At 74.2% G+C, this 90,546-nt stretch carries 84 protein-coding genes and 1 pseudogene (1 of these 85 only partly in view); 39 read left to right on the top strand and 46 right to left on the bottom strand.

Annotation, left to right across the window (positions count from 1 at the left end; genetic code table 11):
* Positions 1 to 404: 404 nt before the first annotated feature.
* On the top strand, positions 405 to 626 hold the full coding sequence (locus tag ACZ6AQ_RS08810) for a hypothetical protein (protein WP_468758545.1): 222 nt from the start codon (positions 405 to 407) through the stop codon (positions 624 to 626).
* 29 nt (positions 627 to 655) lie between these two features.
* Here the strand turns inward: ACZ6AQ_RS08810 and xdhC are convergent, their stop codons facing one another.
* From xdhC to ACZ6AQ_RS08780, 6 genes are all read right to left on the bottom strand, one after another.
* On the bottom strand, positions 656 to 1,474 hold the full coding sequence (xdhC, locus tag ACZ6AQ_RS08805) for a xanthine dehydrogenase accessory protein XdhC (protein WP_468758543.1): 819 nt from the start codon (positions 1,472 to 1,474) through the stop codon (positions 656 to 658).
* On the bottom strand, positions 1,467 to 3,884 hold the full coding sequence (gene xdhB, locus ACZ6AQ_RS08800) for a xanthine dehydrogenase molybdopterin binding subunit (protein ID WP_468758542.1): 2,418 nt from the start codon (positions 3,882 to 3,884) through the stop codon (positions 1,467 to 1,469). Before xdhB ends, xdhC begins: the two co-directional genes overlap by 8 nt.
* On the bottom strand, positions 3,881 to 5,350 hold the full coding sequence (locus ACZ6AQ_RS08795; protein WP_468758540.1) for a xanthine dehydrogenase small subunit: 1,470 nt from the start codon (positions 5,348 to 5,350) through the stop codon (positions 3,881 to 3,883). Before ACZ6AQ_RS08795 ends, xdhB begins: the two co-directional genes overlap by 4 nt.
* A gap of 474 nt (positions 5,351 to 5,824) precedes the next feature.
* Positions 5,825 to 6,322 carry a nucleoside deaminase gene (locus tag ACZ6AQ_RS08790; RefSeq protein ID WP_468758538.1) on the bottom strand — a complete coding sequence of 166 codons (498 nt, stop codon included), beginning with the start codon at positions 6,320 to 6,322 and terminating at the stop codon, positions 5,825 to 5,827.
* Positions 6,323 to 6,874: 552 nt separating this feature from the next.
* Positions 6,875 to 7,939 (bottom strand): adenylate/guanylate cyclase domain-containing protein, encoded by a 1,065-nt coding sequence (locus tag ACZ6AQ_RS08785; RefSeq protein ID WP_468758582.1) that lies wholly within the window; start codon positions 7,937 to 7,939, stop codon positions 6,875 to 6,877.
* Positions 7,940 to 7,965: 26 nt separating this feature from the next.
* On the bottom strand, positions 7,966 to 8,415 hold the full coding sequence (locus ACZ6AQ_RS08780) for a universal stress protein (protein ID WP_388696043.1): 450 nt from the start codon (positions 8,413 to 8,415) through the stop codon (positions 7,966 to 7,968).
* 213 nt (positions 8,416 to 8,628) lie between these two features.
* On the opposite strand from ACZ6AQ_RS08780, the gene ACZ6AQ_RS08775 reads away from it, so the two are divergent.
* From ACZ6AQ_RS08775 to ACZ6AQ_RS08765, 3 genes are all read left to right on the top strand, one after another.
* The gene (locus ACZ6AQ_RS08775; RefSeq protein ID WP_468758536.1) at positions 8,629 to 8,970 is read left to right on the top strand and encodes a hypothetical protein; all 342 of its coding nucleotides are present in this window, start codon (positions 8,629 to 8,631) and stop codon (positions 8,968 to 8,970) included.
* A 1,154-nt stretch (positions 8,971 to 10,124) separates the two neighbouring features.
* Positions 10,125 to 10,565: a hypothetical protein gene (locus ACZ6AQ_RS08770; protein ID WP_468758534.1), complete on the top strand. Its 441-nt coding sequence runs from the start codon at positions 10,125 to 10,127 to the stop codon at positions 10,563 to 10,565.
* Between the two features lie 209 nt (positions 10,566 to 10,774).
* Positions 10,775 to 11,605 carry an SAM-dependent methyltransferase gene (locus tag ACZ6AQ_RS08765; protein ID WP_468758533.1) on the top strand — a complete coding sequence of 277 codons (831 nt, stop codon included), beginning with the start codon at positions 10,775 to 10,777 and terminating at the stop codon, positions 11,603 to 11,605.
* Positions 11,606 to 11,641: 36 nt separating this feature from the next.
* On the opposite strand, the gene ACZ6AQ_RS08760 is transcribed toward ACZ6AQ_RS08765, so the two are convergent.
* Both ACZ6AQ_RS08760 and ACZ6AQ_RS08755 read right to left on the bottom strand, forming a co-directional pair.
* Positions 11,642 to 12,565, bottom strand: a complete 924-nt coding sequence (locus ACZ6AQ_RS08760; protein WP_468758531.1) for a helix-turn-helix domain-containing protein — start codon at positions 12,563 to 12,565, stop codon at positions 11,642 to 11,644.
* 276 nt (positions 12,566 to 12,841) lie between these two features.
* The gene (locus ACZ6AQ_RS08755; protein ID WP_468758530.1) at positions 12,842 to 13,078 is read right to left on the bottom strand and encodes a DUF397 domain-containing protein; all 237 of its coding nucleotides are present in this window, start codon (positions 13,076 to 13,078) and stop codon (positions 12,842 to 12,844) included.
* 313 nt (positions 13,079 to 13,391) lie between these two features.
* Between ACZ6AQ_RS08755 and ACZ6AQ_RS08750 the strand changes: the two genes are divergently transcribed.
* Positions 13,392 to 13,811 carry a YciI family protein gene (locus ACZ6AQ_RS08750; RefSeq protein ID WP_468758528.1) on the top strand — a complete coding sequence of 140 codons (420 nt, stop codon included), beginning with the start codon at positions 13,392 to 13,394 and terminating at the stop codon, positions 13,809 to 13,811.
* Positions 13,808 to 14,953, top strand: a complete 1,146-nt coding sequence (locus ACZ6AQ_RS08745) for an RNA polymerase sigma factor (RefSeq protein WP_468758581.1) — start codon at positions 13,808 to 13,810, stop codon at positions 14,951 to 14,953. Before ACZ6AQ_RS08750 ends, ACZ6AQ_RS08745 begins: the two co-directional genes overlap by 4 nt.
* 13 nt (positions 14,954 to 14,966) lie before the next feature.
* Here ACZ6AQ_RS08745 and ACZ6AQ_RS08740 read toward each other — a convergent pair whose 3' ends face one another.
* The 7 genes from ACZ6AQ_RS08740 to ACZ6AQ_RS08710 form a co-directional block, all read right to left on the bottom strand.
* Entirely contained in the window at positions 14,967 to 15,545 is a 579-nt protein-coding gene (locus ACZ6AQ_RS08740) for a hypothetical protein (protein ID WP_468758527.1), read from the bottom strand.
* Positions 15,542 to 16,717, bottom strand: coding sequence for an ROK family glucokinase (locus ACZ6AQ_RS08735; RefSeq protein WP_388696062.1), 1,176 nt, complete (start codon positions 16,715 to 16,717; stop codon positions 15,542 to 15,544). The genes ACZ6AQ_RS08740 and ACZ6AQ_RS08735 overlap by 4 nt, the downstream gene beginning before the upstream one ends.
* Positions 16,718 to 16,753: 36 nt before the next feature.
* Positions 16,754 to 17,548: an ATP-binding cassette domain-containing protein gene (locus ACZ6AQ_RS08730; protein ID WP_388696065.1), complete on the bottom strand. Its 795-nt coding sequence runs from the start codon at positions 17,546 to 17,548 to the stop codon at positions 16,754 to 16,756.
* Positions 17,545 to 18,594: an ABC transporter permease gene (locus tag ACZ6AQ_RS08725; RefSeq protein WP_468758525.1), complete on the bottom strand. Its 1,050-nt coding sequence runs from the start codon at positions 18,592 to 18,594 to the stop codon at positions 17,545 to 17,547. Before ACZ6AQ_RS08725 ends, ACZ6AQ_RS08730 begins: the two co-directional genes overlap by 4 nt.
* The gene (locus ACZ6AQ_RS08720) at positions 18,591 to 19,610 is read right to left on the bottom strand and encodes a sugar ABC transporter substrate-binding protein (RefSeq protein WP_468758523.1); all 1,020 of its coding nucleotides are present in this window, start codon (positions 19,608 to 19,610) and stop codon (positions 18,591 to 18,593) included. Before ACZ6AQ_RS08720 ends, ACZ6AQ_RS08725 begins: the two co-directional genes overlap by 4 nt.
* Positions 19,611 to 19,921: 311 nt before the next feature.
* Positions 19,922 to 20,593, bottom strand: a complete 672-nt coding sequence (locus tag ACZ6AQ_RS08715; protein ID WP_388696071.1) for a response regulator — start codon at positions 20,591 to 20,593, stop codon at positions 19,922 to 19,924.
* Positions 20,590 to 21,801 (bottom strand): sensor histidine kinase, encoded by a 1,212-nt coding sequence (locus tag ACZ6AQ_RS08710; protein WP_468758522.1) that lies wholly within the window; start codon positions 21,799 to 21,801, stop codon positions 20,590 to 20,592. The genes ACZ6AQ_RS08715 and ACZ6AQ_RS08710 overlap by 4 nt, the downstream gene beginning before the upstream one ends.
* Positions 21,802 to 21,946: 145 nt before the next feature.
* Here ACZ6AQ_RS08710 and ACZ6AQ_RS08705 point away from each other — a divergent pair, with 145 nt between their 5' ends.
* Positions 21,947 to 22,168 (top strand): hypothetical protein, encoded by a 222-nt coding sequence (locus ACZ6AQ_RS08705; protein ID WP_468758520.1) that lies wholly within the window; start codon positions 21,947 to 21,949, stop codon positions 22,166 to 22,168.
* A gap of 138 nt (positions 22,169 to 22,306) precedes the next feature.
* On the opposite strand, the gene ACZ6AQ_RS08700 is transcribed toward ACZ6AQ_RS08705, so the two are convergent.
* Complete coding sequence (locus tag ACZ6AQ_RS08700; protein ID WP_468758519.1) at positions 22,307 to 22,915, bottom strand: dihydrofolate reductase family protein; 609 nt, start codon at positions 22,913 to 22,915, stop codon at positions 22,307 to 22,309.
* A gap of 221 nt (positions 22,916 to 23,136) precedes the next feature.
* Between ACZ6AQ_RS08700 and ACZ6AQ_RS08695 the strand changes: the two genes are divergently transcribed.
* Complete coding sequence (locus ACZ6AQ_RS08695; RefSeq protein WP_468758517.1) at positions 23,137 to 23,877, top strand: SDR family NAD(P)-dependent oxidoreductase; 741 nt, start codon at positions 23,137 to 23,139, stop codon at positions 23,875 to 23,877.
* Positions 23,878 to 24,084: 207 nt separating this feature from the next.
* Here ACZ6AQ_RS08695 and alc read toward each other — a convergent pair whose 3' ends face one another.
* Positions 24,085 to 25,200: an allantoicase gene (gene alc, locus ACZ6AQ_RS08690; protein ID WP_468758515.1), complete on the bottom strand. Its 1,116-nt coding sequence runs from the start codon at positions 25,198 to 25,200 to the stop codon at positions 24,085 to 24,087.
* 1 nt (position 25,201) lies between these two features.
* Positions 25,202 to 26,536 (bottom strand): allantoinase AllB, encoded by a 1,335-nt coding sequence (gene allB, locus ACZ6AQ_RS08685; RefSeq protein ID WP_468758513.1) that lies wholly within the window; start codon positions 26,534 to 26,536, stop codon positions 25,202 to 25,204.
* Between the two features lie 383 nt (positions 26,537 to 26,919).
* Here allB and ACZ6AQ_RS08680 point away from each other — a divergent pair, with 383 nt between their 5' ends.
* Positions 26,920 to 27,726 carry an IclR family transcriptional regulator gene (locus ACZ6AQ_RS08680; RefSeq protein WP_388696089.1) on the top strand — a complete coding sequence of 269 codons (807 nt, stop codon included), beginning with the start codon at positions 26,920 to 26,922 and terminating at the stop codon, positions 27,724 to 27,726.
* A 50-nt stretch (positions 27,727 to 27,776) separates the two neighbouring features.
* Here the strand turns inward: ACZ6AQ_RS08680 and ACZ6AQ_RS08675 are convergent, their stop codons facing one another.
* Positions 27,777 to 28,460, bottom strand: a complete 684-nt coding sequence (locus ACZ6AQ_RS08675) for an ABC transporter ATP-binding protein (protein WP_468758512.1) — start codon at positions 28,458 to 28,460, stop codon at positions 27,777 to 27,779.
* A 70-nt stretch (positions 28,461 to 28,530) separates the two neighbouring features.
* Complete coding sequence (locus ACZ6AQ_RS08670) at positions 28,531 to 29,610, bottom strand: ABC transporter permease (RefSeq protein WP_468758510.1); 1,080 nt, start codon at positions 29,608 to 29,610, stop codon at positions 28,531 to 28,533.
* A 112-nt stretch (positions 29,611 to 29,722) separates the two neighbouring features.
* Between ACZ6AQ_RS08670 and ACZ6AQ_RS08665 the strand changes: the two genes are divergently transcribed.
* Together ACZ6AQ_RS08665 and ACZ6AQ_RS08660 are read left to right on the top strand one after the other, a co-directional pair.
* A complete protein-coding gene (locus tag ACZ6AQ_RS08665) occupies positions 29,723 to 30,955 on the top strand; it encodes a sensor histidine kinase (protein WP_468758508.1) in 1,233 nt (410 codons plus the stop codon).
* Complete coding sequence (locus ACZ6AQ_RS08660) at positions 30,952 to 31,578, top strand: response regulator (RefSeq protein WP_468758506.1); 627 nt, start codon at positions 30,952 to 30,954, stop codon at positions 31,576 to 31,578. The genes ACZ6AQ_RS08665 and ACZ6AQ_RS08660 overlap by 4 nt, the downstream gene beginning before the upstream one ends.
* A 149-nt stretch (positions 31,579 to 31,727) precedes the next feature.
* Here the strand turns inward: ACZ6AQ_RS08660 and ACZ6AQ_RS08655 are convergent, their stop codons facing one another.
* A complete protein-coding gene (locus ACZ6AQ_RS08655) occupies positions 31,728 to 32,054 on the bottom strand; it encodes a DUF5955 family protein (protein WP_468758504.1) in 327 nt (108 codons plus the stop codon).
* 194 nt (positions 32,055 to 32,248) lie between these two features.
* Here ACZ6AQ_RS08655 and ACZ6AQ_RS08650 point away from each other — a divergent pair, with 194 nt between their 5' ends.
* The gene (locus ACZ6AQ_RS08650; RefSeq protein ID WP_468758503.1) at positions 32,249 to 32,887 is read left to right on the top strand and encodes a nucleotidyltransferase family protein; all 639 of its coding nucleotides are present in this window, start codon (positions 32,249 to 32,251) and stop codon (positions 32,885 to 32,887) included.
* Positions 32,888 to 33,127: 240 nt separating this feature from the next.
* Positions 33,128 to 34,759 carry a malate synthase A gene (aceB, locus tag ACZ6AQ_RS08645; RefSeq protein ID WP_468758501.1) on the top strand — a complete coding sequence of 544 codons (1,632 nt, stop codon included), beginning with the start codon at positions 33,128 to 33,130 and terminating at the stop codon, positions 34,757 to 34,759.
* An 84-nt stretch (positions 34,760 to 34,843) separates the two neighbouring features.
* Here the strand turns inward: aceB and ACZ6AQ_RS08640 are convergent, their stop codons facing one another.
* Both ACZ6AQ_RS08640 and ACZ6AQ_RS08635 read right to left on the bottom strand, forming a co-directional pair.
* Positions 34,844 to 36,640: a hypothetical protein gene (locus ACZ6AQ_RS08640; RefSeq protein ID WP_468758499.1), complete on the bottom strand. Its 1,797-nt coding sequence runs from the start codon at positions 36,638 to 36,640 to the stop codon at positions 34,844 to 34,846.
* A 175-nt stretch (positions 36,641 to 36,815) separates the two neighbouring features.
* A complete protein-coding gene (locus ACZ6AQ_RS08635) occupies positions 36,816 to 37,787 on the bottom strand; it encodes a fibronectin type III domain-containing protein (RefSeq protein WP_468758497.1) in 972 nt (323 codons plus the stop codon).
* A gap of 202 nt (positions 37,788 to 37,989) precedes the next feature.
* Between ACZ6AQ_RS08635 and ACZ6AQ_RS08630 the strand changes: the two genes are divergently transcribed.
* Positions 37,990 to 38,610, top strand: coding sequence for a hypothetical protein (locus tag ACZ6AQ_RS08630; RefSeq protein WP_468758496.1), 621 nt, complete (start codon positions 37,990 to 37,992; stop codon positions 38,608 to 38,610).
* Positions 38,611 to 38,802: 192 nt separating this feature from the next.
* On the opposite strand, the gene ACZ6AQ_RS08625 is transcribed toward ACZ6AQ_RS08630, so the two are convergent.
* From ACZ6AQ_RS08625 to ACZ6AQ_RS08590, 8 genes are all read right to left on the bottom strand, one after another.
* A complete protein-coding gene (locus ACZ6AQ_RS08625) occupies positions 38,803 to 40,152 on the bottom strand; it encodes a nucleobase:cation symporter-2 family protein (protein ID WP_468758580.1) in 1,350 nt (449 codons plus the stop codon).
* Positions 40,153 to 40,577: 425 nt separating this feature from the next.
* Positions 40,578 to 41,969 (bottom strand): 8-oxoguanine deaminase, encoded by a 1,392-nt coding sequence (locus ACZ6AQ_RS08620; RefSeq protein WP_468758494.1) that lies wholly within the window; start codon positions 41,967 to 41,969, stop codon positions 40,578 to 40,580.
* Between the two features lie 108 nt (positions 41,970 to 42,077).
* A complete protein-coding gene (locus ACZ6AQ_RS08615) occupies positions 42,078 to 43,481 on the bottom strand; it encodes a nucleobase:cation symporter-2 family protein (RefSeq protein ID WP_468758492.1) in 1,404 nt (467 codons plus the stop codon).
* Positions 43,482 to 43,552: 71 nt separating this feature from the next.
* Positions 43,553 to 44,500, bottom strand: coding sequence for a factor-independent urate hydroxylase (pucL, locus tag ACZ6AQ_RS08610; RefSeq protein ID WP_468758490.1), 948 nt, complete (start codon positions 44,498 to 44,500; stop codon positions 43,553 to 43,555).
* Between the two features lie 5 nt (positions 44,501 to 44,505).
* Positions 44,506 to 44,913 (bottom strand): hydroxyisourate hydrolase, encoded by a 408-nt coding sequence (gene uraH / locus ACZ6AQ_RS08605; protein WP_468758488.1) that lies wholly within the window; start codon positions 44,911 to 44,913, stop codon positions 44,506 to 44,508.
* On the bottom strand, positions 44,910 to 45,425 hold the full coding sequence (uraD, locus tag ACZ6AQ_RS08600; RefSeq protein WP_468758486.1) for a 2-oxo-4-hydroxy-4-carboxy-5-ureidoimidazoline decarboxylase: 516 nt from the start codon (positions 45,423 to 45,425) through the stop codon (positions 44,910 to 44,912). Before uraD ends, uraH begins: the two co-directional genes overlap by 4 nt.
* 155 nt (positions 45,426 to 45,580) lie before the next feature.
* The gene (locus tag ACZ6AQ_RS08595; RefSeq protein ID WP_388696254.1) at positions 45,581 to 45,919 is read right to left on the bottom strand and encodes a helix-turn-helix domain-containing protein; all 339 of its coding nucleotides are present in this window, start codon (positions 45,917 to 45,919) and stop codon (positions 45,581 to 45,583) included.
* 44 nt (positions 45,920 to 45,963) lie between these two features.
* On the bottom strand, positions 45,964 to 46,278 hold the full coding sequence (locus ACZ6AQ_RS08590) for a YkoF family thiamine-binding protein (protein WP_468758579.1): 315 nt from the start codon (positions 46,276 to 46,278) through the stop codon (positions 45,964 to 45,966).
* A gap of 142 nt (positions 46,279 to 46,420) precedes the next feature.
* Between ACZ6AQ_RS08590 and ACZ6AQ_RS08585 the strand changes: the two genes are divergently transcribed.
* The 3 genes from ACZ6AQ_RS08585 to ACZ6AQ_RS08575 all read left to right on the top strand — a co-directional run bounded on the left by ACZ6AQ_RS08585 (position 46,421) and on the right by ACZ6AQ_RS08575 (position 49,861).
* A complete protein-coding gene (locus tag ACZ6AQ_RS08585) occupies positions 46,421 to 47,272 on the top strand; it encodes a TIM barrel protein (protein WP_388696133.1) in 852 nt (283 codons plus the stop codon).
* Between the two features lie 46 nt (positions 47,273 to 47,318).
* Positions 47,319 to 48,209, top strand: coding sequence for a 2-hydroxy-3-oxopropionate reductase (locus ACZ6AQ_RS08580; protein WP_468758484.1), 891 nt, complete (start codon positions 47,319 to 47,321; stop codon positions 48,207 to 48,209).
* Between the two features lie 194 nt (positions 48,210 to 48,403).
* Entirely contained in the window at positions 48,404 to 49,861 is a 1,458-nt protein-coding gene (locus tag ACZ6AQ_RS08575; protein ID WP_468758483.1) for a catalase, read from the top strand.
* A gap of 300 nt (positions 49,862 to 50,161) precedes the next feature.
* On the opposite strand, the gene ACZ6AQ_RS08570 is transcribed toward ACZ6AQ_RS08575, so the two are convergent.
* On the bottom strand, positions 50,162 to 51,382 hold the full coding sequence (locus tag ACZ6AQ_RS08570) for an MFS transporter (protein WP_468758481.1): 1,221 nt from the start codon (positions 51,380 to 51,382) through the stop codon (positions 50,162 to 50,164).
* A gap of 82 nt (positions 51,383 to 51,464) precedes the next feature.
* Between ACZ6AQ_RS08570 and ACZ6AQ_RS08565 the strand changes: the two genes are divergently transcribed.
* Positions 51,465 to 52,451, top strand: coding sequence for an ArsR/SmtB family transcription factor (locus ACZ6AQ_RS08565; protein WP_468758479.1), 987 nt, complete (start codon positions 51,465 to 51,467; stop codon positions 52,449 to 52,451).
* Positions 52,452 to 52,558: 107 nt separating this feature from the next.
* Here ACZ6AQ_RS08565 and gcl read toward each other — a convergent pair whose 3' ends face one another.
* On the bottom strand, positions 52,559 to 54,346 hold the full coding sequence (gene gcl, locus ACZ6AQ_RS08560; protein WP_468758477.1) for a glyoxylate carboligase: 1,788 nt from the start codon (positions 54,344 to 54,346) through the stop codon (positions 52,559 to 52,561).
* 979 nt (positions 54,347 to 55,325) lie between these two features.
* Here gcl and ACZ6AQ_RS08555 point away from each other — a divergent pair.
* The 3 genes and pseudogenes from ACZ6AQ_RS08555 to ACZ6AQ_RS08545 all read left to right on the top strand — a co-directional run.
* Positions 55,326 to 55,805 (top strand): annotated as a pseudogene (locus ACZ6AQ_RS08555) (hypothetical protein); the annotation flags it as partial.
* Between the two features lie 253 nt (positions 55,806 to 56,058).
* Positions 56,059 to 56,841: a TIGR04222 domain-containing membrane protein gene (locus ACZ6AQ_RS08550; protein WP_468758476.1), complete on the top strand. Its 783-nt coding sequence runs from the start codon at positions 56,059 to 56,061 to the stop codon at positions 56,839 to 56,841.
* A 49-nt stretch (positions 56,842 to 56,890) separates the two neighbouring features.
* Complete coding sequence (locus ACZ6AQ_RS08545; RefSeq protein ID WP_468758474.1) at positions 56,891 to 57,415, top strand: GNAT family N-acetyltransferase; 525 nt, start codon at positions 56,891 to 56,893, stop codon at positions 57,413 to 57,415.
* 57 nt (positions 57,416 to 57,472) lie between these two features.
* Here ACZ6AQ_RS08545 and ACZ6AQ_RS08540 read toward each other — a convergent pair whose 3' ends face one another.
* From ACZ6AQ_RS08540 to ACZ6AQ_RS08530, 3 genes are all read right to left on the bottom strand, one after another.
* On the bottom strand, positions 57,473 to 59,077 hold the full coding sequence (locus ACZ6AQ_RS08540; RefSeq protein ID WP_468758473.1) for an AMP-binding protein: 1,605 nt from the start codon (positions 59,075 to 59,077) through the stop codon (positions 57,473 to 57,475).
* On the bottom strand, positions 59,074 to 60,753 hold the full coding sequence (locus ACZ6AQ_RS08535; protein ID WP_468758471.1) for an AMP-binding protein: 1,680 nt from the start codon (positions 60,751 to 60,753) through the stop codon (positions 59,074 to 59,076). The genes ACZ6AQ_RS08540 and ACZ6AQ_RS08535 overlap by 4 nt, the downstream gene beginning before the upstream one ends.
* Before the next feature lie 124 nt (positions 60,754 to 60,877).
* Entirely contained in the window at positions 60,878 to 62,017 is a 1,140-nt protein-coding gene (locus ACZ6AQ_RS08530) for a winged helix DNA-binding domain-containing protein (RefSeq protein WP_468758470.1), read from the bottom strand.
* A 266-nt stretch (positions 62,018 to 62,283) separates the two neighbouring features.
* On the opposite strand from ACZ6AQ_RS08530, the gene ACZ6AQ_RS08525 reads away from it, so the two are divergent.
* Positions 62,284 to 63,570, top strand: coding sequence for a radical SAM protein (locus tag ACZ6AQ_RS08525; RefSeq protein ID WP_468758578.1), 1,287 nt, complete (start codon positions 62,284 to 62,286; stop codon positions 63,568 to 63,570).
* Positions 63,571 to 63,663: 93 nt separating this feature from the next.
* Here the strand turns inward: ACZ6AQ_RS08525 and ACZ6AQ_RS08520 are convergent, their stop codons facing one another.
* From ACZ6AQ_RS08520 to ACZ6AQ_RS08500, 5 genes are all read right to left on the bottom strand, one after another.
* Positions 63,664 to 63,870 (bottom strand): cold-shock protein, encoded by a 207-nt coding sequence (locus tag ACZ6AQ_RS08520; protein WP_388696162.1) that lies wholly within the window; start codon positions 63,868 to 63,870, stop codon positions 63,664 to 63,666.
* Between the two features lie 155 nt (positions 63,871 to 64,025).
* Positions 64,026 to 64,676 carry a TetR/AcrR family transcriptional regulator gene (locus ACZ6AQ_RS08515; RefSeq protein WP_468758468.1) on the bottom strand — a complete coding sequence of 217 codons (651 nt, stop codon included), beginning with the start codon at positions 64,674 to 64,676 and terminating at the stop codon, positions 64,026 to 64,028.
* Positions 64,677 to 64,764: 88 nt separating this feature from the next.
* Positions 64,765 to 65,529 carry an SDR family oxidoreductase gene (locus ACZ6AQ_RS08510; RefSeq protein WP_468758466.1) on the bottom strand — a complete coding sequence of 255 codons (765 nt, stop codon included), beginning with the start codon at positions 65,527 to 65,529 and terminating at the stop codon, positions 64,765 to 64,767.
* Positions 65,530 to 65,571: 42 nt separating this feature from the next.
* A complete protein-coding gene (locus ACZ6AQ_RS08505; protein WP_468758464.1) occupies positions 65,572 to 66,528 on the bottom strand; it encodes an NAD-dependent epimerase/dehydratase family protein in 957 nt (318 codons plus the stop codon).
* A gap of 14 nt (positions 66,529 to 66,542) precedes the next feature.
* A complete protein-coding gene (locus ACZ6AQ_RS08500; protein ID WP_468758462.1) occupies positions 66,543 to 67,496 on the bottom strand; it encodes a ScbA/BarX family gamma-butyrolactone biosynthesis protein in 954 nt (317 codons plus the stop codon).
* Positions 67,497 to 67,625: 129 nt separating this feature from the next.
* Here ACZ6AQ_RS08500 and ACZ6AQ_RS08495 point away from each other — a divergent pair, with 129 nt between their 5' ends.
* From ACZ6AQ_RS08495 to ACZ6AQ_RS08480, 4 genes are all read left to right on the top strand, one after another.
* A complete protein-coding gene (locus ACZ6AQ_RS08495) occupies positions 67,626 to 68,309 on the top strand; it encodes a ScbR family autoregulator-binding transcription factor (protein ID WP_468758460.1) in 684 nt (227 codons plus the stop codon).
* Positions 68,310 to 68,432: 123 nt separating this feature from the next.
* Positions 68,433 to 69,584, top strand: coding sequence for an acyl-CoA dehydrogenase family protein (locus tag ACZ6AQ_RS08490; protein WP_468758458.1), 1,152 nt, complete (start codon positions 68,433 to 68,435; stop codon positions 69,582 to 69,584).
* Between the two features lie 28 nt (positions 69,585 to 69,612).
* A complete protein-coding gene (locus tag ACZ6AQ_RS08485; protein ID WP_468758457.1) occupies positions 69,613 to 70,398 on the top strand; it encodes an electron transfer flavoprotein subunit beta/FixA family protein in 786 nt (261 codons plus the stop codon).
* Between the two features lie 40 nt (positions 70,399 to 70,438).
* The gene (locus ACZ6AQ_RS08480) at positions 70,439 to 71,395 is read left to right on the top strand and encodes an electron transfer flavoprotein subunit alpha/FixB family protein (RefSeq protein ID WP_388696184.1); all 957 of its coding nucleotides are present in this window, start codon (positions 70,439 to 70,441) and stop codon (positions 71,393 to 71,395) included.
* An 85-nt stretch (positions 71,396 to 71,480) separates the two neighbouring features.
* Here the strand turns inward: ACZ6AQ_RS08480 and ACZ6AQ_RS08475 are convergent, their stop codons facing one another.
* The 3 genes from ACZ6AQ_RS08475 to ACZ6AQ_RS08465 all read right to left on the bottom strand — a co-directional run bounded on the left by ACZ6AQ_RS08475 (position 71,481) and on the right by ACZ6AQ_RS08465 (position 73,615).
* A complete protein-coding gene (locus tag ACZ6AQ_RS08475; RefSeq protein ID WP_388696186.1) occupies positions 71,481 to 71,867 on the bottom strand; it encodes a zinc ribbon domain-containing protein in 387 nt (128 codons plus the stop codon).
* Positions 71,868 to 72,063: 196 nt separating this feature from the next.
* Positions 72,064 to 72,765, bottom strand: coding sequence for a TetR/AcrR family transcriptional regulator (locus tag ACZ6AQ_RS08470; RefSeq protein WP_388696189.1), 702 nt, complete (start codon positions 72,763 to 72,765; stop codon positions 72,064 to 72,066).
* A gap of 88 nt (positions 72,766 to 72,853) precedes the next feature.
* Positions 72,854 to 73,615 carry an SDR family NAD(P)-dependent oxidoreductase gene (locus tag ACZ6AQ_RS08465; RefSeq protein ID WP_468758455.1) on the bottom strand — a complete coding sequence of 254 codons (762 nt, stop codon included), beginning with the start codon at positions 73,613 to 73,615 and terminating at the stop codon, positions 72,854 to 72,856.
* A 538-nt stretch (positions 73,616 to 74,153) separates the two neighbouring features.
* On the opposite strand from ACZ6AQ_RS08465, the gene ACZ6AQ_RS08460 reads away from it, so the two are divergent.
* The 3 genes from ACZ6AQ_RS08460 to ACZ6AQ_RS08450 are packed head-to-tail and all read left to right on the top strand — an operon-like array spanning position 74,154 to position 77,522.
* Positions 74,154 to 74,840 (top strand): helix-turn-helix transcriptional regulator, encoded by a 687-nt coding sequence (locus tag ACZ6AQ_RS08460; RefSeq protein ID WP_468758453.1) that lies wholly within the window; start codon positions 74,154 to 74,156, stop codon positions 74,838 to 74,840.
* The gene (locus ACZ6AQ_RS08455) at positions 74,840 to 75,508 is read left to right on the top strand and encodes a Pvc16 family protein (RefSeq protein ID WP_468758452.1); all 669 of its coding nucleotides are present in this window, start codon (positions 74,840 to 74,842) and stop codon (positions 75,506 to 75,508) included. Before ACZ6AQ_RS08460 ends, ACZ6AQ_RS08455 begins: the two co-directional genes overlap by 1 nt.
* A complete protein-coding gene (locus tag ACZ6AQ_RS08450) occupies positions 75,492 to 77,522 on the top strand; it encodes an ATP-binding protein (protein ID WP_468758450.1) in 2,031 nt (676 codons plus the stop codon). The genes ACZ6AQ_RS08455 and ACZ6AQ_RS08450 overlap by 17 nt, the downstream gene beginning before the upstream one ends.
* Before the next feature lie 88 nt (positions 77,523 to 77,610).
* Here ACZ6AQ_RS08450 and ACZ6AQ_RS08445 read toward each other — a convergent pair whose 3' ends face one another.
* Entirely contained in the window at positions 77,611 to 79,269 is a 1,659-nt protein-coding gene (locus ACZ6AQ_RS08445; RefSeq protein ID WP_468758449.1) for a COG1470 family protein, read from the bottom strand.
* Positions 79,270 to 80,143: 874 nt separating this feature from the next.
* On the opposite strand from ACZ6AQ_RS08445, the gene ACZ6AQ_RS08440 reads away from it, so the two are divergent.
* The 4 genes from ACZ6AQ_RS08440 to ACZ6AQ_RS08425 all read left to right on the top strand — a co-directional run bounded on the left by ACZ6AQ_RS08440 (position 80,144) and on the right by ACZ6AQ_RS08425 (position 82,844).
* Positions 80,144 to 81,718: a phage tail sheath family protein gene (locus ACZ6AQ_RS08440; protein ID WP_468758448.1), complete on the top strand. Its 1,575-nt coding sequence runs from the start codon at positions 80,144 to 80,146 to the stop codon at positions 81,716 to 81,718.
* Positions 81,719 to 81,832: 114 nt separating this feature from the next.
* A complete protein-coding gene (locus ACZ6AQ_RS08435; RefSeq protein WP_388696204.1) occupies positions 81,833 to 82,276 on the top strand; it encodes a phage tail protein in 444 nt (147 codons plus the stop codon).
* A complete protein-coding gene (locus ACZ6AQ_RS08430; RefSeq protein ID WP_388696207.1) occupies positions 82,276 to 82,695 on the top strand; it encodes a hypothetical protein in 420 nt (139 codons plus the stop codon). Before ACZ6AQ_RS08435 ends, ACZ6AQ_RS08430 begins: the two co-directional genes overlap by 1 nt.
* Positions 82,692 to 82,844 carry a DUF6760 family protein gene (locus ACZ6AQ_RS08425; protein ID WP_382505224.1) on the top strand — a complete coding sequence of 51 codons (153 nt, stop codon included), beginning with the start codon at positions 82,692 to 82,694 and terminating at the stop codon, positions 82,842 to 82,844. Before ACZ6AQ_RS08430 ends, ACZ6AQ_RS08425 begins: the two co-directional genes overlap by 4 nt.
* Positions 82,845 to 83,896: 1,052 nt before the next feature.
* On the opposite strand, the gene ACZ6AQ_RS08420 is transcribed toward ACZ6AQ_RS08425, so the two are convergent.
* On the bottom strand, positions 83,897 to 84,343 hold the full coding sequence (locus ACZ6AQ_RS08420) for a hypothetical protein (protein ID WP_468758446.1): 447 nt from the start codon (positions 84,341 to 84,343) through the stop codon (positions 83,897 to 83,899).
* Between the two features lie 1,528 nt (positions 84,344 to 85,871).
* Here ACZ6AQ_RS08420 and ACZ6AQ_RS08415 point away from each other — a divergent pair.
* The 6 genes from ACZ6AQ_RS08415 to ACZ6AQ_RS08390 form a co-directional block, all read left to right on the top strand.
* Complete coding sequence (locus tag ACZ6AQ_RS08415) at positions 85,872 to 86,027, top strand: hypothetical protein (protein WP_468758445.1); 156 nt, start codon at positions 85,872 to 85,874, stop codon at positions 86,025 to 86,027.
* Between the two features lie 80 nt (positions 86,028 to 86,107).
* Positions 86,108 to 86,545: a phage tail protein gene (locus ACZ6AQ_RS08410; protein ID WP_388696214.1), complete on the top strand. Its 438-nt coding sequence runs from the start codon at positions 86,108 to 86,110 to the stop codon at positions 86,543 to 86,545.
* Between the two features lies 1 nt (position 86,546).
* Entirely contained in the window at positions 86,547 to 87,281 is a 735-nt protein-coding gene (locus ACZ6AQ_RS08405) for a CIS tube protein (protein WP_388696215.1), read from the top strand.
* Positions 87,278 to 89,092, top strand: coding sequence for a VgrG-related protein (locus ACZ6AQ_RS08400; RefSeq protein ID WP_468758443.1), 1,815 nt, complete (start codon positions 87,278 to 87,280; stop codon positions 89,090 to 89,092). Before ACZ6AQ_RS08405 ends, ACZ6AQ_RS08400 begins: the two co-directional genes overlap by 4 nt.
* A gap of 67 nt (positions 89,093 to 89,159) precedes the next feature.
* Positions 89,160 to 89,558: a GPW/gp25 family protein gene (locus ACZ6AQ_RS08395; RefSeq protein WP_388696221.1), complete on the top strand. Its 399-nt coding sequence runs from the start codon at positions 89,160 to 89,162 to the stop codon at positions 89,556 to 89,558.
* A 10-nt stretch (positions 89,559 to 89,568) separates the two neighbouring features.
* Positions 89,569 to 90,546 carry the beginning of a putative baseplate assembly protein gene (locus tag ACZ6AQ_RS08390; protein ID WP_468758441.1) on the top strand. It continues 1,026 nt past the right edge of the window, so 978 of the gene's 2,004 nt are visible here — the first part of the coding sequence; its start codon is at positions 89,569 to 89,571; the stop codon falls past the right edge of the window.

Genomic DNA, 90,546 nt, shown 5'->3' with positions numbered 1-90,546 from the left:
GGGGGACGTCGGCCGCGGGCCTGCGCCCGGCCGCCAGCCGGACCTGCGCGCGGGTGTTCGCGTCGTCGCTGTAGACCAGGACCGTGGCACTCGACCGCATCGTTCCTCCCGGGACGCCGGCCGGGCCGCCCGCGCGGTCCGGAATCCGCCGCCCGGCACGCCCCGACGGGCCCCTCACCACCGTACGTCCCCCGGGCGGGCGGCGAAGGGGGTGACGCGGCGACTCGGCGGGGGAGCGCAGAGGAGCGCCGGGGAGCGCGGGGACGCAAAAACAACCGCGAGAACATGCGAACAGATGTTCAAGAATCGTCACAACGGGTATTCCGGTCTGTTCGGCACCCGCCGGGCGCCCGTGTCCGCCGGACGCGGGCACACGGCCGCAGCTTCACGGCGGTGAGAACCCGATGGCTCCCTGCAAGAGGCCCGACTACCGCACCGGCCACCGCGGCCGGCACTGGACCCACGCCCTGCGCTCCGCGCAGAAGGCCGGTGCCGTCATCGTCACCGACGACACCGGAGAGCCCGTCGCCTACGCGCCCGATCGCTCGGGTCCCGGCCGATTCAGGCCCTGGATCACCGAGGCCGGCCTCCGTCACGACAGCCACGACGTCCATCCCGAGTGGTGACCGGCGCGTCCGTCCCGCCGCCCCGGGGGTCAGGCCCCCTCGGTCCCGAAGGCGCGCAGCAGGTCGGCGGCGACGCTCACGGCGATGGTCGCGGGTTCCTTGCCGGTGATGCCGGGCAGCCCGATCGGGGTCCTGATCCGGTCGATGGCCGCCTCGTCGTGGCCGCCCTCGGTGGCGAGGCGCTTGCGGAACCGCGCCCACTTGGCCGCCGACCCGATCAGGCCGATGGAGCCGAGGCCGGGGGTGCGCAGGGCGGCGTCGCACAGGGCGGCGTCCTCGGCGTGGTCGTGCGTCATGATCAGGACGTGGGTACCCTGCGGCAGCTCCGCGAGGACCTCCTCGGGCAGCAGCGGTGTGTGGTGCACGCGCACCCGGGCCACCGCGTCCGCCAGCACGCCGAGCCGCTCCTCGGCGAGGACGTCGGAGCGGCTGTCGATCAGGTGGAGGTCGAGGTCCTGGCGCGCCAGGACGCGGGCCAGCTCCAGGCCGACGTGCCCGACGCCGAAGACCGCGACCGCCCGTACCACCGGCAGGGGTTCGAGCAGCACCGAGACCGTGCCGCCGCAGCACTGCACGCCGTGCCGGTTGGTCACCTTGTCGTTCAGGGCGAAATCGATCAGCTCCGGTTCCGGCGCGGCCGTCGCGATCATCTCCCGGGCCCGGTCGATCGCGACGGCCTCGACGTTGCCGCCGCCGATCGAGCCCCACGTCCCGGCCGGTCCGACCACGAGCTTCGCGCCCGCGTCGCGGGGGGCGTGGCCGCGCACGGCCGCGACGGTCACCAGCACGCCGGGTTCCCGGCGTGCCCGCAACCGCGCGACCGCGGCGATCCATGTCGTGTCAGGCACGGTGCAGCGCTTCGGCGTCGGTACGGGCCGGACCGCCGGCGGCGAGGCCGTCGAGGGCCCGGCCGCTCCCGGACGCGTCGCCCCGCCGGGCCTCCCGGATCGCCCAGTACACCGCTTCCGGCGTGGCGGGCGAGGCCAGTTCGACGCCGGTCCCGGGCGGGCCGAACGCGGCGGCGGCCTGCCGCAGCGCCTCCCGCACCGAGAAGGCCAGCATCAGCGGCGGCTCGCCCACCGCCTTGGAGCCGTACACCGCGCCCTCCTCGGTCGCGTTCTCCAGGAGCGTGACGTGGAACTCCTCGGGCATCTCCGAGAAGCTCGGCAGTTTGTACGTGCTCGCCGCCTGGGTCAGCAGCCGGCCGCGGTGCGGTCCGTCGCCGGTGTCCCAGCGCATGTCCTCCAGGGTCAGCCAGCCCGCGCCCTGCACGAACCCGCCCTCGACCTGACCGATGTCGATCATCGGGGAGAGGCTGTCGCCGACGTCGTGCACGATGTCCACCCGGCGGACGCGGTACGCGCCCGTGAAGCCGTCCACCTCCACCTCGGCCGCGGCGGCTCCGTGGGAGAAGTACTTGAACGGCGAGCCCCGGAAGGTCTTCGCGTCCCAGTGCAGCCCCTCGGTCCGGTAGTAGCCGGCCGCCGAGAGCTGCACCCGCTGGAAGTACGCGGTGCGCACCAGGTCGTCCCAGGCCAGCTCCGTGTCGCCGCCCAGGGCGCGCGCGACGCCCTCGACGATGCGCACGTCCGAGGCGGGGGCGCCCAGCCGGGTGGCGGCCACCCGCAGCAGCCGTTCGCGCAGCTGCTCGCAGGCGTTCTTGATCGCGCCGCCGTTGAGGTCCGTTCCTGAACTCGCCGCGGTTGCCGAGGTGTTGGGCACCTTGTCGGTGCGCGTCGGGGCGAGGCGCACCTTGTGGAGCGGGATGCCCAGCGTGGTCGCGGCCACCTGGATCATCTTGGTGTGCAGACCCTGGCCCATCTCGGTGCCGCCGTGGTTGATCAGGACCGAGCCGTCCTTGTAGATCAGCACCAGCGCGCCGCCCTGGTTGAAGGCGGTGAGGTTGAACGAGATGCCGAACTTGATGCCGGTGACCGCGAGGGCCCGCTTGGTGTGCGGGTGCGCGGCGTTGAAGGCGGCGATCTCGCGCCTGCGGTCGGCGACACCGGCGTTCTCCTTGACCTGCTCCCAGACCGCGGAGATCCGCTCGGCCTGGGTGACGGGCTGCCCGTACGGCGTCGTCTGGCCCCGGCCGGGCCGGTAGAAGTTGCGTTCCCGCAGCTCCATCGGGTCCAGGCCGAGCCGGGGCGCGCAGCGGCCCAGGATGTCCTCGACGACCAGCATGCCCTGGGGGCCGCCGAAGCCGCGGAAGGCGGTGTTGGAGACCTTGTGGGTCCTGGCGACGCGTCCGGCGACGCGCGCGTGGGGGATCCAGTACGTGTTGTCGATGTGGCACAGCGCGCGGGCGAGCACCGGTTCGGAGAGGTCCAGGCTCCAGCCGCCGTCGGCGGTCAGGGTGGCGTCGAGGGCCTGGATGCGGCCGTCGGCGTCGAAGCCGATCCGCCAGGAGGCGTGGAACCCGTGGCGCTTGCCGGACATGGTGAGGTCCTGGGTCCGGTTGAGCCGCAGCCGGACCGGGCGACCGGTCAGCCTGGCGCCGAGCGCGGCGACGGCCGCGAACCCGTGCGGCTGCATCTCCTTGCCGCCGAAGCCGCCGCCCATCCGCAGGCACTGCACGGTCACCTCGTGGCTGGGCAGGCCGAGCACGTGCGCGACGATCTCCTGCGTCTCCGAGGGGTGCTGGCTGCTGCTCTGGACGAACACCTGCCCGTTCTCGTCGATGTGGGCGAGCGCGCAGTGCGTCTCCAGGTAGAAGTGCTCCTGGTCGGAGAACTGGAACTCGCCGGTGAACACGTGCGCGGAGCCGGCGAGGCCGGCGTCGACGTCACCGGTCACCATCAGGGGGCGGGCGCCGTGGAAGCTCCCGGCCTCGATCGCGTCCTGCAGCGTGATCAGGGAGGGGAGTTCCTCGAGGTCGACCTCGACCGCCGCCGCGCCGAGCCGGGCCGCCTCCAGGGTCTCGCCGAGCACCCAGGCGACGGCGTGGCCGTGGAACATGACCGTGTCGGGGAAGAGCGGTTCGTCGTGCTTCATGCCCGCGTCGTTGACCCCGGGCACGTCGGCTCCGGTGAGGACGCGGACCACGCCGGGGACGGCGAGCGCGGCTTCGGTGCGCAGCGCGGTGATCCTGGCGTGGGCCTTCATGACCTGGACCGGGTGGGCGTGCAGCACGTCCTTGGTGCGCTGGACCAGGTCGTCGGTGTAGAGCGCGGCGCCGGTGACGTGCAGCGCGGCGCTCTCGTGCGGCACGGAGACGCCGACGGCGGGCTTCTCGGGACGTTCGGACAGATGGCTCATGACGAGACCGCCTCGGTGGTTCGCGCGTACAGCTTCAGCAGGCTCTGGCCGAGCATCGCGGTGCGGTAGCCGGCGCTGGCCCGGTGGTCGTCCATCGGTGTGCCCTCGGTCCGCAGGACCCGGGCCGCGGCGTCGGCCGTCTCCGCCGTCCACGGCTCGCCCTCCAGGGCCGCCTCGGTGGCGAGGGCGCGGATCGGGGTGGCGGCCACGCCGCCGAGGCCGATCCGGGCCGTGCGGACGACGCCGTCCCGGATGTCGAGCGCGAAGGCGACCGCCACGCTGGAGATGTCGTCGAAACGCCGCTTGGCGATCTTGTGGAAGGCCGTGACCGGTGAGAGCGGCAGCGGGACGCGCACCGCGCGGATCAGTTCGCCGGGGCGGCGCACGCTCTGCCGGTAGCCGGTGAAGTAGTCCGCCAGCGGGACCTCGCGCTCGCCGTCGGCGTCGGCGAGCACCACCGACGCGTCGAGGGCGAGCAGGGCCGGCGGGCTGTCGCCGATGGGGGAGCCGGTGCCCAGGTTGCCGCCGAGGGTCGCGCTGTTGCGGATGAGCCGGGACGCGAACTGCGGGAAGAGTTCCGCGAGCAGCGGGACGGAGCCGTCGAGACGGCGTTCGATCTCGGTGAGCGTCAGCGCCGCCCCGATCTCGACGAAGCCGGGTTCGACGCGCAGCTCCCGCAGTTCGGGCAGCCGGTCGACGGCGACGGCGCAATCGGCCCGGCGGGAACGGATGTTCACCTCCACGCCCCAGTCGGTGGAGCCGGCGACCACCACCGCGTCGGGGCGCTCGCGCAGCAGCAGGAGCGTTTCGGCCAGGGTGTCCTTCCGCAGGAAGGCCCTGCCGTCCTGGACGTACTCGGTGGCCACGGGGGCGGGCGGGGCCTGCTCGCGGCGCCGTGCCAGCGGGTCCTCGTCGGCGGGCGTGCCGACGGCGAACGCGGCGTCGCGGATCGGGCGGTAGCCGGTGCAGCGGCACAGGTTCCCGCTCAGCGCGTGCAGGTCGAAACCGTTCGGACCGTGCTCGGCGTCGGCGGGGGCGCCGTCCGCGGGCTCCGCGTGCGCGCAGCGGCCGGGCCGGTAGTACTCGGCGGCCATGCTGCAGACGAATCCCGGCGTGCAGTAGCCGCACTGGGAGCCTCCGCGCATCGCCATCTCCTCCTGCACCGGGTGCAGGACGGGCGGCGTGCCGGGTTCGCCGGCGGTGGCGAGGCCCTCGGAGGTGACGACCTCCTGGCCGTCGAGCGCCGCGACCGGGAGCAGGCAGGCGTTGACCGCCACCCAGTCGGTGGGCTTGTCCACCCCGGGGCGGGCCACCAGGACGGAACAGGCGCCGCACTCCCCCTCGGCGCAGCCCTCCTTGGTGCCGGTGAGGCCGCGCTCGCGCAGGAAGTCGAGGGCCGTGGTGTGGGGCGCGGCCGGCGAAATGGGGGTTTCTTTTCCGTTGATCGTGAGGCGCGCCGCTACCATGCCGTACCTTCGTTCCGGTCCGTGTTCGGTCGATTCATCGTGCTCACCCATTTCAGGCAGATTTCTGTGTCCGGACGCGCCGAGTGAAAGGAAGGGGCGCGGAAGGGCACGCGGCGACGGCGTGCCGGGAAGCGGTGAAGGGGAAATCCGGAACGCGCCGGGAACGGGCGCGCCGGGACGGCGCGTTCAGCAGCCGTGTGCGATCCGGCCCGGCGCCCAGGCCGTGCGGCGGGCGAGGCGACCGAGGTCAGAGAGGGTGTACATCTGCCGGTCGCCTCCTTTCCGGGAGTCGGGGATCAGGAATCGAAAATCGACGCCCACCGCAAATTAGTGGCGGTCGGCACGGGGGTCAAGGGGCCGGGCCCGGCCTTTCGGAATCCGGACGGATTCTTTTTCGGTGACCGACGCGGTCGGCGACCTATGTGATCGTCGGCCGATGTGGTCGGCGGCCGATGTGGCGGTAGGTCGACGCGGTCAGTAGTCGACGCGGTCGCTCTTCGCGTTCCACGCCTCGAACGGCTCGGTGCGGTGGGGCAGGTCCAGGTGGACGATCCGCATCGGCCACTCCTCCTGGGGCTTCTTCTCGAACAGGTCGTAGAACTCGCGGTCGTCGAAGCCGGCCGCCGCGGCGTCGTGGCGGTCGGCGGAGAACACCAGCCGGTCGACGCGCGCCCAGAGCGCGGTGGAGAGGCACATCGGGCACGGCTCGCACGAGGTGATCAGGGTGCAGCCTTCGAGGCTGAAGGTGTTCAGTTCCCTGCAGGCGGCGCGGATGGCGTCGACCTCGGCGTGCGCGGACGGGTCGTTCGTCGCGGTGACCCGGTTGTGCCCGGTCGCGACGACCCTGCCGTCCTTGACGATCAGGGCGCCGAAGGGGCCGCCGCCGCTGTTCACGCTGTCGGTGGCGACGGCGATGGCCTGCCGCATCCACGCCTGCTCGTCCTGGACGGTGCTCGCGGTGCTCGCGGTCACGGTTGCTCCTTGTCGAATGCGGTGGGGCGCGGGGCCGCCGGGAGGGCCGCGGCGTCCGCGCGAACGGGGCCGGGGACCCGCCCGTAGGCTTCCACGGGGCGGCGACGCCGGCGCCGGGACGGGCGGTCCCGGCGTGTCGGCCGGACGGCCTCTCCGGCGGGGCTTTCCCGTCCCTCGTGTTCGGGTGTGTGCGAGCAGTACACAGCCGTCCGCCCGGGACCGGCCAGGCGCCGAAGACATGAAATACGGGCAGCCCGGAGCCGATGCTTCGTGGGTTCCTACGAGGGCCGGTACGGGTCGATCCGGTGGGCCGCACCCGGCCGCCCCCGGCCGCACCCGCGCTCCGGCCCCCGACTCCCGGCTCCCGGCTCCCGGTCCACGGAGCCCGGGACCGGAGGCCGGAGCCGGGGACCGGGCCGCACCGGCCCGTCGCGTACGGCCTGACGCGTACAGACCGTCGCGTACGGGCCTGCCACGTACGGGCCTGCCGCGTACGGCCCGTCACGTACGGCCCGTCACGTACGGCCCGGCACCGTGTTCACCGTCCGGAGGTCACCCGGCGGACCGGTTCGGCCGCAGGAGCACCGGGCGCAGCCTGTTGTACCCGCGCACCGACACGGGTCGGAGGGCCTTGAGTTCGTACCCCTCCGTGCCCGCCAGTTCGCCCGCGAACGCCGTGTCGACCAGCACGGTGCCGGGGCGGGCCACCGCGGTGAGCCGGGCGGCGATGTTGACCGCCGCCCCGTAGACGTCGCCGAAGCGGCTGAGGACGGGACCGTGGGCGAGCCCGGTCCGCACGCGGGGCAGGTCCGGTTCGGCCCCGGCGCGCGCGGTGAGTTCCAGCGCGATGCCGGCGGCCTCGGAGGCCGAGTCGCACACGAAGAGGACCTCGTCCCCGATGGTCTTCACCACCTGTCCCCCGCCCTCGGCGACCACGTCACCGGTCAGGTTCTCGAACAGGTCGATCACCCGGGAGAGTTCGCCGCCGTCCAGTCCACGGGTCATCCGCGTGTAGCCGACCATGTCGGTGAAGCCCACCGCCCGGTCGCGGATCTCGGCGCCCGCGCGGGGCTGCGCCGCTCCGCCCGCCGCCGCGCCCCCCGTCCCGCTCTTCCCCGCTCCCGGCCCGCCCGGGCCCTCCCCCGCCCCGGCGAGCAGCCTCCCGGCGTGCGCCGCGAGGTGCCGGCGCCACACGTGCCTCTGGAGCAGTTCCATCTCCGGCAGCAACGTCGCGACGTGGCGCACCAGTTCCTCTTCGCCCACGGGGCTCTCGGAGCCGCGGTGCGCCATCCAGGCCCAGAGGGTGTCGACCTGCCATTCGGCGAGCCGGGACAGGTGGTGCCCCAGGGCCCGCGCCATCATCGTCTCGTTCTCCTCGGTGATGAGCCCGGCCCCGATGAGCCGCTCCCCCGCGCGCAGCGCTTCGGCGTCGGCGTCGGTGAACACCCGCGCCTCCTCGTCCGCCGCCGGAAATCCGAGCGCGCGCCAGATCTGCACCGTGCGTCCGGGCTCGACGCCGGTCCGCTCGGCGATGTCCCGCCTCGTCCAGACGCGACCGCCGCCGAGCAGCACCTCTTCGACGGTCCGCCGCAGCCGGTCGGCGCCGGACGGGTCCACCGGTCCCCCGTCCGGCCGCGCCGCGCTCACGTGGTGTGCACGATCAGCACGTCGAGGCCCGACTTCCTGGCGATGTCGGCGGGTACGGAGCCGAGGATGCGCCCGGCGAGCGAGCGCAGGCCCCTGTTGCCGACGACCAGGAGGTCGGCCGACGCCTTCCGCGCGATCCCGACGAGCGCGGCGACCGGTTCGCCCTGCACGGCGACCGTCCGCACGTTCGCCGCACCCTGGGCGCGGGCCCGGTCCTTGGCGGTCAGCAGGGTGTCCTCGGCGGGCGCGGAACCCACCACCTGGTACGCCTCCGCCCCCAACTGATCCTGGGCCACGGCGAGTTCGGGGCCACGCATCGGGAGGTACGCGCAGGCGATCACGAGTTCGGCCGCACAGGCGGCGGCCAGTTTCGCCGCCGTCTCGACCGCCGCGAACGACGACTCCGAACCGTCCGTACCGACCATGACCGTCCGGTAGGCAGTCAAGGCAACCTCCTTACCAGAGAGTAAACTTACTTCCAAGTAAGGTAAGGCGGGAAGGGTCGGCCCGGCAAGGGGGCGGGCCCCGCCGAAGGTTCCCGCGCCGGACCCGGCCGAACCGGCGCCCCACCCGGACGCGCGGTGGCCGCCTGCCGCCCCCGCGCCGCTCCGCCCGCCAGACTGGGACGTCCGATGCCCTGTGCGTTACGGAGGTCCCCCATGCCCCTGCACTCCACCGGACCGGGCGGGACGGACACCTTTCCGGCCGTCTGCGCGCACACGCACCTGTTCCCGGGCGCCGGATGCCGCGTCCAGGGGCTGCCCGACCCCTCCGCCTTCGCCGCGGAACCCCGGCCGATCGAGGTGGACCTGCGCTTCTCCGACGGGGTGATCGCCGACGCGAGGCTGACGCCGGAGGACCCTGCGGGTCCCGTGCTCGCCGTCCCGGCGTACACCACCGGCGCCGGGACCCCGGTCGCCGCCCGCGCCTGGGCGGTCCGGAAACTCACCCGGGTGGGGTCCGAGGTGGAGCTGACGATCGGTGGCCCCGTCGGGGCGTGAATCCGCCACGGACCCCCTGTCGAACACGCGGGTGATTTGACTGCCGCGTCACCCCGAGGGGCGTCCGCCCGGCCCCGCCGACCCCGCACACACGGGTTCACTCCGCAAAGCGCCCGGACGGGCGCGTCCGGACCCCGACAAAGCACCCCTCCCGCAGGACCCCTCGGATCCGCGGGGCATCTCCGGCATCTCGCGGGTCAAGAGAAATTAGCTTTCGCACATTCGCTTTTTTCCCATTTGCATGAACTGATTCCTCTCGGCGCCACCCTCCCTCCTCCCGAGGGGAGGAGGAAGCGCCCAACACCGGGCCCCACCTGGGATTTTTCATTTCCGATCAAAATCAGTCAGACAAAGCAGGTCAAGGCTCTGTCTGGATGGTCGATACAGGAGCAGACGCGGAGCGGTTTTCGACATCGACCGGGCACAACCAGTCCCGTGCAAGACGCTCGCAGAAGGGAAACAGCTTGCACGGCGGGAACTTCACGCCGCTCGGAGCGAATGCATCTGATCAGACGATATCGTGACGTCACCGCACGCGATCCCTCGACGACGGACCGTGATGCGCGTGCCCCGGGGAGGTACGGCCCGGGGCCCCGGCACAGGCCGTCGACGACCAGAAAGAAGCCCAGCATGACCCTCGGAGTAGTCAGGAGCCCGATATCGCTCCCCCGGCCGGTCCCCACGGGATCATCCCTCTCCCCCGCCGCGGCGAAACCCCCGGCCCCCCGCTGACGGACCTCCGCCGGTGCGGCGCGCCAGCCTCCGGAGCGCGCCTCACCCCGTCCGTCCCCGTCGGGGCCGAGCCCCCGGCCGGACGGAGGCCGCCCCCGGGCGGCCCCGTCCGGCCCCGACCGCTGACGCCCCGGACCGGCGGGCCACCGCACCCGGGGCGGCGAAGGGAGAACTCCCATGACACTGCCACCGAAGGGCGTTCACCGCGAGTACCGCGATGGCCCCACCGAACGGAAGACGGCGCACGGACGCCCGCGGGACCACCGCGGACCGACGGGCCGGCGACGGCTCCCGTGCGCGCACGACCGCACCCGGGGCGACGGCGCCCGCCGGGCGGGGAGCGCCGGTCCGGCGCTCCCCGCGCCCCCGCCGTCCGCCGCGCCCGCCCGGCGTCCGGAGCCCGGCGGAGGGGCGGGGCGGCCGTGAACGGACCACCTGCCCCCCGTTCGGCCCTGTCCGGCCTGAAGCTCGGGTTCGAGGCGTTCCGCGAGGCGAACAGGGGCGCGTACGTCCGGTACGCCGAGAAGTGGACCGGCGACGCGGCGGAAGCGGAGCGGTGCGTCGAGGCGGTGCTCGACGCCCTGGAGAACCGGTGGGTCGGCGTGCTCGGCTCCGACTCCCCCGCCGCCCGCGTCTGGGAGGAGCTGCGCGCCGAAGCCGCCCGCCGGTCGGCGGACTCCGGCGGCCGGACGAGGCGGTTCCACACCGCCCTGCGGGACGACCAGGCCGACGTCGTGCTCCTCCATCACGACCTGGGGCTGTCCGTCGAGCACGCCGCCCACCTCATGGGGCTGGACGTCCCCGACGCGCGCGCCCTGCTGCGCGGCGCCGAACGGGACCTCCGCGCGGAGCGCGAACGCTGACACCGGACGGCCGCCGCGCGACCGCCCGGCACCGGACCGGCGCGCACCCCGTCCACGGGTGGCGCGCCGGTCCCCCTCCCCCGCGTCGCACAGGACCCGCCCGGCCATTTGCACCCTTCGGGGTGACTAGCCGTCAGGCGGGCGCGCTCCTAGGATGAGCCCTCGTGTCCGGGTACAACCGGCCCGGACAGGGGTTCAGGGGAGCGTGTATGACCAACGGCGGGGAATCCCGAACGCGCGTCATCGACACCGACCGTGCCAGTGCCGCGCGCATGTACGACTGGCTCCTGGGCGGGACGGAGAACTTCGAGGTCGACCGGGACGCGTGCGCCGAACTCCTGCGGATCGCGCCCAGCACCCAGCAACTCGCGCGCAACAACCGTGACTTCCTCCGGCGCGTGGTGCGTTACCTCGCCGTCGAGAAGGGGATCACCCAGTTCCTCGACCACGGCAGCGGCCTGCCCACCCAGGACAACGTCCACCAGGTCGCCCAGCGCGTCTCCCGGGACGCCAGGGTCGTCTACGTCGACAACGACCCGATGGTGCTCGCCCACGCGCGGACCCACCTCGACGACAACGCGCGCACCATGGTCGTCGACCACGACATGCGGGACACCCAGAAGATCAGGGAGTCCACCGAGGGCTTCCTCGACTGGGACCGGCCCGTCGCGGCCCTCTTCGTCTCCGTCCTGCACTGCATCCCCGACGACGAGCAGAGGGGGCCGGCCGCCGTCATAGAAGCGGTGTCCGAACTCCTGGCACCGGGCAGCCACATGGTCATCTGCCAGCTCGTCAGCGAAGACCCGGCCGTCCGCGACGGTGTCACCCGGCTCATGGAGGGCGCGACCGGCGGCAACTGGGGACGCGTGCGCGAGCCCCACGAGGTGCGGCGCTACTTCGACACCCTGGAGATCGTGGACCCCCCGGGCCTGGTCGACGTGATCGACTGGCTTCCCGACTCGCCGCCCCCGCCCAAGGAGCTGCGGTCCACCGACTGGGTGGAGTGGGGCGGCGTGGGGAGCGTCCGGGCGTCCCGGTGATCCCGCCGCCGCGGAGCGGCCGCTCCGTGCGGCCGTCTACTCCGACCGCTCCGCGGCGGCCCGCTTCTCCCAGTGGGCGATGGCGCGTTCCAGCGCGCGCACGCTGTCCTCGCGGTCGTAGAGGTTCGCCCGGACGTTGAGCAGCAGCTTGCGCGTACGGTCGAGCTGGACCTTCTGCGTGATGTAGTGCGCGCCGTCCGCGTGCTCCACGTACGCCAGCTCCTGGTGCTCCCCGTCGGCGAACGCCAGGTGGAAGACGGGGGTGGGCGGGGCGATGACGTGTTCCGGGACGATGCGCACGTTGACCTTCTCGGTCAGGGTGGCCGTGTGGAGGAAACGCATCTGCTCGACCATCATGCCGGCGGTGCCGTAGGGCTGGGAGAGCACGCGTTCGCCGATCAGCGCCGCCAGCCTGGGCAGTCCGCTGTCGAGCATGAGCTGCCGCTGCATCCGGAGGGCGACGATGAGTTCGATGTCGCTCTCGGAGCGGCCGATCTCTATCATCCGGACCAGGGCGCGCGCGTACGCCTCGGTCTGCAGGAGACCGGGCACGACGCGGGGTTCGTAGACGGTGATCTGCCGCGCGGTCCGTTCGAGCCGGATGAGGCGCCGGAGGAAGGCGGGGGTGACGTCGGCGAACTTCGCGAACAGGTCCTCGTTGCCCGCCTGCTGGTGCAGCTGGTCGAGGTGGGCGCGGTCCTCGCGGGAGACGCCGTAGAAGAGGGCGAGGTCGTTCAGGTCCCGGTACTTGACGGGGCTCTTGCCCAGCTCCATCCGGCTGATCTTCGACGTGGAGGCGCGGATGACCCGCGCCGCGTCGGCCAGGGTGTAGCCGCGCCGCTCGCGGTGGGAGCGCAGTTCGTCGCCCAGCATGCGGCCGCTCAGACGGTCGCCGGTGGTGTCCTGCAGGGGGACCACCGGCGCGTCGGATTCGGACCGGTGCTTGGGGGCGGCGGGCATGCGGGCTCCGGAGTCGGGGAAATGCCGGTTCGCCCGTCAGGATGCCCGAGGCGAGCCCACCGCCACAAACCATGGCCAATGCCTTACGGGGCGCTCACGCCAGGGCGCGTGTCGGAAGTGGCGTCGTTCGCCCGGAGGGCGGGCCCGGCGGTGTCCGGTGCGTGCGAGCACAAGGCGGAGGGTCACCCCGATACCGGATGTACCGGGGTGAGCCCGGCAACGCGGTGAGCGTGCGGGCCGGGCGCCGCCGGGCGGACGGGACTTCCGATACGTGCCCTAGACGGCGAGGTCGTCGAACTCCTCCCCCTTGACCCCCTCCGTGAAGGCCCTCCACTCGGCCTCCGTGAAGACGAGGGTGGGACCGGCGGGGTGCCGCGAGTTCCTGAGCGCGACCCCGCCGCCGGGCAGCCCCGCCGCCTCGACGCATTCGCCCGCCCCGATGCTCGCCCGCGCCTTCCTCCAGGCGACACCCGCGATCGCGTCCCCGGGAACGCCGTTCTCCACCACCGACATGTCCGTCCTCTCCGCTCGACGTCGGGGGCCTTCCGGCCACCGGCGTGGCGCGTTCCCATATGGGAACCGTCCGCCCCGCACATGCAAGGTTAGGAGGAGGCATCCGCGCGGGCACTTCCCCGAAAGAGTGCACTTCAGGGCCTACTTCCCCATGATCCTCTCGACGTTCCATACGATTTACAGATGTAACCTCCTCCGCTGTTCCGGAAGAGCCGGAAAAAAATCGGGCGGCGATGTCGAGAAACCGCGCCCGGCTCCGTCCCCGGGGTGAACGCGACCACAATGGGCCGCACCAGGACCGAGGAGAGACACCATGGCCAAGTACCTGCTGCTCAAGCACTACCGCGGCGCCCCGGCGGCGGTGAACGACGTACCGATGGACCGGTGGACGCCGGAGGAGATCTCGGCCCACATCCAGTACATGCACGACTTCGCGGCCCGGCTGGAGGAGAGCGGCGAGTTCGTCGACGGGCAGGCGCTCGCCCCCGGGGGTTCGTGGGTCCGTTACGACGGCGAGGGGCGTCCACCGGTCACCGACGGGCCGTTCGCCGAGACCAAGGACCTCGTCGCCGGATGGATGGTGATCGACGTCGACAGCCACGAGCGCGCCGTCGAACTGGCCGGGGAACTGTCGGCGGCGCCCGGGGCCGGCGGGAAGCCGATCCACGAGTGGCTCGAACTGCGCCCCTTCCTGGCGGCGCCGCCCACCGTCCCGGAATGCCCCCACGGATGAACGAGGCCCTGCTCCGGAGCCTCACACCGGACGTCCTCGCCGTCCTGGTCCGCCGCGGAGCCGACTTCGCGGCGGCCGAGGACGCCGTACAGGACGCGCTGGTCGAGGCGGTCCGCGTCTGGCCGGCCGACCCTCCGCGGGACGCGAAGGGCTGGCTGGTCACCGTGGCCTGGCGTCGGTTCCTCGACGCGACGCGCGCGGACACCGCCCGCCGCCGGCGCGAGGGCCTCGCGGACGAGGAACCGGCCCCCGGGCCCGCGCCCTCGGTGGACGACACGCTCAGCCTCTACTTCCTGTGCGCCCACCCGTCGCTGACGCCGTCGTCCGCGGTCGCGCTCACCCTGCGCGCCGTGGGCGGGCTGACCACCCGCCAGATCGCACGGGCCTATCTGGTGCCCGAGGCGACCATGGCGCAGCGGATCAGCCGGGCCAAGCGGACCGTCTCCGGTGCGCGCTTCGACCGGCCCGGAGACGTCGCCACCGTGCTGCGCGTCCTCTACCTGGTCTTCAACGAGGGCTACTCCGGGGACGTGGACCTCGCCGCCGAGGCCATCCGGCTCACCCGGCAGCTCGCCGCCGCCGTCGACCATCCCGAGGTGGCGGGGCTGCTCGCCCTCATGCTGCTCCACCACGCCCGGCGCGCGGCCCGGACCGGACCCGACGGCGCCCTGGTGCCGCTCGCCGAGCAGGACCGGAGCCGGTGGGACACCGGGCTGATCGCCGAGGGCGTCGGGGTCCTGCGGGCGGCCCTCGCCCGCGACCGCCTCGGCGAGTTCCAGGCGCAGGCCGCCGTCGCGGCCCTGCACGCCGACGCGCCCAGCGCCGAGGAGACCGACTGGGTCCAGATCGTCGAGTGGTACGACGAGCTCGCACGCCTGACGGACAGCCCGGTCGTCCGGCTCAACCGCGCGGTCGCCGTCGGCGAGGCCGACGGACCGCGCGCCGGTCTGGCGGCGCTCGCGGAGCTGGACGGCCCGCTGCCCCGCCGTACGGCGGCGGCGGCCTACCTCCACGAACGCGCCGGGGACGAGGGGACGGCGGCACGGCTGTACGCCGAGGCGGCCCGCGAGGCGTCCAGCCTCGCCGAACGCGACCACCTGAACCGCCGGGCCGCCCGGCTCAACGCCCGCCGGGAGGGGTGACGCGCCCGCCGGATCAGGGACTGGTGGCGGAGACCGCGTACACCTGCGGGAAGGCGGGCTCGGTCAGATCGACGGTGATGTCGGTGGCCGGGCGCGGCTTCTCGCGCCCGACGGTCGTCCCCGCCCAGGCCGTGCCCCCGCCGAAGGACCAGCCGGCGATCTCCGCGTCGCGGTCGCCGACGGTGACCAGCCCCTGCGTGAGCCGCGCGCGGCCGGTTCCGGAGTCCGCGAGGAAGGCGTCGAGGCCGGCGGCGGTCGTCGTGAAGCGGACGTACAGCCGGCTGGTCTTCCAGTTGCTGGTCTCGTAGTAGGCGACGTCCCAGGCGCCGGTGGGGATCGGGACCTCGAAGATCCGGCGCTTCATCTGGGAGGGCCAGTTGGCCTGGAGGCCGGCCACCGAGGACTCGCGCTCCTTGTCGCGTCCGCTGTCCCGGCTCTGGCCCGCGGAGATCACGAGGTAGCCGGCCGGGATGCCGACGAGGAGCACGATGATGACGGCCGTCAGCCAGCGGCGGCGGATCATGTGCCGGCGGTCCTCGGGGAGTCCGCCGCGCGGCGGACGCGGCGGGGCGACCGGAGGGGACGGGGTCATGAGGACGGGTCCTCGGGAGGCCGGACGGCCCGGCCCGGGGCCCCGCTGCGCAGGGCCTGGGCGTAGCGCTCGTACCGTTCGTACCGCTCCACCCGGCGCCGGTTGGCACGGCGGAAGCGGCGGGCGACGAGCCGGGCGAGGTCGGCGGCGCCGACCATGCCGGCCTCGGGGCCGAGCTGCGCGCGGACGAGACGGGCCTCGGGGCGGTAGCCGCGGCCGGTGAGGTGGCGGCGGAAGGAGTCGCGGGCGGGGCCGATGAGGAGGTCGTCGGCGGCGGAGACGCCCCCGCCGATGACGAAGCAGGAGGGGTCGAGGGCGGCGGCGAGGTTGGCGATGCCGACGCCGAGCCACTGGCCGATGTCCTGGAACAGCTCGACGCACATGGCGTCGCCCTCGCGGGCCAGCTCGGTGATGAGCGGGCCGGTGATGTCGGGGACGTGCCCCTTCACCCGCTCGATGAGGCCGTGCGCGACCGGGGAGTCGGCGGCGGCCAGCTCCCGGGCCTCGCGGACGAGCGCGTTGCCCGAGCTGTACTGCTCCCAGCAGCCGCGGTTGCCGCAGGGGCAGCGGTGGCCGCCGGGAACGACCTGCATGTGGCCGAACTCGCCGGCGACGCCGTACTTGCCCCGCTTGACCTGCCCGTCCTCCAGGATCGCGCCGCCGATGCCGGTGCCGAGGGTGATCATGACGAGGTGGTCCTCGCCGCGCCCGGCGCCGAAGCGCCACTCGGCCCAGGCGGCGGTGTTGGCGTCGTTGTCGACCATGACGGGGACGGCGAGGCGGCCCTGGAGGGAGTCGCGCAGGGGCTCGTTGCGCCAGGCCAGGTGGGGGGCGAAGAGGACCCGGGCCCGGTCGGCGTCCACCCAGCCGGCCGCGCCGATGCCGACGGCGTGCACGTCGTGCCGGTCGGAGAGGTCCAGGACCAGCTCGACGATGGTGTCCTCGACGACCTTCGGGCTCTTGGACTTGTCCGGGGTCTCCGTGCGGAGCGTCTCCAGGATGTTCCCGTCCGCGTCCACGACGCCGGCCATCACCTTCGTGCCGCCGATGTCGATGCCGACGGTCGGCACCCGGGGCGCCGTCAGGTGGGAGCGCCGCTCCCGGGTGCCGACGGTCCGCAGCACGGTGCCCCGGGCGGAGCCGCGGTGGGCGAGGTCACGGTAGGTACTCATCGGCTTCGATTCTGCCAGGTGGGGTGCGCGGGGCCGTTACGCGGCGGGGGGCCGTTCCAGTTCGTGGCGCAGGTCCTCCAGCTCGGTGCCGCCCGCCATCTGCCGGGTCAGTTCGTCCAGGGTGACGGAGCCCTTGGTGTGGCTGCCCGCCATGGTGCCCCGCTTGAGGAGGACGAAACGGTCGCCGACGAGGTGGGCGTGGTGCGGGTTGTGGGTGATGAGGACCACGCCGAGCCCCTGGTCGCGGGCGGCGGCCACGTACTTGAGGACCACCCCGGACTGCTTGACGCCGAGCGCGGCGGTCGGCTCGTCCAGGACGAGGACCTTGGCGCCGAAGTGGACGGCGCGGGCGATGGCCACGCACTGGCGCTCGCCGCCGGAGAGGGTGCCGATGGGCTGGTCGACGTCGCGCAGGTCGATGCCCATCCGCAGCAGGGCCTCGCGGGTGGTGGCGCGCATGAGCCCGACATCGAGCCGCTTGAGGGGCCCCTTGCCCCGGGTGGGCTCGGAGCCGAGGAAGAAGTTGCGCCAGACCGGCATGAGCGGGACCACGGCGAGGTCCTGGTAGACGGTGGCGATGCCCCGGTCGAGGGCGTCGCGCGGGTTGGCGAGGGTGACCTCCTCGCCCTCGACGCGGAAGGTCCCGGCGTCGTGCCGGTGCAGCCCCGCGATGATCTTGATGAGGGTCGACTTCCCGGCACCGTTGTCGCCGAGGACGCAGGTGATCTCACCCGCGCGCACCTCCAGGGAGACCCCTTCGAGGGCGCGGATGTTGCCGTAGTACTTGCTGACGTCGTCCAGCTCCACCAGCGGGGTCGTCCGCGCCGTCATTTGGTCGCCTCCACGCGCTTGCGGATCCAGGCGTTCAGGAGGGTCGCGAGCAGCAGCATCGCGCCCAGGAAGAACTTGAACCAGTCGGGGTTCCACTCGGCGTACACGATGCCCTTGCTCGTCATGCCGAAGATGAGGGCGCCGACCGCCGAGCCGATGGCGGAACCGTAGCCGCCGGTGATCAGACAGCCGCCGATGACGGCCGCGATGATGTAGATCAGCTCGTTGCCGACGCCCTCGCCCGACTGGACGACGTCGAAGGAGAAGAGCAGGTGCTGCCCGGAGATCCAGGCGCAGAGGGCCACGCCCGCGTAGAGGCCGATCCTGGTGCGGTGGACGGGGACGCCGACCGCGCGGGCCGCGTCGGCACCGCCGCCGACCGCGAAGACCCAGTTGCCGAAGCGGGTGCGGAGCAGGATCCAGGTGGCGAGCGCGACGAGGCCGAACCACCACAGGATGGTGACCTTGAACTCCACGCCGCCGAGGGTCAGCTGCGAGGCGAAGAGCTTCCGGGCGGAGGAGAAGCCCTCCATGTCGGCGATGGTCTTGGTGGAGACGGTGCCGCTGATCAGCTTGGTGAGGCCGAGGTTCAGGCCGGTCAGCATGAGGAAGGTGCCGAGCGTGATGATGAAGCTGGGCAGTTCGGTGCGGGTGAGCATGACGCCGTTGAACACGCCGATCGCCAGCGTGACGAGCAGCGAGACGCCGACGCCGACCCAGACGTTGGCCGTCATCTGGTAGCTGAACATGGACGAGATCAGCGCGGAGCTGGTGACCATGACGCCGGCGGAGAGGTCGAACTCGCCGCCGATCATCAGCAGGGCGACGGGGACGGCCATGATGCCGATGGTGGAGGCCGCGTAGAGGACGGTGCCGAGGCTGGAGGCGCGCAGGAAGCTGTCCGCGAAGACCGCAAAGAAGACGAAGACGGCGACCGCGCCGACGACCGAGCCCAGCTCGGGGCGGGCGAGCAGCTTCTTCAGAGGGGTCGTGCGCAGCAGCCGCTCGTCCACGTGGTCGGTGCCGGGCGGGGCGGTGGGGCTCATCGGGTGCCCCGATCCGCGTAGGCGACCAGTGCCGGGGCGTCGTCCTTCGTGATGATCTGGGGGCCGGTGAGAACGGGCCGGCCGCCGCCGAGGACGTCGGCGTTGTAGCGGTACAGCCAGAGCAGGTCGACGGCCTCGTACCCCTGGAGGTAGGGCTGCTGGTCGACGGCGAAGCCGAGGGTGCCGGCCTTGAGGGCGGTGGCGACCTTGGCGTTGAGGTCGAAGGTGTCGATCTCGGCCTTGCTGCCGGCGCTCTTCGCGGCCTGGACGGCGGTGTCGGCGAAGGGGGCGCCGAGGGTGACGACGGCGTCGATGTCCTTGTCGGACTGGAGCTTGGCCTCGACGGACGCCTTGACGTCGGGCATGTTGGTGCCGTCGACGTACAGGTTGACGAGTTCGCCGCCGAAGGTCTTCTTCGCACCGGCGCAGCGCTGCTCGTGGCCGACGTTGCCCTGCTCGTGCAGGACGCAGAGCGCCTTCTTCCTCCCCCGCCGGTCGAGCTCCTCGCCGACGGCCTCGCCGGCGACGGTCTCGTCCTGGCCGATGTGGGTGAGGGCGCCGTACGCCCTGGACTGCTCGGCGCCGGAGTTCACGGTGATCACCGGGATGCCGGCCTTGACGGCCTTCTCGACGGCGGCCTTCATGGCGTCGGGCTTGGCGAGGGTGACGATCAGGCCGTCGACGCCCTTGGCGATGTACGAGTCGACCAGCTGCGCCTGCTGCTGGGCCTCGTCGTTGTGGGCGTAGAGGAAGTTGATGTTGTCCTTGACGGCGGCCTGCTTGGCGCCCTTCTGGACGATGTCCCAGAAGGTGTCGCCGTCGCCGGAGTGGGTCACCATGGCGAAGGTCCAGCGGGGGGTGTCGACGGCCGCCCTGCCCTGGGCCTGGGCGGCCTTGCGGGCGTCCTCGGCCCGCTTGCCGCCGGTGCTGCTGCATCCGGCGAGCGCCGCCGTCAGCGCGAGCGCGAGCACGGCGCCGACTGCGGCGCGTACCCCTCCTGTCCGAACCCTGGTCACGAGGCCGTGCCCTCCTTTGTGTCCTTCTGCGTGCATTGCAGTATCGGTCATGCCGGTCGCGGCGCTCGCCGCGGGGCACGCCCGGGGGCGCGGGCGGGTCGCCGGCCGGGCCGGCGCGGGTCCACCGGGGACGGGGAAGGGCGCCGGAGCGCGGGGCACGGAGGGAGCGTAGCCCGGGGCGCCGGTGACGGAAAGCCGTCGGTCCGGCCGCGCCGCCGGATCCCCGGCCGTGCGGACGGCACCGCCCCGCGACGGGGCCGCGCGCGCCGGACCGGCCGGTACGGGGCGGAGCCGGCCGCGCTCCGGCCCGCCTACGGGCCCTCCGGCTCGTCCAGGAGGCCCGCGTCGTGGACGAGGAGGGCGATCTGGACGCGGTTGTTGAGACCGAGCCGAGCCAGGACGCGGGAGACGTACGTCTTGACGGTCGGCACGCTCATGTACAGCTCGGCGGCGATCTCCGCGTTGGAGCGACCGTGACCGACGGCGACGGCCACCTCCCGCTCCCGGTCGGTGAGCCCGGCGATCCGGTCGGCGGCCGCGACGCGCCGGGGCGGCTCCCGCCGCTCCGCGACGTGGGCCATCAGCCGGCGGGTGACGGCCGGGGAGAGGACGGGGTCGCCCGCGGCGACCCGGCGGACGGCGGCGACGATCTCGGCGGGCGGGGTGTCCTTGAGGACGAACCCGGCGGCGCCGGCCCGCAGGGCGCGCAGGACCTGCTCGTCGGCGTGGAAGGTGGTGAGGACGACGACCTCGGGGGCGCCGGGACGGGCCCGGAGGAGCTCGGTGGCGGTGAGGCCGTCGACGTGGGGCATGCGGATGTCCATGAGGACGACGTCGGGGGCGTGCCGGGCGACGAGTTCGGGGACGTCCCGCCCGTCGGCGCCCTCCCCGACGATGACGAGGTCGTCGGCACCGCCGAGCATGAGGGCGAGGCCCCCGCGGACCAGGGGGTCGTCGTCGACGATGAGCAGCCGGATGGTCATGGGGGCCACGGTAGCCAGGCGCGCACGGTGAATCCGCCGCCGGGGGCCGGACCGTGTGCGAGACGGCCCCCGGCGAGGGCGGCGCGCTCGGTGAGCCCGATGAGGCCCTGGCCGGATCCTGGCACGTGCGGGGCGGGTCCGGCGGGGGCCGGGTTGCGGACCTCGACGGTGAGGCCCTCGCCGGGGCGGCCCCGGACGGTGACGGTCACCGGGGCGCCGGGGGCGTGCTTGCGGGCGTTGGTCAGGCCCTCCTGCGCGATGCGGTAGGCGGTGCGGCCGGTGGCGGCGGGGACCGCGCCCGGGTCGTCGACGGTGGTGTCGAGGACGACCTCGGCGCCGGCCTCGCGGGATTCGTCGACCAGCGCGCCGAGGGTGGCGAGGGTGGGCTGGGGCCGGTCGCCGTCGCCGTTCTCGCCGGGGGCGCGCAGGACGCCGATGATCTCGCGCAGGTCCTGGAGGGCTTCGTGGGCGCTGTCGCGGATGACGCCGGCGGCGCGGGCGACCTGCTCGGGCGGGGCGTCGGGCCGGAACTCCAGGGCCCCGGCGTGCACGCTGAGCAGGGTGAGCCGGTGGGCGAGGACGTCGTGCATCTCGCGGGCGATGGCCTCGCGGGCGAGCCGCTGCGCCTGGGCCGCGCGCAGCCCGGCCTCGGCCTCGGCGCGGCGGGCGCGTTCCCTGAGGGCTTCGACGAGCTGGCGCCGGGAGCGGACGAGCATGCCCCAGGCGATGACGAGCAGGATGAGGACGAAGCCGAGGACGAGGGAGAGCGCGAGTCCGGTGGTGGGGTCGGGGCGGAGGAACGCCTGGGCGGTCGAGGTGGCCACGGCCAGCGCCCCGATCCAGGCGACCTCGCGGAAGGGGCGGCGCACGGCGACGCTGAACAGGCTCGCGAGGAGGGCCCCGGCGGCGACCGGTGCCACGGTGTTCGCCAGGGAGAGGCCGATCGCGAGCCCGGCCGGCCACCGGCGGCGCAGCCAGAGCGCGCAGCAGGCGGCGGCGCCGGCGAGCTGGTCGAGGAGGGTGACGGCCCCGCTGGTGTACTGCGCGCTGGTGTCGGCGGCGACGAGGCCGACGAGCGCGGCGAGCAGGAAGAGCGAGAGGTCCACGATCCAGTCGCGAACGGTGCGACGGGGCCGTCCCGCCCCGTCCCCGCCCGGTTCGGCCAGGTGGGAGGGGAGCAGCCAGCGCTGCCGGTCCGTACGGGTCATGTCCGCAATGTACGCAGCCGGGGGTGGCGCGGGCAGCGTGTGCGGCCGGGACGGTACCGAAGTCGCGGAGGTCGGTACTTCGGTAGCGGCGGTCGTGGACCGGGGACGGACGCGACCGGTTCCGGGGCCCGGCCATGATCGGCGCATGAAGAGATTTCTGGAGACCGCCGGGTTCCTGCTGGCCGTGTTCGGCGTCTGCGGGGTGATCCGCGAACTGACGGACGGCTGGTTCGGGTTCATGGGCCTGACCCGGTTCCTGACGGAGAACGTGGGGTTCCTGGAGGGCCGGGAGGTGTTCGCCAACGTCGTGATGGCGGCGCTCGGCGTGGTCGTCATGATCGCATCGGACCGGGTGCCGGAGTCCTGAGCGGCCGCCGCGCCCGGGGGCGGCGATCGGCGGAGCCGTCGTGAAGGGTTTCCTCCCCCTCTCCCGGAGGGGTGGGGGCTCCGGCGGCTCGCACGGGGCGGTCACCGCGCCCGGTGCGGCGGCCGGTGACCGCGCCTTTCAGTAGCTGCCGTACCGGGGGCGCCCCTGGAGCGCGTAGGTGTGGATCGCGACGCCCGCGCCGGTGGTGCGGGCCCCGGTGTGCCGGAAGGCGGTGGGGCGGACGCCGTCGGTGAAGAGGCGGCGGCCGGTGCCCAGGATCACGGGGAAGACCAGCAGATGGAGGGTGTCGATGAGGTCGTGGTCGAGGAGGGTGCGGGCGAGTCCGGCGCTCCCGTGCATCTGGATCTCCCCCTCGGTGCGCTCCTTGAGGGCGGCGACCTCGCGGGGGACGTCGCCCCGGAGCACGGTGGTCCCGGCCCAGCCGGGGTCGGTGAGGGTGGTGCCGGCGACGTACTTGGGGAGGCCGTTGAGCTTGCTCGCGATCGGGTCGCCGGGGTCGGTCCGCTCCGGCCAGTAGCCCGCGAAGATGTCGTAGGTGCGGCGGCCGAGGAGGAAGGCGGCGGGGCGGGCGAAGACCTCTTCCATGAACCGTCCGAAGTCCTCGTCGCCGTACGGCACGGACCAGCCGCCGTGCGTGAAGCCGCCGCCGGGGTCCTCGTCGGGGCCGCCGGGCGCCTGCTGGACGCCGTCGAGGGTGAGGAACTGGGTGAGGCTGAGCGTGGCCATGGCGGAGGTCCTCTCGCTTCTGCGGGCCGTGCTGTTCCGGAAGGGGTGACCGCGCCGCCGGGCGGAACTCATCGGTCCACCCGTGCGCCGGCCCCCGGCCCGCCGGGCGGGTTTCACCGGTCCGGCCCCGGGGTCGGTGTCCGATGGCCGCCGGCGCCCCGGCGCGCCGCCGACTTCCATGGGACCCGCGACCACTCGGTACGACCCACGGAGGTTTCGGGATGTCCACGATGAACGGCACGGCGGTCCTGGTGACGGGCGGCAGCCGGGGGATCGGCGCGGCGACGGCGGTACGGCTCGCCCGGGAGGGCGCCGACGTGGCCTTCACCTACGTCCGGGACGAGGCGCGGGCCGCGGAGGTCGCCGCGCGGATCGAGGAGGCCGGCCGGAAGGCGCTGCCCCTGCGGGCCGACGCGGCGGACGCCGGGGACGCGGCGGGCGCGGTGGCACGGGCGGCGGACGCCCTGGGCCGGCTCGACGTCCTGGTGAACAACGCGGGCGTCGGGCTCCTGGGCCCGCTGGAGTCGCTGACCCTCGCGGACGTGGACCGGGTCCTCGCCGTGAACGTCCGGGCGGTCTTCCTCGCCTCGCGGGCGGCGGCGGAGCGCCTGCCCGAAGGCGGCCGGATCCTCACGATCGGCAGCTGCGTGGCCCGGCGGGTGCCGGGGCCCGGCGCGACCCTCTACGCGACGAGCAAGGCCGCGCTCGTGGGCCTGACGAAGGCGCTCGCCCGGGAACTGGGCGGACGCGGCATCACGGCGAACCTCGTCCACCCCGGCCCCGTCGACACCGACATGAACCCGGCGGACGGCCCGTACGCGGACGGCCAGAAGGCCCTCACGGCCCTCGGCCGCTTCGGCACCCCGGACGAGGTGGCGTCGGTGGTCGCGTTCCTGGCGGGCCCGGAGGCGCGGTACGTGACGGGGGCGGAGTTCTCGGTGGACGGGGGGCACGCGGCGTAGCGCCCGGCGGGGCGGCGTCCCGGAGGGGGGACCGCCCGTCCGGGGCGGCGGGAGCGGCGGGGCTCCGGGCCGCCGCACGGCCGGCGCGCGCCCGTGCGGCGGCCCGGCGGGGTCCGGGGGCGCACCGGCGCTGCCGGGCCGGTGCGCCCCCGTGGACCGGGCGGGGTGTCGTCCCCCGCCCGGTCCACGGGGGCCGGGCGGGACGGGTCAGCCGCCCAGCTCCTGGTGACGGGCGGTCAGCCGCGCCGCGCCGGCTTCCGTGAGGGAGCCGAAGAGGCGCAGGCGGGAGATGCCGCCGTCCGGGTAGATGTCGATCCGGACGCGGGAGCCGGCCACCGGGGCGTCCAGGACGAAGCGGTGGTTGGTGTCGGGCTGGAGGCGGGTCCGGGGCAGGATCTCGGTCCACTCCTCCGAGCCCTCGGCGGCGACGGAGAGGGCGGCCCAGCCCGCGCTGTTGCCCTTGAGGTAGGCGGTGTCGATCTCGACGGCGCGGATCTCGGACTCGGCGGCCAGGGCGTAGCGGATCCAGTCGTTGCCCTTGTCGCGGCGGCGGCGGGTCTCCCAGCCGTCGTCCATCTTGCGGGAGCGGCCCGGCTGGATGGTGTGGGTGGCCGGGGAGTAGAAGCGGTCGGAGGCGTCCTCGACCCGGCCGCCGTTCTCCAGGGCCGCGAGGTCGAAGGTGCCGAGGGCGCCCAGCCAGGCCGGGTCGGGGACGACCTCGCCGTACACGCGGAGACGGGCGATGCCGCCGTCGGGGTGCTGGTTGACGCGCAGGTGCGTGAAGCGCTGCTCGGCCTCGACGGCGAAGCCGTTGGCGGCGTGGCCGCCGACGGCGGTGCGCGGGACGAGCACCGTCCACTTCACGTCGTCGGCGAGGAGCTCCTCGGGCGAGGGCGAACCGGCGACCGAGGCGCCCTCGACGGAGACGGCCTGCGGGTAGTTGCCCCGGAAGTGGGCGGTGTCGACGACGACGCCCCGGATCACGCCGGGAGCGCCGAGCCGTACGAGGGCCCAGTCGTGGTCGTCCTCGGTGGGGTGCGGTTCCTCGGCGGAGACGCCGCGGCGGCGGCGGGTCTCCCAGCCGTCCATGATCTTGCCCTTGTGGCCGAAGTGCTCGGGGTCGAACGCGGCGGCCCCGGGCGTGAGCAGGTTCTCGCGCTCGGCGAAGAACTCGTCGTTGGCCGCGATCACGCCCGCGCCCAGCCGCCGGTCCGCGAGGTCCGCGTATCCGGTGAAGGGGAAGTCGGCCGTGCGGTAGTCGGCGTACGGGTCGCCGCCGCCGTAGGGGCTCGCGTCACCGGTGAAGCGGGGTATGGACGACACGTCAGTTGTTCCTTTCGAGGAGTCGGCCGGAGGGTTCGGCGAGGGTGCCGCGGTCGGCGATCCGCTCGCCGCGCAGCCAGGTGGAGGTGACGACGCCGCTGAGGGTCTTGCCCGCGTAGGCGGTGATCCGGTTGCGGTGCTGGAGTTCGGCCGGGTCGACGGTGAAGACGGCGTCCGGGTCGAGGACGGCGAAGTCGGCGTCGCGGCCGGCCTCGATGGCGCCCTTGCGGTCGAGTCCGGCGAGCCGGGCCGGGCCCTCGGACATCCAGCGGACGACGTCCTCCAGGGTGTGGCCGCGGCGGCGGGCCTCGGTCCAGATGGCCGGCAGGCCGAGCTGGAGGGAGGAGATGCCGCCCCAGGCGGAGGCGAAGTCGGGTGTCTTGAGGTCGGCGGTGGACGGGGAGTGGTCGGAGACGACGCAGTCGATCGTGCCGTCCGCGAGCCCCTGCCACAGGGCGTCCCGGTTCGACGCCTCGCGGATGGGCGGGCAGCACTTGAACTCGGTGGCGCCGTCCGGGATCTCCTCGGCGGTGAGCGTGAGGAAGTGCGGGCAGGACTCGACGGTGATCTTCACGCCCTCGGCCCTGGCGGCGGCGAGGGCCGGAAGCGCGTCGGAGGAGGAGAGGTGCAGGACGTGGACGCGCGCATCGAGCCGGCGGGCCTGGTCGATCAGGTTCCCGATGGCCGTGTTCTCGGCGTCGCGGGGGCGGGAGGCGAGGAAGTCGGCGTACGCGCCGCCCGTCCGCCGGGGCGCGGCGGCGAGGTGGTGCGGGTCCTCGGCGTGCACGATCATCAGGCCGCCGAAGCCGGAGACCTCGGCGAGGGAGGCCGCCAGCTGCTCCTGGTCGAGTTCGGGGAACTCCTCGACCCCGGAGGGGGAGAGGAAGCACTTGAAGCCGAAGACGCCGGCGTCGTGCAGCGGCCGGAGGTCCTTGACGTTGCCGGGCAGGGCACCGCCCCAGAAGCCGACGTCGATGTGCGCCCTGGTCCGGGCGACGTCCTGCTTGACGCGCAGGTTCTCCACGGTGGTGGTGGGCGGCAGCGAGTTGAGCGGCATGTCGAGCAGGGTGGTGATGCCGCCGGCGGCGGCGGCGCGGGTGGCGGTCCAGAAGCCCTCCCACTCGGTGCGGCCGGGGTCGTTCACGTGCACGTGGGTGTCGACCAGACCGGGCAGGACGGCGTCGTCGCCGACGTCCTCCAGCCGGGCGCCGGCGGGAACCCCGGCGTCGTACGGCAGTACGGCCGCGATCGTCCCTCCGGAGACGGCGACCGACGCCGGGCGCGTCCCCCCGGGGGTGATGACGCGCGTCGAGCGCAGGACCAGGTTGACGTCCACGCGTACCCCTTCTTCCAGTTGTCCCCGTGCGTTCCACGGGCCGGGGCGACGGCCCGGAGGGCGCACGGGGGGATGCCCCGGAGCAGTGCTCCGGGGAGGAATTCAACGAACTGTTGAAGGAGTCTTCACTTCCGGACGACGTGCCGTCAAGGGTCCGGTCCCCGGACGGGCACCGGTCGGCACCCGCTTGGACGTTTCCATGAAGTGGAATGTAAATTTCACAGAGTAGAACGTAGCTCCGTACGGACGGGACGGCGCCGAGCCACCGCCGACACCGGACAAACACCCCCTGACCGGCCCCGACGCCGGGACCGGGACCGTGTGCGCCGACCGGCGGCCCGGTAGGCTGCTGCCTTGCCCGCCCGCCTCGAAAGGACCGTGACGTGCCGACGTCCAGCGCCAGCACCACCGACGCCGCCAAGCCCGCCGCGAGCGGGGGCGTCCAGTCCCTGGAGCGCGCCTTCGACCTCCTGGAGCGGATGGCCGACGCCGGGGGCGAGGTGGGCCTGAGCGAACTCTCCGCCAGCAGCGGACTGCCGCTCCCCACCATCCACCGCCTGATGCGCACCCTGGTCGCCTGCGGCTACGTGCGCCAGCAGCCCAACCGCCGGTACGCGCTCGGCCCCCGGCTCATCCGGCTCGGCGAGTCCGCCTCCCGCCTCCTCGGCACCTGGGCCCGGCCGTACCTCGCCCGCCTCGTCGAGGAGACCGGCGAGACCGCGAACATGGCGCTGCTCGACGGCGACGAGATCGTGTACGTGGCACAGGTGCCGTCCAAGCACTCGATGCGCATGTTCACCGAGGTCGGACGGCGGGTCCTGCCGCACTCCACGGGCGTCGGCAAGGCGCTGCTCGCGCACACCCCCGCGGAGGAGGTGCGCGCGCTGCTCGCCCGCACCGGCATGCCGGCCGCGACCGAGAAGACGATCACCACGCCCGAGGGCTTCCTGGACGCGCTCGCCGCGGTCCGCGAGGCGGGGTACGCGGTCGACGACAACGAGCAGGAGATCGGAGTCCGCTGCCTGGCGGTCTCCGTGCCGGACTCCCCCACCGCCGCGGCGATCTCCATCTCGGGCCCGGCGGGCCGGGTCACCGAGGCGGCCACGGAGAAGATCGTCCCCGTGCTCCAGGAGGTCGCCCGCGACCTGTCCGCGGCGCTGGCGAACACGGCGGGCGGCGGGGCGGCGTAGCCCTTCCGGGGGGGGCGCGCCGCCCCGGGAACGGCGCGTCCCGCCCGGCCTCAGCCCGTCGCCACCGGTTCCGTGAGCCGTCCGTCCCGGACCGCGACCGTGCGGTCCGCCCGGAACAGGTGGGCGCGGTCGTGGGTGACCAGGACCGTCGCCGTGCCCCGTTCCGCCGTGAGGCGGGTGAGCAGGTCCATGACCGCCGCCCCCCGCTCGTGGTCGAGCGCGCTGGTGGGTTCGTCCACGAGCAGGACGGACGGCTCGTTCATCAGCGCCCGCGCGATGTTGACGCGCTGCCGCTGACCGCCCGACAGCTGGTGCGGCCGGCGGCCGGCCAGGTCCGCGAGGCCGACCGCGTCGAGCAGTTCCAGGGCCCTCCCCCGTGCCGCCTTCGGGGCGCGCCCGGACAGGTGCGCCATCACCTGCACCTGCTCCGCCGCGCTCAGCGACGGCAGCAGGTTGGGCTGCTGGAAGACGATCCCGATGTGCTCGCGCCGCAGCTCCGCCCGGCCGGCCGGGGTGAGCGCCCCCGTGTCCGTACCGGCGACGGCGACCCGCCCCCGGTCCGGGGTGACGAGGGTGGCGGCGACCGCGAGCAGGCTGGACTTGCCGGAGCCGGACGGGCCGACGACCGCCGTGAGCGTGCCCGCGGGGACGGTGAGGGAGACGGCGTCGAGGGCGGTCAGCCGGCCGTCGCCGTCGGGGTAGGTGAGGGTGACGTCGTCGAGGACGAGGCTCATCGGGCGCTCCGGAGGACGAGGGGGAGGGCGGGGCGGTTCGGGTCGCTCCGGGGGGCGGCGGGGAGGTGGCTCACCGCGCGCTCCCGAGGGCGGTGAGGGGATCGACGGCGGTGATCCGCCGGACGGACAGGGCGGCGCCGAGCGCACCGAGCACGACGATGACGGCGGCCGGTCCGAGGACGGTGAGCGGTTCCAGGACGAAGGGCACGTTCCCCCCGCCGATCAGCGCGCCGATGCCGACCGCGAGCGCGGTCCCGAGGAGGGTGCCGGCGGTGAGCATGAGGACCGCCTGCCCGAGGGCGTCCTTGAGGAGGTACGGGGTGGAGGCGCCGAGCGCCTTGAGGACGGCGACGTCACCGGCGCGCTGGATGGTCCAGACGGTGAAGAAGGCTCCCACGACGAGTGCGGAGATGACGAAGAGGAAGCCGCGCATGAGCTGGAGGGAGCCGTTCTCCGCCTGGTAGGACCCTATGGCGGTGAGGGCGTCGCCGAGGGTCCGCGTCTCCGTGCCGACGGCCTCGTCGCCGGCCGCCCAGTCGGTCCCGTCCCGCCCGCTCAGGGCGATGACGGTGGCCTGCTCGCGCTCTCCGGGGCCGCCGTGCCCGAGCTTCCGCCAGTCGCCGAGGGAGGTCCACACCACGGGGGTGTGGCTGTACGAGGCGTCCCCGGAGACGGCCGCGACGGCGACCTCCAGGGGGCCGAGCCGCACGGTGCCGCCGGCGCCCACGCCCAGCTCCCGCGCCGCCGACTCCGACAGGACCGCCTTCCCTCCGGCGACCGGTCCGGGCGCGAGCCCGGACCCCGGCTCCGCGCCGAAGGCGGAGACGGCGGCGGTGCGGTCGCCCGCGACGGCGTTCAGGGTGCGGATGCCGAGCGGCGCCGCGCCCGTCACCCCGGGCCGCTCCGCCCAGGCCCGCCACTGCTCCTCCGTCACCGTCGAACGGGTGAAGGAGGCCGGCTGCCCGGCCGGCGACGCCGCGAAGGCCAGCCGGTCGGCGGGCAGGCCGGTGATCGCGGAGACGTTCTCCCGCGCGAGTCCGGCGGTCAGCCCGGACAACAGTCCCACGAGCAGGGTGATCAGCACGATCACCGTGCCCATGAGGGTGAAACGCCCCTTGGCGAATCTCAGGTCTCTCCATGCCACGAACATGCCGACCAGAGTGGTCCGCGCACCCCCGCGCGGGCATCGCGCCACGGATGGCTCCGCAATCAAACTTTCGGTTGAGCCCGGACCGCCGCCCGCTGTCTACGCTGGAGGGGTCATGGATTCCCGCCCCTCCCTCCACCCCGCCCCGCGCCCCCTCACCCCCGCCCCGTTCGTGCTGCGCCTCTGCCTGCACCTGCTCATGGCGGGTCTGCTCGTCCTGGCGGCGGTGCGGGCGCACTCGGCGGCCGGGACGGTGGCGGCGGCGGTGACCGGGGCGGTCTACGCGGCGGGACCGCGCCTGCCGGCAGTGCGCGGCTCCCGGCGGGCGGCCGCCGGCTGGCTGGGGGTCCTGGGGGCGTCCTGGCTGGCGATGCTCTGTCTGACGCCCGAGGCGCTCTGGGTGGCCTTCCCGCTCTACTTCCTCCAGCTGCACCTGCTGCCCGTCCGCTGGTCGCTGCCCGCGGTGGCGGTGACGGCGGGCGCGGCGATCCTCTCGTACGTGGGGCACGGCGCCGCGCTCAACCCCGGGGTCTTCATCGGGCCGCTGCTCGGTGCGGCGGTCGCGGTGGCGACGGTCCTCGGTTACCAGGCCCTCTACCGGGAGAGCGAGCGGCGGCGCCGGCTGATCGAGGAACTGATCGCGACGCGGGCGGAGCTGGCGGCGGCGGAGCGGCACGCGGGGACGCTGGCCGAGCGGGAACGGCTCGCCCGGGAGATCCACGACACGCTCGCGCAGGGCCTGTCCTCGATCCAGCTGTTGCTGCGGGCGGCCGAACGGGCGCTGCCGCCGGACTCCCCGGCCGCCGGGCACATCGACCGGGCGCGCCGGGCGGCGCAGGACAACCTGGCGGAGGCGCGGCGCTTCGTGCGGGCGCTGTCTCCCTCGGACCTGGAGCACGGTTCCCTGGCGGCGGCCCTGGAACGGCTGTGCGAGCCCGGGGCGGGCTCCGGTCCGTACGGGCCGGGGCCGCGGGTCCGGTTCTCGGTGAGCGGGACGCCGGTGGAGCTGCCGACGCCGTACGAGGTGGCGCTGCTGCGGATCGCGCAGTCGGCGCTCGCGAACACGGTCCGGCACGCCTCGGCCTCGCGGGCCGAGATCACCCTGTCGTTCATGGGCGCGTCGGTGACGCTGGACGTGGTGGACGACGGGCGGGGCTTCGATCCCGGCTCCGTGCGCCCCTCGTCCGAGGGCGGCTTCGGGCTTCCCGCGATGCGTTCGCGGGCGGAGTCGCTGGGCGGTGCGTTCACCGTCGAGTCCGCGCCCGGCCAGGGCACCGCCGTCGCCGTCTCGCTGCCCCTTCCCGCCGGAGGCCCCGGAGCCTCCGCTCCCGCCGGAGGTTCCGCATGACCGTCCGTCTGCTGCTCGCCGACGACCACCCGGTGGTACGGGCGGGTCTGCGCGCCGTCCTCGACACCGAACCGGACTTCACGGTCGTCGCGGAGGCCGCCACCGCCGAGCGCGCGGTGGAGCTGGCCGCCGCCGGGGGCGTCGACGTGGTCCTCATGGACCTGCAGTTCGGTTCGGGAGCGCACGGTTCGGAGGCGACGGCGGCGATCACGGCGGCGCCGGACGGGCCGAAGGTGCTGGTCCTGACGACGTACGACTCGGACGCGGACATCCTGGCGGCGGTGGAGGCGGGCGCCTGCGGCTACCTCCTGAAGGACGCGCCCCCGGAGGAGCTGGCGGCAGCGGTCCGGACGGCGGCGGCCGGACGGTCGGCCCTCGCGCCGGCGGTCGCGCACCGGCTGATGGACCGGATGCGGACCCCGGCGGAGGCGTTGACCAAGCGTGAGCTGGAGGTGCTCCGGCTGGTCGGCGAGGGGTTGTCGAACCAGCAGATCAGCAAGGCGCTGTTCCTGAGCCAGGCGACGGTGAAGTCCCACCTGGTCCACGTCTTCGCGAAGCTGGGCGTGGACTCCCGCACGGCGGCGGTGGCGGCGGCGACGGCACGGCGCCTGATCCGGCGGTAGGGGGCGGACCGCGGCCGGCGGGCGCCCCCGGGCCCCGGCCGGCCGTCGGGCCCCGGCGGGCTGTCGGGCCCCGACCGGCCGTCGACCCGAACCTCCGTCCGGCCGGTCCCCCGCCTCCGCCCCGGACCCCGGGCCCTCCTGACGGCCTTTCAGCCCGTGGTGTTCCGCTCCGGCGGCGGGCCGAAGAGTTCGACGGCCCGGCGGACCCCCGCGAGGCCGTCCGCGAGCGCGCTGACGGAGCCGACGCAGCCCGCGACGATCAGCAGGGAGCGGCGCAGCCGCCGTACCTCCGGAGCACCGGCGAGCGCCATGGCGTCGAGCGCGGCGAGTTCTCCCTCGGCGATCTCACGGTCGGCGAAATCGGCGCGGTGTGCGGCCAGTTCACGCCGGAGCCGAGACACCGCGCACCGCAGTTCGGCCACCCTGGGGTCCACGACCTCGCCGCCCACTCGCCTCTGCCCCACGCTTCGCAACATGGTTCTCCCCCTCGCACGACACTGTGCGCAGAACTCCACACCGGGAACACTCCGAACGCTCAGGACCGGCCTGCGGAAAGGCGGCCGGGCGCCGCGAGTCGGGCCAGTAAACTCCTTCGCCACCCTCCGCGCCACCCCCCGCAAGGCTGATTCGGGCACCCGTGCCGTCACCCCCGACGGGGTAGGCAGTCCCCATGACGACCGCAGACTATCGAACAAGCGATCGATTCACTGGCCGTTCCGCCGGGGTGGCCGGACTCCTGCTCGCCGCCGGGGGCGGGCGCCGGCTCGGGGGCCGCCCCAAGGCACTCCTCACCCACCGGGGCCGCCCCCTGGTCGAGCACGCGGCGGGGGTGCTGCGGGCGGCCGGGTGCGAGGTGGTGCACGTGGTGCTGGGGGCGGCGGCCGACGCCGTGCGGGAGCGGGCCGACCTGCCCGGATGCGTCCTGGTGGAGAACCCGGGATGGGCGGAGGGGATGGGCTCCTCGCTCCGGGCCGGGCTCGCGTCGCTCGCCGCCGATCCGCGCGGAGTGGACGCGGCGCTCGTCCTCCTCGTCGACCAGCCGGGGATCGGGGCGGAGGCGGCGGCCCGGGTCCGGGCGGCCTACGCGTCGCGGGACTCGCTGGCGGCGGCCTCGTACGGGGGGCGGCGGGGCCACCCGGTGCTGCTCGGCGCCGGGCACTGGGCGGGCGTCGCGGAGGCGGCGACGGGCGACCGGGGCGCACGGGACTATCTGGCGGCGCGCGGGGACGCGGTCACGCCGGTGGAATGCTCCGACGCGGCCGATCCCCACGACATCGACACCGAGGCGGATCTGGCGCGCCTGGAGTGAGGCCGGGACGGGCGGGCGCCCGGCACCGGGCGCCATGTTCTGTCGATCCGGAGAATCTCGACATCAACAAACGATTGAACTTCCACCATGAGGAAACTAGTATCCACTGTTCAGAAGCGCCTGCTGCTCCAGAGGGCGCTCGCGGCCGCATCCCGGCTCCGGCGGCACTCCGTGCCGTCCCGTGACGCCCGGCGGCCGCATGGCACCGCCCGCGAAGTCCGCTGAAGGAAGTGACAGTTCATGTCCGCACCAGCGCCGTCCCCCCTGGTCGTCGTCGATGCCGAGCCCCTGCCGCGCCAGGAGGAGGTGCTCACCGAGGCCGCCCTGGCCTTCGTCGCCGAACTGCACCGGCGGTTCACCCCGCGCCGGGACGAACTCCTCGCCCGCCGGGCGGAGCGCCGCGCCGAGATCGCCCGCACCTCCACCCTGGACTTCCTGCCGGAGACCGCCGCGATCCGCGCCGACGACTCCTGGAAGGTCGCGCCGGCCCCGGCGGCCCTGAACGACCGCCGGGTCGAGATCACCGGCCCGACCGACCGCAAGATGACGATCAACGCGCTCAACTCCGGCGCGCGGGTCTGGCTCGCCGACTTCGAGGACGCCTCGGCGCCGACCTGGGAGAACGTCGTCCTGGGCCAGCTCAACCTGATCGACGCGTACACCCGGAACATCGACTTCACGGACCCGCGCTCGGGCAAGTCGTACGCCCTCAAGCCCGCCGACGAGCTGGCCACGGTCGTCATGCGGCCGCGCGGCTGGCACCTGGAGGAGCGTCACCTCACGTTCGACGGACGCCCGGTGCCGGGCGCGCTGGTCGACTTCGGCCTGTACTTCTTCCACAACGCGCGGCGGCTGATCGACCTCGGCAAGGGCCCGTACTTCTACCTGCCCAAGACGGAGTCGCACCTGGAGGCCCGCCTCTGGAACGAGGTCTTCGTCTTCGCCCAGGACTACGTCGGCATCCCGCGGGGCACCGTCCGCGCCACCGTCCTCATCGAGACCATCACGGCCGCGTACGAGATGGAGGAGATCCTCTACGAGCTGCGCGAGCACGCCTCCGGCCTGAACGCGGGCCGCTGGGACTACCTCTTCTCCATCGTCAAGAACTTCCGTGACGGCGGCGCCAGGTTCGTCCTGCCGGACCGCAACGCGGTCACGATGACGGCCCCGTTCATGCGCGCGTACACCGAACTCCTGGTGCGCACCTGCCACAAGCGCGGCGCGCACGCGATCGGCGGCATGGCGGCCTTCATCCCGTCCCGCAGGGACGCCGAGGTCAACAAGGTCGCGTTCGAGAAGGTCAAGGCCGACAAGGACCGCGAGGCCGGCGACGGCTTCGACGGCTCCTGGGTCGCCCACCCCGACCTGGTGCCGATCGCGATGGCCTCCTTCGACGCCGTCCTCGGCGAGAAGCCGCACCAGAAGGACCGCCTCCGCGAGGACGTGTCCGTCGCCGCCGGCGACCTGATCGCGATCGACTCCCTCGACGCGAAGCCCACCTACGACGGCCTGCGCAACGCCGTCCAGGTCGGCATCCGCTACATCGAGGCGTGGCTGCGCGGCCTCGGCGCCGTCGCCATCTTCAACCTGATGGAGGACGCGGCCACCGCGGAGATCTCCCGCTCCCAGATCTGGCAGTGGATCAACGCCGGCGTCGAATTCGAGCACGACGGGGAAACGGTGAAGGCCACCCCCGAGCTGGCCCGCGAGGTCGCCGCCGCGGAACTGGCCGCCATCCGCGCCGAGATCGGCGAGGACGCCTTCGCGGCCGGGAAGTGGCAGCAGGCCCACGACCTGCTCCTGCGCGTCTCCCTCGACGCGGACTACGCGGACTTCCTGACGCTCCCCGCGTACGAGCAGCTGACCGGCTGACCCCGGACCCCGGCCCGCACGACGCCCTCCGCCCCCGGTGAACGCACGGCTCCGGGGGCGGAGGCGTGCCCGGGGACGGACGCCTCACGGGAGGACGACGCCGAGCGGCCCCAGGACCCGCGCGGTCTCGTGGCGGTCCGCCCCGGTCATCGCGCGGACCAGGGCGGCGGAGCCGCCGGGCCAGGTGGCCGCGGCCCGGTCGAAGGCGGCGCGGCGGGACTCCAGGGGGCCCCGCTTGGCGGGAAGCGAGTCGAGGACGCACAGCGCCCGCGCCGAGGCGGGCACCCGGAGCGGATCGGCCTCCTCGCCCCGGGCCTCCAGCGCCCGCAGGACGTACGCGCCGAGCACCGGGTCGCCGAGGGCGGCGCGCAGCGCGTCCGGCGGGGCGGCGGAGGTGTCCAGGACGGTGAACAGCCTCCGGACGGCGGCCGCTTCGGAGGTGCCGGCGTGGACGGTGCCGAGCGCGTCGAGGAGTTCGGTCCAGGCGCGGGCGGTGTTCACGCGCGCCCGGAGCCAGGCGGTGAGCACGCGCGCGGCGGCGGACGCGGGCCAGGCCCCGGCGGCGGCGACCAGGACGGGCGCGGGCCAGGCGGCGGCCTCGGCGGCATCGGGCGCGGCGACTCCGCGCACACGGAGGAGGTAGCGCAGGGTGCCCGCGCCGCGCGGGGTGAGCCCGAAGGCGTCACCGGCGCGGAAGACCAGACCGGTGGCGGCGAGCCGGTCGAGGACGGCGGCCAGGTCCCGGGCGGGTCCTTCGAGCCGGGCCCGTTCGGTCTCGTCCGGCTCCGGCGTGCCGAGCAGCCGGATCAGCTCCGGCACGGGCGGGACGGCGTACGCGCCGGGGGTGCCGGAAGCGCCGTCCGGCACCGGCACGGGCAGGTCCTCCAGGGCCGGATCGACGTTCCGGTCCTCGTACTCGGCGGCCTTGCGGGCGACGGACTCCGCGGAGCAGCCGCGCCGGTAGACCACGTACAGCAGGTGCGGGGCCTCTCCCCCGTACGGCTCGAACTCCTCCTCCGCCAGCTCCTCGACGGCGGCGAGGAGGGCGTCCGCGTCGGCCTCGACGGGCCCCGGCGCGATGACGGGCGGCGGGGGCACGGGGACGCCGGGGTCCCCGTGGTGGTCGAGGTGTTCGTCGAGGAGGGCGTCGGCCAGGTCGAGGTGGGGGAAGGCGCCGGGTCCGGGCGCGTAGTGCGCGTACGGTCCGGCGAGCTGTTCGGCGAGCCCGGCGGCGGTCCACCGGTCCTGGAGCGCGGCGGCCACCCGGCCGATGCCGGCCGCGACGGCGTGGTCGGTGAGCAGCGGACCGGCGGGCGGGGGCGCCTCGGCGTCCCGTACGTACGCGCGCGTGAGCGCCTCGGTGAGCAGGGCGTCCGCGAGGGCGGTCCGGCCCATGAGACCGGCCCGGTGCACGCCGTCGGGGAGGGGGGCGCCGTCGAGGGCGGGGAGCCTGCGCCGTACGTCCTCGGGGTCGGTGAGGTCGGCGCCGCAGGTCCGCAGCAGGGAGGCGTACCAGCGGTGCCAGGTGAGGTTCCCGGGGTCGCGCATGGCCCGTTCGAAGTCGGGCACGGCCTCCGCGACCGCTCCGGCGATCCGTTCGGCGCACTCCTCGTCGAAGCGGGCGGCGAGCGCTCCGAGCACGGCGGGGCAGAGCGCCAGGTCGCCGGGCGGCAGGTACACGAACGCCGGCAGGTCCTCCACGAGGAGCCGACGCGCCAGCGCGGGCGTCGGCTCGGGCACGCCCGTCCCCCGGTCGGCCCCCCGGAGCGCGAGGAGCCCGAACACCGCCTCGGCGGCACGCGCGAACGCGGGGTCGCGGCGCTCGGGCGCTTCGTCGAGGAAGCCGTCGAGCCCGGTGTTGGTGAGAACGGTCTCGGCCACGCCTACCAGGGTAGTTCGGGGCGGCCGGTTCCGGGCGGCAAGGACCGGGGGGCAGGTGTGTCGCGGGGCGGGAGGCGGGACTCCCGGGGGGAGGTGTACGGGGCGGACGGCCGGGCCGGGGCGGGGGTCGGAACGGGGGCCGGGGCGGGGGTCGGAACAGGGGCCGGGGCGGGGGTCAGCGCACCACCACCGTCCTCGGTGCCGAGAAGTCACCCCAGGTGCCGTCCGGGAGCCGGGCGCGGAGGGTGACGGTGTAGCGGGTGCCCGGGGGGTCGGTGACCGGGAAGGTGTAGGTGGCGCGGCCCGTGGGCGGTTCGGTGCCCCAGACGATGGTGGTGGCGAAGCGGCCGTCGAGGTGCAGTTCGTGGTGGGTGACCGGGGCGCCGGTCTCCGGCGGGGTCCAGGTGAGGGTGATCTCACCGCCCTTCGCGGCGGTGGCGGTGAGACCGGTGGGGGCCGTGTTGGGGGGTGCGCCCGGTGCGGGGGCGGTGGTGAGGTCGACCGCGTCGCTGTCCGGGGAGGAGTTCTCGGCGGCGTCGCGGGCCCGGACGGTGAACGCGTAGGCGGTGCCGGGGCGCAGGCCGGTGACGAGGGCGTCGGTGGCGGTGCCCGGGACCGTGTGGACGCGGGCGTCGGCCTGGTACACGTCGTACGCGGTGACCCCGGTGTCGTCCCGGGCCGGGGACCAGCGGAGGGTGGCGGCGCGGCTGCCGCCGGGGGTGACGCGGAGGCCGGTCGGGGCGGTGGGGGGCGTGCGGTCCTCGGCGGCGGCCGGGAGGGTGGTCGCGGCGACGGTGGCGCTGGGGAGGGAGACGTTGCCCGCGGCGTCGCGGGCGCGGACGGCGAAGCGGTGGGGGGTGGCCGGGGCGAGCCCGGTGACGTCGGTCATGAGGGTGGTGGCAGGGAGGTCCTTGACCTTGCGGCCCTCGCGGTAGACCTCGTAGCCGGTGACGGCGCGGTCGTCGGTGGCCGCGCTCCACATGACGTGGACGGTGCTCGCGCTGCCCGCCGTGGCGGTGACGCCGGTGGGCGCGGCGGGGGGCCGGACGTCCCCGGCTTCGGGTCCGGCGGTGGAGCAGGCGGCGAGGACGAGCGCGAGGAGCGGTCCCAGGGCTGCCGAAAGCCTTGGGGGGAGCGGGCGTTGCACGGGCGGGCCTCCGTCCGTCGGAAAGGTCCAGACCTATATCGCACAGGCGGGGCGGCCCCGACAAGGGGGCGCCGTGAAGTGGGGCGCCGGGAGCCCGCCTCCACCGGAGGCCGCCGACGACGGGCGTCGGCCGCGGAGGCGTTGTCAGTGGGGTGCGCTTCACTGGAATCGTCACTCTGCGTAGTCGATTTCTGGGGGGATCATGACGGACCGTACGACCTATGTGGCGCTCGCCGGGGTGCGCCGGCGCGGCTGGACCGACGCGATGGTGCGGGACCTGCTCGGCGCGCCCGACGTGCAGGGGCGCGATCCGCGCCGCTGGTCCCTCGCGCCGGTGCGCCTCTATCTGCTCGCCCGGGTGGAGGCGGTGGAGCGGACGCCCGAGTTCGCCGGGGCCTCGGCGCTCTCGCGGGCCCGCTCCTCCGCCACCGGGGCGTACGCCGCACGGCGGCGGGCCGCCGTCCTGGCCGCGATCCGCGCGGAACCGATCGAGGTGCCCCGCCTCCCCCTCCCCGAGCTGGAGCGGCGCGCGGTCCTCCACCGGCACGCGCTGGGGGCCCGGAGTCCGGGGCCGGGGACCGGGAGGGAGGCGGGAGCGGTGCCGGGCGGGGGCGGGCCGCCCGCCGGGGCGCTCGCGCGGTGGCAGGTGAGCTACCTGCGGCACGCCCTCTCGCGGTACGAGGCGCTGCTCGACGGGCTGTACGGCGAGACCGGCCGCGGTGAGGCCGAACGGCTGCTGCGCGGGCGGCTGTACGAGGCGATCGCCGCCGCCTACCCGTCGCTGGCCCGGGAGTGCCGACGGCGGACGGCGGTGGAGGGGTGAGCGCGCGGGCGCCGGATGCCGGTCGCCGGGGTGGTCCGGGCCGGACGGGGTGTGCCGGGCCCCGGCGGCACGCGCCCGGGTCCCGGGACCCGGGCGCGGGCACCGCTCCCCCGGCCGGCCCCGGCGCGCTCCGGCCCCGGGCCCCGCGGCGGGCGCGGGGGCCGGGGCGGCCGGGCGGGGTGGGGAGCGGGGTCAGTGGACGTGCGCCGCCTTCGCGGCGCGGCTGCCGGAGATCTCCTCGCCGGGCTCCATCGGGGCGGTGACCTCGTCGTCGTCCCGGCGCCGTCCCAGGTGGTTGAAGACCACGTTGAGCAGGACGGCGGCGACGCAGCCGGTCGAGATGCCCGAGTCCAGGATGATCCGCGCGGTCTCCGGGAAGGAGTGGTAGAAGCCGGGCTCGGTGATCGGGATGATGCCGACGGCCAGGGAGACGGCCACGATCAGCACGTTGTTGTCCTTCTCCAGACCGGCCCTGACGAGGGTCTGGATGCCGCTGGCGGCGACCGAGCCGAAGAGGACGACGCCCGCGCCGCCGAGGACCGGCCGGGGGACGATCGAGATGAGCGAGGCGGCGACCGGCGAGAGGCCCATCAGGACCAGGAAGCCGCCGCCGCAGGCGACGACGAAGCGGCTGCGGATGCGGGTCATCGCGACCAGGCCGATGTTCTGGGCGAAGGCGCTGCACATGAAGCCGTTGAAGAGGGGGCTGAGCGCGGAGCCGAGGGTGTCGGCGCGCAGTCCGGCGGCGATGGTCTTCTCGTCGGCGGGCCGCTCGACGATCTCACCGAGCGCCAGCATGTCGGCGGTCGACTCGGTCATGGAGACCAGCATGACCACGCACATGGAGACGATCGCGGCGAGGGCGAACTGCGGGGCGCCGAAGTGGAACGGCGACGGGAAGCCGACGAGGTCCGCCTCGGTCACCGGGGAGAAGTCGGTGACGCCGAACGGTACGGCGATGAGGGTGCCGGCGACGAGGCCGAGCAGGACGGCGATCTGCTTGAGGAAGCCGCGGGTGAAGCGGCGCAGGAGCAGGACGACGACGAGGGTGATGCCGGCGAGGGAGAGGAAGGTGGCCGAACCGTAGTCCGCCGCCTTGGGGTTGGGCCCCTGGGCCCAGCCGAAGGCCACCGGGAGGAGGGAGACGCCTATGAGGGTGATGACGGTGCCGGTGACGACCGGGGGGAAGAACCGCACCAGCCGGGAGAACCAGGGGGCGGCGAGGAAGCCGAGGAGTCCGGCGACGATGATCGCGCCGAAGATCACGGGGAGCGCGTCGGTCTTGTTCTCGGTCGTGTCGATGATCGCGAGCATCGGGGCGACGCCGGCGAAGGTGACGCCGTTGACGAACGGGAGGCGGGCGCCGATCTTCCAGACGCCGAGGGTCTGCAGGAAGGTGGCGAGCCCCGCGGTGAAGAGGCTGGCGCCGGTGAGGAAGGTGAGCTCGGTGCCGGAGAGGCCGACGGCCGCTCCGACGATCAGGGGCGGGGCGACGACGCCCGCGTACATGGCGGCCACGTGCTGGAGGCCGCTGGTGAGCATCTTCAGTGGGGGGAGCGTCTCGTCGACGGGATGCCTCTCGCGGGCGTCGGGGGCGGAGCCTGCTTCTTGTGCCTTGCGAACCTGGGGCGTGGCGGCCACGGCGGTTCCTCCGGTCGGGTGCACGTCGGCGGTGACGTGGGTGTCAGGGAGGTGGTGCGAGGAGGTGCGGTGTGCGGGAGGTGCGGCCCGCCCGTCGCGCGCGGGATGCCCGGCGGACGGTGCTTCGCGGGGTGGAGCGGTGCCGCCGCGGGAGGAGCGGCGCGCGGACGGGTGCCCGGTGGGGGGTGCGGGCACGGCTCACCGTCCCGGGAGGTGCCGTACGTCTTCCGCGTACGGCACCTCCCGGTCGGGCTGCCGCGGACCCGTGCGGGTCCGCGGCGACCGGCCGGGGGCCGTCCCCCCTCGGCCGGACTCCGTGGGGAGGGTCAGGGCCGGGCCGCGATGCGGGCCAGGCGCCGCGCCTCCGTGCGCGCTTCGCGCGCGACGGCGTCCTCGTCGACCGTGAGCAGCCGGCCGTCCTCGACGATCTGTCTGCCGTTGACGAAGGAGGCGGTGACCGGGGCCGCCGCTCCGAGGACGAGGGCGGCGACCGGGTCGGCGATCGTGGAGTGGCCGAGGCCGTCGATCCTCCAGAGGACGAAGTCGGCGAGCTTGCCCGCCTCCAGGGAGCCGGTGTCGTCGGCGCGGCCGAGGACCCGCGCGCCGCCGTGGGTGCCGAGGCGCAGGGCCTGGCGGGCGCTCAGCGCGGCCTCGCGGTGGACGCCGAGCCGGTTGACGAGGAGCGCGTTGCGCAGCTCCGTGTGGAGCTCGCCGGATTCGTTGGAGGCGGTGCCGTCGACACCGAGGCCGACGGGGACGCCCGCCGCGAGCATGTCCGGTACGCGGGCGATGCCGGCGGCGAGGCGCGCGTTGGAGGAGGGGCAGTGGGCCACGCCCGTCCTCGTGCGGGCGAAGGCGGCGATGTCGGAGTCGTTCATGTGGACGCAGTGCGCCATCCACACGTCCTTGCCGAGGAAGCCCGTGGACTCGAAGTAGTCCGTCGGCCCCATGCCGAACAGTTCGCGGCAGAACTTCTCCTCCTCCACGGTCTCCGAGCCGTGGGTGTGCAGGCGCACGCCCAGGCGGCGGGCGAGCGCGGCGCTCTCGCGGAGCAGTTCGGTGGAGACCGAGAAGGGGGAGCAGGGGGCGACGGCGACCTGGACCATCGCGTCGGGCGAGGCGTCGTGGTGGCGCTTCACCGTCTCCTCCGTGGCGGCGAGCGCACCCTCGGTGGTCTCGACGGCGAAGTCCGGCGGCAGGCCGCCGTCCTTCTCGCCGCGGTCCATGGAACCGCGGGCGAGGGTGAGGCGGACGCCCGTCTCGGCGGCGGCGCCGATGACGGCGCCGGAGAGGTCGCCGGAGTCCACCGGGTGGATGTAGTGGTGGTCCGCGGCGGTGGTGACGCCGCCCCGGGCCATCATCGCCAGCGAGCCCCGGGCTGCGGCGCGCACCATCCGCTCGTCGATCCGTGCCCAGGCCGGGTAGAGCGCGACCAGCCAGTCGAAGAGGTTGTGGTCGGTCGCGAGGCCCCGGGTGATCCACTGGTAGAAGTGGTGGTGGGTGTTGACCAGGCCGGGTGTGACGAGGTGGCCGGCGGCGTCGATCCGCCGGACCACGTTCGCCAGGTCACCGGGGGCGCTGCCGGGGCCGACGGACTCGATCCTGTTGCCCGCGACGACGAGGTGCCCGGAGGCGTACTCGGTGTCGTCCGCGTCGACGGTCGCGATCGCCGCGTTCTCGACGACGATCCGCTGGGGAGCTGTCGAAGGTGCTGCCATGACGGTGCCTCCTTCATTCCTCGGGAGTGGGGCGGGCGCGGTGGGGCCCGGGGTGTGCGCCGGAAGCGGCGTCGTCCGTCCCTGGGGGCGGGACTTTCCGGACACGTCCTAGGAGGATTCGAGTGCCGGGGCCGTGCGGCTCCGGGCGCCGAGATGGTGGAAGAACAGGTTGAGCAGGACCGCGACGAGCGCGCCCGCGCTGATGCCGGAGCCGAGGACGGTCTGCGCCCAGGCCGGGAAGTCGGCGTAGAAGGTGGGCGCGGCGAGCGGGACGATGCCCGCTCCGAGCGCGACGGCCACCAGGATGATGTTGGAGCTGTCGTCGAGTCCGGCCTCCGACAGGGTGCGGATGCCGCTGACGGCGATCGAGCCGAAGAGGACGATGCCGGCGCCGCCGAGGACGGGCATCGGGACCGTGGAGACGACCGCGCCGAGGACGGGGAAGGCGCCGAGGACCAGGAGGGCGCCGCCGGCGACGGCGACCACGTACCGGGAGCGGACCCGGGTCAGCGAGACGACGCCGACGTTCTGGGCGAAGGCCGAGGTCGGGAAGCCGCCGAAGACGGGGCCGAGGAGGGTGGCGATGCCGTCGGTGCGCAGGCCCCGGGTGATGGTCCGGCCGTCGCTGCGCCGTTCGCAGATCTCGCCGAGGGCGAGCATGCCGGCGCTGGACTCCGTCATCAGGACCAGCATCACGATGCACAGGGAGAGGATCGCGGCGGGCTGGAACTCGGGGGCGCCGAAGGCGAAGGGGGTGGGAAGCGCCGCGACGGGCGCCTCGCGCAGGGCGGTGAAGTCGGCCATGCCGAAGGGGATCGCGGCGAGGGTGCCGACGAAGAGGCCGAGCAGCAGGGCGATCTGCTTGACGAAGCCCCTGCCGAAGCGCTGGAAGAGCAGGATGACGACGAGGGTGAAGGCGGCCAGTGCCAGGTACTTCATGGCGCCGAAGTCTGCGGCGAGCCGGTCGCCCCCCTGCGCCCAGCCGACGGGCACGGGCATCAGGGTGACCCCGATGAGGGTGATGACGACGCCGGTGACGAGCGGCGGGAAGAAGCGCAGGAGTCTGCCGAAGAAGGGACCGACGGCGAGGCAGAACACTCCGGCGACCATCACCGCGCCGTAGATGGCGGGGAGTTGGTCTCCGGGGGCGCTGGTCTCGGCGATGGCGAGCATCGGGGCGATGCCCGCGGACGAGGCGGCGTTGACGAACGGGAGCCGGTTGCCGGCGAAGCGTCCGAGGCCGAGGGTCTGCAGGATGGTCGCGCATCCCGCGATGAGGAGACTGGCCGCGATGAGCCGGGTCATGCCGGCCGCGTCCAGGCCGACGGCCTGGCCGATGATGAGCGGAGGGGTGACGACGCCGGCGTACATGGCGGCGATGTGCTGGAGTGCCGCGGGGACGAGCCGCGAGACGGGGAGCTTCTCGTCCACCGGGTGGCAGTCTGCCGGGGTGGACGGCGGGGTGGAACACGGGCCTTCGGCGGGTGCCGGCCCCATTGCGGGCTGTGCCATGGGATTCCCTCCGGTCCGGTGCGGCCCCCGCCCGGCTGCGGGCGGGCGGGGGCCGGTCACTCGGATGCCGCTTAGAGGTTGGTCATGTCGACCGGGATCTGCGCCGTGGCTCCGTCCCGCAGGACGGTGGCCTCGATGAGGCCGTACATGCGGTCGGCGGCGTAGTAGACCTCGTTGTCGTTCTTCAGGCCGAAGGGTTCGAGGTCGACCAGGAAGTGGTGCTTGTTCGGGAGCGAGAAGCGGACCTCGTCGATCTCCGAGCGGTGGTTGATGATCCGGGCGGCCATCTGGTAGAGCGTCTGCTGGAGGGAGTACGAGTAGGTCTCCGCGAACGCCTCCAGCATGTGCTTCCTGGTCTGCTCGTAGGACCGCTCCCAGTGGGGCATGCGCTGGTCGTCGTCGGTCCAGTTGAAGCGCCAGCGGCCGGACACCTGGGTGGCCAGGATGCGGTCGTACGCCTCCTGCAGCGTCGTGTACTTGTCCTTGATGTAGCCCCAGAACTCCGAGTTGGTGGAGTTCATGACGACGAGGTCCTTGAGGCCGGAGATGACCTCCCACTTCTCGCCGTCGTAGGTGATCTGGGTGACGCGGGTCTCCTGGCCCTTGCGGGCGAAGGAGTGGTTGACCTCGTCGGCGCCGATGAACCGGGAGTTGGCGTCGGAGGAGGCGATGCGCTCCCAGGCGTACTCCTCGATCCGGATGCGGGCCTGCTTGATCGGCTCCTGGCTCGTCACGAAGTGGCGGGCGAGGTGGATGCCGAACTGCTCGGCGGACTCGATGCCGTACTCCTTGGCGAACGCGAAGACGGTGTTCTTCGTCGTGTCGGTGGGGAGGCAGTGGGCGTTGGAGCCGGTGAGGTGGACGTCGCTGAGGTCGCCGGAGAGGGCGACGGAGACGTTCAGGTCCTTGATGTGGTGGGTGGCGCCGTCCCGCGTGATCTTGACGACGCGGTTCTCCGCTTTGCCGTACTGGTTCTGGCCGAGGATCACAGGGTGGGCAGGGCGGGAAGGGGGTGTCATGTCTGCTAGCTCCCTCGGTAAACGGAGTAGCCGAACGGGTTGAGCAGCAGCGGTACGTGGTAGTGCTCGCCCGGCACGACGGCGAACGTGATCGCCACCTCCGGGAAGAACGCACCGGTCGTACCGCTGTCCCGATTCGCGGGGGCGTCCTGCTGCGCCTCGGCTTGCTTGTTCTGCTTGCTCAGGAAGTACGCCTCGGTCTCGAAGTCGAGGCGCACGTGGGTGGTTCCCTCCGGCAGGGCCGGCAGGTCCTTGCAGCGCCCGTCCGCGTCGGTGGCGGAGCCGCCGAGCGCGACCCATTCCGCGCCGGAGCCGGCGCGGGCCGCGAGCGTGACGGCGACGCCCCCGGCGGGACGGCCGCGGCTGGTGTCCAGGACGTGTGTGGACACCGAGGCGGTGGTGTCGGTGCTCATGCGGTGTTCTCTTCCTCTACGAGACGGGCCAGCCGGATGCGGTTGATCCTGCCCAGTTCGGTGCGGACGGTCTCCCGCTCCTCCTCGGGCGAGTGGGCGATCCGCTCGCGGGCCGCGTCGCGCATCTGCTCACCGGTCCTGCCGGTGGCGCAGATGAGGAAGACGTGACCGAACTTCTCCTGATAGGCCAGGTTGAGTTCGAGCATCTCGGCCTTGAGTTCCTCGGAGGCGCCGGCCATCCCGCTCTGTTCGCGGGAGGAGGTCGGGTCCCCGGCCTTCGGACGACCGATCGGCGGGTGCCCCGCCATCGCCTCGGCCAGGTCCTCGGCGGTCAGCTCGGCCGTGGCGGCGTCACTGGCGAGGAAGAGGGCTTCGGCGGTGGTGTACGGGCGCCGGGCGAGGATCCTGCTCCCCCACGCCGAGCTGGAGCACACCTCGTGGAGCGCGGCGACCGCCTCGCTGTCCGCCGAGGTGTTGAACCGGGCGAGGCCCGGTGTCGTACCTGAAGTCACGGGAAGCCTCCGTGGCTGTTTTTCGCTGTGCGTCGGACGGGCTGCGGATAGCTAACGCCCTCCGCAACACGGCGTCAACACTTTGTTGAAAAGTTGGTCACGCAAAAGCCGCCGCCCCGACATCCGGGCGGCGGCTTGTGGTCACGCATGGCCAACTAGTCGTTCTCGACCGCCTTTTCCCTGTTCAGAGCGGTCTCCCGGTTCAGGTAGTTGTAGACGGTGAAGCGGCTGACGCCGAGCGCGCCCGCCACCGTCTCCACCCCGTGACGCACGGAGAAGGCGCCGCGCGCCTCCAGGGCGCGGACGACCTCCTGCTTGGACTTGCGGTCGAGTTCCGACAGCGCCGTCCCGTACCGCCGCTCCATCGCCGCCAGGATGTGGTCCAGGGACTCCGACAGCTGCGGGAGGCGCACGGCGAGCACGTCCTCCCCCTCCCAGGACAGGACCACGTCGTCGGCCCCGGCCCGCCCGGGGTCGAGCAGTTCGGCGCCCATGGCGTCCACCAGGGGCTTCACCGCGGCGACCAGAGGGTGTTCGTTCACTTCTCGCCCCCCTCGGCGGCGGCGCCGCCCCCGGTCGCGCCGTGCCCGGCGGCGCCCTCCCCGGCCCCGTCCCGCCCGATCACGTTGACCTGGAGCGAGACGCGGGTGGCGCCGACCGCGAGCGATTCGCGGAGCAGCGCGCCGACGGCGGTGAGCACCGCGTCCGCGCCGCCCTCCGCCGTGTTGCCGAAGGGGCCGACGTCGACCGCGTCGAGGCCGGCCGACTGGATGACCTCACGGGCCACGACCGCGTGCGCCGGGGCCTCGTCGAGGTCGAAGGGCTCGGTCGTGAACTCCACTTTCAAACGCACCATGCCCCCACGCTACGGCCCTTCCCCGGCCCGGCGGGAGCCCCGGACCTGCGGGGACCTCTTGACAAGCACGCCACCCACCTTGCAGCATTCCGTCAGACAGAAACTTACTTCCGCGATACGGAAGGAGCGCCCACCCCTCATGACCCGCTTCCCAGAAGACGCCGTCACGGACCAGCGCTTCGATGTGAACCTGTCGATCCTCTTCACGGAACTCCCGCTCCTGGAGCGCCCCGCCGCCGCCGCCGCGGCGGGCTTCACCGCGGTCGAGCTGTGGTGGCCCTGGATCGACACCGCCACCCCCCGGCAGAGCGAGCTCGACGCCCTCAAGAAGGCCCTCGACGACGCCGGGACCCGGCTGGTGGGCCTGAACTTCTACGCCGGACGGCTCCCCGGCCCGGACCGCGGGGCCCTCTCCGTGCCCGGGGAGGAGTCGGACCGCTTCCGCGCCAACATCGACGTGGCCGCCGACTTCGCCGCCTCGGTCGGCTGCGGGGCGCTCAACGCGCTCTACGGCAACCGCGTCGAGGGCGTGGACCCGGAGGTCCAGGACGCCCTCGCCCTGGAGAACCTGGTCCTGGCCGCCCGGGCCGCCGACCGCGTCGGCGCGATCCTCCTGATCGAGGCCCTCAACGCGCCGGAGTCGCCGCTCTACCCACTGGTGAGCGCCCCCGCCGCGATCGAGGTCGTGGACAAGGTCAACGCGGCCACCGGCCTCGGCAACGCCAAGTTCCTGCTCGACGTCTACCACCTGTCGATGAACGGCGAGGACGTGAGCGAGGTCATCGCGCGGTACGCGGACAGGACCGGCCACGTGCAGATCGCGGACAACCCGGGCCGCGGCGCGCCGGGCACCGGCGACCTGCCCCTGGAGCGGCTCCTCGACGAGCTGAGGAAGGCCGGCTACGACGGCTGGGTCGGCCTGGAGTACAAGGCCGCCGACGCCGCCGCGTCCTTCGCGTGGCTTCCGGCCGAGGCCCGCGCGGCCCGCTGACCAGCACCCCTCCCCGTACCACCAGAGCTTTTCGAGAGGCACCCTCATGAGCACCCTTCCCAAGGTCGCCTGGATCGGCCTCGGCATCATGGGCTCCCCCATGTCCGAGAACCTCCTCAAGGCCGGCTACCAGGTCACCGGCTTCACCCTGGAGCAGGACAAGCTGGACCGCCTCGCCGCGGCCGGCGGCACCGCCGCGGGCTCGATCGCCGAGGCCGTCGGGGACGCCGACGTCGTCATCACGATGGTGCCCGCCTCCCCGCAGGTCGAGGCGATCGCCTACGGCCCCGACGGCATCCTGGAGAACGCGAAGCGGGGTGCGCTGCTCGTCGACATGTCGTCGATCACCCCGCAGACCTCGGTCGACCTCGCCAAGAACGCCGCGGAGAAGGGGATACGCGTCCTCGACGCCCCGGTCTCCGGCGGCGAGGCCGGCGCCGTCGAGGCCGTACTCTCGATCATGGTCGGCGGCGAACGGGCCGACTTCGACGAGGCCCTGCCGGTCCTGGAGGCCCTCGGCAGGACGATCGTGCTGTGCGGGCCGCACGGCTCCGGCCAGACGGTGAAGGCCGCCAACCAGCTCATCGTGGCGGTCAACATCCAGGCGTGCGCCGAGGCCGTGGTCTTCCTGGAGAAGTCCGGCGTGGACCTGGGCGCCGCCCTCGACGTCCTCAACGGCGGCCTGGCCGGCTCGACCGTGCTGACCCGCAAGAAGGACAACTTCCTGAACCGGGACTTCAAGCCGGGCTTCCGGATCGACCTGCACCACAAGGACATGGGCATCGTCACCGACGCCGCCCGCAACGTCGGCGCCGCCCTCCCGGTCGGCGCGGTCGTCGCCCAGCTCGTCGCCTCCCTGCGCGAGCAGGGCGACGGCGGCCTGGACCACTCGGCCCTGCTCCGCGCCGTCGAGCGCCTCTCCGGCCGGCAGGTCTGATCCCCCACCCCGCTCCCGGGGCCCCGATTTCCGGCCGGCGGCGGTGCCGACACTTGTCCTGTCGCGCCCAGGCGCCGCCGCCGGCCGGAACACCACACTTCGATTTCAACAAACTGTTGACGTTTTTCGAGTGGCGTCCTTACGCTCCTCACCACTTCAGCAGTGCATCCCGTACGGAAGGTCGACCCGACGAAATGACGCAGCGCGTGCTTACGACCGAGTCCGGCGCCCCCGTCGCCGACAACCAGAACTCCGCCACCGCCGGCGTCGGTGGTCCCCTCCTCCTCCAGGACCAGCACCTGCTGGAGAAGCTCGCGCGCTTCAACCGCGAGCGGATCCCGGAGCGCGTGGTGCACGCCCGCGGTTCCGGCGCGTACGGGTACTTCGAGGTGACCGACGACGTCACCGGCTTCACGAAGGCCGCCTTCCTCTCCGAGGTCGGCAGGCGGACCGAGACCTTCGTCCGCTTCTCCACCGTGGCCGACTCGCTCGGCGGCGCGGACGCGGTCCGCGACCCCCGCGGTTTCGCGCTGAAGTTCTACACCGAGGAGGGCAACTACGACCTCGTCGGCAACAACACCCCGGTGTTCTTCATCAAGGACCCGATCAAGTTCCCCGACTTCATCCACTCGCAGAAGCGCGACCCCTTCACGGGCCGTCAGGAGCCGGACAACGTCTGGGACTTCTGGGCCCACTCCCCCGAGGCCACCCACCAGATCACCTGGCTCTTCGGCGACCGCGGCATCCCCGCCTCCTACCGCCACATGCACGGCTTCGGGTCGCACACCTACCAGTGGACCAACGAGGCGGGCGAGGCGTTCTTCGTCAAGTACCACTTCAAGACGAACCAGGGCATCCGCAGCCTCTCCGCCGAGCAGGCCGCCGAGCTGGTCGGCAAGGACGCCAACTCGCACCAGACCGACCTGCTCCAGGCGATCGAGCGCGGGGTCAACCCCTCCTGGACCCTCTACGTCCAGATCATGCCGGCGGCCGAGGCGGCGGACTACCGCTTCAACCCGTTCGACCTCACCAAGGTGTGGCCGCACGCCGACTACCCCCTCCAGCGGGTGGGCCGCCTGGTCCTCGACCGCAACCCGGACAACGTCTTCGCCGAGGTCGAGCAGGCCGCGTTCTCCCCGAACAACTTCGTGCCCGGCATCGGCCCCTCGCCGGACAAGATGCTCCAGGGCCGCCTGTTCGCCTACGCGGACGCCCACCGCTACCGCCTCGGCGTCAACCACACCCTGCTGCCGGTGAACGCCCCCAGGGCGACCACGGCGCAGAACTACGGCCGCGACGGCCTCATGGCCACCCGCAACGGCTCGCGCCACGACAAGAACTACGAGCCCAACTCGTACCGGGGCCCGGCCCAGACCGACGCCGCGCTCTCCGCGCCGCTCGCGGTCCACGGCTGGACCGGCACCCACGAGGCGCCCGCGCACGTCAAGGACGACGACTTCTTCCAGGCCGGCGAGCTGTACCGCCTGATGTCCGAGGACGAGAAGGGCCGGCTCGTCGCCAACATCGCCGGCAGCCTCTCGCAGGTGTCGCGCGAGGACGTCATCGAGAAGAACATCGCGCACTTCGCCGCCGCCGACCCGGACTACGGCAAGCGCGTGGCCGAGGCGGTCAACGCCCTGCGCGAGAGCTGACCCACGGCAGCACCCAGGCTGCGTACGGCACTTGACGGGAGGTCAGCGCCGTACGCGGTCCGGAACACCGGCCCGGATGAGGGGTGGCCGGCGAACCGGACAGCGTGAGGACCGCGGCGGCGCCGAGCCAGTGCGGTGGCCAGGGCGACGGCCTTCCCCTCCTGACCTGAAGGAGGGAAGGGCCGCTCCGCCCGCCGGCGCCGCCGCGGTCCCAACGCCCCCCGTACCGGGGGAACCCCGAGGCTCCGCCCGGCGGTGCGGACGTCCTGTCGCGCCCGCCCGCCCCGCACCGCCGGGCGGTCAACGAGCGGGAGGGCGCGGAACCAGGTCCACGGACACCGGTTCCGCGCTCTTCCCCTTTTCTCCCCCCTCCCGGTCCGCCCGCGCCAGCAGGAACGTCACGACGAGCGAGGCCAGGGCCAGGACCACCATCCCGGTCCGCGGCGAGGTGTACTGGGCGAGGCCGCCGCCCAGGGCCGCGCCCACCCCCTGGAACGCGAGCATCCCCGAGGAGTGCAGTCCCAGGGCGTGACCGCCCAGCTCCTGCGGCACCAGGGCCGTCAGCCGCTCCTGGTGCAGCAGCGTCGCCCCGTACCCCACCGCCGACACGGTCACGGCGGCGAGCGCGAGCGGAAGCGCGGGGTCGAGGGCGAAGAGGAGGAACGGGGCGGCGAGCAGCGCCTGGAGCGGGAAGCGGAGCCGGCCGCGCAGCCGCGCCGGTACGAAGCGGCCGACGGCCACGTCCCCGGCCAGCATCCCGAACGCGCCGCAGACGAAGAGGAGTCCGGCGCGCTCGGGGGCGTACGGCACGAACAGCGACTCGCAGCCCACGATCAGCCCGTTGGGCACCCACAGCGCGAGGTAGCAGCGGCGCCGGGCGGGCACGGACAGGAGCCGCGCGTTGGTCCGCCGGGTCGCCGCGACCGAGGGACGCCCCCCGGCACGCGGGGGACGCGCCCCCAGGCCGAGGCGGGCGGACAGGGCGGCGGCGAGGTACAGCCCGGCCCCGGCGAGGACCGCGCCGCGCGGTGAGAGCAGGGCGACGAGGAGCCCGCCGGCCGCGAAACCGCCGATCTGGCAGGCGCCGGCGGCCATGTTCGTCACCGAGCGGCCGAGGAGGTACGCCTCGCGCGGCAGGATCTCGTTCAGGAGGCCGTACCGCACCCCGCCGCCCAGCGAGGCCGCGAGCCCCTCGGCGAGGAGGACCGCGAAGACCGCCCAGGTGGGAAGGGCGGGGACCGCCAGGACGGCCGTGCCCGCGGCGAAGAAGAGGGCGACCCCGGAGAGCGCGGCGCGCGGCGGCAGCCGGTCGGCGGCGGAGAGCAGCGTGGTCGCGCCGAGGAGCTGGGCGAGCGAGGGACCGAAGAGGGCGAGCGCGGAGAGGAACGGCGAACCGGTGGCGTGGAGGACGAGGGTGGCGAGACCGAGGCCGGCCACCGTCTGCGCGGCGGTGTGGACGGAGCCGGTGAGGAGGAGCGGGGTGAATTCGGGGGTGCGGAAGAGGGTGCGGTAGCGGGCCATGCGGGGAGTCTCGGAGGGGTCCGGCGCGTACCGTTAGCGTTTCGCCGGGGGGCGAAACCCGGACCTGTGGGAGGGCGGCGGCATGGGCTGGTGGCGGATCGGGGCCGACTCGCTCGCGGGCGGCCGCTTCGTGGTGTCGCCGCTGGCCGAGACGGTCGCCGCGCTCAAGGTCCTGCACGCGGCCGCCGCGAGCCACCCGGGTGAACGGGCCTGGCTGACCGCGTCCCTGCCCGCCTACCGGGCGCGCCTGACGGCCGAACCGCTCGACGCCCTGCTCGTGCGGTCCGCGATCGGCCCCACCTGGAACGCGGACTTCCTGACGCCGACGCCGCTGGGCGAGGGCGAGCGGCCCTTCGAGGAGGAGGTGGAGGCCGTCCGCGCCGCCGACCCGGCCGGCGCGGTGCCGCAGCTGGCCGTCGCGCTCGGCGGGCCCGTGCCGGAGCCGCTGCGTGCGGCGCGGGACCTGCCCGGACGGATGGCGGAGGTCCTGACGTGGGTGTGGCGGGAGACGGTGCTTCCGGAGTGGCCCCGCCGGCGGCGGATCCTCGAGGCCGACGTGACGGCGCGGACCGCGCGGCTGGGGCGGGGCGGCTGGGCGGCGGCCCTGGACGAGCTGAGCCCGGGGAGGACGCGCTGGCTGGGCGACGGCCGCCTCCAGGTGAACACCCGCTCCCACCCGCCGCGTTCGGTCGACGGCGGCCTGCTGCTCTTCGTACCGGTGACCCCGGCCACCGGCTGGGTGTCCTGGGAGGGGGCGGAGCGGTTCGCGGTGGTGTACCCCTGCGCGGGCGTCCTGGCGGACGCCTCGGGCCCGGTCGTGCCGCGGGCGCTCGGCACGCTGCTCGGACCGGCGCGGGCGGGGGTCCTCGTGCGTCTCGGGTCCCCTCTGTCCACGAGCCAGTTGGTGGCCCTGACCGGGCAGGGGCTCGGTTCGGTGGGCCGCCACCTGAAGGTGCTGCGGGAGGCGGGCCTCGTCCGGCGGGGACGGGCGGGCCGGTCGGTCCTCTACGAGTGGACGGAGGCGGGCGCGGTGCTCGTACGGGCCCAGGGCGTACGGATGCGGGAATGAGCACGGCCCGGCGCGTACGGGCGCCGGGCGCGGGAGGGGCGGGGAACGGCCCCCGTCCCGGTGCTCGCCGGGACGGGGCCCCGCCGCGGGGGCGGGAGCGGAGCGGATCAGACCCGGAGGGCCCTGATCGCGGTCGGCGCGTGGCCGGGCTCGGTGGCCAGCTCCTCGAACTCGGTGACGTCGCTCATGTCGGCCGTCCTGCTCATCGCGATGTTGGTGACGCGCTCCAGGATCACCTCGACGACGACCGGGACCCGGTGCTCGACGGCCAGCTTCCTGGCCTGCTCCAGGGCCTCGCCCAGCTTGTCCGGGTCCTCGACGCGGATGGCCTTGACGCCCAGGCCCTCGGCGACCTTGACGTGGTCGACGCCGTAGACGCCGATCTCCGGGCTGTTGATGTTCTCGAACTCCAGGTTGACCTCGAAGTTGATGCCGAGGCCGCCCTGCGCCTGGCGGATGAGGCCGAGGTAGGCGTTGTTCACGAGGACGTGGACGTAGGGGACCTTGTGCTGGGCGGCGACCGCCAGCTCCTCGATCATGAACTGGAAGTCGTAGTCGCCCGAGAGCGCGACGACCGGGGTGTCCGGGTCGGCGGTCGCGGCGCCGATGGCGGCCGGGACGGTCCAGCCGAGCGGGCCGGCCTGGCCGCAGTTGATCCAGTGGCGCGGCCTGTAGACGTGCAGGAACTGCGCGGCGGCGATCTGGGAGAGGCCGATGGTGGTGACGTAACGGGTCTCCGGACCGAAGGCCCGGTTCATCTCCTCGTACACGCGCTGCGGCTTCATCGGGACGTCGTCGAAGTGCGTGCGGCGCTGGAGGGTCGCCTTGCGCTCCTGCGCGGAGGCGGCCCAGGCGGTGAAGTCGGGGAGGCGGCCGGCGGCCTTCCACTCCCGGGCGATCTCCAGGAAGAGTTCCAGTGCGGCCCCGGCGTCGGAGGCGATGCCGTAGTCCGGGGCGAAGATCCTGCCGAGCTGGGTGGGCTCGATGTCGACGTGGACGAACTTCCGGCCCTCGGTGTACGCGTCCAGGTTGTAGCCCGTGTGGCGGTTGGCCCAGCGGTTGCCGATGCCGAGGACGAAGTCGGACTCCAGGAAGGTCGCGTTGCCGTAGCGGTGCGCGGTCTGGACGCCGACCATGCCGGCGGCCAGCTCGTGGTCGTCCGGAATGGTGCCCCAGCCCATGAGGGTGGAGATGACGGGGACGCCGGTCAGCTCGGCGAACTCCACGAGCAGGTCGGAGGCGTCGGCGTTGATGATGCCGCCGCCGGCGACGATCAGCGGGCGCTCGGACTCCAGGAGGAAGCCGAGGGCCTTCTCGGCCTGGACGCGGGTGGCGCGCGGCTTGTAGACCGGCAGCGGCTCGTACGTCTCCGGGTCGAACTCGATCTCGGTCAGCTGGACGTCGATCGGCAGGTCGATGAGGACCGGGCCGGGGCGCCCCGAGCGCATGAGGTGGAACGCCTGCTGGAAGACGCCGGGGACCTGCGCGGCCTCCAGGACGGTGGTGGCGGCCTTGGTGACCGGCTTGGCGACGGTGGCGATGTCGACGGCCTGGAAGTCCTCCTTGTGGAGCTTCGCGACCGGGGCCTGTCCGGTGATGCAGAGGATCGGGATCGAGTCCGCGACGGCCGAGTACAGGCCGGTGATCATGTCGGTGCCGGCCGGTCCCGACGTGCCGATGCAGACGCCGATGTTGCCGGCCTTGGCACGGGTGTAGCCCTCGGCCATGTGGGACGCGCCCTCGACGTGGCGGGCGAGCGTGTGGCCGACGCCGCCCACGTTCTTGAGCTCGCGGTAGAAGGGGTTGATCGCCGCGCCGGGGACGCCGAACGCCTGGGTGACGCCTTCGCGCTTGAGGATTTCAACGGCCGCTGCGGCGGCGGTCATACGAGGCATGGGAGTGCTCCTGCTTCGGCCGGGCGGATCCAGGAGGTCCCCTCCGCCGGGAGGCCCACCTCACTGTTTCCGTAATGCGGAAATACTGTTCTGCCATACGGAAGCAATGTAGGCGCGGCGGCGAAGAGCCGTCAAGAGAGGTCCGCCCGCCGGGACGGACGGCGCGATCGCGTCGTCCGGAGGGACCGATGTGGCCGAACGGCCTCCCCCGGGAGGGCGGATGGGGGGACGATGGGAGCGAGCGACAGGGGGTTGGGTTGTGGGCGATTCCGTACCGGTGCGCTGCCCGGAGTGCCTGAGCACGCGGGCGTACGCGGCGCCCGCCTTCCCCTGCGCGTGCGGAAGTCCCGTGGCGGCGCCGGTGGCGGCGGGCGCGGCGGAGCCGATCACGCGCCGGAACTGGGCGGACGAGTGGGTCGCCGTCCGCTGCGGCGCCTGCGGCCGCGAGAACGACTGGCCCCACCCGGAGTTCGCCTGCCCGTGCGGCACGGTCCTGCGGGTGCCGGTCCGGCCGGTGGACGGTGGGGGCGGTACGGCGGAAGGGGGCCGCGCGGACGGCACCGAGCACGGCGCCGCCCCGATGCCGGCCGCGGAGGCGTCACGGCCCCCGGGCGGCCACGGCCCGGACGGGAGGGGCCCCTCCGCCCCGGGGCGCGGGACGGGAGCGGAGCCGGGGCGGTACGCGGCGGGGACGGGACCCGGCGGACCGCCGGCCGGCCGTGACGGCCTCCGGGGCGGACCGTCCTCCGGGGGCGCCCGGCGCCGCGCGGCGGAGCCCGGCTCGGAGTGGTTCGGCACGGCCCCCGGCGGGCCCCGGCCCGGCGGGAGCGGTAGGGGTGCGACCGGTTTCGGTGCGGGCGGTACGGGCACGGGCGGTGCCGACGGGAGCGGTCCGCGTGCGGGGGCCGCGCGCCCGGGCGGTCCGTCCGGTTCCGGCACCGAACCGGACGGCGGCGCCGGGCGGCGGGGCCCCGGCGTGCCGCCGCCCGCCGGGCCGTACCGCGCGTCCGCCGGGTACGGCCCCGCGCACGTCCCGCCGCCCCCGGTGGTCCCGCGCCCGGGACCGGCGCGGGGCGCGTTCCGGCCCGTGACGATCCGGACCGCCCGGGACGCGGTGGCGGCCGCCGCCGGGTACCTGCGCTGGCTCGGGTTCCCCGGCGTCGTCCAGCCCGAGGAGCGTCCCGCGTCCGGGGTGGACCTGCGGGCGCCGGGGCTCGTCGCCCAGGTGGACCCGACCACCCGGCCCGCCGGGCTGCGGGCGGTCGAGTGCCTCTGGCTCACCGGCCTGAACGCGTCCGCCGTGAGCGTGTTCTTCTCGCTCGCCGGCTACACCCCGGAAGCCCGTTCCCGCGCCGCCGAGATCGGCCTGCCGCTCTTCGTGCTCGACCTGACCGGGACCCCGCAGCCGGTCAACCGCGCCGCCGACGACCTGGCCGCGGGCGGCGCCTGCGCGCCGTAGGGCGCGCGGGGGACCCGGGGCCCCGGGGACCCGGGGGACTCGCGAAGAGCGCACGGAGGGAACACGGCGAACGTGCCGGGAACGCCCGGGTGGTGCGCCGGGAGCACGCGCGGAGCGTACCGGCGGCACCCCCGGAAGGCGTGTCGGGAACGCGCCCCTCCCTCCTCCCCCGCACCTTCTCGACATGCGAAATCGGCCATTCACGCGTGACGATCACGCTCCACCGGGCACAACTCCCTTGGGGGTGGACGTCATGGGGACGGGGACGTGGTGGTTCATCGGGGCGGCCTGGGGCGAACTGCTGCTCGCCGCCGCTCTGTTGCGAACGCGCAGCCGGGAGAGCGGAGAGGGGGACACGGACCGCGTGCCGGCGCCGCAGGCGCTCGCGCTGCTGCGGGGCGGGCGGCGAGCCGCGGTGACCGTGGCGCTGGTGGCACTGCACCAGCGCGGGGCGGTCGAGGCGGGCCGCAAACATACGATTCGGGCCAACGGCGGGCCGGGCCGGACCCGCGACCCCGTACAGCTCGGTGTGCACGGGTCGCTCCGCCGGGCCCTCGCCCTGGGGGAGCTGGCCCAGCGGCCGGAGGCGCGGCGGGCCGTGGACGCGCTGAGCGGCGAGCTGCGCGGGGCCGGGCTGCTGCGGCCGGTCCCGCGGCTGCGGGCCGCGCGGGCGCTGCTCTGCTGCGTACCGCCGACCGTCCTCGCGGGGCCGTTCGCGACCGGGGCGTCCGGCGCGGACCTCGCGGTGGCGCTCGCGGCCGGGTCGCCGGCGGCCCTGGGAGCGGCGGCGCTGCTGCGGCTGCCCGTCACGACCGGGGCGGCGCGGCGGCTGATCGCCGGACTGCGGGAGCGGTACCCGCTGCCGGCCCACCGCCAGGAGGTGACGGACGGGGGCCTCGTCCAGTTGTACGTGGCGCTGTACGGCGACCCGGCCCTCGCCCTGTTCCTGCCCCGCTTCTCGCGGGACGGGGGACTGCTCGACCGGGCCGGGGAGGAGGGGCGGGGCCGCCCGGCGGCCGGCGGCCCCGCGCGGTGAGGGCACGTCGCGCCGTGCCCGCCCGTACCGTCCCGGGCCATACTGGCGCATGCGCATCAGAGCGGCCGCCGCGTCCGAACTCCCCCTGCTCCAGGACATCGAACGGGAGGCCGGCGAGCCGTTCCGCTCCCTCGGCATGGCGGCGGTCGCCGACGACGACCCGCCGTCCCTGGAGGTCCTGGAGGCGTACCGCCGTGCGGGCCGGGCCTGGGTGGCGGTGGACGACGCCGACCGCCCGGTGGCGTACCTGCTCGCCGACACGGTCGACGGCGCCGCCCACGTCGAGCAGGTGTCGGTACGTCCGGAGGCCGCCCGCCGGGGCGTCGGCCGGGCCCTGATCGAGCACCTGGCGCGGACCGCGGCGCGCGAGGGCCTGACGGCGCTGACGCTGACGACCTTCGCCGAGGTGCCCTGGAACGCCCCGTACTACGCCCGGCTCGGTTTCCGCCCGCTCGCGGACTCCGACCCGGCCCTCACCGAGGGGCTGCGCGCCGTCCGCCGGGCGGAGGCGGCCCACGGCCTGGCGGCCTGGCCCCGCGTCTGCATGCGCCGGGACCTCACCGCCGCGCCCTGAGCCACCGCCGGGCGCGCCCCGGGACGTTCCGTCCGCCGTGCGCGCCCGGGGCCGGCCTCACGTCCCCTCGGCGTACCGTTCCCGCAGCTCCACCTTCCGCACCTTCCCGCTCACCGTCATCGGGAACTCGGTCAGGATCTCCACCCGGCGGGGGACCTTGTAGGGGGCGAGCCGGTCCCGGCAGAAGTCCCTGATCTCGTCCGGGGTGGGCGGGTCGGCCGGGTCGCGCGGGATCACGCAGGCCAGGATCTCCTCGCCGTACCGCTCGTCGGGGACTCCGACCACCTGGACGTCGGCGATCTTGGCGTGTCCGTGGAGGAACTCCTCGATCTCGCGCGGGTACACGTTCTCCCCGCCCCGGATGATCATGTCCTTGATGCGGCCGACGATCCGCACGTATCCGTCGTCGCGCATCACCGCCAGGTCGCCCGTGCGCATCCAGCCGGCCCGGTCGATCACCTCGGCGGTCCTCTCCGGGTCGTCCCAGTAGCCGAGCATCACGCCGTAGCCGCGGGTGCACAGCTCCCCCGCCGTGCCGCGTTCCACCGTCAGCCCGTCCGCCGGGTCCACGATCTTCACCTCGACGTGCGGCAGGACCCGCCCGACCGTGCCGGTGCGGCGCTCCAGGTCGTCGTCGCGGCGGGTCTGGGTGGAGACGGGAGAGGTCTCGGTCATGCCGTAACAGATCGACACCTCCGCCATGTTCATCTCCGCGACGACCCGTTTCATCACCTCCTCCGGGCACGGCGAGCCCGCCATGATCCCGGTGCGGAGGGTGGACAGGTCGTACGCGGCGAAGTCGGGGAGGTCCAGCTCCGCGATGAACATCGTCGGCACCCCGTACAGGGAGGTGCAGCGCTCCTCCTGGACCGCCCGGAGGGTGGCGGCGGGGTCGAAGGAGGGGGCGGGGATCACCAGGCAGGCGCCGTGCGAGGTGGCCGCGAGGTTGGCCATCACCATGCCGAAGCAGTGGTAGAACGGGACCGGGACGCAGATCCGGTCCCGCTCGTCGTAGGCGAGCATCTCCCCGACGAAGTAACCGTTGTTGAGGATGTTGTGGTGGGAGAGCGTGGCGCCCTTGGGGAAGCCCGTGGTCCCCGAGGTGTACTGGATGGTGACGGGCTCGTCGCAGGAGAGCGGCTCCGGACGCGACTCCCCCGCCGTGCGGGTGAGGAACGCGTCCCAGCTCGCGTCCCCGAAGTACACGGTCTCCCTCAGGTCCCTCCGTCCCGGGGCGACCTGCTCGACCATAGCCCGGTAGTCGCTCGTCCTGTGGGCGAGCGAGGCGAAGAGCAGGGAGATGCCCGCCTGGTCGAGGACGTACGCCAACTCGTCCGCCCGGTAGGCGGGGTTGACGGTGACCATGACGGCGCCGATGCGGGCGGTGGCGTACTGGACGAGGACCCATTCGGCGCGGTTCACGGCCCAGATGCCGACCCGGTCGCCCTTGCGGACGCCGCTGCCGAGCAGGGCGCCGGCCAGCCGGTCCACGTCCGCGGCGAACTCCGCGTAGGTCCAGCGGCGCCCGGCGGGAACGTCGACGAGGACCTCGCAGTCGGGCCGGGCGGCGACGGCCCGGTCCAGGCAGGCGCCGATGGTGTCCCCGAGGAGCGGGGTGGTGGACGTGCCGTGGGCGTACGAGAGTTCCTTCGGCGCGTTCACGCGAGGTCCCCCTCGGCGTACTCGGTGCCGCCGCCCTCGGCGGTGAGGCGGCGCAGCTCCACGCGCCGGATCTTCCCGGAGACGGTCTTGGGCAGGTCGGCGAACTCGATGCGCCGGATCCGCTTGTACGGGGCGAGGACCGCGCGCGAGTGCGCGAAGAGGGCCTTCGCGGTCTCCTCGCCCGGCTCCCAGCCCGCCGCGAGCACGACGTACGCCTTGGGGACGGCGAGCCGCAGCGGGTCGGGGGCGGGGACGACGGCGGCCTCGGCGACGGCCTCGTGCTCCAGGAGCGCGCTCTCCAGCTCGAACGGGCTGATCTTGTAGTCGGACGCCTTGAAGACGTCGTCCGCGCGCCCGATATAGGTAATGTATCCCTCTTCGTCCCGCGCGCCGATGTCACCGGTGCGGTAGTAGCCGCCGGCCATCGCCTCCGCCGTGCGCTCCGGATCGCCGTGGTAGCCGGCCATCAGGCCCACCGGGCGGTCGGACAGGTCGAGGCAGATCTCGCCCTCGTCCGCGTCCGGGCGGCCGGTCACCGGATCGAGGAGGGTGACCCGGTAGCCGGGGCTCGGACGGCCCATGGAGCCCTCCTTGAGTCGCTGGCCGGGGCTGTTGGAGACCTGGACGGCGGTCTCAGTCTGGCCGAAGCCGTCCCGGACGGTGACGCCCCAGGCGCGCCGCACCGCCTCGACGACCTCGGGGTTGAGCGGTTCCCCGGCGGCGACGGCCTCGCGCGGCGGGGTCTTGAGCTGCGCCAGGTCGGCCTGGATCAGCATCCGCCACACGGTCGGCGGGGCACAGAAGCTGGTGATCCCGTTCCGCTCCATCTCGTCCATGAGCCGGGCCGGGTCGAAGCGCGTGTAGTGGTGGACGAAGACGGTCGCCTCCGCGTTCCACGGCGCGAAGAGGTTGGACCAGGCGTGCTTGGCCCAGCCGGGCGAGGAGATGTTGAGGTGGACGTCGCCGGGCCGCAGGCCGATCCAGTACATCGTGGAGAGGTGCCCGACCGGGTACGAGGCGTGGGTGTGCTCGACCAGTTTGGGGCGGGCGGTCGTGCCGGAGGTGAAGTACAGCATCAGCGTGTCGTCCGCGCGGGTGACGCCGTCGGGCTCGAAGGCGTCCGGCTCGCGGGCGGCGTCCTCGTACGCCAGCCACTCCCCCGTCCCGTCGCCGCCGACCGCGATCCGGGTGTAGTCGCCGGGGACATCGTCGAACTTGGCGGTGTCCCCGGCACGGACGACGACGTGGCGGGCGCGGCCCCGGTCGACGCGGTCGCGCAGGTCGGCGGGGCCGAGGAGCGGGGTGGCGGGGATGACGACGGCCCGCAGCTTCATCGCGGCGAGGACGGTCTCCCACAGCTCGGTCTGGTTGCCCAGCATGACGACGATCCGGTCGCCGGCGCGCACGCCCCGGGCCCGCAGCCAGTTCGCGACCCGGTTCGAGCGGGCGGACATCTCCGCGAAGGAGACCTTCGCCCCGGAGCCGTCCTCCTCGACGATGTGCAGCGCGGTGCGGTCGTTGCCCTCCGCGACGACGTCGAACCATTCGAGCGCCCAGTTGAACCGCTCGGGCCGGGGCCACGCGAAGCCCTCGCGGGCCGTGTCGTAGTCCTCGCGGTGGGCGAGCAGGAAGTCCCGGGCGGCCCGGAACTCCTCGGTCGCACTGGTCTCCGTCATGTGTCCTCCTCGTCGGGGGCCGGTCCAGGACATCGTGTAATCAGTGACCCGGGTCCCACCACCCCCCGTCCGGGGAGGAACCCGCGGACGGCGGGTTCCCCGGACCGGGCGGGGACCCCTCGGGTCACCCTTCCGGGTCGCGGAAGACGATCTCGTACGGCACGCCCGGCCGTCCCGTGATCCGCAGGATCCGCTCGGCCTCGGCGGCGAGGTCGGCGCGCCGGGCCCGGGTGGGGCGCTCAAAGGGCTCGACGGTCAGCGTGGTCCGCTCCCCGCCCTCGTCCAGGTACCAGCACCCGGCGAGGAACCCGTCGAGGAGGAAGACGCGGAGGCCCCGGTTGTTTCTCCAGGTGCGGGAACGGACCCCCGGCGCGAGGACGCGGGTGCGGTCGGCGTGCGAGAGGAGCAGGTTGTCGTACTCGGGGAGGAACCGGGGCGGGGCGGGGGTGTCCCCGTCGGGGCGGGGCGCGTCGGGCAGGTCGAAGAGTTCGGTGCCGCGCTCGTCCCGGAAGACCAGGAGCCGGGGCCGCAGGCGCTCGAAGGCGGCGCGGAGCCCGGTGAGCCCGCACCAGGTCCGCATGTCCTTGACGGAGGCGGGCCCGAAGGCGCGGAGGTAGCGCGGTACGACTTCGTCGGGGCCGGCGTCCCGCTCCGCGGCGTCCTGTCGCGCGGCGTCCCCGAACCACGCGTCCGTCGTGGTGAGCGCGACCCGTCCGCCGCGTCCCCACAGGCCGCGCGGGGTGACCTGGACGAGGGGGAGCAGACAGCGGGCGGCGGTGGAGAGGGAGACGGGGTCGGCGCCGGGCCACTCCCCGAGGAGTTCCCGGCGCAGCTCCCCGGGCGTGCGCGGCCGTTCCTCGACGAACGCGCGGGCGAGGGCGGCGAGCCGGCCGAGGTCGACGCCGTCGAGGCCGCCCCGGGAGACGAAGAGGGCGAGTTCACGGTCGACGGCACCGGGCTGCGCGAACCGGCGGAGGGCGACGGCGTCGCGCGCGGTGTGGGTGTGCACGGTGGAGCGCAGGGTGACGATGCGGGCGACGGCGCGGGACTCCATCAGCGCGGACAGCGCCTCGGGCCGGAAGCCGTCGAGGCGGGCGGCGAGCGCGTGGTACGGGGGCTTGGTCTCCTGGGCCTGGAGCCCCACGAGACGGCCGACGGCCTCCTCGGCGCCGAGCGGGGAGGGCCGCAGGAGCAACTGGCGTTCGAGGGTGGCGCGGTTGAGGGCGCGGGTGCCGAGCACGGGGTGGGTCGTCCTGAGGGCCATGGCGGGCACGCTATCCGCCCATGCGGACAGTTCCGGTCCGCGAGGGAACGGGGCGGACGCGAACGGGTGGGTCCCGCACCCCGGCGGGCGGCGGGCGGCGGGCGGAAGGCGACGGGCCGCGCGGGCGGAGTACCGGGGACCCGGCCGGTCCTCCGGCGACACGCGCGCGTAGCGTGGGACGCACGTCGGCTCCATAGCCCCTCACCCCCGGAGATCCGCCTGTGACCAGCGCCGCACCGACCCGTACCTCCGTCGTGGAGTCCCTGATGGACCGCTTCCCGGGGATCCCCCCGGAAGCCGTGTTCAAGGAGGACCTGCTGCGCGGCGGGCTCGCCTTCGACCCCTCCGCCCTGTCCGGCAACGAAGGGGGCGAGGTGAAGCCGAAGTCGTACTTCATCTTCTCCTTCGACCACCGGACGCTGCCGGAGCTGGGCGAGGCGGCGCTGAACCGTCCGCCGGAGGAGATCGTGCTGACCGGCGGGCCGTACGGGCTGCGCCGCACGGTGGTGTCGGTGCGGGTCAACCCGTCGTCGCCGTACCGGGTCGCGCCGGACGCCGACGGGGCGCTCGCGCTGTTCCTGGACGGGGCGCGGATCGCGGACGTCGGGCTGCCGCCGATGCCGGAGTACTACCGGCACCCGCTGTCGAACGGCAAGTCCGTGATGGAGGTGGCGCCGACGATCCAGTGGGGCTACCTGATCTACCTGACGGTCTTCCGGGTGTGCCAGTACTTCGGCGCCAAGGAGGAGTGCCAGTACTGCGACATCAACCACAACTGGCGCCAGCACAAGGCGGCGGGCCGCCCGTACACCGGGGTGAAGCCGGTGGACGAGGTCCTGGAGGCGCTGGAGATCATCGACCGGCACGACACGGCCCGCGCCTCGACCGCGTACACCCTGACCGGCGGGGCCGTCACCTCGCAGGTCGGCGGCAAGGACGAGGCCGACTTCTACGGGCAGTACGCGCGGGCGATCGAGGAGCGCTTCCCGGGCCGCTGGATCGGCAAGGTCGTCGCGCAGGCCCTGCCCAAGGAGGACGTGCGGCGCTTCCACGACTACGGCATCCGGATCTACCACCCGAACTACGAGGTGTGGGACCGGCGCCTGTTCGAGCTGTACTGCCCCGGCAAGGAGCGCTACATCGGCCGGGACGAGTGGCACCGCCGCATCCTGGACTCGGCGGAGGTCTTCGGGCCGCGCAACGTCATCCCCAACTTCGTCGCCGGGGTCGAGATGGCGCGCCCCTCGGGCTTCCTCACCGTGGACGAGGCCATCGCCTCCACCCGTGAGGGGCTGCGGTTCTTCATGTCGCGCGGGATCACGCCCCGGTTCACGACCTGGTGCCCGGAGCCGACGACGCCGCTGGGCCGCGAGAACCCGGACGGCGCGCCCCTGGAGTACCACCTGCGGCTGCTCGAGGCGTACACGGAGACGCTGCGGGAGAACGGGCTGACCGCCCCGCCCGGCTACGGGCCGGCCGGTCCCGGGCGCGCGGTGTTCTCGGTCAGCTCGTTCATGGACGCGCTGGCGCCGGAGCCCGGCTCCGGGGACTGAGGGGCCCCGGAGGAGGCCGTCCGGACGCGCACCCGTTCGGACGCGTACGAAAGCGTGGCCGGGCCCGGGTCCGCGCACCGGACCCGGCCGCCGTCAGAGGCGCAGCTCCTTGGCCTCGAACCGGCCGTCTCCGAGGACCAGGACGAAGGAGACCTGCTGTCCCTCCGAGAGGACCCGGCTCTCGTCCTCGATGTCCTCGGCACTGAACCAGATCTGCTCCTCGGAACCGACGGGGACGACGAATCCGTACCCGCCGAGACGGTTGAAGGAGTGCACGAACCCTTTGCTCCTGTTTTCCACCGCTGCCTCCTCCTCGGCGCCGGTGACGCGGTCGGGGGTGCCCCGGCCGGGGTCCGGACGGGACCGCGTCTCAGAGGAGATCTACCCCGTCCGCCCGCTCTTCGCCCGCCGGTGTGGGGGGCGGGACCACCCCTCCCGGGAAATATGTAGAATATTCAACAGAGGCCCGGTGCCGGGGATCCCCCGTGTCCGGTACCGGGCCTCGCCGCGCTGTCCGCTTCCCCCGGGTACGCGATCCGCGCCGCGATCCTGGCGATGCGCGCCGCCGTCTCCCGGGGGGAGGCCACCGGCTGGACGATGTGGCTGACGGTGAGCCGCACGACCGTCTCGACGGCGAGTCCGCGCGACTCCTCGTCCACGTCGGGCCAGGCCCCGACCGCGTACGCGTCGAGCATCGCCATGGCCGTGCCGAAGACCGGCTCCGGGCGGGTCGTGAGGTAGGCGAGCAGGTCGTCGCCGCCCTCCCGCGCCGCGACCAGGACGCTCCTGATCAGCGGGTCGTCCACGACCTGCTGGAGCGTGTAGCCGATGCCGGCCCTCGCCGCCGCCTCCAACTCGCCCCGGTGGGCGTCGAGTTCGCGCTCGATCCCGATCAGGAAGCCCTCCAGTTCGCGCTGGACCAGGGCGGTGCCGATGGACTCCTTCGAGCCGAACTCGTTGTAGAGGGTCTGGCGGCTGATGCCGGCGGCCCGCGCGAGGGAGGTCATGCGCAGCCCGCCCCAGCCCTCGGCGGCGACGAGGCGGTGAGCGGCGTCGAGCACCTGCTCGCGCAGCAGAGAGCGGACGCTCTCGCGGAAACGTGTCATCGTCCCCCCACTTTATCCACCGGCCCCCGCCACGAGCAGGGGTGCGCAAGGGCCTTCACAACGGCCCGGAGGCCCCGGACCGCGGCCCTCAGAGGGCGCTGCCGCCCGTCACGTCCACGTACTGGCCGGTGATCCACCGGGCGTCGTCGGAGACGAGGAAGGCGACCACGTCGGCCACGTCCGCGGGCGTCCCCAGCCGGTTGAAGACCGAGAGCGCGGCGAGGGCGGCGCTCGCCTCGGGCGTCGCCCTGCGCCGCGCGTTCATGTCCGTCGCGATGTACCCGGGCGCCACGGCGTTGACCGTGATCCCCCGGGGGCCCAGCTCCTTGGCGAGGGCGAGCGTCATCGTGTCGACGGCCCCCTTGGTCATCGCGTACGTGACGGAGTCGGGGAAGGCGTGCTTCGTCACCGCCGAGGAGATGTTGACGATCCGGCCGCCGTCGCGCAGCCGGTCGAGGCCCCGCTGGATGAGGAAGAGCGGGGCCTTGACGTTGATCGCGACCAGCCGGTCGAAGACCTCGGTGGTGAGCTGGTGGATGCGCCCGGAGCCGCTGGCGCCCGCGTTGTTGACGAGGACGTCGAACCCGGGTCCCGCGTCCCGCTCCGCGAGACCGGCCTCCAGGCCCGCGTAGAAGGTGTCGACGGCGTCCGGCTCCCCCAGGTCCGCGCGGAACGGGAAGGCCCGGCCGCCCTTCTCCTCGATGGCCGCCACCGTCGCGCGGGCGGCCCGCTCGTCGCTGCCGTAGTGCACGGCGACCAGGGCGCCGTCCGCGGCGAGCCGTTCCGCGATGCCTCTTCCGATGCCGCGGCTCGCCCCGGTGACGATCGCGGTCCTGCCGGCCAGCGGGTACATGTCGGTGCTGTCTTCTTTCGGTCGGGGACGGGCGGGGCCCGGTCAGGAGGGGGCGAGCAGGTCCCGGTACCACGCCGTGTGACGCGCGGCCCCCGTGGCGAAGTCCGGCCCCGGGTCGCGGTCGAAGTCCCGCCAGGGACGGTCGTCGGCGAACCAGTGGTCGGTGGCGAGCAGGGCGAGGTGGTGCAGGGCGACGGGATCGTCCGCCAGGAGGGCGCGCGCACCGGCGACGTCCGTCGCGGGCCCCCGGCGCGGCCCTCCCCGCAGGGCGAGCAACTCCTCCCCCCATGCCAGGAGTTGTTCCACGGGAACCGGCGTGGGGTGGTTCACGTGATAGGCACCGGGCCGGGTGCGGGGGGAGAGCGCCGCGCCGACCAGGGCACCCGCCAGGCTCTCCACGTCGATCAGGGAGTGCAGCGAGCCGCCCCCGTCGAGCGGACCGGGCAGCGCCGAGAGGAGGCGGACGACGCCCGGCACCAGCTGCCGGTCCCCGGTCCCGTACACCAGATGGGGGCGCAGGACGGTTCCCCCGGCCTCCGTGACGTGGCGTTCGCCCGCCGCGCGGGTGCGGCTGGTCGCCGAGACGGGGGCGATCGGGAGGGCGTCAGGGGCGGCGGCGCGGAAGGGGCCGCGGCCGTGGACGGAGGCCGTGCTCAGGGCGACGATCCTGCTCACCCCGGCCCGTACGGCCGCGTCGACCAGGGCCCGGGTGCCCTCGTCGTTGACCGCGCGGGCCGTCTCCTCGTCCCCGCCGATCGCGGAGGCGCAGTGGAGCAGGACGTCGATCCCCTCGCAGGCGCGGCGGAGGGAGGCGGGGTCCCGGAGGTCGCCCCGGACGGTCTCGACGTCCGGGGCGCCCCTCGCTCCGGCGCCCGCCGGCGGGGCGGGCGCGCGGCGGGCGAGCAGCCGTACGCGGGCGACGTCCGCCGCCGTCGCGGCGGCCGCCACCCGGCCGCCGATGAATCCGGTCGCGCCGGTGATCAGGATGCGAGCGCCCATCGTTCCGTTCCGGTTCAGGCCGCCGACCGGGCGACGGAGCCGATTCCGGCCACCACCGGTTCCCGGGACGGGGAGGGAGAGCTGAGTGTGCAGAGGAAGACGGGGGTCCCGTCCTGCCGTCCGGTGACCCGGACGGCGGGCGGGCCCACGGGAGCGGCCACGACCTCGGGCTCGATCCAGCAGGGGCTGTCGAGTTCGGCGTAGCGCGAGAAGGAGAGCTTCATGGTGACGGGGAGGTAGGCGGTGTCGCCGGTCACCAGCATCGCCGCCTGCCGGGCCGCTTCGAGGAGGAGCATCCCGGGGACGTGGTCGTTCGGGCGGCGGAAGAGCGTGGGGTGGGCGGTGTTGACCCGCAGCCGCCACCGGCCGGGGCGGTCGCCGGGCCCCAGGACGACGTCCTTGGCGTCCTCGCGGCCGACCAGGTGCGGGGCCACGCCGGGTATCAGGGGGACCGGGCGGCCGAGGGCCGCCATCCGCCCGCCCCGCACGCGGCGGTAGGCCGGGGCCGAGGTGCAGCGCGCCGTGCCGCCCCCGGTGGCGAACGGCCGGCCGTCCCGGGTCAGTACGACATCGGTGCGCAGGCCCCGGACCCGGCCGCCGCGCCTGTCGAGCTCGGGGAAGGTGATGTCGGCCGCGATGTCCGAGGAGGCTCCGTCGAGGACGAGCGCGTCGGGATCGGCGGCGTACCACAGCTCCCACATGACGAACTGGTCGTCCACGGGTACCGCGAGTTCGGTGTGAGCGACGAGCATGGTGGCCTGACGTATCGTCTCGGCCACCAGGACGGGGTCGTGACGGGCCCCTGCCACCGGAGAGAAGAAGGGATGCGAGGCGGACCAGCGAGCGGGGACGGAGTAACGGTTCTCCTGCGGTCGTGCCCAGCCCGTGGGGATGATGTCGGCCGGGTCCGCGCGATGGACGAACTCCCCGGGGACGGGTGTCGTCGCCCCTCGACGGCTCTGTTCCATGGCTTCCCCTCGCGTCACGGCACGCCCCGGACGGCAAATCCGCCCGGCGTAGGATACGTACAGCGCGGTTTTCTTTTCAATGCTTCACGTCACACGTTGAGCACAGACAGCGAGACAGCGGGAGGCGCCTTGGCGCAGCAAGCGCGTGCAATCCGTACCCGGCGGATGATTCTGGAGTCGGCGGCCGCCGTCTTCGCGGAGCGCGGCTACGAGCGGACGACCATCGGGGAGATCCTGGTGCGCGCCGGGGTGACCAAGGGGGCGCTTTATTTCCACTTCGCCTCCAAGGAAGACCTCGCCCTCGGCGTGCTGGACGCCCAGATGCTCGACGAGCCGCTCGGCCCGCAGCCCATCAAGGTCCAGGAACTGGTCGACCAGGGCTTCCTCCTCGCCCACCGGCTGCAGCGCGACCCCCTGGTGCGGGCGAGCGTCGCCCTGGCCCTGGACAGCGGCGCCACGGGCGTCGACCGGGCCGCCCCCTTCCGGGCCTGGATCGACCAGGTGTCGGAGATCCTGACGGTGGCGAAGGTGCGGGGCGAGCTCCTCGTCCACGTGGACGTGACGGACACGGCCGAACTGTTCGCCGGCGCCTTCGCGGGAATCCAGACGATGTCTCAGATTCTTTGCGAGCGGAATGACCTCACTCACCGCGTTCTGGTTCTGCTCCGCCACGTCCTGCCGACCATATGCACTCCGGCCCTGTTGACCCGTCTGGAGATGAGCGAAAGCCGCGCACGCCAATTGGCCGCCGAATACGATGCGAACCGGCTCCGCCGCGAAGAGGGAAATCTCGCGGAAACCCCCGGCACGTAAAACCGACCAGTCGGTTTCTCCAGCGCCTCGACGCCAGAGCGTCGGGGCGCTCTGGCGTCGTGGTACTGAGTGTGCTTTGCTGAGGGTACTCAGTGCCACAAGTGTCTAGGGGAGCTCCACATCATGGGCAAGGACTTCGATCTGTACCGACCTTCGGAGGAGCACGAGATGCTCCGGGAGTCGGTGCGTGCGCTGGCGGAGGCGAAGATCGTTCCGTTCGCGGCGGCGGTGGACGAGGAGGGGCGTTTCCCGCAGGAGGCGCTGGACGCGCTGGTGGCCAATGACCTGCACGCGGTGCACGTGCCCGAGGCGTACGGGGGTGCGGGGGCGGACGCCCTGGCGACGGTGATCGTGATCGAGGAGGTCGCGCGCGCGTGCGGGTCGTCCTCGCTGATCCCGGCGGTGAACAAGCTGGGCTCGCTGCCGGTGATCCTGTCGGGCTCGGAGGAGCTCAAGCACAAGTACCTCGCTCCGCTGGCCCGGGGCGAGGCGATGTTCTCCTACGCCCTGTCGGAGCCGGACGCCGGCTCGGACGCGGCGGGGATGAAGACCCGCGCGGTGCGCGACGGCGACTTCTGGGTCCTCAACGGCGTCAAGCGCTGGATCACCAACGCCGGCGTCTCCGAGTACTACACGGTCATGGCCGTCACCGACCCCGACAAGCGCTCCAAGGGCATCTCCGCGTTCGTCGTGGAGAAGTCCGACGAGGGCGTGTCCTTCGGCGCGCCGGAGAAGAAGCTCGGCATCAAGGGCTCCCCGACCCGCGAGGTCTACCTCGACAACGTCCGCATCCCCGCCGACCGGATGATCGGCGCGGAGGGCACCGGGTTCGCCACCGCGATGAAGACCCTGGACCACACCCGCATCACCATCGCCGCCCAGGCCATCGGCATCGCCCAGGGCGCCCTGGACTACGCCAAGGGCTACGTCACCGAACGCAAGCAGTTCGGCAAGCCCATCGCCGACTTCCAGGGCGTGCAGTTCATGCTCGCCGACATGGCCATGAAGCTGGAGGCCGCCCGCCAGCTCACCTACGCCGCCGCCGCCAAGTCCGAGCGCGTCGACGGTGATCTGACCTTCTTCGGCGCGGCGGCCAAGTGCTTCGCCTCCGACGTCGCCATGGAGGTCACCACCGACGCCGTCCAGCTCCTGGGCGGCTACGGCTACACCCGCGACTACCCCGTCGAGCGCATGATGCGCGACGCCAAGATCACCCAGATCTACGAGGGCACCAACCAGGTCCAGCGCATCGTCATGGCCCGCAACCTCCCGTAACCACCACCTCGTCGAAAGGAGACAGGCCGTGACCCTGAAGATCGCTGTCTGTGTGAAGTACGTCCCCGACGCGACCGGCGACCGCGGTTTCGCCGACGACCTGACGACCGACCGCGAGGCCGTCGACGGCCTGCTCTCGGAGCTGGACGAGTACGCCGTCGAGCAGGCCCTCCGCATCCAGGAGGAGGCCGACGACGCCGAGGTCACCGTCGTGACCGTGGGCCCGGACGACGCCAGGGACGCGCTGCGCAAGGCGCTGTCGATGGGCGCCGACAAGGCCGTCCACGTCAACGACGACGACATCCACGGCTCCGACGTCTTCGCCACCTCCGCGATCCTGGCCAAGGCCCTGGAGAAGACCGGCTTCGACCTGGTCGTCTGCGGCATGGCCTCGACCGACGGCACCATGGGCGTGCTGCCGGCGCTGCTCGCCGAGCGGCTGAACCTCCCGCAGGTCACCCTGCTCTCCGAGGTGTCCGTCGAGGACGGCGCCGTGAAGGGCCGCCGGGACGGCGACGCCGCCACGGAGCTCCTGGAGGCCCCGCTGCCGGCCGTCGTGTCGGTCACCGACCAGTCCGGCGAGGCCCGTTACCCCTCCTTCAAGGGGATCATGGCCGCCAAGAAGAAGCCGGTCGAGGAGCTGGACCTGGACGACCTGGGCATCGACGCCGGCGAGGTCGGCCTCGCCGGGTCCTGGACCCTGGTCGACTCCGCGACCGCGCGTCCGCCCCGTACCCAGGGCACGATCGTCACGGACGAGGGCGACGGCGGCAAGCAGCTCGCCGCCTTCCTCGCCGCCCAGAAGTTCATCTGACCCGCCGTCGGCCAGACATCCCACACAGGAGCAACGAATCATGGCTGAGATCCTGGTTCTCGTGGACCACGCCGACGGTGCGGTCCGCAAGCCGGCCCTCGAACTGCTGACCCTGGCCCGCCGCCTGGGCGAGCCCTCGGCGGTCGTCCTCGGCGCCGGCGAGGCCGCCGCCTCGATCGCCGCCACCGCCGGCGAGTACGGCGCGGCCACCGTGTACGTCGCGGACGGCGCCGAGTTCACCGAGCGGCTCGTCGTGCCGAAGGTCGACGCGCTCACGGGGATCGCCCGGGAGAAGGGGGCGGCCGCCGTCCTGGTGACCTCCTCCGGCGAGGGCAAGGAGATCGCGGCCCGCGTCGCGCTCCGTCTCGGCTCCGGACTGATCACCGACGCCGTGGACCTGGAGGCCGGCGAGAACGGCCCGGTCGCCACCCAGTCCGTCTTCGCCGCCTCGTACCAGGTGCGGTCGACGGTCTCGCGCGGCGTGCCGGTCATCACCGTCAAGCCGAACTCCGCCGCCCCGGAGGCCGCCCCGGCCGCCGGCGCGGTCGAGAACGTCACCGTCGCCTTCACCGGCAACGCGGCGAAGGTCGTCTCGCGCACCCCGCGCGTCTCCACCGGGCGTCCCGAGCTGACCGAGTCCGCGATCGTGGTCTCCGGCGGCCGCGGCGTCGGCGCGGCCGAGGGCTTCGGGGTCGTCGAGAAGCTGGCCGACTCGCTCGGCGCGGCCGTCGGCGCCTCCCGGGCCGCCGTGGACGCGGGCTGGTACCCGCACGCCAACCAGGTCGGCCAGACCGGCAAGCAGGTCTCGCCGCAGCTCTACGTGGCGGCGGGCATCTCCGGCGCGATCCAGCACCGGGCCGGCATGCAGACGTCGAAGACGATCGTGGCGGTCAACAAGGACCCGGAGGCCCCGATCTTCGACCTCGTGGACTACGGCGTGGTCGGCGACCTCTTCGAGGTGCTCCCGCAGCTGACGGACGAGATCGGCGCCCGCTGATCCCCGCCGGTACCGGAAAGGGGCGGCCGGGTGGCACTCTGTGCCACCCGGCCGCCCCTTTCACGCGGTGCGGAACCGGTCCCCCTCACATCCAGCCGTCGAGCGGAACCTCCTCGCAGAGCCGGACGACCGGCCTGCGGCCGGACACGCCGACGCCCGACGCGAGCCTGACCCGGACCCCGGGCCGCACCGCGTGCAGCGGTCCGTCAACCCGGCAGCGGACCACGAAGCCCTCCGTCATGTGCACCGGCCAGAGGTCCGCGTCGGCGGCGGCGACCCCGCGCCGTACGGAGATCACGCCTTCTCCGTCGCTGAGTTCGGGCGCGAGGTCGGTCGACCCGCAGGTCGGACAGAGCAGCCGCTGGAACGTGGTGGTGTGGCACCAGCGGCAGCGCTGGAAGTAGAGCTCGGAGTCGGGGGCCGACTCCTCGGCCTGGACGGCGGTCCCGCTCCTCAATCCCGTGTGGAACACGATGCCTTCTCCTTGCACTCGACGGCTCGACCGTGCACGAGGCAAAGATATGGCACTGAGTGCCATCAAATAAAGACCTGAGTTCCCTCAATTGAAGATACCGAGAACCCTGAATGCCGCCCGGCTCCGTTCCGGCGCGCCCGGCCCCCGCCCGGCTCCGTCCGGCCCCCCCCGCCCGGCTCCGTCCCGGCGCCCCTCAGCCCTCGCCGAGGCTCGCCTCCACCTCGCGCACCACGCGCCACATCGGGGTGGACCGCTTGGTGATCACCACGACCACGTCCTCCGTCTCCTCGGCGGCCGCGGCCGGGGCGGGCCCCCAGGTGGCGCGCACGAACTCCAGGGCCCCGTCCACCGCCGCGAGCGGATCGCCCTCGCCGCCCGAGCGCAGCCAGTGCCGCAGGGCGTGGTTGTGGGCGGCGACCACGGCCGCCGCGACCACGTTGGCGCGCAGGGTGCCGTCCCTGCGGTCGGCCCAGCGGGCGCGCAGGTGGTCGCCGAGGGTCTTCTCGTACCGCCAGACCACCGACAGCTCGTACGTCCGCAGACCGGTCACCTCGCGGGTGAGCCGGTAGCGCTGGACGGAGAAGGTGGGGTTCTCGGCGTACATCCGCATGACGAGCCGGGCGGCGTCGCAGACGCGCGCCACCGGGTCGTCGGAGTCGGCGCTCGCCGCCAGGAAGCGGGTCATGTCGGCGAGGCACTGCTCGTGGTCGGGGAAGACCACGTCCTCCTTCGACGGGAAGTACCGGAAGAAGGACCGCCGGCCGACGCCCGCGAGCGTCACGATGTCGTCCACGGTGGTCTGCTCGTAGCCCCGCTCCAGGAAGAGCTGGAAGGCCGCGGCGATGAGGGAGTCCCGCATCGCGGGCTTCGTGGAGTTCGTCGACCCTGTTCCCATGGCCCGAACCTAACACCCGGGCGGACTCGGCGCGGCACTAGGTGCCGGAGGAATGCGGCACCCAGTGCCCTCGCGGGGGTACGGAGGATCAGCGGGCGGTCATGCGGAGCGCGCCATCCATGCGGATCGTCTCGCCGTTGAGGTAGTCGTGCTCGACGACCATCGTGACGAGGCGGGCGTACTCCTCCGGACGGGCGAGGCGCTGCGGGAAGGTGACGCTCGCGGCGAGCCCGGCCCGGACGTCCTCGCCGAATCCGGCCATCATCGGGGTGTCGACGATGCCGGGGGCGACGGTGACGACCCGGATGCCGAACTGCGCGAGGTCACGGGCGGCCGTGACGGTCATGCCGGCGACGCCCGCCTTGGAGGCGGCGTACGCGATCTGGCCGACCTGACCCTCGAAGGCGGCGATGGAGGCAGTGTTGACCACCAGGCCGCGCTGTCCGTGCTCGTCGGGCTCGTGCCGCGCGATGGCCTCGGCGGCGAGCCGCATCACGTTGAACGTGCCGAGCAGGTTGACGTCGAGCACCGTGCGGAACAGGTCGAGGTCGTGCGGTCCCTTGCGGCCCAGGACGCGGGCGGAGGGGGCGATGCCGGCGCAGTTCACGGCGAGCCGCAGCACGGCGCCGTCGGCGTCGATCGCGGCGAGGGCCGCGCGGACCTGCTCCTCGTCGGTGACGTCGGCGGCGAGCAGCCGGACGCCCTCGGGGAGCGGTCCGGCGGCGGCCACGGCCTTGTCCAGGTCCAGGCCGTAGACGGCGGCGCCGCGCGCGGCGAGCGCGGCGGCGGTGGCGGCGCCGAGGCCGGAGGCGGCGCCGGTGACGAGAGCGGCGGAGCCGGCGATGTCCATGGAACTCCTCGTTCGTGTCGTGCGGGTGCGACCCCGCCGCCGGGATGGCCGCCGGATCGGACGCGTGCCCGCGGAGGACCGCGCGGTCCGCGCGATCTGCGCCGCCCACCATAGAACCGCGTGCCGCGCTCCCGGAAGCGGAGGCGGCACGCTCCTCCGCCGGGACGCCGGGACGCCGGGACGCCGGGACGCCGGAGCGCCGGAGCGGGACCGGAGCCGGGACCGGAGCCGGGACCGGGACCGGTGACGCGGCACCCGGCCGGCCTCCGGGCCCGGAAAGGGAGCGTGGCCCGAATCAGTTGGCCGAATCACGGCGTCAGTGGAGCGTTAGTGCGACGGCAGCGGGACGTGAGCACCGCGCGCCAAGGTGGAGGGGACCATCGTGGCCGGCGTGCCGGCCACGGACACCAGACCGCGGAGGACCGCCCCGTGCCGGACGCCGGCCGGGGGACACCCGCGCGGCCGTCTCGTCCTCCGTACCCGGGCACCCGACCGCGCCCGTGCGGCCGGGGCGTGTGAGAAGGGGCAGGTAGCGGAAGTGTTCACCAAACGGGTGACGGTGACCGTCCACGCGTCCGATCCGCTCAGCCGGGCCGGGCTGATCAGCCACCTGCGGCACCAGCCGTCCCTGGACGTCGTACCGGAGCCGGACGGCGGGGAGCGGGGCGGGGACGCCGGGGGCGCCGGGGAACGGAACGCCTCCGCCCCCGCGGTCGCCGTGATGCTCGCGGACCGGATCGACGACCCCACCACGGCCGAACTGCGGCGCCTGCTGCGCGGCCGGGACCAGCGCGTCGTCCTCGTCGCGGGCGAGCTGCGCGAACCGGACCTGCTGTCGGTGGTCGAGTACGGGGTGCGCGCCATCATCTGGCGCCACCAGGCCACCGAACAGCGGCTGCTGAGCGCCGTGCACAGCGCGGCGCGCGGCGAGGGAGAACTGCCGCCGGACCTGGTCAGCCGCCTGCTGAACCAGGTGGGCCGGCTGCGGCGGGCGACGGCGGCGGGCACGGCGGCCGGCGGGACGGCGCCGCTCTTCGGGATGGCCCCGCGCGAGGTGGACGTCCTGCGGCTGCTCGCCGAGGGCCTGGACACCCGGCAGATCAGCGAGAAGCTCGCCTACTCCGAACGCACCGTGAAGAACATCCTGCACGCGCTGATGACGCGCCTCCAGCTCACCAACCGGGCGCATGCCGTCGCGTACGCGCTCCGCGAAGGCTACATCTGATGATCCACGAGATCGACGAGGCGCTGCGCCGCCTCCTCGCCCCCGCCGTCACGGGCGACGTCGCCTTCGACGCGCCGACCCGCGACTGGGCGGCCCGCCGCAACGAACCGACCCTGAACGCCTACCTGTACGACATCCGGGAGGAGGTGACGCGGCGCGAGGGGGGCACGCTGGCCGAGCGGGACGCCCGGGGGATCGTGACGCGCCTGCGCCGGCCTCCGCGCTGGTTCCGGCTCTCGTACCTGGTGACCGCCTGGACCTCGCGGCCCGAGGACGAGCACCGGCTGCTCGCGGGCGCGCTCGCCCTCCTGCTGCCCCACGAGGCGCTGTCGGGGGACGCGGTGCCAGAGTCCGTGCGCCCGATCGCCACGGCCCTCCCGCTCTCGGTCGCGATGCCGCCGGCCGAGTCGCGGTCGCTCGCGGACATCTGGTCGGCGCTGGGCGGCGAGCTCAAGCCGTCCCTGGACGTCGTGGTGGTCACGCCGTTCCCGGTCGCCCCGGTGCACGAGCCGGCACCGCCGGTCACCGAGGGCGCGGGCCTGATCGTGCGCGGGATCGACGGCGTACCGGAGGGCTCCGGGATCCGGATGGCGCGGCGGACGGGGGCGGCGCCGGGAGCGGCGGTTCCCGGCGGGAAGGACGGGGACGGGCATGGCCTCCGGCACTGACACCGGCACCACGGACGCGGACCGCCCGGTCGGGGGCGGCGTGCTCGAACGGATCGCCGCCCTGCGCGAGCGGGTCGCCGCCCTCGTGGAGGCCCGCAGCGCCGGGGACCCCACGGCGGGCGATCCGCTGCGGGGCCTGTACGTCACCGGGGAGACGGCCCGCCGGGCCGCGGCGGGTCCGTCCCCGGCCGTACCGGAGGGGGGCGTCGTGCCGCCGGGCACCGGCGGGACGGACCGGCCGGACGTGCTCGCGCGCGCCTTCGGGCTCTCCCCGCTCGATACGCACCTCCTCGTCGTGGCGCTCGCGCCCGAGGTGGACCGGGGGTTCGAGACGCTCTACGGCTATCTCAACGACGACGTCGGCCGGCGCCGCGCCACCGTGGCGCTCGCCCTCGACCTCGCGGGCACCGGCCCCCACGATCCGGCCGGCCGCGACCGCTTCCACCCGGCCGCGCCGCTGCGTTCCGGTGGACTCCTGGAGGTCGAGGACGAGGACCGGCCGCTGCCGGGACGGGCGCTGCGCGTGCCGGAACGGGTGGTGGCGCACCTCCTCGGTGACGACGGCCGCCTCGACGCCGCGCTGATCGGCGCGGGGGTCGAGCTGCTGCCGCCCGAGACCGCCGGGACGCCTCCGGGGCCCGCCTCGGTCGGGGCGCGGGTCGCGGCCGCCGGGCCCGTCACCGTGCACCTGCGGGAGCGGGTTCCCGGGTCCGGGGCCGATTCCGTGGTGGTCGCGCTGCGGGACGCCGGACGGCCCGTGCTGCGGTACCGGCCGGAGTCCGTCGACGTCCCGGTGGCGCGGGCGCTGCTGCGCGAGGCCCGGCTGCGCGGCGCCGCCGTGGTCGTCGAGCCGCTGCCGGCGGGGCCGGGGCCGCTGGTGCGCGCGCTGGCCTCGTCCGCCGTGACCGTGGTCCTCGCGGGCACCGACGCACCCGACCCCCGGTGGGCACCGGACGCCGAACTGCTCGCGCTGGACGCGCCGGACGGCACGACGGCCCCCGACGACCTGTGGCAGCGCGAACTCGGTCCTCTGGAGGGCGAGTTCGATCTCGCGGAGGTCACCGCTCCGTACCGCCTCAGCGGTGACCAGATCCGCCGGGCGGCCCGCTCGGCGCGGGCGCTGGCCGCGTTCGAGGGCGCCGGCCCGAATCCGGCGCAGGTGCGGCGCAGTGCCCGGCTGGTCTCCGCGCCGCTGCTCGACAGCCACGCGCGGCGGGTGCGGCCCGCCGTGGGGTTCGCCGATCTCGTGCTGCCCCCGGAGCCGCTGGCGCTGCTGCGCGAGCTGACCGGGCGGGCCCGCGACCGGGACCGGGTGCTCGGCGAGTGGCGGCTGCGGACCGGGGGCGGCCGGGGACGCGGTGTCGTCGCGCTGTTCGCCGGCGAGTCGGGCACCGGGAAGACGCTCGGCGCGGAGGTCGTCGCGGGCGAACTGGGCCTCGACCTCTACGTGGTGGACCTGTCGTCGGTGGTCGACAAGTACGTCGGGGAGACCGAGAAGAACCTGGAGCGGATCTTCACCGAGGTGGACCGCACGGACTGCGTCCTGCTCTTCGACGAGGCCGACGCGGTCTTCGGGAAGCGCTCGGAGGTGAAGAGTTCGCACGACCGGTACGCCAACCTGGAGAGTGCGTACCTGCTCCAGCGGCTGGAGGCGTTCGACGGGATCGCGGTGCTCACCACCAACCTCCGGGCCAACATCGACGAGGCGTTCACGCGCCGGCTCGACCTGGTCGTGGAGTTCCCGTTCCCCGATCCCGGGCAGCGGGTCTCGCTCTGGCACTCCTGCCTGGCGGGGGCGCCGAGGGAGGCGGACGTGGACGCGGAGATCGACCGCTGCGCCCGGGAGTTCGAGCTGGCGGGCGGCGCGATCCGGTCGGCCGCGGTGACGGCCGGCTACCTGGCGGCGGCCCGCGGCTCGGCGGTGACCGGCGCGGACGTACGGGCGGGGGCGCGGCGCGAGTACCGCAAGGCGGGCCGGCTGGTGCCGGACGCGGGCCTGCCCTGGGCCCCGTGACGGCCGGCCGGGGAGCGGACGTGAGGAGGGGGCCACCCGTGCGGGTGGCCCCCTCCTCCGGTCCGGGACGGGTCGCCCCGCTCCCGGATCACATCACGCTGCCGCCGCGCATCCGGTGGAGCGTCGGCCCGTCGACGACGCCGGTGGCGGGCAGGCCGACGGCCTGCTGGTACAGGCCGACGTACCGGGTGACGTTGTCGTCGTAGCGGGAGGGCTCCGTCTTCCCGGTGGTGAAGTAGGCGGTGCCCTGCCGGGCGTAGCCGCGGTCCCGCGTGAGGTCCGCGGGACTGTGCTCGCGGTTGTACGCCCACCAGAAGGCCGCCACCACCCGGGTGGTGTCCCAGCTGCTGCTGCCGGACTTCAGGTTCCCGGCCACGACTCCCTGGACCCAGAGCGAGGTGAGGGTGGCGCGGCCGAGTTCGCCCTCCTTGTCGGTCTTGAAGATCGCGGCGGAGTTCTGGTTCGTCTCCTTGCCGGTGTCGACGACGAGGTGCTGGTAGCAGGCGAGGGACGCCCGGGTCGGGCCGTCGATCACGCCGCTGGTCCAGGGCGGCCTGAGCGTGCAGCGGTTCTTGCTGCCGAGGGCCGCGAGACGTGCCTGCGCGAACGCGACGACGTCGTCCTTCGGGTATCCGGCCTTCCACGGCGGCACGGTCACGGAGGGAGCGGGCGGGGCCGGGGGCTGCGCGCCGCCCCCGCTTCCCGAACCCCCGCCGTTGGCACCGCCGTTGCCGGACCCGCCGGGAGCCGCTCCGCCGGGGGCCGGTCCGCCCCCGGCCGGCTCCCCGGTCGGTGCACCGCCCGGCAGGGCGCCCGTACCGGGGTCCCCCCCGGCGGGCGGCGGCGTCCCCCCGCCCACCGGCGGCGGGGTTCCCCCGCCGGGCTGGTTCCCGCCGGGCGTGGGGACGCCCTCCGGGGGCGGGGGCGCCGCGGGGAGCGCCGTCCCGTCGCCCTGCGGGGCGGGGCGGGGCGCGCCCGTCGCCGCGAGGTCCTTGGCCGCGCTGACGACCTTCGGGGAGAAGCCGAGCCAGAGCGCGACGAAGGCGATCACGGCGGTCATCAGGAGTCCGCCCGCCACCACCAGCCAGGTCCCGAACACGGGGCGCTGGTCGAAGGTGGCGTCGAGGTCGAGGGCCGTGTCGTCGCCCGCCCGCCGGACGGCGACGGTGAACCGGTGCGACTCCTCCGAGCCGGTCCACCGCACGGCCTGGGGCCGCACCACGAGTTCGCCGAAGGCGGCCCGGCCCGGGGCGATCTGCACGGCGTTCGGCCGTACGTCGAAGGTGAGCCGGTTCGCCTCGTCGCGCACCACCAGGGAGGCGGTCAGCGGGGTGTTGCCGAGGTTGTCCACGGCGATGCGGGCGCGCCCGCGGAAGCGGCCGAAGAGCGCGGGCGGCAGCACTTCGGCGCGCGTCTCGGTGAAGGGGGTGACGGTGAGCCGCCCCTCCACCACGTCGCGGGCGCCGGAGTTCTCCCGGGGATCGACACGGACGCCGTACGCGACGGGCCCGGCCTCCACGTCCGAGGAGCGGGGCGGGGCGAACGAGATCTCGGCGGTCCCCTCGCCGCCCGGGTAGAGGCGCAGGACGTCGGGCTCCACCCGGGACCAGCCCGCGGGCCTGCCCACCAGGGAGAGCCGGTACTCCTCGACGGTGTCGCCGGTGTTCCGCACCCGCAGGCGGGCGGAGGTCCGGGCCCCTGGCTCGACGGTCACCTCGGCCGGGTCCAGAGAGGTCCACATGGTCATGGGCGAAGGCTAGGGGCGAAGGGGCGGCGTCCGGTTGCCCGAACGTACCTGTTCGGGGGCAGCGCGGCGTGCCTCCGCGCGCTCCGGAGCGATCCGGGGGGCGGTTGCGGCCGTGACCGGGGCGTGCCCCCGGGTCGTACCTTTACACGCGCGGGCCGCGCCACCAAGGGGGTTCCCCCGCCCGGCCGTACGGCTCCGGCCGGACCGCCCCGCGAAACGGAGGCACGTGGCGGGCGTCGGCGCCGAAGCCCGTGCCCGGCCGGTGCCGGTGCCGGTGCCGGTGCCGGTGCCGGTGCCGAGGGCACGCCTACCCGCCCCGGGCGCGCGGGAACCCCCTGGACGACCGGGCGAAAGGGCACCGGGGCCTGCCCCCGGGGTTTCCCGCGCGCGCCTCCCCGCCCGCCGGCCCGCCCGGCAGTCTCGTCCTGTGGGTACGGGCCGGTCCGTACGGCCCGGTTCGCACGGGCCGGGTTCCGCGACCCGGTTCGTACGGCCCGGTTCGCGGGAACCGGTGCGTACGGGCGGTGGAGGCGGAGGCCCCCGTCGTCCCCGCACCCCGGCCCTCCCGGGCCCGGTGGTCCTCCGCGGGCGTGCGAGCGGAGGGCGGTGTCCGCGAGGGCAACCGCCACTGCCCTCGTGAGCGCCCCTTCTTCCCTGGTCGCGGCGGTGGAGTCCGGCGAGAGTCGGAAGCGTACGACCACCGGCCGGGAACGCGGGGGAGGGCAAGCGGGATGAGGGCGGCGCGCCACGGCGTCACGAGGACGGTCCGGGACGACCGCCCGGCACGGACGCCCTTTCCGGGAAACACCGCACGGCCCGGGGAAATCGTCCCGAACCCCTGAACCGCCCCTCACTTCCTAGGAGCACCACACCCATGCCCACGTACCTGTCCCCCGGCGTCTACGTCGAGGAAGTCGCCAGCGGCTCCCGCCCCATCGAGGGGGTCGGGACCTCCGTCGCCGCGTTCGTCGGGCTCGCGCCCGCCGGGCCGCTCAACGAGCCGGTCCTGGTGACCAACTGGTCCCAGTACGTGGCGGCGTTCGGGGACTTCACGGACGGGTACTACCTCGCCCACTCCGTGTACGGCTTCTTCAACAACGGGGGCAGCGCCGCGTACGTCGTGCGCGTCGGCGGCGGGGACGCCCAGGGCGCCGCACAGGCCGTCGCCGCCGACGCGCCGCGCGAGCTGGTGGCCGGCGAGGCCGTGGCGCTCGGCTCCTTCCGGGTCGCCGCCCTGACGGCCGGGACCGAGGCCGGCGGGGCGCTCACCGTCGAGGTGCAGGACGTCGAGGGCGAGACCGAGCGCTTCAAGCTGGTCGTCAAGGACGGCGAGAAGGTCGTCGAGAGCTTCGACGCCTCCGCGAAGAAGAGCGCCCGCAACTACGTCGTCACGCAGGTCAAGCAGCGTTCCAGGACCATCGTCCTGGAGGAGGCCGCGGCGGGCGGGCAGCTCACCAGGCCCGACGCGCAGGCCGTCACCCTCGCCCCGCCGGCGCAGGCCCCCGTGCCGGCCGTGGCGCAAACGGCGGGTCCCGCCGCGCTGGAGTCCGGGCAGTTCATCGGCGACTCCGCCGACCGCACCGGCTTCGGCGGTCTGGAGGCGCTGGACGAGATCAACATGGTCGCCGTGCCGGACCTGATGGCCGCCTACCAGCAGGGCCTCATCGACCTGGAGCAGGTCAAGGCCGTGCAGCTCGGCCTCATCGCGCACTGCGAGCTGATGGGCGACCGGATGGCGATCCTCGACCCGCCGCCCGCCCTGAACGCCCGCGACGTCCGCAAGTGGCGCCAGGAGGTCGCCGGTTACGACTCCCGGTACGCGGCCCTCTACTACCCGTGGATCAAGTCGTTCGACCCGGCGACCGGCCAGACCCGCACGGTTCCGCCGTCCGGCCACATGGCCGGCGTCTGGGCCCGCAACGACTCGGAGCGCGGTGTCCACAAGGCCCCCGCCAACGAGATCGTGCGCGGCGCGGTCGACCTGGAGCTCCAGATCACGCGCGGCGAGCAGGACCTGCTCAACCCGATCGGCGTGAACTGCATCCGCGCCTTCCCGGGCCGGGGCATCCGGGTGTGGGGCGCGCGCACCCTCGCGTCCGACCCGGCGTGGCGGTACCTGAACGTCCGCCGCTACTTCAACTACCTGGAGGAGTCGATCCTGGTCGGCACCCAGTGGGTCGTCTTCGAGCCCAACGACCAGTCGCTGTGGGCCCGCATCCGCCGCAACATCTCCGCGTTCCTGGTCAACGAGTGGCGCCAGGGCGCCCTGTTCGGCCAGCGCGCCGAGGACGCCTTCTACGTGAAGTGCGACGCGGAGACCAACCCGCCGGAGTCGATCGACCTCGGCCGCGTGATCTGCGAGATCGGCATCGCCCCGGTGAAGCCCGCCGAGTTCGTGGTCTTCCGCCTGGCGCAGTTCCAGGGCGGTGGCGGCGAGCTGGAGGAGTAGACCTCCGCCCCGCCGCCCCACCCGCACCCCTCCCCCGCCCCACCCCTCCGCGGAACCGTGCGGGGCCGTCGCGAGCCGGCCCCGCGGTTCCCACCCGAACAGGAGTGACCCCTCATGTCCCTCGACACCGGTGACGCCCTCACCACCCACAATTTCGGCCTGCAGATCGACGGTGTGATGGTCGAGACCCTGCAGGAGGTCAGCAGCCTCTCGATGGAGCAGGACGTCATCGAGTTCCAGCAGGTCTCGGCCGACGGCAAGCCGATCATCAAGAAGCTCCCCGGCGTGAAGAAGGCCGGCGAGTGCACGGTGACCCGTGGTGCCACGCAGTCCGCCGCCTTCACCGAGTGGATCTCGTCCTCCATCGCCGGCGACATGGGCTCGGCCCGCAAGGACGCGTCCATCATCTTCCTGGACTACCAGCTCAACGAGGTGAAGCGGTACAACCTCCGCAACGCCTGGTGCACCAAGGTGGAGCTGAGCGCGACCAAGGCCGGTGACGCGGCGGCCCTGACCGAGCAGGTCACCATCACCTTCGAAGAGCTGACGCTCGGCTGATGCGACGCGAGGGATCGGCGGGAACGCAGCAGGACCGCCCACACGAGCCGCTCCGTACGGAGTTCGAGTTCGAGCTGCCGCGCGGGTTCGTCGACGAGGCGGGCACCGTGCACCGCAACGGGGCGATGCGGCTGGCCACGGCCAGGGACGAGCTGGTCCCGCTGCGGGACATCCGGGTCCGCGAGAACCCGGCGTACCTGTCCGTGGTGCTGCTCGGCCGGGTCATCACCCGGCTGGGCACGCTCCCGTCGGTCCACGACGGGACGGTGGAGAACATGTTCGCCTCCGACCTGGCGTTCCTCCAGGACTTCTACCGGCAGATCAACGCGGAGGGCCACACCAGGGCCGCCGTCGCGTGCCCGCACTGCGAGGAGTCCTTCGAGGTCGAGCTGGCCGGGAGCCGCCTGGGGGAATCGTGACGTACGCGGCCGACCGGATCGAGGAGGAGACCGCGTACCTCGCCTTCCACTTCCACTGGGGCATGGACGCCATCCTCGACCTGGAGCACGCGGACCGGCGCCGTTACGTGGCACAGGTGGCGTCGCTGGTGGAGCGGTCGCAGGCGTAGGGCCGGGACCGGGGACGCGGTCGGGGCCCTCGGGCCGGAGCAGGGGCAGGACGGGAAGGGAGGTCGGAGACGGTGGGAATGTTCGAGAAGTGGCGGACGCGGAAGCCGCGCGGTACGGGGGCGGACGCTCCCGTGGAGGCGGGTGCTTCCCCGGGGAGCGCGGCCCCCGGGACGGCGTCCGGCGACGCGTGGCGGGCGCTGCCGCCGGTGCGGCGGGTCCTCGACGCGCCGCGCACCGTGGCGGAGCACGGCTTCGCCTCCTCCCTCGCGACCCACTGGAACCCGTCCTTCCAGAGCGACCTGGGCCACGGCACCCTCCCGGACGCCCCGGCCGGCGTCCTGCTTGACGCGGCGCGGACCGTCCGCCCGGCCGCCGGCAGCGCCGCCCCCGAACTGCCGGGACTGCGGCTGCCGGTGGCACGGTCCGTCGCCCCGGGCACGGACGCGGGACCGGACGCCGGCCCGGACCCGGCCGGCGGGGCCGGAGGGCCGCGCGCGGTCCGGGGCGGGACCGCCGCTCCGGTACGGGGTGACGGCCCGGTGCGCGCGGGGGGCTCCTCCGGCGCGTCCCCGTCCGTCCAGCGTGCCGCCGCGTCCGGGAGCGCTCCGGCCCGTCTCCCGGTGACCCCCGCGCGGGGGGCCGTGGCGGGAACTCCCGGCCCCACCGGCGGAAGGCCCGCACGGCGTTCGCCGCTGGTCTCCGCCCCGCCCGTCCGGGCATCGCGCCTCCTGACCCCGGCGGGCGCTCCCCGCCCCGCCCTCCCGGCGCCCTCGCCCGCACCCGCGGCCGGGGGGACGCCCACGGCCGCACGGCCCGCCGTCGCACCGGAACCCCCGGCCGCCGAACGGCCCCAGATCGTCCCGGGCCCCGACTCCCCCGCGGGGCCCGGGACTTCCGGCGGCACGCCGGGCGCTCCGGTCCAGCGGCGCCCCGCCGTGCGCCGTTCGCGGCGCGCCCCCGGAGCGGACTGGAGCACGACGGCCTCCGCGCCCCAGGCACCCGCGCCGGGCCCGGCACCTGCACCGCCGGCCGTTCCGGTCGCGCCTGCGCGTCACGCCGCCCCGGCCCCCCGGACCGACCCGGCGGACCGGAAGGCCCCGGCCCCCACCGCGTCCCCGGCCGCGTCCGCGCGCCCGGCGGCCGGGAACACCGCGCCCGCGCCGGCGAAGTCTCCGTCGTCCCCGGCCGCCCGGCCGGCTCCGGCCGTCCAGAGGAAGCCGGGTCCGGAGCCCGTCGCTCCTTCCGCATCCGGGTCCCCGGCGTCTCCGCAGACCCCGAAGAGGCCGGCGTCCGCCACTCCGCCCGTGACCCCGTCGGTTCCGGGGAGCCCGGCGTCCGCCACTCCGCCCGTGGCTCCGACGGCGCCGAAGAGCCCGGCGTCCGTCATCCCGCCCGTGGCTCCGAAGAGTCCGGCCCCCACCCCTTCGCCCCTGTCCCCGTCGGCACCGAAGAGCGCGGCGCCCGCCGCCCCGCCCGTGTCCCCGACGCCTTCGGACACTTCCGTGCGCCCGGCGGGGCGGGCCCCGCAGGCGGCTCCGTCCGCCGGGACGAACCCGGCGCCCGGCGCCGCTCCCGTACGCCCGGCCGTCCAGAAGAGCCCGGCACCCGCCTCGGCGCACCCGGCTCCCGGGACCCCGCCGACGGGCCCGTCCGCGCACCCGAGCCCGGCGCCCGGCGCGCCTCCCGCACACCCGACGGCCTCCGCGCATCCGATGGTCCGGACCGCGAAGACGGCCCCGCCCCGCCGCACCGGCCCGGCGACCGGCGCCGCCCCCGCGCATCCGTCCGTCCAGCCGCTCCGGGAGAACCCGGCCGCCCCACAGGCTCCGCACGCCCCGGCCGCCCCTGCCCCGTCCCCGGCCACCCCGACGGCCTCTGCGCCGTCCCCGGCCACCCCGTCCCCCGCCCGGCCCGGACTCGGCGCCCCCGTGCGGCGCACCACAGGCGACGTACCGGCGGCGCGAACGAACCCCGTGCCGCGGCGCTCCCCGATCGGGGCGCCCCTCACGCGGCCGGCCACGGCCCCCGGTCCCGCCGGGGCCGCCCCCGTCCAGCGCGCCACGGTCTCCCCGGCGACACCGCCTCCGTCCACCCCGGCCGCGTCCCCGACCGTCCCCGTACCGCCTCCGTCCACCCCTGCCGCGCCTCCGACCGTCCCCGTACCGCCTCCGTCCACCCCTGCCGCGCCTCCGGCCGCCCCCGTACCGCCCGCGCCCGCCCCGGCCGCACCGCGCTCCCCCGGCACCGGCCCCCTCCCGGGCCCGGTCCAGCGGTCCTCCCGGGCCGCCGCGCCCGGCGCCCCCGGAGCGGGCCTTCCGGAGGCGTCGCGCACGCCCGTTCCCGCCCCGTCCCGGCCGGCGCCCGCCGCACCGCGCGCCGGGGAACCCTCCCGCGCCTCCGGCCAGGAGCCGGCCCCGGCGCCCGGACGCCGGTCCCCGGGCGGTTCCACGGCGCCCGCCGGGCTCTCCGTCCCCCTGGTCACCCCCGCCGGCCTCCCCCGCTCCTCCACTCCCCCGGTCCAGCGGCGTGTCTCGCTCCCGCTGGCCACCGGCCGCCCGCTGACCCCGCGTCTCCCGGACGCCCCGGGCCTCCCGGGCGCTCCCGCCCCCGCGAACACGGCTCCCGGCCCCCGCGCCCCGCACCGCTCCGCGCCCCTCGCCGCCCCGGCCCCGGCTCCCCTCACCGCTCCCGCTCCCCGCGCCGCTTCCGGCGCTCCCACCGCGCCCCGGCCCGTCGTCCCCCTCTCCCCGCGCACGCCCGCACCCGCCGTCCAGCGCGCCGTCCCCTCCTCCCCGGCCCCCCGGCCCGTCGTCCCCCTCTCCGCGCCCGCCCCCGCCGGGCCGGTCGCGCGGCCGGTGGTCGTACAGCGCCGGAACGACCCCGAGACCGCGCCCACGCCGGCACCTGCCCCCGCCCCCGCCCCGCTCCAGCGGACGGCGTCCCGGCGGCCCCCGGCCGCTCCCGGCGCCCCCTCCGCCCCGACCGACCCCACTCCCGTCGCCCGCACCGCGTCTGCACCGCCCTCGGTGCAGCGCGATGCGGAAGCCGCTCCCGACACAGCGTCGCCCACGCAGCTCGACGAGCTGGCCCGTCGCCTGGTCACTCCCCTCTCGCGGCTCCTGCGCGCCGAACTCCGCGCCGACCGCGAGCGGGTGGGCCGCCTCCGGGACCACGGTCACTGACCGCCGGAACCCGGCCCGCCCGTCCGTCCCGGCCCTCCGCCCCGTCCCTTCCCGCACCGCCGACCCGAGAGAACCGCCTCATGCCCACCCAGCCGGACCCCGCGTCCACCGTCTTCTTCAAGCTCACGATCGACGGCCAGGACCTCGGCCTGTTCAACGGCTGTGACGGCCTCTCCTCCGAGGTGGAGGTGGAGCAGCGCCGGGAGGGCGGCAACAACGGCTTCGTCTGGCAGCTCCCGACCCGTGTCACCTTCTCCACGATCCGCCTCTCCCGCCCCCTCACCGCCGACACCGCCAAGGTCGCCACCTGGATCTCGTCGCTCGCGACCGGGATCACCCGCCCGACGGCGCAGATCGCGGCCCTGCGCGCGGACGGGTCGACGGTCGCCCAGTGGGGCCTGGTCGAGGTGCTGCCGGTCCGCTGGACGGGGCCGACGCTCGACCCGGCCAGTCCGGCGGTGGCCACCGAGACGCTGGAGATCGCGCACCACGGCTTCACCGACGCGGGAGGCGCCTGAGATGGCTCCCCTCATGGGCGTGGCCCGCGGTCTCTCGCGCGCCTCGCTCTCCATCCACCAGCCGCCGACGGACCTCGGCGGTTCCATGGGCGGCCGGATCGGGGAGGTGAAGTTCCAGTTCAACCCGGAACAGCTCCAGTTGAGCCGGTCCGCGAAGTGGCACACCGAACCGGCCGTCGCGTACACCCGCGGCGCGCCGCCGAAGTTCACCGGCAGCGAGCCGGCCCGGCTCCAGCTCGACGTGTTCCTGGACCGGTCCGACGACCCCTCCTCGAACGACGTGCAGCAGCAGGTCGAACTCCTGCTGTCCTGCTGCGAGGTGACCCGGCAGAGCATCGACGCGAAGGCGCCGTCGCCGCCGTGGGTGGAGTTCTCCTGGGGGTCGTTCTCGACCGTGCAGTTCGTCGCGTACGTGACCTCGGTCTCCGCGACGTACACCCTCTTCAGCCCCAGTGGCATACCGATCCGCGCCGCCTGCTCGCTCTCCCTCACCGAGGTCGCCACCGCGACCAAGAAGCAGAACCCGACCTCCGGCGCGCTCTCGGCGCGCCGCGCGCACCGCACGGTCGCCGGGGACTCGCTCGCCTCCCTCGCCTGGCGGGAGTACGGCGACGCGACCCGGTGGCGGGCCATCGCCGAGGCCAACGGCATCGACGACCCGATGCGGCTGCGCCCCGGCACGGAACTGCTGCTCCCGTCCACCACCGACATGCCGGAGACCCAGGGCGCCCCATGAGCGAGAAGACCTTCACCACCGTCCTCCACGTGCAGCTCGACGGCACGCCGCTGCCGGACCCGCTCGCGGTCCGGCTCACCGAGGGCTGGGTGGACGCCAGCGTCAACGTCCCGTCCGCGTTCCAGCTGACGTTCAGCGACAAGGACGGCACCCTCACCGAGAAGTTCCCGTACCTCAAGGTCGGGGCGATGGCGGTGCTCTCGCCGTTCACCGACGGGCGGCTCGGCGAGCCCATGCTGACCGGGGAGGTCACGGCCGTCGAGGTGGACGCGGCGCCGGGCCACGGCCGGTACCTGATCCTGCGCGGTTACGACCCGGGCCACCGGCTGCTGCGCAACCGGCGCGTCGAGGGCTACCCGAACATGACGGCCTCCGACATCGTGCGGAGGCTCGCCGGGCTCAACCGCATCCCGATCGGCAAGGTCGACGCCACGCCGACCGTGTACGAGCTGGCGACCCAGCCGAACATCACGGACTGGGACTTCCTGTCCCGGCTCGCGCGGGAGAACGACGTCCGGCTGTCCCTGGACCCGGCGGGTCGGCTCGTCTTCGCCGCGCTGCCGCCGGCCTCCACCGCGCCCTCCGACACCACGCCGGCCGCCGCCAGCCCGTACGTCCTGGACTTCGGGTCCAACACGCTGCACAGCCGGGTGTCGGTGACCGCCGCCGGGCAGGTCGGGAAGGTCGACGTGCGGGGCTGGGACCCGCGCACCAAGCAGGCGCTGACCGCGCCGACGCCGGCCGCGACGAGCCGGGACATCGTCTCCGACATCACCCCGGCGCAGCTGTCCGCGCTCTTCGGCGCGTCCGAACTCGCCGCCACGGGAACGCCGTTCACGACCCAGTCGGAGGTGAGCCAGGCGGCCGCGGCGCTCGCCGACGACGTCACCGGCTCGTTCGCGGAGGTGGAGGTCGCCGTCACGGGCAACCCGGCGCTGAAGCCGGGGCAGCCGGTGGCCGTGAAGGGCGCGGGTTTCCCCTTCGAGGGCCGGTACACCGCGACCGGGGTGCGTCATGTCTTCGCCTCCGGGCGGCAGTTCACCACCTGGCTGACCGTGTCGGGCCGGCAGTTCCGCTCGCTGTACGGGACGGCCTCGGGCGGCGGCGAACCGGCGCCGCCCATGCCGGGCGTGGCGGTCGCGCTGGTCACCAACACCAAGGACCCCCTCTCCCTCGGCCGGGTCCGGCTGCGCTTCCCGTGGCTGTCGGCGACGTACGAGAGCGGCTGGTGCCGGGTGGCGCAGCTCGGCGGGCGCGGGGGCGGCGGGCTGGTCCTGCCGGAGGTGGACGACGAGGTGCTGTGCGCCTTCGACCGGGGCTCCCTGGAGCACCCGTACGTCCTGGCCGGGCTCTACAACGGCATCGACCGGCACACCCCGGCCACCGACCGGGTCCCGCCCGTCGATCCGACGAGCGGGCGGGTGCAGTGGCGTGCCCTGACGTCCCGCACCGGCCACACGGTGGAGCTGCGCGAGGAGGGCGGCCGGACGCGCGCCTCGCACGGCATCCGGCTGCGCACCTCGAAGGGGGGCCTGAGCGTCGAGCTGAACGAGGCCCGCACCACCCTGACCATCGACAGCGACGGCACGGTCACCATCACGGGCGCCCGGGGCGTCACGGTCGAGTCGGGGACGGACCTGAAGCTCTCGGCGGTGGGCCGGATCGAGCTGAGCGCGGGGCTGGGCGTGGACATCAAGGCGGGGGCGAAGTTCAAGGTGTCGGCGGTGACCCAGGCAGTCGTCAACGCCCCGTCCTTCGTCACCTCGACCGTCCCGATGCCCAACCCGGTCGTGGCGAACCTGCCGTTCTGACCGGCCGTTCCCGCCCCGCCGTTCCGCACGTCCCTTCCGATCCCGACCCTCCGAGGAGGACCTTCCCTTGAGTGAGCACTTCGTCGGCGCGGGCTGGGCCTTCCCGCTGCGCACCGGGCCGAGCGGTTCCATCGCCCTGGTCCGGCGCGACCGCGAGATCGAGGAGTCGATGCGGCTGGTGCTGGCCACGGCACCGGGCGAGCGGCCGATGCGCCCCGAATTCGGCTGCGCGGTGCACGAGCTGGTGTTCGCTCCGGTCAACGACACGACGATGGGGCGCATCCGGTACGCGGTGATGAGTTCGCTCGACCGCTGGGAGCCGCGCATCGAGGTGGAGGACGTCGTGGTCGCCCCCGCCCCCGGGGAGCCGACCACCCTGTACATCGACGTCCGTTACCGGGTGCGCGGCGCCAACAACCCGCGCAACCTCGTCTTCCCCTTCTACGTCATCCCCTCCGAGGACTGAAAGAGCCGCCATGGCCCTGCCCGCACCCCATCTCGACGACCGGCGCTTCCAGCAGTTCGTCGACGACGCCAAGCGCTACATCCAGCAGGCGTGTCCCGAGTGGACCGACCACAACGTCTCGGACCCGGGGGTCACCCTGGTCGAGGCCGTCGCGCACATGGCGGACCAGCTCGTCTACCGCCTGAACCGGGTCCCGGAGAAGAACCACCTGGCCTTCCTCGACCTGCTCGGCGTGACGCTCTTCCCGCCGGCCGCCGCCCGCGCCGACATCACGTTCCGGCTCTCGGCGCCGCAGTCGGAGCCGGTGCTGCTGCCCGCCGGCACGGAGGTGTCGACCGGGCGCACGGAGACGGAGGAGGCGGTCGTCTTCGCGACCACCGCCGATCTGACCGTGGTGCCCTGCACGCTGACGCACCTGCTGCGCCAGGAGGCCGGGGGCGCGCCCGAGGACCGCTTCCCGGCTCTGGAGGGCGGTGAGGACGTACCGGCCTTCTCGCCGCTGCCGCGCGTCGGCGACCTGCTCCTCCTGGGGCTCTCGGCGGCCGTGCCGGACTGCGTGCTCGTGCTCGACCTGGACAGCCGGGTGGACGGCGTCGGCGTGGATCCGCGCAGGCCGCCGCTGGTGTGGGAGGCGTGGTCGGCGGCCGACGGCTGGACCGCGTGCGAGGTCGACGAGGACACGACGGGCGGGCTCAACCGGCCGGGCGAGGTGGTGCTGCACATGCCGTCCGGGCACGCGCTCTCGCGGCTCGGCGGGCACGAGGCGGGCTGGGTGCGCTGCCGGGTGGTGGAGCCGGCGGAGGGGCTGCCGTCGTACAGCGAGTCGCCGACGGTACGGGCGGCGGGGGCGTTCACCATCGGCGGCACGGTCCGCGCGGCGCACGCCGAGACGGTGCGGAACGAGCTCCTGGGCGAGTCGGAGGGGGTGCCGGGGCAGCGGGTGCGGCTCGCGCACGCCCCGGTCGTGGACCGGCCGCCGCTGCTGCTC

This window comes from Streptomyces sp. NPDC041191, from assembly GCF_055591945.1.
Note: the sequence above shows the minus strand (reverse complement) of the source record. Positions and strands in the feature narration are given on the sequence as shown.

Excerpts from the sequence above, each read along its gene's own strand:
- ACZ6AQ_RS08810 (WP_468758545.1), top strand. The coding sequence starts at position 405 with ATGGCTCCCTGCAAGAGGCCCGACTACCGCACCGGCCACCGCGGCCGG.
- xdhB (WP_468758542.1), bottom strand. The coding sequence starts at position 3,884 with ATGAGCCATCTGTCCGAACGTCCCGAGAAGCCCGCCGTCGGCGTCTCC.
- ACZ6AQ_RS08795 (WP_468758540.1), bottom strand. The coding sequence starts at position 5,350 with ATGGTAGCGGCGCGCCTCACGATCAACGGAAAAGAAACCCCCATTTCG.
- ACZ6AQ_RS08775 (WP_468758536.1), top strand. The coding sequence starts at position 8,629 with ATGCCCCTGCACTCCACCGGACCGGGCGGGACGGACACCTTTCCGGCC.
- ACZ6AQ_RS08765 (WP_468758533.1), top strand. The coding sequence starts at position 10,775 with ATGACCAACGGCGGGGAATCCCGAACGCGCGTCATCGACACCGACCGT.
- ACZ6AQ_RS08760 (WP_468758531.1), bottom strand. The coding sequence starts at position 12,565 with ATGCCCGCCGCCCCCAAGCACCGGTCCGAATCCGACGCGCCGGTGGTC.
- ACZ6AQ_RS08755 (WP_468758530.1), bottom strand. The coding sequence starts at position 13,078 with ATGTCGGTGGTGGAGAACGGCGTTCCCGGGGACGCGATCGCGGGTGTC.
- ACZ6AQ_RS08750 (WP_468758528.1), top strand. The coding sequence starts at position 13,392 with ATGGCCAAGTACCTGCTGCTCAAGCACTACCGCGGCGCCCCGGCGGCG.
- ACZ6AQ_RS08745 (WP_468758581.1), top strand. The coding sequence starts at position 13,808 with ATGAACGAGGCCCTGCTCCGGAGCCTCACACCGGACGTCCTCGCCGTC.
- ACZ6AQ_RS08740 (WP_468758527.1), bottom strand. The coding sequence starts at position 15,545 with ATGACCCCGTCCCCTCCGGTCGCCCCGCCGCGTCCGCCGCGCGGCGGA.
- ACZ6AQ_RS08735 (WP_388696062.1), bottom strand. The coding sequence starts at position 16,717 with ATGAGTACCTACCGTGACCTCGCCCACCGCGGCTCCGCCCGGGGCACC.
- ACZ6AQ_RS08730 (WP_388696065.1), bottom strand. The coding sequence starts at position 17,548 with ATGACGGCGCGGACGACCCCGCTGGTGGAGCTGGACGACGTCAGCAAG.
- ACZ6AQ_RS08725 (WP_468758525.1), bottom strand. The coding sequence starts at position 18,594 with ATGAGCCCCACCGCCCCGCCCGGCACCGACCACGTGGACGAGCGGCTG.
- ACZ6AQ_RS08715 (WP_388696071.1), bottom strand. The coding sequence starts at position 20,593 with ATGACCATCCGGCTGCTCATCGTCGACGACGACCCCCTGGTCCGCGGG.
- ACZ6AQ_RS08710 (WP_468758522.1), bottom strand. The coding sequence starts at position 21,801 with ATGACCCGTACGGACCGGCAGCGCTGGCTGCTCCCCTCCCACCTGGCC.
- ACZ6AQ_RS08705 (WP_468758520.1), top strand. The coding sequence starts at position 21,947 with ATGAAGAGATTTCTGGAGACCGCCGGGTTCCTGCTGGCCGTGTTCGGC.
- ACZ6AQ_RS08700 (WP_468758519.1), bottom strand. The coding sequence starts at position 22,915 with ATGGCCACGCTCAGCCTCACCCAGTTCCTCACCCTCGACGGCGTCCAG.
- ACZ6AQ_RS08695 (WP_468758517.1), top strand. The coding sequence starts at position 23,137 with ATGTCCACGATGAACGGCACGGCGGTCCTGGTGACGGGCGGCAGCCGG.
- ACZ6AQ_RS08675 (WP_468758512.1), bottom strand. The coding sequence starts at position 28,460 with ATGAGCCTCGTCCTCGACGACGTCACCCTCACCTACCCCGACGGCGAC.
- ACZ6AQ_RS08670 (WP_468758510.1), bottom strand. The coding sequence starts at position 29,610 with ATGTTCGTGGCATGGAGAGACCTGAGATTCGCCAAGGGGCGTTTCACC.
- ACZ6AQ_RS08665 (WP_468758508.1), top strand. The coding sequence starts at position 29,723 with ATGGATTCCCGCCCCTCCCTCCACCCCGCCCCGCGCCCCCTCACCCCC.
- ACZ6AQ_RS08660 (WP_468758506.1), top strand. The coding sequence starts at position 30,952 with ATGACCGTCCGTCTGCTGCTCGCCGACGACCACCCGGTGGTACGGGCG.
- ACZ6AQ_RS08655 (WP_468758504.1), bottom strand. The coding sequence starts at position 32,054 with ATGTTGCGAAGCGTGGGGCAGAGGCGAGTGGGCGGCGAGGTCGTGGAC.
- ACZ6AQ_RS08650 (WP_468758503.1), top strand. The coding sequence starts at position 32,249 with ATGACGACCGCAGACTATCGAACAAGCGATCGATTCACTGGCCGTTCC.
- aceB (WP_468758501.1), top strand. The coding sequence starts at position 33,128 with ATGTCCGCACCAGCGCCGTCCCCCCTGGTCGTCGTCGATGCCGAGCCC.
- ACZ6AQ_RS08630 (WP_468758496.1), top strand. The coding sequence starts at position 37,990 with ATGACGGACCGTACGACCTATGTGGCGCTCGCCGGGGTGCGCCGGCGC.
- ACZ6AQ_RS08625 (WP_468758580.1), bottom strand. The coding sequence starts at position 40,152 with ATGCTCACCAGCGGCCTCCAGCACGTGGCCGCCATGTACGCGGGCGTC.
- ACZ6AQ_RS08620 (WP_468758494.1), bottom strand. The coding sequence starts at position 41,969 with ATGGCAGCACCTTCGACAGCTCCCCAGCGGATCGTCGTCGAGAACGCG.
- ACZ6AQ_RS08615 (WP_468758492.1), bottom strand. The coding sequence starts at position 43,481 with ATGGCACAGCCCGCAATGGGGCCGGCACCCGCCGAAGGCCCGTGTTCC.
- pucL (WP_468758490.1), bottom strand. The coding sequence starts at position 44,500 with ATGACACCCCCTTCCCGCCCTGCCCACCCTGTGATCCTCGGCCAGAAC.
- uraH (WP_468758488.1), bottom strand. The coding sequence starts at position 44,913 with ATGAGCACCGACACCACCGCCTCGGTGTCCACACACGTCCTGGACACC.
- ACZ6AQ_RS08595 (WP_388696254.1), bottom strand. The coding sequence starts at position 45,919 with ATGGGCGCCGAACTGCTCGACCCCGGGCGGGCCGGGGCCGACGACGTG.
- ACZ6AQ_RS08585 (WP_388696133.1), top strand. The coding sequence starts at position 46,421 with ATGACCCGCTTCCCAGAAGACGCCGTCACGGACCAGCGCTTCGATGTG.
- ACZ6AQ_RS08580 (WP_468758484.1), top strand. The coding sequence starts at position 47,319 with ATGAGCACCCTTCCCAAGGTCGCCTGGATCGGCCTCGGCATCATGGGC.
- ACZ6AQ_RS08575 (WP_468758483.1), top strand. The coding sequence starts at position 48,404 with ATGACGCAGCGCGTGCTTACGACCGAGTCCGGCGCCCCCGTCGCCGAC.
- ACZ6AQ_RS08570 (WP_468758481.1), bottom strand. The coding sequence starts at position 51,382 with ATGGCCCGCTACCGCACCCTCTTCCGCACCCCCGAATTCACCCCGCTC.
- ACZ6AQ_RS08565 (WP_468758479.1), top strand. The coding sequence starts at position 51,465 with ATGGGCTGGTGGCGGATCGGGGCCGACTCGCTCGCGGGCGGCCGCTTC.
- gcl (WP_468758477.1), bottom strand. The coding sequence starts at position 54,346 with ATGCCTCGTATGACCGCCGCCGCAGCGGCCGTTGAAATCCTCAAGCGC.
- ACZ6AQ_RS08550 (WP_468758476.1), top strand. The coding sequence starts at position 56,059 with ATGGGGACGGGGACGTGGTGGTTCATCGGGGCGGCCTGGGGCGAACTG.
- ACZ6AQ_RS08545 (WP_468758474.1), top strand. The coding sequence starts at position 56,891 with ATGCGCATCAGAGCGGCCGCCGCGTCCGAACTCCCCCTGCTCCAGGAC.
- ACZ6AQ_RS08535 (WP_468758471.1), bottom strand. The coding sequence starts at position 60,753 with ATGACGGAGACCAGTGCGACCGAGGAGTTCCGGGCCGCCCGGGACTTC.
- ACZ6AQ_RS08530 (WP_468758470.1), bottom strand. The coding sequence starts at position 62,017 with ATGGCCCTCAGGACGACCCACCCCGTGCTCGGCACCCGCGCCCTCAAC.
- ACZ6AQ_RS08525 (WP_468758578.1), top strand. The coding sequence starts at position 62,284 with ATGGACCGCTTCCCGGGGATCCCCCCGGAAGCCGTGTTCAAGGAGGAC.
- ACZ6AQ_RS08515 (WP_468758468.1), bottom strand. The coding sequence starts at position 64,676 with ATGACACGTTTCCGCGAGAGCGTCCGCTCTCTGCTGCGCGAGCAGGTG.
- ACZ6AQ_RS08510 (WP_468758466.1), bottom strand. The coding sequence starts at position 65,529 with ATGTACCCGCTGGCCGGCAGGACCGCGATCGTCACCGGGGCGAGCCGC.
- ACZ6AQ_RS08505 (WP_468758464.1), bottom strand. The coding sequence starts at position 66,528 with ATGGGCGCTCGCATCCTGATCACCGGCGCGACCGGATTCATCGGCGGC.
- ACZ6AQ_RS08500 (WP_468758462.1), bottom strand. The coding sequence starts at position 67,496 with ATGGAACAGAGCCGTCGAGGGGCGACGACACCCGTCCCCGGGGAGTTC.
- ACZ6AQ_RS08490 (WP_468758458.1), top strand. The coding sequence starts at position 68,433 with ATGGGCAAGGACTTCGATCTGTACCGACCTTCGGAGGAGCACGAGATG.
- ACZ6AQ_RS08480 (WP_388696184.1), top strand. The coding sequence starts at position 70,439 with ATGGCTGAGATCCTGGTTCTCGTGGACCACGCCGACGGTGCGGTCCGC.
- ACZ6AQ_RS08470 (WP_388696189.1), bottom strand. The coding sequence starts at position 72,765 with ATGGGAACAGGGTCGACGAACTCCACGAAGCCCGCGATGCGGGACTCC.
- ACZ6AQ_RS08465 (WP_468758455.1), bottom strand. The coding sequence starts at position 73,615 with ATGGACATCGCCGGCTCCGCCGCTCTCGTCACCGGCGCCGCCTCCGGC.
- ACZ6AQ_RS08455 (WP_468758452.1), top strand. The coding sequence starts at position 74,840 with ATGATCCACGAGATCGACGAGGCGCTGCGCCGCCTCCTCGCCCCCGCC.
- ACZ6AQ_RS08450 (WP_468758450.1), top strand. The coding sequence starts at position 75,492 with ATGGCCTCCGGCACTGACACCGGCACCACGGACGCGGACCGCCCGGTC.
- ACZ6AQ_RS08445 (WP_468758449.1), bottom strand. The coding sequence starts at position 79,269 with ATGACCATGTGGACCTCTCTGGACCCGGCCGAGGTGACCGTCGAGCCA.
- ACZ6AQ_RS08440 (WP_468758448.1), top strand. The coding sequence starts at position 80,144 with ATGCCCACGTACCTGTCCCCCGGCGTCTACGTCGAGGAAGTCGCCAGC.
- ACZ6AQ_RS08435 (WP_388696204.1), top strand. The coding sequence starts at position 81,833 with ATGTCCCTCGACACCGGTGACGCCCTCACCACCCACAATTTCGGCCTG.
- ACZ6AQ_RS08430 (WP_388696207.1), top strand. The coding sequence starts at position 82,276 with ATGCGACGCGAGGGATCGGCGGGAACGCAGCAGGACCGCCCACACGAG.
- ACZ6AQ_RS08410 (WP_388696214.1), top strand. The coding sequence starts at position 86,108 with ATGCCCACCCAGCCGGACCCCGCGTCCACCGTCTTCTTCAAGCTCACG.
- ACZ6AQ_RS08405 (WP_388696215.1), top strand. The coding sequence starts at position 86,547 with ATGGCTCCCCTCATGGGCGTGGCCCGCGGTCTCTCGCGCGCCTCGCTC.
- ACZ6AQ_RS08400 (WP_468758443.1), top strand. The coding sequence starts at position 87,278 with ATGAGCGAGAAGACCTTCACCACCGTCCTCCACGTGCAGCTCGACGGC.